The organism is Dyadobacter alkalitolerans DSM 23607, assembly GCF_000428845.1.
Lineage (GTDB): Bacteria > Bacteroidota > Bacteroidia > Cytophagales > Spirosomataceae > Dyadobacter > Dyadobacter alkalitolerans.
In genome coordinates this window covers 119,528-234,772 of the sequence record NZ_KE386806.1, presented here as the reverse complement: position 1 = coordinate 234,772, position 115,245 = coordinate 119,528, and the positions used below count along the sequence as shown (strand labels likewise).

The following is a 115,245-nucleotide window of genomic DNA, read 5'->3' as shown; positions in this document are numbered from 1 at the left end:
CAGTTTTTAAGCGCTCGTTCTCAGCACGTAGTTTTGCTACTTCGCCAGCCAACTTTGCTGCTCTGTCGCTAACCTTTTCTCCGCTATTCGATTTTGTCTTTTTTGTTGCCATCCTTTTCCAACGATAGAGAACATTCTCGGCAATTCCAAATGACTCCGAAATTTCCTTCGCACTTCTGCCCGAAGTCAACATCCTGGTCATTTCTTGCTTGAAATCAGCATCGTAGCTCCGACGAGTCTTTAATGATTTGGGGTCTTTCATTCTGCATCATAATGTGCAAAAATGTGTGCCGTTTTTTGGAGCCACCTCAGTGGTTGTGATGTATCCGTCCGAGGAACCCGTATTGTGTAGTTTAGCTTTGTGACAGGTGATCAACCATTCCGGTCTTTGATCCAGTTATTGGGAAGCAACTGATAAAGATGTTTATGTTTATGGGATAGTATTCTTTCAAACACATCTGTCAGCCACTGCTGCTCGTCAACACCGTTTTTCTTGCATGTTGCCATGAAGGAATACATAGCGGCTGTCATCTCAGCTGCCTGGTGGGAGCCGGCGAACAAAAAAGCCTTTCGTCCGATAGCCAATGGCCTGATGGCATTCTCCGCTAAGTTATTATCAATCTCAATTTGCCCGTGAAGTGCATAGGCACTCAGTCCCTCCCAGCGTGGTAAGCTGTAAGCTATGGCTTGACCGAGCGGGCTTTTGGGGATTACCAGCGGAAGCTGCTGTGTCATCCACTCCTTTAATTCCAAAAGAACCGGAGCCGATTTTTCCTGTCTCAACTTTGTTTTCTCTTCCCAATCCAGTTTTTCTTCCGCATTTGCTGCTCGAACGCGTAGAGTACCTGCATGCGTTCAAGCACATAAGTCGATCTTTCCTTATCATATTTAAGCGCGTCAACGAATTTGCGGCGGGAATGGGCCATACAGTAGACCAAAAGAATGTCAGGATGATTGCCAAAAAGCTTTTCGTACACAGAATAGCCGTCCACTTGCAGTATACCGGCATACCCTTTCAGCATCTGTTTAGGGCCGCTTTGGTCGCGGCCTTTCTGGTAATCAAACAACGTCAGCTTGTCACAGGGAGCATTATATATCCACATGAAGCCTTGATGGATTCCGTTTTTGTGGTCTCTGTCAAGCACTTTTAGCGGCGTCTCATCGGCTTGCAAGTATTTTTGGTTGAGAACCAGGAGTTTTAAAAGCTCCCATAAAGGGGCAAGATGCTGCCATCCTTTCATGATCCAGTCAGAGGCGGTGGAAGCAGGAACATTTACTCCTAACCGTCTATATTTATCGATCTGGCGGTGAAGCGGAAGGCCGAATACATACTTATCGACCACCATTTGAGCGATGACAGCTTCAGAAGGGATACCTTTTTCGATTACACGATCTGGAAGTAACCCGGTTACAATACCTTCGCCATTGGCACGGGCATATTTATAATGGATATAACGCTTCACATAAAACTCAGCAGGAATAAGGTCCAACACCTCTGTGATCTCTTCTCCTATTATAGTGCAGCCGGTAACGTCTTCGGTAGGTTCAATGATGATGATCTCACGGCGCAGGTTCTCAGGAAGTATCATTCTCCCGGTGCCCTTTTCACGTTTTTTTTGCAGGAACTTTTTCCTTGACAACGTCAGCTGCCTGCTCTGATAGCTCTTCTTGCTGCGTCTGGTCGGTTCCCAATTCAAACAGATTGATCTGGTTTACGTCCGTATGTATGCCGGCTAGTTTCTCATTCTTTTTACCAAATATATACCGCTTGTATTTATCAAGTTCAAAGTTCAGGGCCTGGATCTGTTCATCTTTTTCGGAGATCAATTCCAGCGACTTTTTATGTTCAGCAATCGCCTGCTCATAAAGTAATTTATAGTCCGTCGCTGTATCTTCCATAACCCGAAGATACGATATAAAATCAGCTCAAACAAGCTTTAAAGGCGCTTTTTGGGCAGATTTTCCCTGTGAGCCTCACACCTGTTTTGTATGCTGATAACGTTTTCTAAGGCGAACCAAATCCAGCATTACACCCTGTAAAAGAAGTGTTAACTGCTGACTGGTGATGGATATCCCTTCTCCCTTTGGCCATTCAAAAGTGCCTTGTTCCAGCTTTTTGACATACATCGCAAAACCGTCCCGATCCCATTTGATAAATGAAGCGTCGAGAGATCCGAACAGCTCTATACGCGCTCCAGATGGAAAAGTAATGGCCGCCAGCGCCTGTTGATTTTGCTCAATTACATCCAGTAGTTGAACCGGTATCTGGCTGAACCCACCGGTCGATACAACAGGAGTGGAATTCTTGCTGCGGATTTTTTTAACCCAGTAATTGAATTTATGGTATCCCATACCATTCCGATTGCAAAAAGCCTGTTTGCTTATGCCTTGCGTTTGCCACTGATCATACAGTTCACGCATTTTTTCTGCTTCATTTTTCATGAAACAAGATTACGAACTATGCGGATCTGTTAAAATATGGTTTTATCGGACGCATACAAATAATCTGTACCCGATGAAGGTCAATAAAATGGAGCTGATGCAACTATTAACTTTGAAAAATCTTTCTATTGGAATCTGTAAGCTACCTTAATGTCTCTCAAATAGCGACTTTATCCAGCTGGTGCGCTCCTGTCCGTAATACGCCTGCTTTCCATAGTACCCATAAGTGGAGTTCTTTCTGTAATTTACCGCATTAAATATGATATTTAAGGACTTGAACTGCTTCAACATATTCAAATCCTTAATCGTATTCAGATGAATTTTCGGCGTTTCCTGGTGGCGTACGATATAAAAAGTAGCATCGGCCAGCGGTGCCAGCAATATGGTATCGGTAACAACAGTCACCGGCGGTGTGTCTATAATAATGTAATCAAATGTTTGTCTCAGTGAAGCAATAAGCTTTGCAACACTGTCTTTGGAAATGAGCTCAGAGGGGTTAGGCGGAATAGGACCGCTTGGTATAATAAACAAATTGTCAGAGGAAGTGCTTTGAATAATATCTTCTTCTTTGGCTTGCCCTATCAGGTAATTTGACAACCCTACCTTATTGCTTACACCCATGTATTCATGCACCTTCGGTTTTCGAAGATCCAGCCCTAGAATCAGTACTTTTTTATCCAGTATGGCCAAGGCAGCAGCAATATTTAACGTGATAAAACTTTTCCCTTCTGCGGCAGTTGAGGAAGTGATGATCAATGTCTTTCCTTCTAGCTTATTGTTGTCAAGAAATAAATATTGCATGTTCGAACGGATCATTCGGATCTGTTCACTTATCAGACTCCGGCTACTTAGATCAATAACCTGGCCCTTGCCACTGTGAGCCATTACACTTATTTCGCCAAATACTTTCAGTCCTGTCTTTCTTTCAATTTCCTTTTTGGACTGAACCGTATTTTTCATCGATTCACTTACCAGTATCAGTCCAATAGGGATTAGAAGCCCTATTATAATAGCATAGGAATATATCTTCCTTTTCTCGGGTCTGACAATACCAGGAACGCTATACGGCGGCTCAACCACTCGGTTATCAGTAACTGTGGAAGCATATGAAAGAGCTGTTTCTTCCCTTTTTTGCAGCAACAGCAAATACAAATTTTCCTTTACGCCAGCTTGCCTTTTAATGCCTACAAACTCCCTTTCTTTTTTAGGAATCTTGGAGATTGTTCTGGTAAGCCGACCATTTAAAGTCTGCAGGCTCTTCCTGGATACAAGCAGACTGCTTCGCTGGTTTTTTAGGTTTTCCTGAATGGCCTGCCTGACATTACGCATCTGTGTATTAAGCGTTTTCAGATAGGGGTTGCCTTCCTGAACCGTCTGAGATAACTTCAACCGCTCCGATTCTAATTGAGACAACTGGCTGATATAGGATGTCAGTACGGCATCATTTACACCAAGTGAAGCCGGCGCAATATTGCCGACTTCGTTACTGTTTACATAGCTTTCAACTCCCTCGAGCACGCTAAGATTTATATTAACTTCATTAAGTTTGGAGTCATTTTCCTGAACTTTATCGAGGAATAAATTGGCCTCTGTGCTTAGATCCGTTATTCTTTGTTTCGTACGGAATTGCTCTACGTTCTGCTCTACATCACCAAGTTCCATGGACACTATCTTCAACCGGTCTTCAATGAACCGAAGCGTGTTGGAAGCTTCGCGGTTCTTGGCGGCAAGGGTAGCGAAGGAATACTCTTCCAGCAAATTGCTTAAGATATCTTTCCCCTTGCTTGGCAGAGGGTTTTCAATAGAAAGCGATACTAACGTACTTTTCTGGCTCTGCAAACCAATTTGAATATCGCTAATCAGGCCATTAACGACAGCTTCGGTGCTTTGCATGATGATCTTAACCGCCAATGTATCAGAACCGGTCATAGACTTTCGTCTGAAAACACGAAACTTTCCATATTTGCTGTTTAATTTCTCGCTATAAAGAAACCTGCCCAACTTAATCTTATCCTGGTTCCAAAGCTCATAACGGTTCCCTTCAATCGGTTTGATGAAAAAAGGTTCGCCGCTCAGTATTTCTTCGGCCTCAACGCTTACAGGACTACAGGTGTAGATCTCTGTGTCCCGGTTCTTCCCTTCATGCCAGTAAGTAACCGTCAGGCCCAGGTTCGCCACGACTTTTTCAAGCAGGGGTCTAGACTTCAGGATATTCATTTCATTGTCCAGATTTTTATCATCCGCGAGAGCCAATTGGTCAACAATATTGTTGGTATTCAAAGAGCGCTCCTCCTTAATGAGTACGGTTGAACTCATTCGGTAAATGGGCGTATATTGCTTCAAATAATAATACGCTGCAAAGAGGCTAATGCCGACAGTGAAGACGAACCAATACCAGTACCGTAGAATTTTGAAAAGTACTTCGAGGAAACTGAAATCGTCCTCCTGATCGTCATTCCATTGAACAGAACCACTCATGCTTTTGAATTTTTTATAGAATTAGGCCTTGATTGTATCCTGTTGCTTACAAGATCATCGAGTGTAAGGATGTTGGCTATAACTGAAGTAAAAGACTAGCCAATATCAAAACGGTTCCAATAATTGTGGTAACTACCTGCACATTCCTCAAGCGATTGTTCAAAGGCTGCGGGATTGATTTTTCGGGAACAGGATCGATATAAATCACATCTCCGTTACGGACATAGAAATACGGAGACTTAAAAACTTCTCGGTTCATAAGACTCACCTTTCCTACCACGCGCTTGTCGTTGACAATTCTTATGATTGAAATGCTATCGCGTTTTGCATAAATCGAGAGATCACCGGCTGATGCCAGGGCATCAAGCAGGGTGGTCCGGTCGTCGAGTAAATGGTAAGTTCCAGGCTTGCTGACTTCGCCAAGCACCACGTATCTGTGGTTCATGAAGCGAATATTTACTGCCGGTTCTTTGATTACTGCGTTCAGGGAGGCACGGATTCTTTCCTGTGCGGCTTCGAGTGATAAACCTTCCACACGGATCTTCCCAACAAACGCCATCGCAATGTTACCAGATGAATCCACAGAATAACCTATTGGCTGGGCCACCGCTCCGCCCCCCCCCGGCAGTGATGCAGCAGACAGTGAGAGTACGGTGGAAAAGTTTAGGATGTCGTTGGATTCTTTATTAAGGCTGCTAACTGTTATTCCCAGCAGGTCTTCTTTCTGAATGCGGGACGCTTGCGGAACGTAGACGTCAATAAGAGCTGCTGGATCGGCGGTCTGACTATTGAAAAAAGGTTTTATCTGATTCCTGGAACTTCTGCATCCATTAAAACCAACAAGGCAAATACTTCCGACAATAATCAACTGAGCTGCACGTAACAAAGCTCCTCCAGACCTTTTCTTTAAATTCACGATCGATTGTTTAGTTTACACTGTATGTTGTGTAATAGCGAACTGTTTGCACATAAGCCCTTAACAACAGCTGCCACCTGATTGCTATATGAATCTCTGAAGAGATTTTGAGACGAGCAGGTAAATATAACTATTTTATATACAAAGTAGAATTAATTTGATTATGAAGTAGTCATTGATTCCTTGATCGGACGGGCACAACCTGAATTGATGAAGACCCAACACACTTATATCGTTTTTAGCAAGCTGAGCATCAAGTACTCATGCGCCTAACATGCAGCTAACAAAAACCCCAGAATCTTTTCAGCAGCGTGGCCATCTCCATAGATTTTCGGATATGCTACTTGCGGCTGTTTCTCGAAATGCGCGTAGGCGCTCATCAATTCTGCCTGGTCGGCACCGCATAGCATCGCGGCGCCACTTTCCACAATTTCCACCCATTCTGTCTCGGAACGCAGGATAATGCACGGCTTGTCAAGGAAAAACGCTTCTTTCTGGACTCCTCCTGAATCCGTTATAACGAGCCTTGCCCCCTGCTCCAACTGAATCATTTCCAGGAAGGAAACAGGCGGCAGCAGCAGCACTTGCGAACTGTTTTTTAGCTCAAATAGCAGTTCTGCTTCCAGGAAAAGACCCATTTGCTTTGCCGTTCGGGGATGCAGAGGCAATGCGATCTTGATGTTATAAAAGCGTGCGAGTTCCAGCAAGGAACGAAAGATGGCATTCAGCCGAATGGAATCATCTGTGTTTGTATTCCTGTGAAGCGTCACAAGGACGAAGTCTGCCTTTTTAAGATCATATCTTTCAAGGATTGAAGTGCTTTTTTCTGCTGCTTCGCTAAAAAAACATGTGTTGTCATACATCACATCGCCAACATTAAAAATAGCCGGATTATCCATGGTGTAAGGCGGAAGCGTACCTGCATTGAAGCCTTCCTTGATCAGATTTGAATATCCTGTCTTTGTTGGAGGAAACAAATAAGTGGAAACATGATCGGCCAGGATCCGGTTGATTTCCTCCGGCATTTGTTTGTTGTAAGAGCGCAAGCCGGCTTCAATGTGCACAATTGGTATATGAATTTTCGAGGCCGCTATGGCACCGGCAAGCGTAGAGTTGGTGTCTCCGTATATGATCAGAAAATCCGGTTGCTCCTTTACAAGTATTTCTTCAATTCCGGTAATCATTCTGGCCGTCTGTTCTCCATGGTTGCCTGATCCAACTTTCAGGTTATAATCAGGCTCCGGAATTTGAAGTTCCTCAAAGAAGATGGCTGACATTGATACATCGTAATGTTGCCCGGTATGCACGACAATCTCCTGTATTTCAGAAGCGTAGTGATTACGAATGGCCCGGCTGATGGCTGAAGCCTTGATAATTTGTGGCCGGGCACCTATGATTGAAAGGATCTTTTTCATTAAATGTTTTGGCGCTTTTATATCACAGTTCCTGGTTCTGTCAAGGTATCAACAGTTCGCTTTAATCACATGCTGACGACGCCTCTGGATGTCGGCGCTTTCCGGATAGTTTTCCAGAAACCAAAACAGAAATGCGGTTACATCGATCTTGTCGCGCAGCATTCGCTGTCTTCTTTCCTGGAAAACTTCTTTCAGGTTGGGATTGGTAAGTAGAAGATCAATTCTTGAAAATAAACTTTCATCCTGCCCAGGCGGAATGCCATAGGTTAAATGATAAGTATGTTCCAGCTCTTCCAGCACGGAAATCCTGCCTGCAAAACTGCTGTAACGGATTGAAGGTGTTCCAAGCATCGCTGCTTCAACACTCATGCTTTGACTATCACAGATCAGCAAAGAAGCAGCTGCCAGTATCTGATGTATGTCTTCGGGCTGAATTTTTAACAGGTAAGGAAGGTATTTTTCATCCAGCGGCGCTTCTGAGGAAATCCACACCTGGAATCCGCGCGCTGTAATGGGTTCCATGATTTCATCCAGCATTTGATTGCTGATCCCTTTCGCCCCGAAATCATGGTGAGCAGTAAGCCTGGCCAGACGAACCAGGACAAAGGGCTGGCGAAGCTGATACTTAGCAGGAATGGTTTCAACGGCTTTAAAAACATTTGGATGCAAATATCCCAGCTTCATATAGCCCGCATAACCCACTTTCTTGTGCTCCCATTTTCCTACATTACAAACATGAGGACAAAGTATCGTCTGGGTAAAGGGATATGTAAGGTTGCCAAGCGTTTTAATGACCTCGTAATCGTCCTCCGTAATGGTTATTCGATTGATATTAAGCAACATACCAAGCTGAGCGAGCGAAGCATCCGTGCCAATCAACACATCCGGCTTGCGCCTGATCAGTATGGGAAGAATTGTTAAGAGTCTTTGGATCAGACCCCATAAAATAGCCAGCTTGGACTTCCCTCTTTCGCGCTTGAGAATGTTCTGATGGGGAATGCCGTCAGCCTGTAATAAATCCTCGAGGACGTCTTTTGTTTTGATCAAAACAATAATCTCGTGCGTTTCCGATTTTATAAGTCTTCGGATCGTTTCCCGCAAGAAAAGATATTGAGCCGGATGTCCGAAATAGAAGAGAAACTTCATGAATTAACGCCTTTCTCATTTTCTGCAATGACTTCATTAGCCGAGACAGACATGGGTTTAAATGCATACAGTTTCTTGAGAACGGGCTTAAAGCGTGTAGCCAAACCCATAATCAGCTTGTAATTCGATGGATAGTCAAATGGATCTTTGATGGCGCGCTCCCACACCTCATCATATTCCAAGACACTCATTTCGAGCTTTTTCAAGATATAATCTTTGAGTTCCAGCAGCTCTTTTTCCGATGAATAAGGTTGATTCAAAAGCTGCAACGCCTCCGCACGGGTCATGACAGTGTTGAGCACCTGGGCCGAAAGACTAATTTTCCTTTTGTCAATGCCAAATTTTGCTGGAAGCCAAAAGGCCATCGCGAACTTTGTAAACAGATTTTCATGATGATGGCCACCATAGTCTTTCCAGTCGTATTCTTCCATCAAAAGGGCTTTTGCTGTCTGTTTGCTGTAATTCAGGTAATAGTAGGGCCTGATGTCTTTAATCTGCCGGACTAGCCCGCAGTAGAGCATACGCGACAGGGTCAGCATTGGATATGTTCTTAGTTTAACACCCGATCCGAATTTTTGATGTAAATATTTCAGTTGCCTGGCATCCGAGTAAGTCCACTCCTTGGGCTGCTTGCCTTCGGACCTGAAATCGTTGCCCCTTAGGATAAATTTAATCCCTTCGGCATCGGCCACCTTGTACATTACCGCCTTAATCGCCAGATCGGTTGGAGCATCAATCCAGGGCACAGACGCTCTCATATAGGCTTTGATGAGATCTTTTACTTCTTCATAGTCAATAACATAGGTTTCCAGGTCAATGTTAAGACGGGAAGTGATCTTGCGAATGTTCTGAACGGCGATCTCGCTGTTAAATCCATTGTCCAGGTTGAGGGCCAAGGGACGCAGTCCGTATTCCTTCGCTATGTGCAGCAGGTAGGAGCTGTCCACTCCCCCACTGACACCAATTACACAATCATAACGCTTATTTTCTCCGGCTTTCTTGATCTCTGCCACATGCTTTTCCCAATCCGTTTGGCCTTTTTCGCCCTGTGGATAGTCTGCCATCATTTGCTGCTGAAGACGGCAAAAATTGGATACACCATCCTTGTCAAATGTGATCCCTGGAACCGTTTCATCCCAAACTCCTTCGCTACAAACTCTCATAAATCGTTGTCAAATAGATTTAACAGCTCAACTTGACCTGGATAATTCACCAGCACGGCCCTGCGCGGACCGTGATATACGAACAATGAACCGGCTGCCACGGCAGAGGCATATGATTCGCGGACGGCCTTGTTCAAATCGCGCAGGTTCCCAGCCCCTCCCAGGGCCACGACGGGCACATCAACTGCCTGTGACACTTGTTTGATCAGTCGCAAGTCGTATCCTTCCATCTTTCCGTCCTGTTCTATTGAATTAACAATGATTTCTCCGGCTCCCTTTGCCTGCATGACCTGAGCCCATTCCACAGCCGAAATGCCGGTAGACTTGGTTCCACCCGCCACATAGACCTGTTCTTTTCCTAAAAACTTCTTTTTCACATCCATTGAAACCACTATGGTCGAACTCCCAAACACATCGGCGGCCTCTCTGATAAAATCGGGATTTTCAAACGCATAGGAATTGATGATCACTTTTTCGGCGCCAGCATTCAGAATCGCTTTAATGTCTTTTATGGAACGTATTCCGCCACCCACACCAAAAGGCATATTGGCTTCGTCTCCTATTTCCTGCACAAGGTCCAGGGAAATCATTCGCTTTTCCCTGGTAGCCAGAATATCGAGGAGCACCAGTTCGTCTGCACGTAAATCGTTAAAAATTTTTACCGCATTGATCGGATCTCCCAGATAGCGGTAGTCCTTGAATTGAACCGACTTGACAAGGCCCCTGCCTTTGAGCAAAAGAACCGGTATAACACGTGGCCGAAACATAGATTGAAAATTATATTGTTGTTACGGTCAGGAAATTGGTGCAGAATGGGTCTGCCCGATATTGGAAGCGAGGAAGTTTGCAAGCAGTTGCTCACCGCTGTCGTGGCTTTTTTCGGGATGAAACTGTGTACCGTAAATATGGCCTTTCTGGATGGCTGACGTAAAAGTATGTTCGTAGTCCGTAGTTGTAAGTATATCTTCCTGACGTGCACAAACCACGTGATAAGAATGAACAAAATAAAACATCATTTCAGCGGGCAGCTGATCCAGCAGGAGAGAGTCCTTTCTGTGCGTCAGGCTATTCCATCCCATATGTGGAACCTTGTGTTTCAATTTATGAAGCATGTTAAACCGCATGACCTCAGCATCAAACCATCCCAAACCAGCCACATTACCCTCTTCGCTGAAACGAGCCATAAGCTGCATTCCCAGGCAAATGCCCAGGATCGGTGTTTTTTCCACTAATACTTTCTGGTTTAGAACATCCCAAATTCCTGAGGCCTCCAAGTTCTTCACACCATTAGCAAAATGCCCAACACCCGGCAGGATCAGTTTGTCGGCCAGGGCTATAACTTCCGGATTTCCCGACACCGTCACCGATTTGCCAACGCGCTCGCACTTACGCAAAACCGAGCGCAGATTACCCATGCCATAGTCAATAATAACTGTCTTTTCAGGTGAATACAACATTTTTCTCTTTTAGCTCTCGGATTTAAAATTTTGAACTGTGCTATGGTAAATGCTAATCAACTTCTTTGCGATCAGATCATTATCCAAAGATTGAATCGCTTCCCGGCCTTTTATTGGGGATGAACTTTCCAAAACCTTGCTCAGCTTATCCGCTACATCTGCCGGCTCGTAAGAAGTTAGATAACAGCCTCGAACCTGAGCAATCCAATGCCGTGCATCCCCTACATCCGTCGAGACTACAGGACAATTACAGGCAAGGGCTTCTTTGATAAATTGGGGTGACCCCTCCGAATAAGAAGTCATTAAAGCGACATCCACGGCTGACATAAGTTGTGCTACTGTGTGCCGGTCATGATCTTTCAGTTCAATGATTTCAACGCCCATTTCCTTCAGCAACCCTACCGCAGCATGTGCCAATGGATAGTTTTTAACCGGGTTATCAAATCCTGACGAAAACAGAATGTATTTTCTTCCAGGTAAAAACCCGAGGAGTTTCCGCGTTGCTTCCCTGTTTTGTAATCTAAAAACATCAAAATCCACCCCGCATGGAAGCACACAGCTTTTATTGGGAAAAGTTAAAAGAGCCTTTTTGCGTAAAGAATCGCTTACATAGATGGTCTTTTTACTCATTGTTTCAACCACAGCGGAGAGAAGCCGAAGCTTTTTGTTATTAATATCTGAACCGTGAAAAGTTGCAACCACAGGCACCTTGCGCTGAAGGTTAGCAAGCAGTGATGAAAGAGAAAAATGCGCATGTATACAGCCGTATTCCTCTTTCCTAAGACATTGAATCAATTCCCTCCGGCATCTGAGATATCCGGACATCCCTTTTCTCCGCACAAAAAAATAATCGAACTGAATGTCGGCACTTGTTTTCCCGACGGCCATTACCTGATCGTAAATGAAAGCCTGATGTTTTTCAAAATCAAACCCGGGAGCATTACCACTGCAGACAATAAGTACTTTCATGGTCTCTAAACGAGTTCTCGGCCTGCCATTTTAAACCAGTTCCAGCCTATAATGATGATCGAAATGATCAACAGGTAAGGAATAAAATACTTTTTATTCCCAAGGTTTGTGCGGCTGATGCCGAAGGCCGCCAGGATAAGCATAAACGGCACGATGGGCATATGAAAGCGCTCGGATAATGCAAAACCGCTCGAGGCGAGGATGAACAAATATGAAAAGAGCACAGAAAGCAGTAACACATGCTGCCGCCAGAGGCTCTCCCGGATCAATACAACCAATGCCATCAAAACAAAGAATGCGTAAATATTCCGGGTGAACATTGCACCGCCCAGCATCATGGCGTTGGGCTGGTTTGTATCCACCAATGTAGGAAAAGGTGCAATGAGCATAAATGGTAAAAACAAACTCCGGGAGCCATATTTTGCCAATAAATTCCCCCCTTCCCTGCTAGCAAAATTATCCATCTGCTCGGCAATATTCTGATCGCTGGCCTCCAGATAACCCGTAATGATCTCATTAAACGGCCCCGACCAGATCAAGGCTACAAAGATGATCATCAGTATGGACAGCACGATTTTTTTGCTGCGGGTAGAAACCAGCCGCGAGACCAGTAGAATCGTAATGGCAACAGAACCAAGAATACTCACGGCCAACACGGTACGAAAGAAAAAGAGTGCGCCCCCCAGCAGGAATATGGCGATAATGGCTTTTAAGCTCAGCAGCGCTGAGCGGAAAAGCTTGTCGGCCAGGTAGACAAAGCTTACTGTCAAAAACACCATTTCTGTTTCTTTGACATGCAGCCCGGAATAGTAGATCAGGTTTGGCAGCAGCATGGTCAGCACCCCTGCAATGCGCCCTGTGGATTCTCCAAAATTGTTTCGCCCCAGTTTATAAACAAGCACACAGGTAAAGGCACCAAGCAGCGCTTTGATCAGACGTGGTATGAGCACCTCATCTCCCACAAAATAATACAGCAGTCCCAGATAGAATGGATATCCCATATCCGAGTAATTGATCCCAATGTAATCCAGGTAGACAGCCAGTTTCCCGTCGGTCAACAGCCCCGATAGCCAGACACCCTCAACATGATATCCCTTTGCGTCACCTGTTTCATACTCAAACGGTTGCCCGGTCGCCAGCGTAAAATAAAAATAGCTGAATACCACCCAAACTACGCGGATGACAAGGGAAACCCGGAACAGTTTCTTTTGATATAAATGAGGCGATATTAAAGACCACCTTTTGGTAAAATGGGTTGAAAAAAGAAAGAAGAAGAACACCTCTACAAGCCCGAAAAGGATCCATTGAAGCGGAAGCGATTGTCTGAAAAACACCAGGATACAAGCCAGCATTACAAAGCCGAATGCAAGAACTGCTCTCAGTGTGAAATATTTCGGAATGTATGTAAGATCAGCAAATGTCTGCATTACCGGTTTTTAGGAATAAAGCTTTCTTTTTGTTTGGACTAAAAGCTCGGTTAACCGTGGCCCTAGTATCCGTTGGAAAAAAAATTTCTTGAGTTTAACCCGCTTTGGCTGCCAAGAGCCTTCAAAGTGATGAATACAGTAAGAATTGGGCGTAAGGGTCACAATTCCGGATCTTGATTTCGGACAAAAATAATCCTTGGGGAATATGTGCATGCAATCGCTATAAATCTGATAAGTGTTGTTCAACTTAAACCCGTTAGCGGCCATCATTCCAGAAATTATCTCCACATTGGTGGTCATATCAAGGCTGCCGTCCGAGCGGCGAAAGTGTTTGCCTTTATAATATTGCAGTTGCTCGCCGGCCCATCGTCCAAACTGCTCACTGGCCATAATGCCCGTCGGAATTTCCCGTTCACTTTCAAAACCTGAAAAAGCAGGAAGTTGTAAAAAATCGTCCAGGCTTTTGAGCACCTCAACATCCGTATCCATATATATCCCGCCAAATTGGTGGATTGCATACAAACGGACATAATCCGTCACAAAGGCAAACTTTCGTTCCTGATAGGCTTCGCTCACATATGGAACGCTGTTGACATCAAAAGAATCTTCATTCCACAGCCGCAACTGGTAATCGGAAAGATGTGTTTTCCAGGAGGCAATACACTGGTCTGCTATTGCAGGCATTTTGCCCCGGCCAAACCAGCAATAATGTATGACTTTGGGTATCATTGGAGCACAATAGCGTTCAAGGAAAATATCTCCATCAAAAACCCGACGATCCTATCGCTGGCTTTGCCATCCCCGTAAGGGTTGCTGGCTTTTGCCATTTCGAGATAAGCACCGCTATCATCAAGCAGTTCGCTGACATGGGTCATGATTTTTTCGCAGTTCGCCCCCACCAGCCGGACTGTTCCAGCCTCCAGCGCTTCTGGCCTTTCGGTCGTTTCCCGCATCACTAAAACAGGTTTCCCCAAACTCGGTGCTTCCTCCTGGATTCCTCCGCTATCGGTCAGAATCAGGAATGATTCCTTCATTAAAAATACAAATGGCAGATAATCTAGAGGCGGAACGAGAAATACATTGTTATTGAGGGGAGAAAGCAGCATTTCCCTGACTGGCGTTTGAACATTCGGGTTTAAATGCACGGGGTAAACAAAATCTACGTCCGGGTATTTCTCCGCCAGCATTTGGATGGCTAAGCAAATCTCCGTAAAGCCATCGCCGAAGTTTTCCCTGCGGTGGCCGGTGATCAAAACAAGTCGTCTTTTTTCTTCAAGCCGAACTGTATCATATCCTTTTTCTTTCATGAGGTCGACCAGCTCCCTCTTGACCAAGTCGGACGTTTCAATTTTTTCGACAGCCAGATTCAAGGCGTCGATGACTGTGTTTCCGGTAACACATATGCTTCCCGCATTGACTTTCTCGGATAACAGATTTTCTCTGGCGAGTGGTGTGGGTGCAAAATGGAGCGTGGCAAGCCGGCTGGTCAGCTGACGGTTCATTTCTTCCGGCCAGGGACTGTAAATATTGTAAGTGCGCAGACCCGCTTCTACATGACCAATCATTGTTCTCTGATAAAAAGCAGAAAGAGAAACGGCCATAGATGTGACGGTGTCGCCATGTACCAACACGAGATCTGGTTTGTTTTCAAACAGAATGTCCCGCATACCCAGCAAGATCTTGGCGGTCACATCATAGAGATCCTGCCCTTTCTGCATAATGTCAAGATCGTAATCTGGAATGATGGAAAAGGTTTTTAACACCTGATCCAACATCTCCCGGTGCTGACCTGTAATGCAGACCGAGACTTCAAACTCGTCCACACATTTCTGCAACGCTTTCACCAGCGGAGCCATTTTTATGGCTTCTGGACGGGTCCCGAAAACAACAAGTATCTTTTTCTTCAAAATGAGCTGCGGCGATAAATTGGTAGTGCCCTGTAATTGCGAAGCAGCGACTGCTTGATCAGCGAGCCGAGCTTCTTTAAGCGGAAATAGGTGATGATGACCTTTTTAGGGCCGTAATAGAGGTAACGATAAAACGGAGGCTGCTTGGAAAAGTCTACTTTGGCCAATGTATCCTGCGTTTCCTGCGGATAGCTTGCATTGAGATAAAAAGGCTGCAACGACCTTACACGCAACCCGTCCAGCAGCATTTTCAATGGCGGATTATCAGCTTCCTGAGCACCAAGATAATCCAGATTAAAGATCACATGTTCCGTCTTCTTCCAATGCTTGTCCATTCCGAGTGCCCGACCTGCGGGTGCAACATCCTGATTGGAATAGGCCAGGTATTTATTAACATATCCTGTTTTGTGCTTCAAAGCAATACGTATCCATAAATCAAGATCTTCACCAAATTTCAGCTCAGGCTTAAATCCGGATTCATCTTCAAAAACCGACTTTCGGAGCACAACGAAAGAACAGTTTATCGGAACCCAGAAGGTGCGGCTGTACACTTGAAAATAATCAATGTAACCAGCTTCAAAACCGGCTTCCAGACCTATCTGAGCTGGCTTATGCGTCCCGTTTTTAACCACATAATAAGCTGAACCATACATTGCCGCCTCCGGAAACTTGGCAATCAACTGATCCATTTCTTCCAGAAAACGCTCATCCCACCAGTCATCGGCATCAAGAAAAGCAACAAGGCTGAACCGGGCATTGCTGACACCAATGTTCCTGCTTATTGAGACTCCGAAATTGGATTGCCTGATAATCCGAAGTCTGCTGTCTTCATAACGCCCTAATTTTGAAACACCGCCGTCCGTTGAACCATCGTCGATAATGATCAACTCAAAATCCTGAAAAGTTTGCCTGAGCACAGAATCGACGGCTTTTTCAATATGAGAAGCCTTGTTATAAAGCGGGATGATTACCGAAAACATAGCCAGGTTACTAGGCGCAAAGCTTCGTCAAAATTTGCGTGATCGTCTCGCGCTTGTGTTGGGTCCGCTTCACCATTTGTCTCAAGGAAATCTTCTTTTAGCCTGTCTGAAAGACCAAAATTGTAGACAAGACAATGTTCGAAATGATTATGCTGAATCAACTTCTTGATATAATAACGGCACGATGCATCTGGTTCAAAACCGATATATTGAATGTTTTTGTCGATGGACTTCACTGCAATTAAAGTTTGCCCGATGTTTGCACCAACATCAATAAATGTCTGACCATCACCTGTAAAAAGTTCATTCGCAATTTTAGAGAACCAACCGGATTTAAGGTAAACATTGGGATACCCAAGTTCATTAATAACTGGAATGGTAATGCTGTGATTTTCGAAGGAGATTTGCTTCGAAATGTTAATGTACTGTAAGAGCTTGAGTTTTCTTAAAATCCGAAGCGGTATATTGTTTAGCATCATATTATTATACCAGGTAGGTTTTGCGTGTGTTGTTTGTTTTCAGCTCCTTTTTTATTGCTAATTGTAGAATAGGTCAGAAGGTGTCGTGCAGGTGGGCTCTCACAAAAATCACATTGCACATCACTCAGAATACTGCAGCTTATCTCTTTATTGTTTTGATATAGGCTGAAAACTTATCAATTCTGAAGACGACTCTGTACAAATTGATGATAGCAAACCATATCATTCTATTTTGCTTCAACCGCCGAAAAATTACTCCTTCCCGGGCAAATGACTGGTAATCTGACAAGATGCTTTGCGGTAAAACTTTTGCCAGGACTGCTCTGCGTTCTAACTTGTCCAGCTCCAAGTTCGTGCTGCTAATGCCAGTAGAATCAAACCAGACGACATTAATGTCTTTGTAAATAACTTTCTCGTCATTTAGCCCAATGGCAATAAGAAAAAATTTCCAATCGGAAACAATTCGAAACGATTCGTCATAAAGACCATATTTTTCAAATAATGACCTTTTGATGTATGCAGTTGCATGAAAAAATGTACTACGGTACATATCCAGTAAAGTGATCTGCCGGCCTGCATAGCTCCGCTCAATTTCTGTTCGGCCATTGATTTGTCGAAGTCTGTTACCATAAATGAAACTGCAGTCAGGCATATTCAAAAGCATTCGTTCTGTTACATCGCTATCCTGCAAATAATCGCCTGAATTTACAAACTGGCAATATTCGCCTTTTGCCTGCATAATCCCCTTGTTCATAGCATGATAAATTCCCCGGTCGGGTTCACTGATCCAGTAAGCGCATTTGTCCTGGTATTTATGAATAACTTCAACACTGCCGTCCGTCGAACCGCCATCAATTATGATGTATTCAAAATCCTGGGAAGTCTGGTTCACGACACTTTCTATTGTCTTTTGAAGACCCTCAGCGTTATTGTAATTAATTGTGATGATGGAAAGCTTCAAGTTTTTGTTTTAGTGTTGTGCAGTAATCAAGATTTAAAAATAAGCCAAATTGTATCGTTTCTTTACGCAAACAATGTACAAAATGCCCTTGCGTGGGTGACGTTATTTAAAGAATAATCAATAGGGGGAGCTGGATTAATTTCTTTGATCTGCGCCATTGCAGCAGCCAGATCCGGAGCGGCATGCGGATTAAAAAGGATGCAATCATTTCGGCCTGTAAGTTGCTCAAAATGCACCCTTAGTTCCGAGGCAATGATCTTTATATTTAGCGCCTTGGCATCTTCAATAGCAGTGCTCCATCCCTCAAAGAGCGAAGGCTGAATGAGTGATATCGCATTTTTCATGATTACCAACTGCTCCTTTCTGTCTATAAATCCTAAAAACTTCACATTGCTTTCTAACCCCTCTTCGCGCACCATTCTTTTTAATTGATCCGCATATTCAGGGCTTCTATAATCATTTTCCTTGCCGGAAAATACAACCAGAATATCCTCATTATCGGCAACCAGCAACTTAACCGCTTCAATAACAATGAACTGATTCTTATGAATCCAGAACTGATTCGGGATGAAATAGTAGGGCCTGTCGATGGCATATCTCATTGCAACACCTTCAAAGTCAATTTCCTTTATATTCGGATGCGTGACAGAAAAGGGGACGATATAAATTTTTGCCTTTGCGTAAGGATATAAAGTCAGAAAATCACGCTTGGCATCCAGACTACTGAATACCATCTTTTTAGCTTTGTAAACCTGGGCTATTTGTCGCTGCTTGATTTGAATGAGTTCATCAACGTGAAAAAAGTCGGGCAAATGCAACTCCTGAAAATCGGGTATCCAATAAGCTTTCTTCTGATCATTGATTAAGTCGAAATAATTTCCGGCAGGGTTTGGGAAAATCAAATCAAAGCGATCCGATAGGCGTCTGTCAATTACTTTTCTTTTTAATAATCTTAAGGAAAATGCATTGACGGCTTTTTCCCATAACGTTGCAGTAGATCGGTCTCTGACATGAAACAAATATGGATATCCCGTTTCCTTTTTTATATAATGAAAGTCGGTTTTGTTCAATGAAATAACCGAAATATCCGGCTTCTCATCGTCAGGCAACACGTTCAATGCCTGAACCAGGTTGAGGATATAATACGTACCACCGATCCAATTTTCATTATACTTGAAAAACAAGCCTAAATGCTTTCTCTTACCCATTTTATATATTTTGCAACACCTTCTTCAAAAGGCATCGAAGGCTTGTAATGATACGATTTCATAATGCTCATATCAGCCTGCCAGTTACAAGGATCTCCCTCTCTTTTCAGGCAGCTGAAATCAATCTGTCCCTGCCAGTTCATCAGCCTGCCAAATAACTCAACGATGTATCTGATCTCTATTTCCTCTCCATTAGCAACATTGATCACTTCGCCTTCGAAGCGGGCATTACTGATAACAAGATCGATCGTGTGGACAACATCCTCCACATGAATAAAATCCCTGGTTTCCGAACCATTGCCGAACAGCTGAATTGTTGTGCCATTCTTCATCTTATTGAACAAGTCCCATAAAAGCTGCTTTTTCAATCCTTCTCCATAAGCAGAGAAAATACGGAGGGAGCATGTGCTTACGCCAAAGAATTCGGCATATTCCTTGCATATGCTTTCGGCCATCAATTTGTGCCGGCCATAGGGCGATATCGGAGAAAGAGGAACTGATTCACTAATTGGCAATTGTAAAGGATTCCCATAAACGGCGGCACTCGACAAATTAATAAACTTGCACGTCGGGTCATGCTTCCTTATTGCGTCCAGCATTCTGAACACATTGTATGTGTTCAACAGAAAGTCCCGCTGCGGATTTGTCAGTGAATCCGGCACGCTGGCCGCGCCGGAGCAGTTGATACAGATATCAAAATGATTGTTGTTAAATATTTCTGTAAAGTCTGAATTCGAGGCATCAATCTGAATATAACGAAGCGTCGTATAATCCACAACAACATCACATGACCAGACCTCCCAAACCGGTTTATTGTTAAAGTAATCATATACATGCTGTCCAATAAACCCCCGCGCACCAATGACCAGCACTTTCATTTAGCTTTTTTGAATTGTAGACAACAAATTGCCCTGCTATGTGCAGCATGATCATTTTTTTTCCCCAGTCCCGTATGCGGATTATGGGATTCTGCCAGTTCACAACCTGCCTGAGATGAGTGCTCCCAGCCATGTTCCTGGTATTTAAAAAACTGCTTTTCAATACTGCCCCGGGCGGACAAGTACATTTCAATCCGGCTTAGCATTTCATGATCGAACTGTTGAAAGAAACCATGGTTTTCAAAACGGCCATAAGGAAATGTCAGCAGCAACAAACCGTTCTGGCTCAGGATGCGGTCCAGCTCTGCAATTACAAGCATGTAATCATATGACTTTTCGCTTTTGAGCTTGTCAGCATCGTAGCCGTAAATGGAATTATCCATATCGATATGCTCCAAAGTTGACTGACACACGATTTCGTCAAAGTACTGTTCTTTGTAAGGGATATCCCGTAAGTCACCGAATTGATAACTTATTTTTTTATTATGAAAGCAGGATGGCTCCGGAAAGAAAGTAAAAATTGAAAGCGCTTTATTGGTGACTTTCGGATGTGAAACAATGTAATCGAAATTAAAGGTTGAACCCGCATCTAAAAGTGTGCAATGGCTGTCGGATAATCTCGAGAATATCCAGGGATATTCAACGATTCGCTCATCAATCCTGTAACCAAATCCGGCTGGCAAAGTATTTTTTCGGAATTGCTCTGCGATCATTTCACTGTGAAGGCATTCTTTTATTAATTCTTCTTTTGCATATACATAACCTTCCTGCCATGGAATCTGGCCTTGGCTGTACCATTTATCCTTGCTGGAAGTTCGCTGTCTCTGCTTTTTAATTGCCCTATATTGCTGTATCAGACTAGATATCATTGCCAGTATTAATTGTTCGTATTATCACAGCCGGATTGCCTGCTACTATGGTAAATGGAGGTACGTCTTTGCTAACCACGCTACCAGCGCCGACTATTGCGCCCTTTCCTATTTTCACGCCTTTGAGGATGCATGAATTGTAACTGATCCATACATTATCCTCAATGACAATTGGTGATGTCTTCACAGATCCAAGGTCCTTCGGATGCCCGTCAGTAGTAAGTTTAATGAAGCTTTGTTCCCGCTCTAAATAGTCTAATTCATGACTATCGGAGTCAATAATGGTTACATTATGGGCGATTAAAACGCCATTTCCTATAAGTACATTGTCACCTGCCCAGATCCTTGCACCTTCGCCGACAAAAGAGTTATTTCCAATCTGAATTCCATTTCCATAAGGCCATATCAGCAGGTTGCCACGAATGTGAGAATTCGTCCCGATGACAATTTTGGACTTATTTCTTTGCAGGTTTTCAATTTTAGTCTCCCGGTAAAACTGGGTCCCGGATCCAGCGGTAACATGCAGATATAATTCGTCTTTTTTTTGCTTTTCAATCAACCGGATCAACTCCTGCCCATCCACCAGCGCATGGAATACCCTGGTAAATATCCTTTTACTTTTTTTGATTATTTTGCCTACCATATTTTACCAGCGTATGTGGCAACCTTTAATAAAACTTTCTTCAATGATGATCTTTTTGCCGGGTTATAGACCCGCTCAAATACAACCCGATCGTAAAGCGTATCAATTTGAAACTCCGGATGTTTGAGCGGAAAACGAATGGTATAATCTTCTTCTATCACCGCGGGTTTTGACTGAATTAAGGTGTGTGTTGCGTCCTGCCCAAATCCGATATTAGTTATCAAATTAATGGCTGGCACGATGCCATAGCTTTTCTGGTTCAGTCGGCAGAAATACCATTGAAAATCCCAGACATCTGCCTTTTGAACTGCAAAACTTTCGTCAAACTCTTTTGCGAAATGTTCATAGACGGTTTTGTTTCCCAGTGTCTGCAAGACGTTTTGCTTGCCTTTTTCCGTATTCCAATCGGCAGCAGCATAATCGAAATGTGTCCACGCACGTCGCCAGGTGGCCCAGCCCCACGTTCCGGCAAGTGTGGAAAAAATATAAGCTTGATTTCGCGATTTCCATTGTTTAAGCGGATTGTTCCCGCTAATGATCGAAATGTTTTCTGTTGTGCGGTAACGTTCCAGTAATTCCGTACAAAAAGTGAAGAAGCCAGCGGCTGGTAGACAATCATCCTCCAAAATTATTCCTTCTTCTACATGGTTAAAGAACCAGGTAATTGCCTCGGCCGGACCATGTCCGCAGCCTCGGTTTTGCTCGCGAAATAATAATTTCAAATTGCATGGCCAGTCTATTTGGTCTACAATTGCACGGGCGGCGGCGCATTTGCTCATGTCGTCAGGCACGTTATCCCTGGGGCCGTCAGCGGCAATGTAAAAATGCACAGGCTGCAACTTTCTAATCTCGTCAAATACCCTTTGGCTAACCTCGGCACGATTAAAGATGATAAAGAGTATGGGAGTAGAAAACATTATTTGGAACGACCATGCACTAGCCTGGTCAGATTCTTGGTTATTTTATAGATAAAAACAAGTAACCGATACAGCAATTTTTGGTTTTTATACCAGACAAGTATTTCCATTTCCCTTTCCCTGTTATACCAGTATTCGTAATCATCAAGCACCCGTTTAGGAAAATTTCGGTTAAGGATCGAATTTATTTCCTTCACTGCATTTTCATCAGGTTTTGAGCTTTGTCCTCCCATATCATAGAAAGAAAGAAACTTGTTTACGTGTTTGCAGGTGGCATTCTCCATTATAATGGATTTTAACCAAAACTCGTAATCTGAATAAATCGCATTGCCTTCATTGTACATACCAAATTTGTAAAACAATTCTCTTCGTATCAGCGTGGCTTGGTGGCCGATTGTTTGCTTATAAAAGCTCCGCATTGTGAGGGTTGGCGGATAAATAATTTGCTCAAAACTGGCATTGGAATAACTCAGATAATTATTAAAATAAATAATACCTTCACCCGTACATGCTTCGATTGCTTCTGAAATTATATTGGTATTCAGCCAGTCGCCCGAGTTTAGGAAAAGACAATATTCACCATTAGCGCTGGCAATTCCCTTGTTCATATCGGTGTAAATCCCTTGCTTTTCTTCCGACTTCCAAAGTGTGATTTTACTTTCATATTCCTTTATTACTTCGAGGCTTCCGTCAGTAGAATTTCCATCAATGATGATAAATTCAATCGCGTCGTTTAGTTGCGGAACAACGCTTTCAATTGTTTGCCGTAAACCTTTAACATTGTTCAAATTTATAGTGATGATGGAGATTCTTTTTACCACTGACGAGTCAAGAAAAATAGGATTTAGTCATATTGAATGTTGCGAAGATTGTTTGACTAATTTTAGATAAGAACTGATCTTTTCGCGCCAAGCCAAGCACCTCACTTCTGCGCATATTCCCGATAAAAATAGCCTTCAACCTGCAAGATCTCTCCGGTGTCGTAATTGCGGTGCCCACCTTCCACGAGCATTAGTTTAAACCCATATTCACGCAGTAAATCCACCATTTCGTAAAAGAGCGTCTCGCCTTCATAAAGCGGAACCAGCGAGAGCTCCATTTGAAATCCACTGATCTTATCCAATGATTGCATACCGCCTGCAAAAACCTGCTTTTCAAAACCCTGGGTATCAATCTTGACAAAAAGGCGGCTGTTCTCAACGTAATATTGGTCAATGACGGAGTCTATCGTTTGGACCGGAACGGTAATTTTATAGAGAAAAGCCGACTGCGGCGCGCTTTCCAAATGCGCCGGAAGAACTTCAAGAATGGAGCTGCTATACGAATTTCCGGAAACATTGATTTCCGTTTCTCCAACGTAACGGCCCATTGCGCAATTCACAACAGTCCAGGCAGAATCACTGGCGGATACTTCATTAATTTGTCCATAAGCCTCCGGCAGCGGTTCAAACGAAATGATCTTTCCTTTGTATCCCATCGCTCTGAGCCTTTGTCCATACTGGCCAGTATTGGCACCAATGTCAAAAATGACGTTGATCCTGTATTTTCCCAACAGGTCGATTTGCTGCCGAATAACAGGATCAGTTGGCAAGCGCATGATATCATACCCCAGTTTTTGGGCCATTTTTCTTAGGAAAACCCTCATATTTTTTTCAACATTCTCCGGTTTAAAAAACGGACACCTTTTCTTATGCCCACGCCTAATCTGATCAGTCCAATCCGTTCAAAAGCCTTAAATACATTGTATTCATGACTTCCGAGCCAGCGGCCCGATTCATTTTCCAGCTCTTCTAACCGGTCGTAATCAGCAATGAAACGCGGATATTTCTGCCTGAGAATTGTCAATTGCTCTCTGCGCGGCAAGTTGTTATTAGCCGGGTCACAGCTTATACCGTTCATATCGAAATAGGACACTACGCCTTTGTAATGTTGATAACTGGCCCCCCTTTCCAGCAGTGCTTCCAGGAAAAACAGCCAATCCGACACAATCGTCAGATCCTCATTATAATATCCTATGGCGTCAAATAAACTGCGTTTAATAAATGTAGCCTGATGCGCGAGCAAACCGGAAAAAATTGTTTTTGCCGTCAAATTGTCCGGAGAATTCACCGTCCATTGGATTCGCTTTTCAATCGTGTTGAAGAAATACACATTGCCTGCCACGATATCGGCATTGGGATTTGTATCAAAAACACTAGTAAGCACATTATTGTGCGTCAGCCAATCACCGGAATTCAGAAAAAGGCAGTATTCGCCTGATGCCACTTTGATGCCTTTATTCATTGCATGATAGATGCCCTTGTCAGGCTCAGAAACCCAATACGCGATCTGCCCATTAGATTTTTCGATTACATTAAGACTACCATCCTTGGAGCCGCCATCTATTATAATAAATTCAAAATGCTTAAAGGTTTGGGAAAGTACGCTTTCAACCGTCCTGACCAGTCCTGCCGCGTTGTTCAGATTAATGGTAATGATGGATAACTTGTGCAAAGTGCTTGCTGGTTATTGTTCAAGAAACATGATCCCCCCTGCCCTGCTGTCCAGAATATTTCCGCTCGCCGACATATATCCTTCAATCTGAAGATGCGCGCAATCGGGGGCTTTCATTAAATATTCTACACCTGCGTACACGAGATAAAGATTCAGTTTATAAGTCCCCTTGTTCATGTATGGCGGAAATTTCATGACAGCTTCCAGGTCAAAGGCACCCTTGGTGATGACCGGCGTTTTTCCGGTCAGGTATGCCGGGTCGTAGGTAGCCACCCGGCAATCTTCCTCGTCATTAATGCTCGCTGCGATGGACATTTTTCGGTCATGTCGCAGCATTCCCCGGACTCTTACAACCAGTGTGTTCTGTCCGCTTATGAGCAGCACTTCATTTATTTCACTCTCATTGATTTCAATGGAATCGATCTCAATGTCCTCCGAGTGCCAGGAAACACTGCTGGAAATTTTATCAGACTTATTGATCGTCGTGCTTTGCAGATAGTGGGTTATGGCCTGATCAGTTGAACCGTCAAAAACCATTTCGCCTTTATCGAGAATGATGGAGTGTGTGCATAGATTTCTAATGGCGCCCAGGTTGTGACTGACAAAAAGTACAGTTCTACCCTCATTGCGGCTCACATCCTGCATTTTACCAATCGCTTTCTTTTGAAATTCGGCATCACCCACAGCGAGGACTTCGTCAATTACAAGAATCTCCGGCTCTAAATGCGCCGCTACAGCAAAACCCAGCCGGACGGTCATACCCGAAGAATAGCGTTTTACGGGCGTGTTAATATATCGTTCACAGCCAGAAAAATCTATGATCTCATCGAGTTTGGAACGTATTTCAGCCTTGGTCATTCCTAATATGGCCCCATTTAAATAGATATTTTCCATACCGGTCAGTTCAGGATGAAATCCGGTGCCTACTTCGAGCATACTGCCAATCCGTCCGTCAAAATCGATTCGGCCGGTTGTGGCACTGGTTACTTTGGAAAGTATCTTTAACAAGGTGGACTTGCCTGCACCATTTTTACCAATGATTCCCATGATTTCGCCGGGCATCACCTGAAAGCTGATATCTGACAAAGCCCACACATAATCGCTGTTGCTTTTCGTTGTCCGATCATTGCGCTCTCCGATTTTCAGGAAAGGGTCCTCCTTGCCGCGCGCCTCATACCACCACCTTTTCAGGTCGTTGCTCAGCGTCCCGGTGCCGATGTCACCCAGTCGGTATTGTTTGCATATTTTATCTACACGTATAGCAGGCTTCATGGATCTTACTTCAAATTTCTATTTGTATCAAACTGCTCACTCAAACCGTATCCATAAAGTTCTTCTCCGTTTTATTAAAGAGAAGCAGACCAAACAAAAATGCAACGCCCGTAAATAAGGCCGAGTAAGCTAGCATATTCCATGAAAAAACACCGGTGTTTAAAAAAGCATATTTGAAGGTTTCAATGACGCCGGTCATGGGGTTGATCAGCATAACCGCTTTAAAACCGGCTGGTACGGTCGAAAGAGGGAGAATTACCGGCGTTGTATACATCAGTAATTGTGCACCGAATTCAACCAGATATTGCAGATCTCGATATCGCGTAGTAAGTGCTGAAACCAACATTCCCAGGCCCAGCCCCATAAAACCCATCATAACAATGAGCACTGGCACCAGTAAAATGGTTTGATTAGGTTGTAAATCATAACCGTTGAAAACAAAATACCCGTAGCATATCAAAAACAAAAGCATCCCAATACCAAACTGAATCAAGTTGCTGATCACCACCGATATAGGAAGCACGGCGCGGGGAAAGTAAACCTTGCCAAAAAGCGAAGCGTTGGCTGTAAATGTATTGGAGGTTGCCCGTAGGCAGTTGGAAAAGTAGTTCCATGCAGTTACGCCTGCCAAATAGAAAAGGATGGGCGGCACGCCGTCCGTCGGCAATCCGGCCATTCCACCAAACACAACTGCCAATACGGCCGTCTGAAATAAAGGCTGAATGAAAAACCACAAAGGCCCGAGAACGGTCTGCTTATACTTAGCTACAAAATCTCTCCTGACGAAAAGCATCAGAAGATCGCGGTAACGCCATATTTCTCCAAGCCGCAGATTAAACAAGTTCTCCTGAGGCGTTATTGAATTTGCGTACTCAGGCTTTTGGTAGGCCATATAATATTATTACTTGACTCATTGGAGAAGGCAAAAAAAGTGAGATGGTTTTTGAAGGCTTGGATTCAGCTTCGCCCTCTCGATCACACGTTTAGATGTCTAACAAACTAAAAACCAACACATTAACTTAATTGTTACTACAAGCTAGCAACCTTGCTTATTATTTTGGTATTACCGAGCTCAACAAGTAAGCCTTGCCCGATCGCAGAGAATTCAATCAATAGCTTTCCTTTCCCGTTATGCCGAATCAAGCGCCCCGTCAAGTTTTGAAAGGGCCCCGACGTTATGTATACTTCCTGACCACACGCCAGTTCTTCATCAACGACAACCACTTCGCTGTCCAGGTAGGCCAGTTTTTGTAAAGCATCAATTTGTGCCTCGGATACCGAGGCATACTTACCGCCAAACGACACGATTCGAACTACGCCAGGCGCATTGAGGAGCGGATAGCGTTGCCCTTCTTCGAATTGCGCGAATAGATAGCCGGGAAACAGCGGTTCTTCCACTGTTTTCGTCCTGTCACTCCATTGTTTTTTTCGCTTTTGCAGTGGTAAATATGACTTTACACCCATTGCTTCGATAAAGGCCGCAGTTTTCTTCTCAGATCTGGAGCGAGTCTGTACAACCCGCCATGCTTGAGAATCACTAGTCTTTTCCATTTTTTTACTACAAATGTTTATTCAAATTCACCACTCGTTGACCCGGTCATTTATGACCATTTTTAGTTTTTGAAACTAGATTACTGTGTGTGGAACCCGATGATTTTTTTCAAAAGGATGTTCTATCAAAGGCAGTTTGACCATAGGATGATAGTCACCTGAAAGCGGCGTTAGTCTTGCGCAACGGATCGCATGCACAATCTCAATAGATGCGCGTGCCTGTTCCAATCCGAAGCCATTGCCTTGCAGGATTTGTACATAACTTTCCGTGTGAAGATCGGTGAAGCCATTGCTAAATTCTATCTCCTCGCCATCGACTGTGATAGAGCGGTAGGTTGTCTGGCCGGATTCTCTGATATGCACTGGCAAGGTTTGGTCACTAATGGACAGGAACCATCTTACACGCGCTTTGCTGAATTCGAGATATCCAGCGGCGCGGTCGTGCTCATGTACATGCACAATGTTGGCTTTTACATCGCCAAAGATCCAAGAGAGCATATCGTAAAAATGTACACCAATGTTGGTAGCAATACCGCCTGACTTGGCTACATCACCTTTCCATGAGGTGTAATACCAGTTGCCGCGGGATGTGATGTAAGTCAGATCTACATCGAATATCTTATGAGCCGGTGCGAGCGCTATTTCTTTTTTGAGCGCAATGATGCTCGGATGCAGTCTTAATTGTAAAATCGAAAAGGTCTGCTTATCGTTTTCATTCTCAATATCCACCAGCGCGTCAATGTTCCAGGGATTCAATACAAGTGGTTTTTCACAAATCGCATTCGCACGATTGCGCAAAGCAAAGCGAATATGGGCATCGTGAAGATAATTGGGACTGCATACACTGACATAATCAATAGGATTTCCCTGACGTCGCAGCTTTTCCAGGTGACGGTCGAATCTCTCGAACTCGACAAAAAACGCTGCCTTCGGAAAATAACCATCGATTACGCCTACGCTGTCATAGGTGTCCAGGGCAGCCGCCAGGGTGTTGCCGGTTTCCTTAATAGCTCTCAGGTGTCTTGGGGCAATATAGCCGGCAGCTCCTATCAGGGCAAAATGTTTCATATTGTAGAGGTTTACAAATTACGGGCACTGCATTAAGCTATTTTTGATACTTCTCCATTACGCAATGCATAAGCTTCTCCACTTTCGGAACAAAGGGCATGACCCTGTGGGTCGAAATGGAGGCGATGACCGTATTCACTGATCCAGCCAGTCTGGCGGGCAGGGTTTCCAACCACCAAGGCGTAAGGTTGAACGGATTTGGTAACAACCGCCCCGGCTCCAATAAAGGCATATTCGCCAATATCGTTTCCGCAGACTATCGTCGCGTTGGCGCCGATACTGGCCCCCTTGCCCACCAGGGTTTTTTGATACTGACCCCGACGGTTTAATGCACTCCTGGGGTTAATCACATTCGTAAAAACCATTGAAGGCCCCAGGAAAACATCATCACGGCAAATCACTCCGGTGTATATAGAGACATTGTTCTGCACTTTCACATTGTTACCCAATATTACATCCGGGGATATCACCACATTCTGGCCCAGATTACAATTTTCTCCAATGACACAGCCGGGCATAACGTGGCAAAAATGCCAGATTTTAGTTCCGGCTCCGATGCAGCACCCGGGATCGATGACGGCAGTAGCATGAATGAATAAAGATTCCATAGGTTATCTGCTGCAAAGCATATTGGGTAATTTTTTGGATTCAAAGTATTCCCTGATCGCTTCGCAAATACGCTCGACCTGGGTTTCGCTCAACTCGGTATGCATGGGAAGTGATAAGACTCGGTGGCACAGATCTTCCGTGACTGCCAGATTCCCGACAGGGCGGCTCAGCCCTTCAAATGCTTTCTGCTTGGCCAGGGAAATAGGGTAATACACCATGCTAGGGATATGTCTGCTTCCAAGAAATGCCTTCAGACCGTCGCGCTTGTGGGCAGGAACCTTCAATGTGTATTGATTAAAAACGTGGGTCGAGTATCCGGCGCGCTGCGGGATCTCGATGTCATATATGCCTTCTAATGCTTGATCATACCATTGCGCCGCCTGCTGACGGGCTGCCTTGTAATCGTTCAAATATTTCAGTTTTTCCAGCAAGACAGCCGCTTGAATTGTGTCCAGGCGAGAATTGATGCCGACCATGTCGTGACGGTATTTCACAACTTGCCCATGATTGGCAATGGTGCGAACCTTAGTTCCCAGTTCCGGATCATCGGTATACACGGCTCCCCCATCCCCAAAGCATCCCAGATTTTTTGACGGGAAAAATGATGTTGTCCCCAAATGCCCCATGGCACCAGCAGATTTCATTTTGCCATCACTGAAAGTATATGAAGCACCAAGTGACTGTGCATTGTCTTCAATAACATAAATATTTTTTATCTGACATAGCTTGACAATGTCCTCCATATCGGCACATTGCCCAAATAAATGAACTGGTATAACCGCTTTTGTTTTACTTGTTATAGCGCTTTGTACAGCCTGAGCCGTGATTGTAAAAGTATGTGGATCCACATCGACCAGCACCGGAACCATCCCTAGTAAGGCCAGAACTTCGGCCGTCGCTACATAGGTGTATGCTGGAACAATCACTTCGTCGCCCGCTTTCAGGCCAAGGGCCATCACTGCCAGTTGAAGTGCATCCGTACCATTGGCACAACTGGAAACCATCTCGACTTGCAGGTGCCGGGCCAGTGCTTGTTCAAACTGCTGTACCTGGCTGCCCTTTATGAAAGCAGCTTCATCAACGCAATCCTGAATCGCACGGTCAATGGCAGGCTTGATGCGGCGATATTGCTGCTTAAGGTCTACCATTTGAATCGTATCAACAGCTAACGTGTGTGTGTTCATTTAGATGGAAATAAAATAAGAGATAAAAGTCTGCTTACAGGCTGGTTCAGACGGAAAGACAACAGATAAAAACTTCATTTACTTCTTGCATGACGGATGAAAATATTAGTAACTATCCTGAAAAAATAAGTCAGGTCTGTTCTAAGCGGGGCTTGTTGATATGCTTCCAGATAGGCAAGCTCGGAGCTAAGTATCTCGTCGAAACATTTTGGCAAATCCGAATAAAAGGGAGGTAAAAGTCCTGGCCTGAATTGCGCGCGAAACGTCCGGAGCGTTTCCGGGTACAGGCTCAGATATTGGTCGCTTAAAGGTCTTACCCCAACAAGTTTGATGTCGCCCTTTATAAGATTGTACAACATCGGAAGCTCATCGATCCAGTACTTCCTAATGATCCTGCCACCGGTGCTGATCCTAAAATCGTCTTTAAATTTCCCACATGCCGCAAGTCCGTTTGTTTCATGCAGATATGCCTGCGCGAATTCGGCATAGGGATGCATTGAGCGAAACTTATATACTGTTATTGGTTCTCCATTTTTGCCGTTTCTGGTCATTGAAAACAAGACTCCTTCACTGGAAGCAGCAACAGACAAGCTTGGGTTGAATGAAGGATGACGTTTGGCGATAAAAATTGTCGCTTTACCTGTTTCCCGAATCTTTACTATTCGGAATCCAGAGTAAATTAATCGTCCCACAACTTCTGCCTTAGACATATCGACGGGAACTCCCAGCAGGCGGCCTATTTTTCTGAAACCTTTCAGTTTAGGCAAGACTCTTCTTCCGAAAAAGTAAAAGAGATAGTAGCATTTAAATATGAAGCTGGAATATGCTTTAAGGAGTTCTGCTTTGACATTTTCTGCTGTAACAACTTGAAAGGCAAAGTATTGATCTTCCAGTAGTGTAACTTGTACTTGCTTAAATAATTGATTTAAGTCAGGTGTCCTTAAAAGGAATCCGTCTAACACCAGGTGCTCTGCAGGATGCAAAAGCTGTGCATTAGCCAGCTCTTTCTGGGTTGCGTAGAGCCAGTGTTCTAAAGGAGCTAGTAATTCTAAGTTGCGGATTAATCCATCCGCTGGCTCAGTAATTGATATCCGGTTCCGTTGGTGAACCTCATAGACTTGTTCCTGCGTGTAGGATTCAGCCGTTTCGTTTGTAAAATTTGTAGTCATACTTAGCGGCTGAATTATATCTTAGTGTACGCTCGGTCTTGATTCTTTATAATGATCATTAATTTCTCTAAGCATTCGTAAGTTCTGCTTACACGACGACAAAGGCTTTAATTGAACTTTTAAAATTGGCATTTACTACTTTTCTCTTAAATGGCAGGAATAATGGTTACACTCACGATCCAACAATACTGCTGTGCCGTTAGATAATATTTCAGCCAACCATTTTATTCGCGGGTTAGAGAGTTATTGCCCAATACCGGACGGTCAGTACTAGAAACCTCTGAGTGAATAGCGGAGTTTTAAAAAGTCAGCCGAACGCCGGAGGTTGAACGTAATGCAATATACGTCGACAACTTTTCAACCTTAGACGAAAACTTGCTACAATTGATGTCAAATTTACGAACTATTTCGTTGATAACCAACTGGTGTGTAGAAATAATTCTATTTAATGTGTATCTGTGGTCGGCAGTCGTTTGTTTAGCTGTTCTTGGCTAGTTTCTATATTACTAATCCTCCTGGTAGGCTTTTTCTTTAATTCGTTCTTTGTGTCCTAGGCGGCTTCCACTTTGCCCTACAAGGAGATGGCTTAGACAGAGTGCTCGCTTGCAAATTCTACCGGGTATTTCCGATCAACAAACTTTGGGGCCGAAAGCAAGTTGCAGTGAAATTGCTATTGAGCAAGTCTTAAATGGTCGAGATCGCCTCCATCGACTCTTGAATTAAATTCGTGGAGTTCTGTCCGCTGGCTTTGCGTTTTTTCCTCTCTGATGGTCATTGGCTAAATAGAGCCTGCCAGTTTTTCCAATTCCAATTGGTGTCAAAAAATGAGTGTCCGATGAGGTTGTATTACGCTGAAGTAGCGGATCAAGACCAAATGTTGTGGAGCAACTTGGATTAAGCATATAACTGATTTAGGCGATACAGGAAGAATTCAACATTCCGAACTCCTCTGAATTGACTTCTAAAAGCTTTGATTTTGGCATTGAATGATTCAGCCGAAGCATTGGACTTCTGTTATCAAAATAAATGACAATTGTCATATAGTGATTCTCTATTGACCTGGCGACGGTGTTGAATGACTTAAAGCCGGATTGTATGACTTTTTCATGCCATTTTGCAAGTCTTGTTAATCCGTAAATTTTTTCATTCGTGTTGGTGAAGATATTACTGAGTTCTTGTGCCAGATCATATGCTTTTTTAAGATCGGGGAAGCGCTCAAAGGCCAGTTGTGCCCTTTCTCGCTGGCTTTCAGTCCAGGTATTTGGCTTTTTATACAACGCATATCTGCTGCGGGCAAGCAATTGCTTTATAGTATCACCATTCGCCAATAATTCGGGCTGATATTCTGCCTGAGAAGCTTTTGCCTGCTCAATGGCATCGTTTTCTTGGTCTAATGCATCCCAGCGGTATTTGATACGGATGTCTTGTAGGGCTTCAACTGCTAACCTTTGCACGTGGAAACGGTCTATGACGCGAGTTGGTCTGGGAAAGCAACGCTTGGCAATCATTGTCATACTGCCTGCCATATCCAGAGTGATCCGCGTCGGCGGTCCGATCAGCAACCTTCTTGCGAAGCGATTCGGGGATTTTCCGGAGAACTTCAATTACTGTTTTTGCGTAGTGCCGGCCACAATAGCCACTATGCTTCCCCGCCCACCATTTGCAGCTTTGTTTGTGAGAATTGTATATAGCTCGCCACGAGAAAGACTGGTCTCGTCGATCGAGAGATGAGAACCTAAATTCTAAGGAAATAAAAGCCATTTTTTTGCGTGTCCTCTCTGGTTCCAGTCTTTGAATCCGCTCTAGAAATCACGATATTGACGGAGCAGATCTTTGCCATTTACTCCATAGAAACGACCGATACTCCAGACATCATTAGCTCTCGTATCCACCAATTTCTTTTCAAAAAGCCGCGAATTCACTCGTCATTCGCGTTCCTTCACCTACTTCGGTCCAATTTCTATATACAACTTTATCTGTTTTGGTATTAAGCCATCTACGGCGCTTGATATGCAGAAAGACTTTATGACCGCGTATAGGAAAATCTTGCAGGGTAATGATAGGGAAATAACCCTTAGAGAGCAGATCCTTTTTCTTTGGATCATCATCTGGGAAGCTCCTTTCCTCTAAATAAACATGATAACGCTCTTCTGACTTCTCTACATGCGTCAGTAAGTAATTGTCAATTATAAACTCCGGTATGATTAACTCGATAAGCGGCAAGCAACTCTCCAAAACACCCTGGTTTGATTAAAAATACAAACCTAGAAAAATCCTATGCCCTCCACAAGTTTTTGATTTGATCCATTTGATCCCTTTTTCATAAAAAAACCATTGCAACTTTTATTGCAAGTAAAGCAAAAAGCACCTAGCAAATTAATGCTAAGTGCTTGACTTTCAAGAGCCCCCAGTCGGGATCGAACCAACGACCTACTGATTACAAGTCAGTTGCTCTACCAGCTGAGCTATGGAGGCCTCTTTTTACTTTCTGATACCGTTTGTTATTCCGTTATCATGGTGCAAAAGTAGTAGGAAAGGCTATACAGCGCAACATTTAGCGCTAAAATTTTTCAACTTTTTTTCGAAAATTATATAGCTTCCTGAATGATAGATAGTTGGTGTTTCAAGTCATTCAGCTGACTCAGCGCACTATTTATCTTTCTTTCGAATTCTGCTTTCAACCGGTCCGACGTTTTTGATTTGGCAAAGAACTCAATATTGTTCTGCCAAAGCGCAATGTCGTTTTCAAGCTGCGTAATCTTGCGGCGAATGTCGCTTTCTTTCCTGTAAAGGTTACGGCTGCTATCGCCATCCCGAACCAGTTCCACTTCGCTTTCCAAAACCGCCTGCTCCTTTTCCTTGCTCGACAGTTGGCCGATTGCGCTTACATATGTGTTGATCGCCGCAATGTATCGTTTCTGAATCGCCTGCATATCCTTTTTAGGAACAAAGCCGATAGACGTCCATTCGTTCTTGAATGCACTTAGCAAGTTCAATGTTGACTCGTCCTTGTTATTGGCAGCCGCTTCAATCCTTTCGATCAGATCGACTTTCTTTTTCAGGTTGCTCTCAAATTCTTCTTCAACTTCCTTATTCTTGGCGCGTTTCTGATCAAAATATGCATCGCAAGCCTTTTTGAAACGCTCGTAAATGGTGTCTTTGAACTTTTCAGGCACTTGTCCGATCCCTTTCCAGCGCTTTTGCAGCTCAATAATCTTCTGAGTCGTTGAAGGGTTATCCTCACCCGTTTCCAGAATAGCTTCTGCTTCCGCGCAAAGCTGGTTTTTCAATTCCAGGTTTTGCTCGCGCTTGGATTCCAGCTGACGGAAAAACTCTCCTTTATTATTGAAGAAAGTTTTCAATGCTGCCCAGAATTTCTTGCTCAGATCCTTGCCCTCTTCACGCGGCATAATGCCTTTCAATGCAACCCACTGGTCCTGGAAAGCCATTATTTCCTTTGTCTTGGCATTCCATTCCTTAATGCTGCCTGAATTATAAGTCGTGAAGGGTGTTATTGCTTCGTAGATTTTAAGCTTCTGCTCGTAATTTTCCTGCATCGACTTCTTCTGCTCTGCAAACTGACCGCGCTGCGCATTATAAAGCACGTCCAGTGCTTCTTTAAACCGCTGCCACAACTTTTCCTGGTCTTCTTTTGGTGCCGGGCCAAGGTGTTTATAGTCTTCAAAAATGTGATTGGCCTCGTTCAGAATTTCACGCGTCATAGGACGGGTTTCCAGCGACTTACCCAACTCCTCCACCTTTTCGCAAAGCTCCGCTTTCAATTCAGCATTGCGGCGGCGATCCAGTTCTTTCAGCTCGAAGTAAATATTCCGGTTGCTGAAATAGCGATCAATCAGCGCGTTATAGGTTGCCCAGAGCGTTCCGTTGTGCGGAGAAGCAATGTTACCGGCTAGTTTCCATTCTTCCTGGATCTTCTTGAATTCTTCCCAGCTCGATTTCAGCCCCGAAGCATCCGTTTCTTTACTGCCTTCGTCTTCTAATAATGTACGCAGACGTTGCAGCAGAGCCGTTTTTACATTGAAATTCTTCTCTTTTTCTTTTTCCTGCCCTTGATAGTAGCTGTTTTTCAAACCCCGGATCTCGCGGCTCAAAGCATCTATTTTCTGGGTTTCTGCATCATATTTGTATTCAAACCCCTCTTCACCGCCATTTTCTGCGACGAATGCTGCCAGGGCCGTTTCTTTCTCCTTTTGTTTGATCGAATCAAGGACCGGACGGATTTCTCTCGCAACGGATTCCGCTTTTTTCAATGCTGCTGGTTTTGAACCTTCCACATTGATAGACGCCAACTCATTTTCCAAAATATTCACAAGCTGTTCCTTAGACAACTGGCTGTAATCCACGTCTGGCACTTCCTCCTCATGTTCTTCCGTCAACTCATTGTTAAGATCAATCTCAAGGGTGTCAATAGTCTTTTGTGTCAGGTCTTCCTGCTCATCGCTTTTGACCCCTTCTTGTTGTTCTTGTGCCATCGTGATTCTGGTTTCGTACGTACGTCTCTTATGGATTACAAATCTAATAATCTTTCCTCTGAAATGGCTACTTTTGGTTTCTTAACATTGAACATATTAGCATCCAATGGACCATAATATTGCCAAATTACGACAGGATTATAATTTGAAGGGTTTAGATGAACAGGATTTAAACCCTAATCCCTTCACACAGTTTAAATTATGGTTTGACGAAGCCCTTTCCGCAGGCGTTGTGGAGCCCAATGCAATGGTCCTCAGCACGGTTTCCGACGGTCGTCCCTCGGCAAGAGTTGTACTCCTGAAAGACCTTGACCAGGCCGGGTTGACATTCTTCACGAACTACGAAAGCAAAAAAGCAAAGGAAATGGAATCGGACCCGTTTGTGGCGGTTACGTTTTTCTGGAAAGAGCTGGAAAGGCAGGTCCGGATCGAAGGTAAGGTAGAGAAAACCAAGGACCAGGAATCAGCCGAATACTTTGCCGTGCGGCCCCGAGGAAGCCAGATCGGCGCATGGGCATCCACACAAAGCGAGTATCTTGCAAACCGCGCTGAGCTGGAAGAGCGGACACGACTTTTGGAACAAAAATTCGAAGGTGCCGAGGTGCCGCGCCCGCCACATTGGGGCGGTTACCGTGTGATCCCGCATTACTTCGAATTCTGGCAGGGACGGCGCAGCCGCCTTCACGACCGGCTTGTTTATGAAAAAACGGATGAAGGCAGCTGGGAAATCGAAAGATTATATCCCTGATCCTTTTTGAGACTTTTCAGGAAGCGATTTCAAAACATATTCGCCGAGCGGCGACAGCGTATAACCTGGTTCGTGACTAATCGTCAGACCCAGGTTTTTTAGCTTTCTGACATTGGTCTTTAACCATTCCTTTTCCTTGTTCACCTTTGCTGCCAGCGCAACAGCCGGTAGTTTCGGGTTTTCCTGAATCGCTTTTAACACTTTGGTCGTCCATTTGCCCTGATTACTGAACTTGTCCAGATTAAGGAGCTTTTCTTTCAGTGCTTCCAGCTCTTCGTTAGTAATTTCCTTTTGTTCTCTCTGACCAATTCGCGGATCAGGGCTTTCGTAGCCAAGTTCAATCCGGTAAATGGCGCCGTTCGTGACTTTTTCGAGTTCGCTTGTTACCGCTTGTGCGTTTTCATAACCGGCAAGCCTGGCATCCTCATCCGTTATTTTGGATAGTTCAGTTTCTGCAAGGTCCGTAATCTTCACTACCCCAATGCTCGTCTGGAGCAGGCTGCCTTTCCTGATCGAAAGCTTTTTCCATTTGCGGAAAGCAAGGGAAACGTTTCCGGACATGATGCCTTCGAGGTGTTTTTGTTTTATCAGCATTGTATTTTATTTAACAAAAAAGAGACTGCTATTTACAAGCAATCTCTTGATATTGAAAGTGGTATTACTAAATTGATCAGCGTTCGCTCATCGGAACAAAATCCCTTTTCGGAGCGCCTGTGTAGATCTGACGCGGACGACCGATCGGCTCTTTGTTTGCACGCATTTCTTTCCATTGCGCGATCCATCCCGGAAGACGGCCAATAGCAAACATGACCGTAAACATATTTGTCGGAATGCCCAATGCACGGTAAATAATTCCTGAATAGAAATCGACGTTTGGATAAAGCTTTCTTGATACGAAATACTCATCTTCCAAAGCCGCTTTTTCCAGTTTCTGAGCAATTTCCAGAACCGGATCGTTGATGCCCAATTTGTTCAAAACATCATCCGCTGCTTTCTTGATAATGCGTGCGCGCGGGTCGAAGTTTTTATAAACACGGTGTCCAAAACCAAACAAACGGAACCCGCTCGATTTGTCTTTGGCCATATTGATGTATTTCTGCACGTCACCACCATCATTTTTAATGGCTTCCAGCATTTCAATTACTTCCTGATTCGCACCACCGTGAAGCGGGCCCCAAAGTGCGCTGATACCAGATGAAATGGAAGAATAAATGTTCGCATGGGAAGAACCTACCAGCCTAACCGTTGACGTAGAGCAGTTTTGCTCATGGTCTGCGTGCAGGATCAGCAATTTGTTCAATGCGGCAGAAACTACGGGATCCACATTGTATTTCGCTACGGGCAGCGAAAACATCATATTCAGGAAATTGGAACAGTAATCCAGGTCATTTTGCGGATAATTCACCGGATGCCCCTGCGATTTTTTGTAAGACCAGGTTGCTATCGTCGGCAATTTAGAAAGCAAACGAATGATATGCAGCTGTGTGATCTCTTCGGAATTGGTATCAAAAGTTTCAGGATAAAAAGCACTCATCGCGCTCACCAGCGACGAAAGTACGCCCATAGGGTGCGCATTTACCGGAAATCCTTCGAATATCTTGCGCATATCCTCATTCACGAGGGTGTGCGTTCTGATCGCGTGCTCGAATTCCTCAAACTCCTTCGCAGTAGGAAGCTCTCCATAAATAAGCAGGTAAGCCACTTCCAAAAACGACGACTTTTCAGCCAGATCCTCAATTGAATAACCCCTGTAATTTAGTATCCCTTCTTCTCCATCCAGAAACGTTATAGCGCTTTTTGTTGCGCCTGTATTTTTATAACCTGCATCAATTGTAATATACCCTGTCTGGTCACGTAATTTGGCAATATCTATCGCTTTCTCCTGTTCACTTCCTTCTATAATGGGGAACTCGTACTTCTTACCTTCAAGGGTTAATTCAGCTATTTGGGACATATTAATGGGAATAAAATTAAAAAGGTTAATGACAAGATATAGGTAAATCGGGTCAATTCAATCCAAAGATTTTCCGTGCTCCTGATTTACTTATCCAACAAATTAATTTTGTGTTAATTGAACGCAAGAGTAACCATTTCCTGATCCGACACAAGCCGCAATATCCTAAAAAACTGTGTACTTTCTATTATTATCCATGTTTTATTTGTGCAAAATCGGGACTGAGGCAATAATATTTCACAATTTAAAGTAAATATGATATTATTCTATTGAAGACATATGTAGGCGAAAATAATGTAATTTACAGCCGTTAAGCTTCCTTGTCCTTTGTCCATTTCACATTAGGATCAGTCTCTACATACCTGGGCTTGCTCAGTATCTGCTTGATCAGATAGCGCCCGAACAGCCCGGCCAGAATAACCGGCAGCAGGTGAGCTCCATAGATAAATGCTTTGCCGGTAATGCGATAAGAAAAGGTGGAAAACGTGAGATAAACGTAACCAAACCAAAACACCGCAATGCCCAATAACCAGCTGTAATAAATGGTAGCCGGCTTCCGGTCTGCAAACCGCCTTATCAATTCACAAAGAGCCAGTGAAATGCCCACAACCAGCAAAACCGTTAGCAAAGCCCTCGGAAAATTCCGGATATAAACGTGCTTATAAACCATCACACCGAGCTTTCCGATCAGGTTGGGATGCGCAAGCAGGTAGGCATCGGTTACACTCAGGACCAACAGCAGCAAAAGGCTGCTCACTTTCTTATTCATTTTATATGACGTCTTTTAGGGTAAACTACTCTTATCTGTTTGCTGAATATTGCTGATATTGCCGGAAAATCATTTGCGCCTGTTCATCAGCATTGCATTCATTATCAAGCCAGTAAATTTCAATTCCATCCTTTTCCATCTTCCTGAAAAAAGTCATCTGCCGCTTTGCGAACCGGTGAATTTCCGTTTCCAGCCGCACCACCATTTCTTCGTATTGCAGCTCACCGGTCAGATATAATGTGATCCATTTGTATTCCAATCCATAATAGATCAGCTGCTCGGGCGTAAGCCCACTTTCCAGCAATGCCTTAACCTCCTCAACCAAGCCACTTTCCAGCCTTGTCCTTAACCGCTTGGAGATTCGCTCGCGCCGGACTTCCACCGCAGGATTCAACCCAAAAACAATGTAATCATAGGCCTGTTTTTCCGTAAATGATTCTGCCTCAGGATGAACTGTCAGAAACTCAGATATTTCAATCGCCCGGATCAATCGCTTTCTGGTCGAAGTGTCAGCAAGTTGCTGATATGCAGTTTGATAATGCTCAAATCGCGCTAGTAGCAGTTCTTTTGGCAATGCTTCCAACTCTGTCCGGAGTGCCTCATTCACCGGAATGGAAGCATATGCATGACCCTTGAGCAACGACAGTATGTAAAAACCCGTTCCGCCGCACAGAATCGGCACATGGCCGTTGGAAAGGACCGTTTCATATGCCTTTGCAAAATCCTTTTGAAACGCATTGACATTATACTGCTCGCCAGCATCCATAATGTCGATCAGATGATATGGGATTTCTTCGCCATTCAGCTGATATTCGGCAAGATCCTTACCGGTGCCAATGTCCATATCCCGGTAGACCTGCCTCGAATCCGCACTAATCACTTCACCACCCAACATAGCAGCCACTTTCACGGACAAATGTGTTTTGCCGGAAGCAGTTGGCCCCAATATTACGAGCAGCGGAACAGCGGTTTGGTTTTCAGACATTTATTCGGGCAATTTATAAGTCTTAACAAACTTAATGCTGCCAGCATTATAGATCGCAATGGCGCCCAGACTTGACCTTGTAGTCCTCGTCATATCCTCGGGAAATAAATAAAACTGCATTGGCTGCGTTTCAGAAATTCGTTCAAAGCCAAGCTTCTCATAACCAGCTCCCTCGGACCATTCCCGATCCGCGTAGGTCATGATATCATCCGGATTTTTCTCCCTGACAAAAGCCGTAAGCAGCTTGTCCAATCCACCCGAAACATTTGTCCCCAGTAAGCTTGCGAATCGTAACAGCTCAAAAGACCTGAACGGACCATCTTCTCTGGCAAATACACGCGGCGCACTGAATGTTGCAACTGCTACAAGCAGTTCCTCTGATTCTCGACCACATTCAAAATCGCTTTTTAAAACGCGGAAATAACGTTTGGGCAGGAATAAGCCAAATCTGGTCTTAGAGCTAACCGAAGCATTCAAGTGATTTTTTTCTAAAAATTGAGAAGCCGTTTCCTGGTCAATCCTTCGGACCTGCGTGAGCCTGGCGGCAATTTTCTGAGAAATTCCCAACATTGCGCTTAACCGCGATTTTATGACTTGCGGCTTTGTAAGCCAGTAATCCTCCCAGATCAGAACTCGCTTTTCACCATTTTTCCGCCTATTTATCAACTCACTAAATTCAAGCTGCCAGTTGTCGGGCGAGCCACTTTTTTGCCAATCTTGGAGATTAACCAGCACAAGGTTTAGCCACCGCCCGTTGTCATTCCTGATCTCAATATGGGTCGTAAATGCAGTTTCCAGTCTTATCTCATACGGCAAATGGATTTCACTCAGCCATTTACAGACTTGTTCGCTGAAAAATTGCGTGATGATCGGTGACGACGAGACTAGCATAGATCGGCAAGTTAGCCGCAGAATTAATCAGTAACAAAAAAACGCGCTCAATGAGCGCGTTTTGCAACTTATTCGATTGATTAGGAATTTACTGTCCGCCCAATCCGAAGATCACACCCACATTAACCCCACCGAAATTTGTAGTCGACTCGAAATCAATGTTATTGGCTGATCCCGTTGTTGATCCGTGGTTTTTATTACCAAAAACGAAATGGTAAATTCCTTCAACCTGAATACCGACGTTGCCGAAAGCAAAAATCAAACCTGCACGCGGCGCCGCACCGAAGTTGCTGTGTTTTGAGGATTCAACGATTGTATTTCCGTTGAACTTAGCATCGTATTTTGAGAAGTAAATACCGGCATCACCGCCAACATATGGCCTAATCACGCCTTCTGTAAAAAAGTAGTCAATCGTTCCGGTCACGGGCATCAACCGGCCCGTTGAGCTGAGCGTTTGCCCTGCCACCGTATAATCGCTTCCATCTGCGTAAATTTTACCTGCAACACCAAACGCAAAGTTAGGCGATGTAAAAACCCGCAGGTTCACCCCACCACCGGCAACGGTTTTAGAGTCTTCCACATTGGATTTGGCAAGTCCGCCTTGCAGTCCAAGTGAAAATTGAGCATAACTCACAGAGCTGATGGTCAGGAAAAATGCCGCCACAGCCAACGAACGAAATAATTGCTTTTTCATAACTGATATAGATTACTGATTGTTAATGCGAAGGACATTACGAATATCAGTCCATATCAGAAAAATCTCATTGCGAATAAGCGTGAATGCTTAGCAGACAATGCCTTACAACATTGGCAAATCACAATTATGCTATTCGGCTTACAATAATTGTTGTGCAAATTATTCCTCAGCAGGCCATTTTCCTGGGAAATTTGGCGTCAACGATGGTCCGTTATGCAGAGCGCGCTGCCTCCCACCCGATCAGCGCCTTCTTGCGCAGGCTGCCCCAACGATATTCTCCCAGCATTCCTTCCTTGCGGATAACACGATGGCAGGGAATCAGGTAAGCGATCGGGTTGTCGCCAACTGCGCTTCCTACGGCCCGTACGGCTGCCGGATGGCCTATGCTTTGAGCGATTTGCTGGTAAGTGGTCACCGCGCCTTTGGGAATGCTCAACAAAGCTTCCCAGACTTTAAGTTGAAAGTTGGTTCCCTGAATCAGCACGGGCAGCTTTTCCAGCGACCCTGTTGCCGGTTGAAAGATGCGGTCGATAAAGCTTTTTGTGGACTCCTGGTCGTGTTGAATGTTGGCATAGTACCATTTTTTGGCCAATGCGATCAGTTCCGCTTCGCGGCTTGCTTCATCTATGAACGCCATCGCGCAGATTCCACGGTCCGTTACTGCGATAAAACAATCTCCAAACGGTGTAGGATGAATGCCGTAACGAATGGCCAGCCCCTTGCCCGAAGTTTTGAATTCCTGTGGAGTCACCGCTTCAATGCTGATGAAATGGTCGTAAACCCGGCTCTGGCTGGAAAGACCGGCTTGTTCCGCGAGCTCAACGAGGTTGGATGTTTCCCGGATCTTTTCTTTAAGATATGATGCAGTGATGAATTGAAGGAATTTCTTGGGGCTCACACCGGCCCATTCTGTGAAAACACGCTGAAAATGGAATTGACTAATGCTCACTTCCTCAGCCACTTCGAATAATGAGGGCTGCTCTTTTGCGTTAGCAACGATGAACTCGATGGCTTTGGCAATTTTGTCGTAATTATAAGTTTCCTGGTTCATGGGATTGATAATTTGTTATACAAAATTGGCTTCGGATCCACAGTTACCCAACCTGAAACTTGCTCAAAACGACGCCATTCACACATTTCAGTTTTTAAATTAAAACCCCTACCCCTTATATTCACAATGTTTATTAAACGCAACATTCCTACTAACGACCACTAATCATGAGGTTTTTCGCAATAGCAATCTTCGCTTTTTTCGTCGGCATGCACCAGACCCAAGCCCAGAATTTCAAAGCCGAACTGAAAAAACTCGATTCGGAAATTAAGGCAGCCTATAAAAATAAGAAATTAACCGAGCTTGAATATTCCAAATTACAGCGCGAACAGGACGTAATCCTGGCAACGATAGAAAAAGCTCAGGCTGATGACATTGTGACGCCGGATGAGAAAAATAAGATCCATTCAAAAATCGTCCGGTCCAAGAAAAGGCTCGCCAAATACAAGACGAACCGGGAAGTTTACTGATATGTCAGACTGAGCGGACTTCGGCTCTGCTCAGTCTGACATTGGCATTGGCTTTGCTTAGTGCGACATTGTCGCTAAGCGGTTTTTTAGTAGTCTTTTTTGCCGTCTTTTTTTGCTTTTTTCTCTGCGCGTTTTTCTTTCAGGTTCTTCTCAGGCTCTTTTTTCGTGCTTCCCTTGTCGAGATTTTTACCCTTTGCCATGACTATTTAATTTTGAGGTTATGATGATTGAATAACTGTAAAACTATAAAAAAATTACTTTTTCGTAATCCAATCCATGATATGGTTCGCCCTTGCTCCCGTTTCGCCTGTGCTGGGGCAAGTCCCTTCGCCGCGTAGGGTTTTCACAATCGAATCAATTAAAGGCTGTTGAACGTGCTGCGGATACGGAATGTTTATGACCTCCGTTCCGGATTCTGTTTCGACTATAATGTCAAATTTTTCAAAAAACGAAAAGGTGATCCTGCCTGCGGCACCAACGATTTGTGCCTGATCCTCGCGCTGTTCCTTATTGATGGTATAGCACCAGCTTCCATGGCCCAGCACACCGGATTCAAACTCATAATTGGCGACGACGATGTCATCCGCTTCATATAAACCCGCCTGGTTACGCGCGATCCCGGAAGCATACTTAACCGGTCCAAATACAAATTCCAGGAAATCAAACTGGTGCGAGGCAAGATCATGAAAATGCCCGCCACCCGATATTTTCGGGTCCACACGCCAGCGCGGTTTCCGGTTGGCACCTACTTCTTCCTCATAAGGTTGCCATTGCAGGCAAATGCTAACAAATCTTACATCACCTATTATCTTGCTGTCAATCAATTCATTAACCTTTAAAAAATAGTCAAGCGAACGCCGGTAAAATGCCACAAAAACAGGCACGCCGCTTTCTTTACTGAATGCGTTAATCCGGTCGCATTCAGCGCCATTTAACGCCATCGGCTTTTCAATGTAGACAGGCTTGCCTACCTTCATGGCCTTAATCGCCAATTCTTCGTGCGCGTCCGGAGGTGTAGCAATGTATATCGCGTTGATTTCCGGGTCGTTAATGAGCTCGTCGGCATCTGCATACCATTTAGGAACATTGTGTCGGGACGCATAGTCGGCTGCTTTTTCAGCATCGCGCCGCATAACAGCGACAAGGCTGGAATTGGCAACTTTGTTAAAAGCCGGGCCGCTTTTGACTTCGGTAACATTACCACACCCGATAATGCCCCATTTTATCTGATCCATAAGCAGGATTTTTGTTTGAAATTATCGCGATTCAGCTTTGAACTAATCGTTAAGCATAATAATTATTTAATTGGATAAATCTACTTTAAAACGAAGGCAACATTCTATTACAAAACATGGAAATACAACCTAATAACCCGCTTCACGGAAAGACCCTGGAGGCAATTTTGAACGAACTGGTTGAATATTACGGCTGGGAACAAATGGGTTATCACATTAATATTAATAGCTTTCAGTTTGAGCCGAGTGTTAAATCCAGTTTGAAGTTTTTAAGGAAAACGCCGTGGGCAAGGAAAAAAGTAGAAGACCTGTATTTGAAAATGCTCGAACGCAAATGACGTGAGCGCAATTTTTTTTTAATATGAATAACAAACCTGAATCGATCTAAACTTTTTTAATTATGCCATTCGTAGATTATTATCAGATCCTTGGCGTAGATAAAAACGCACAGGACAAGGACATAAAGAACGCTTACCGGAAACTGGCCCGGAAATATCACCCCGACGTAAACCCGAATGACAAGGAGGCCGAGAAGAAATTCCAGGAGCTTAATGAAGCGAACGAAGTGCTCAGCGATCCTGAGAAACGCAAAAAATACGACCAGTATGGAAAAGACTGGCAGCATAGTGACGAGTTTGAAAGGGCACGCCAGTCTCGGGCTCATTCGTCACGGCAGCAAGGTCAGTGGCAGACAGGCGGTAATGATTTTTCCGATTTTTTCGAATCCATGTTCGGTTCTTCAAGCGGCTTTGGAGGCGGCAGGCAGCGCACATTGCGTGGCCAGGATTACCAGGCCGAGCTGCACCTGACATTACAGGAAGCATACCATACGCAAAAGAAGACGATCACGGTTAACGGCAAAAACATCCGGATTACCGTCCCCGCCGGCATTCAAAACGGCCAGACGATCAAAATCGCAGGCCACGGCGGACCGGGCGCCAGCGGCGGCCAGAACGGTGACCTTTTTATTACATTCAACATTGCAGCCGACGATAAGCTCAGAAGGACCGGCGACGACATTCATCAGAAAGTGGAGCTGGACCTCAAAACTGCATTGCTGGGCGGTGAACTGATCATCGAAACCCTTAGCGGAAAAGTTAAGCTTCCCGTTAAGCCCGAAACGCAGAATGGAAGTGTTGTCAGATTAAAAGGAAAAGGTTTTCCTGTTTACAAAAAAGCGGAAAGCTTCGGAGATCTGTATGTAACATTTGATATAAAAATTCCCGAAAACCTGAACGAGCGCCAAAAAGAACTGATTGCCGAAGCCTTCAACAATTAATCGTGCGGTCTTGGATAACAGCGTATCTTTGGGCAGTTTTTAGAAGGCGGCGAACCAGAAAAGCCGCCTTACCAATCTATATTTTATGAAATTCGAAGATTACCACATTGCCTCCGAAATCAAGCGCAGCCTCGATACAGCCGGGTTTAAAAAGCCCACAGACATTCAGTTTAAGGCTATTCCGGCGATCATGAAAGGCGAGGATGTATTGGCCATTGCGCAAACGGGAACGGGTAAAACCGCCGCCTTTGCGATTCCGGTCATAGATAAATTACATAAACAAAAAGTTTCCAGCCGCTCTGAAGGGATTAAATGTGTCGTGATGGTCCCTACGCGGGAACTTGCGATCCAGATCACCGAAGTTTTTGCGAAACTGGCACAGCATACGAGGGTTAAAGCATTCAGCGTTTTTGGCGGCGTAGAACAAGGTCCGCAAATCGCCCAATTGGAAAAAGGCATTGACGTGCTGGTTTCCACACCGGGGAGAATGTTCGATCTGGTAAGTCAGGGCCACATTAAGCTCGACCGCATCGAAATCCTGATCCTCGACGAAGCTGATCACATGCTCGACCTGGGCTTTATTAAAGACATTCAGGATCTGATTAAATTTCTTCCCAAGAGCAGGCAAACGCTCTTTTTCTCAGCCACGATCAATGAGAAGATCAAGAAACTAGCTTACTCGCTTGTAAAAAATGCCATACGCATCCAGATTTCTCCTAACGACAGGGTTGCTAAGAACATTACCCATTCGGTTGCTTTTGTAGAAATGGATGACAAGCGATTTTTCCTGGAACGCGTCATAAAAGAAAATCCGGATAGCAAGATCCTCGTTTTTGTCCGCACAAAAGTGCGCGCAGAAAGGGTTTTCAATGCGCTGGAAAGAATGGAAATCAACAGCTTAACCATTCACGGCGATAAGGAACAAGCGGACCGGCTTACAGCATTGAACGAATTCAAGAAAGGCAATACCAAAGTGCTGATCGCCACTGACGTCAGCGCGAGGGGAATTGACATCGCCAATGTTGATTATGTAGTGAATTACGACCTCCCTGAACAGGCCGAAAACTATGTACACCGGGTGGGCCGCACAGGACGCGGAACCCAAAAAGGCCGCGCCGTGTCATTTTGCAGCCCCGAGGAAAAACCGATGCTTGACGAAATTCAAACCTACCTCGACAAACCCATCGATGTCCTCAACATCAGCGCCACGGATTATTCACAAACCATCGACTTCACCGCCGACACAACCGACGATCTGAAATCGCTTATGAAAGAAGTTGAAGCGTACGAAACGGCAAAGAAGAAGAAAAAGAAAAAATAATGTTTAGCTTATATCACAAAAAAAGGCTTGCAGTGTTCGCTGCAAGCCTTTTATATGGCTAAAAACTCCTAAAAGTCCTTATTCTTCGATTTTATCAGCCAGGATCTGTCCGCGAATCTCACCGTAAATGTTGTTTGCGGTCGGGATGTTAACATACATCATTCCCAGGATCAATTGTGTTTGTTGCTCAGTATTCAGCTTCTGTGTTCCCTGAACCTGGCTGCCCGTTGGCTTATCAGCCAATGTGAATACCAACGGACCTGCTTCCCAAGATGGGCTTGCCGTGTGGATGTTTACAGAAGTCGGTGTAACATTTTGATAATTAATGTTGTATTTCAACTCCATAGTGGCTTTGTTGTATTCAAAAACACCTGTGCCTTGTCCAGCGGAAGTAGCTTTTGGAACAGTAGCACTACTATTTATAACTGCGGAGAACTTCACAATGTCATCTTTGTGAGGACCTTCCTCTTTGCAAGACGACACAAACCCTAACATTACAACTCCTGCGATCAATAGTAAAAAACGTTTCATTGGCTTTTTCATACATCGTTAATTTAAAAAAAAATTTGTCCTAAATATATATAAACTTATCTCGTTACAAAAATGATACCCGCACTGCACTCAAATATTCCAAAGGTCACTTTTACGTATATACACGATCCGGTTGTTCCATATAACCCTGTTCCAATGGTCCACAGAGCCGACAATCGTCAGCTTATGCCCCTTTCCTACCCGATCTATAACCGGAGCCGCCGATGACGGCTCATCTCTCAGGAACGTATTTTCATTAATGATAATGCAGGTCTGGTAAAGCGACGGCACGTTGAGTATTCCCAGTAACACAAGCAGATACACGACAATTGACAGCTTATGTATTTGCAGTATCGGCTCACCTCTCCGAACTTTTGTAACCATTATTACCACTATGTACGTCCCCAAAGTTAGAAGCAATATTGGAATGTAATCACCATATCTTCTATAAAAAATTATAAAATAGTTGTAATCGTCGAATTCATAGCCGGTTAGATTTTGTTCAGCCGCCAGCTTATCCATTTTTTCAAAAAGGCGGCGGGACGGGTTTGTGAGGGCGAGTTTGCTGAGATAAAAAAGGCAATCGGTGTAGTTATTTGTCTTTTCGGCCAGGAAAGCCAGTTTGAGCAGCAGGCTTTGGTTGTTTTTTTCGTCTTCGCTAAAATTTTTTTTATAGAGTACAAGTGACTCGGGGTATCTTGCCATAGCAAACAGAGAATCAGCCGTTTTTAACTCTTTTTTATTGGCTGAAAAGGCTGTTTCAGGGGCAATGACAGTTCCCAAAAAAATCCAAATGAACAGGTATTTCTTACTCAGGGCTTGCATTATACTTTTTTGAATTCTACTTTTGCATCGCAATTACGGAAACGCCCCGTGCAAATCCAATTAATAAAGAAAGTTGCAAAATCGATTCCGTAGCTCAGCTGGTAGAGCAATACAACGCGCGGCGTCCGCTTTTAATGTATGGGTCCTGGGCCCTTCTACAAAGAAAGCAAAAACTGAATGTGAACAGTAAAATCACAAAGTAGGATTCCGTAGCTCAGCTGGTAGAGCAATACACTTTTAATGTATGGGTCCTGGGTTCGAATCCCAGCGGGATCACTTGAAGAAATAACAAAAAGCATCAAAAGCCTGCAAATCAACAGATTAGCAGGCTTTTTTCTTTTCCGGATTATGCCAAAATGTTCAATTTTCCACAGATTTTTGGTGAGTAATTCGGTGAGTTGGAATCATTTTATGAGACAAACTAAGGAAGCAGCCTACACCTGCAAGTATCCAAATCCAGATAAAAGGTATCCGAATTTTTTATGACTATTGAGCGCACTGTTTTATGGTTACAAAATATCAAGATCGCGGGCTACATAGTAGGTTGGCACCAATGGCCGGAAGCCGGTTCTCCTTCGAAGTTTGGAAATATCCTGAACACCTTGGAAAGGATCGTTAAGGGGGCCTTCTGTTTCACCAAAAGTATCAGCCGCTTTTCCAACCGAATCAGCTAGTTCGTACAGAGTGATTGGTGCATCGTCAGCTACGTTAAAGATCTCTCCATCCAACCCTTCTAAGGTGAGCATCAGGATCAGCGCTTGCGCAACATCCAGGTGATGTACCATGTGCATCCGCGAACCTGAATGCATGTTCAACTTTTTAATGTATGGGATAATTTGAGCGATGTGCGGATCTTTATCTCCGTAAACAAAGCCAAGACGCAAAATACGGACGTCAAATTTCTGGTTTTGCTGCATCTCGATCAATTCCCTTTCTGCGGCGATCTTGCTGGAAGAGTAAGCGCGCGGATCGTTGATATCCACTTGTTCGTCTTCTTTTGCGGGGCGGTGGTAACCTGAACCGTACACATTAGAGGTGCTGGTAAAAACAAATCGTTTGACACCGGCTTCGTGTGCTGCTTGCGCTAGTGCGATACTTCCCTCGCGGTTGGTTTTGATGATACCTTCATTATCTGTAAGGGTTCGGAAGAGCGCTGCAAGGTGGATCACGGCATCCATGCCAGCTACCGCCGCTGGCAAGGTCGCTGGTTCAAATAGATCGCCGGTTATGGGTGTCGCACCGAGTTCTACCAGACTGCCTGCCTTTGCCACGTCCCTGACCAATATCGATACATCAAAGCCTTTGGCTATCAGACGTGGCACCAAACGGCTCCCTACTTTTCCTGTCGCTCCTGTTACTAATATTTTCATTGTTGAATGATTTAATAATGATACGGCAAAATTAAACCGCAGATGGGCTGACAGCCAATCAATATCAAACCAATAACTATGATTTTCAAACCTTGCGGAAAGCGTTCGGCGTGCTGCCTGTCAGCCGTTTGAAATAGTTATTAAAATAGGCAGGGTACTCAAACCCAAGCGCGTAAGCGATCTCGGCGACGCTCCAGTCACTATGTTGCAACAGTGCTTTTGCTTCGGCAATAATCCGTGCAGATATATGCACCGAAGTGGTTTTTCCCGTCGTCTCCCTGACAGACCGGTTCAGGTAATTGACATGTACACTTAAATGTCTTGCATATTCCTGTGGACTGCGTAGACGGAGCGGTTCGTCGCTGCGTTCTATCGGGAACTGCTTTTCGAGCAGGTCAATGAAAAGGTGTGCAAGGCGGCTTTCGCCATTTTTGAAGGTAGAGACACGCTGCGCGGGCTGTATTCGAAGAGCCTCGTGGATGATGAGCGCAATGTAGTTTTTGATCAGATTGCCCTTATAAAGATAGTTGCCATCGTACACTGACAGCATTTTCTCGAAAAGGCCAGTCATAAATGCGGCTTGTTCTGCATTCAACTTCACAATTGGATTTTCGCCGACCCTGAAAAGCGGAGAGTCCTGTAATTCCCGGCCATGAAGGAAGGTTTCAGTAAAGATACAGGCGTAACCACTGGTACGGTTGATACGACGAACGAGCGCGTGCGGCACTTGCGGGTTAACGAAAAAGAGTGCGGTTCCTTTGATGTCCAATAGCTGGCCACCATAATTTATGGTCATGTCGCCGTTGACCAAACCCATTTTGTAAAAGTCGCGCCGTCCAGCTTTGACCGGGACTTCTGTTGATTCTGGAAGGGCATGAACTTTAAAACCTGTAAGTCGAAGGTCAACTTCATTCAGTCCGGGTATTCCAGTTTTTTCTTTATTTAGCATGTGGCAAAGTTAATAAAATCAATCCTCTACCATTCTCACTTTTACTGCCTTTGAGCGAATCTTATTACATAAACGAAGCCCTAAACTCCATCGGAGATTGATTGGTTTTGTTTTTGAATAGTTTGCTGAAACTTTGCGAATGTTCAAAACCGAGCTCATAGGCAATTTCGGACATGCTTAACTGCGTGGTGGTCAGCCGCTCTTTTGCTTTCTCGATTAATTTTTCATGGATGTACTGCTGGGCATTCTGCCCGATCAGCGAACGGAGCATATCACTTAGGTAACCTGGCGAAAGATTCAGTTTTTCAGAGAGAAATTGAACGGTAGGAACCCCGTCATGCAGGGATTGCTGGCTGTTCAAATAGTTATCCAGTATGGCTTCTGTTTTCGACAGTATATCATCGTTGACCACTTTGCGGGTAATGAACTGCCGCTTGTAATAGCGGTTAACATAGCTCAACAGCAATTCGATATGGGCGATCATGAGCTCCTGACTGAATTCATCCACACGGCCGTTGAGTTCCTGTTCCATGTGCCTGTAAATCGAAAGGATATTTTCCTTTTCTGTGTCGGATAAATGCAGTGCTTCATTCGCTGAGTATGCGAAATAGCCATATTGCCTGATCTTACTTGCCAAAGGGTGGCCCAGTAAAAAATCGGGATGTATGAGCAGGATGTAACAATAGGTCCTGCTATTATAATCCGTGCTGCCCACTAATTGGTTAGGCGCCAGGAACAGCATGCTTCCTTCATCGTAATCATAATAGTTCCTTCCATACTTTAGCCTTCCGTTGTTATCAGTGATGAAAGTGATCTTATAGAAGCTAAGCAAGTCGTAGATCGGCGCCATGCTTGTATTAAAGGGGTTGCGCTCGCTGAAATGGACAAGGCTGATCAACGGATGTTGGGGCTTGGGCAAGCCGAAAGCCTCATGTGTTTCCGATATGGTTATGAACCGAATCAATTTTTCTTCCTTATTTTTCATCATATAAATGTATCAAAATCCCGTAACTATTTTCAGCCACGGGATTTTGACCTTTTACTGTCACCACGGAACAATGTTGTCTGCTCCCGCATAGGCAGCCGGTCCTGTGAAGCTTCCTGTGGGAAGGTCTTCTGCCAGGGCTACCCTTATTGGCTCCCTGGATCCTTCCTCTACCGTATCGGTTCCCTGGAAATTATTAAGAGCCGTTGCCGTAAACCCCGGACTTACCAGGTGAACTTTGATATTTGCACTCTCTAAATCGATCGCCAGTGAAAGGAATATACCATTGAGTGCAGTTTTGGATGCGCCATAAGCAGCGTCGAACGCAGAGCGGAAGGGGTTAGCCGGATTGGCATTCAAAGTAAGGGAACCCAGTGCGCTCGACACTGTGACAATCCGTGCTGAGTCTGCTTTCCTTAATAGAGGTAAAAAGGCTTGTGTCACGGCAAGTGTACCAAACACATTCGTTTCCCAGACCTTTTTCATTTCATCGATAGGCGCAATACTGGCGCGCTGGGCTCCAAGGACCTCTTCCATAGTGCGTCCCGGCTTTCCTGCATTTGAGATTGCTGCGTTATTGACCAGCAGCGTCAGGTATCCGGCTTCGCTTTGAATTTTCTTTACTGCTGCGTCGATGGACCGCGAATCGGTAATATCTAGTTGAACAGCTTTTGACTGTTTGCCTATCCCGGTAACGGCAGCGTCCCCTTTGTCCTTGTTTCTGGCACCGACGTAAACGGTGTAGCCTTCATCAGCAAGTGATTTGGCGATCTGGTATCCTACGCCTGTATTTGCTCCTGTAACCAGTGCTACTTTCTTTTTTTCTGTCTGCATATCATTAAAATTTTTATAAGGCAAAATTCGGCGATCGTAGCACAGCGCTTGTAGCCGAAACAGGAAATGTTGTATCCAAATTGAGGGTGCATTCCGTATATGCATCCAGCTATTGGCAAGACCATTTCGGCTACAACAATCTCCACATCCACTACGAGTCCCAGCCGCAAGCCACGGAAATTTGTCTCTCGAAAAAAACAAGCAAGACAAATGACAAAGACGATTTTTATTACCGGTGCTTCAACAGGTATCGGAAGGGCTACGGCCAAATTGTTTGCGGCCAAAGGCTGGAAGGTGATCGCGACCATGCGCAAGCCTGAAAATGAAACAGAACTCAATGCGCTGAATAATGTAACCGTGATGCCCCTCGATGTGACCAACACGGGGCAAATCCGTGAAATCACGCAGCAGGCGCTGGCTTTGGGTAATATTGATGTGGTATTTAATAATGCAGGTTATGGATTGTTTGGCGCATTGGAAGCGATGACCGACGAGCAGCTGGTTCAACAAATGGAAACCAATTTCTTCGGTGTAGTGCGGGTGACGCAGGCATTTCTCCCCTATTTCCGCGAGCGGAAAGCGGGACTTTTTATTACTACCGGCTCATCGGCAGGGCTGATGGCCTTTCCGGTAAGCTCGATGTACGATGCCAGTAAATTTGCGCTGGAAGGCTGGGCGGAAAGCTTGTCGTATGAGCTCAGTGAGTTTGGAATCGGGATTAAAACCATTGAACCCGGATTGGTGGCGACGGAAATCGGTGCGAAGTCGGTGTTTGCCACGCACCCGGCTTATGAATCATTGATAAACAAATTCACGGCGATGCTGGCAACCGACAAAGCCGCGACGACTTCCGAACAAATTGCCGAAGTGGTGTACGGCGCAGCAACTGATGGGACCGACACATTGCGGTATGTGTGCGGCGACGATGCCAAAGAATGGTATGCGCTGCGCCTGGCTAAGGGCGACGAGGCGTTTCGGGACGGGATCAGACAATTGTTAGCTGCTATTTAAAAACAAACGGTCTGCCGGCGCAGGCTGGAACGATTTGCGCCGGCAGCCCATTATGTGATTATGAAAAGGGAACATCTCAAACCGCGCGTTTATCACTCCATTTCTGAAATGCAGCGCGCATTCGGCCTTCCACAACCATTGCACCCGCTGATCAGCTTGCTCGATTTTAATAAGGTGCGGATCACGGCCGAAATGCTGGCCGAAACTTTTTCGATGGATTTTTATAACATTACCTACAACGAATCGGCAGGATGCCGGATGCGATATGGGCAAACAACCTACGACTTTCAGGAAGGCGGAATGTTTTTCTCCTCGCCCGGCCAGCCGCTGACGGGCATTGAAGTGGCCGAAACGACCCTGGGATTTACATTGCTGATCCATCCCGATTTTCTACGAAACTATCCGCTGGACGCCAAAATGAAGCATTATGGCTTTTTTTCCTACTCGGTAACCGAGTCGCTGCATTTGTCGGACAAAGAAAAGTTGATCATCGAGGGCATTGCCAGCAACATCGGCGACGAGCTCGAAACGGCGATAGACGACCTGAGCCAGGATGTGCTGATTTCGCAGTTGGAGCTGATGCTGAATTACAGTCAGCGGTTTTACAAACGCCAGTTCATTACCCGCAATTCGATCAACAATGCATTGCTGGAAAAGCTGGATCAATTGCTGAATAACTATTTCGATGACGAAACCGCCCTGCTGAAAGGGCTGCCGAGCGTGCAGTATCTTTCCGACGAACTACACGTTTCGCCCCGCTACCTGGGCGATATGCTCCGCGCACTGACCGGCCAGAATACGCAGCAGCACATCCACAACAAGCTGATCGAAAAAGCAAAGGAAGTGTTGACATTCAGTGATCTGACCGTAGGGGAAATCGCCTACCAGCTCGGCTTTGAGCATCCGCAGTCTTTCAATAAGTTATTTAAATCAAAGACAAACTTTTCCCCTCTGGAATTCAGGGCGAGCTTTAACTGAGGCACGAAGCATTTTCAAATACAAAAGTCCCGCGCAGTACATAAACCAGCACGGCGCGGGACTTCTATTTCAACCAATGCGCTATTGCAGCAAGCGCATCAATTTTGTAATTGAGCCAATACTTCCGGCAGCGAAGTGATGCCCCAATGTTCAAAATACTTGCCGTTCTTAACCCTGACGATATCAATCACATCGATGTTAACTGCCCGCCCGGTTGCAGGAATGCCCAGGAAAGTGCCGGTGTGCGTTCCGCCGATGGTTTTGCGTGTGGTAACTAAATCCCCTTCGGAAACCTGCTCATGGATCGTAACATGAACGTCTGGCATCGCGGGACGTAGAATTTCATTAAAAAAGTAAAGCATGCCATCCGCGCCATTGCTCATGCCTTCGGGTGCAGAGCGGTTCACGAACTGCTCGTCCATGATTTCTTCAAAACTTTCGAGATTACCTGCGCCAATCACTTCGTGATTAAAGCGGCTTACTACTGCCTTGTTCTTTTCGGTCATTGTTTCCATAAATGCTATGTTTTTTTGATGACTCAAAAGTAATGCTGCGGTCTGCGGGGAAGTTAAGGATAGACGGCCAAGAACTATGGCCTAACGTTCAAATGCTTTTGCTGGAAATCGCTCGGCGTGCTTCCAAAGTGGTTTCGGAATGCTTCTGAAAAACTGGAATGGTTCTGATAGCCCACTTTCATGTAAATGCCCGAGGGACTTTCATCGAATGACCTAAGCAAATCTGCCGCCAATTCCAGCCTGCGGGCAAGCAGCCATTTCTGTGGGGAGGTTTGATAAATTTCACTGAACTTCCTCTTGAATGTCGAGGTGCTCATGTGGCATAGAAACGCCAGGTCGTCCACAGTAGTCGGTTGACCGATCTGGCTTTCGACAACTTTTCTGATTTGCAATTGCTGTTTGTCGCGGGTAAGAATTTCGATCGCGTGAAATCTTTCAGGATCGGACTGGAATAGGTAAAGTAACAGTTCTTCAATTCGAAGCAATCGGATTTCCGCCGGTAAATTGATCATGTTTTGATTCAACACGATCCTGTTTTTCACAGAATCCCGATTAGCACTGTAATACCGAATAACAACCTCGTCCGGCCCCGCCGCAGAATTATCTAAGAGGTCATCAGGCAAATAGTACGTATTCATTTCTAAGGTTATGTTTCTTTTTATTGCATTAATATAATCCAGGCCGGTGCATGTTTGCTTGATGATAGGAAGGTTAGGTGCCGCATTCCATCATCTCCAAGCTAAAATTTTAAACATTTGGCGGCATTTACCCCCTATATTGTCGCATTTGCACAGGGTCGGGTCCAAGACTTAGTTTCACCTTTGTAATGCCTATATCTGCTTTATTGCAGTAGTATAGCAAACAGCTTCTCTGCCAACCATGCCGGCACGATGCTGAAATATCGTGAGAAACAACTAAAAATTTAACCAAATTATGAGAACAATCAATCCCTGGATCAACTTCAATGGAAATGCGGAAGAAGCATTCAATTTCTACAAATCCGTTTTTGGCGGTGATTTCACAAAGATCGTCCGTTTCAAAGACCTGGCAAGCGATGAATTTCCGATACCAGAAAACGAGGCAAATAAAATAATGACCATTGTTCTGCCCTTAGGAAATCACAATGTATTGATTGCCAATGATGTGCCGGAATTTATGGGACGGGTAAGCGAGAGTGAAAACAGGTCCAAAATATCCATCAGTGCAGAAAGCCGCGAAGAAGCAGAGCAAATTTTCAACGGACTGTCAGCAGGAGGAACTATTGAAGGACCCATCGACGAAAGTCCCTGGGGCACATATGCTGGTATGTTCAGAGATAAATATGGTATCGAATGGATCGTGGAATTTGATCCAAGCTATAACGCTTAATGTTAGTGTGAGAAAAACGCCGTTTCGGATTATCGGAGCGGCGTTTTTATTCATTGCGAACGCAAGCCGCCACTGTATCGCGAACGCTACTTATCGTCATAGTGTCCCCGGTGAATGATTACCCGCTCTTTCTCGGCAAGATCAAGATAATCCTTCTGTTTGCCCCGAAATTCCCTAGCTGAAACAATTCTCATGGGTGTACAATTTTGTGTACACAAAGATAGGAAATTTTCATAAAGACAGTAAGAGTTGAAAGAGACACGTTTGTTTCTTTCAACTATGGCAACCAGCATTGCTGATTGCCATAGTTTTATCAGTTTAAGAATTCCAGCGCGCTTCTCTAATCCCACCCCTACTGCAACTCCAAACTAGCCATAGTGGTCAACTCAACCCTGGCCTGTTTCGGCAAACCTGCTACTGCAATGCAAGTGCGGGTTGGGAAGCGGTCGGTGAAGTAAGTTTGGTATACGGCGTTGAGTTCGTCGAAATAGCGCATATCGGTTAGGTATACGGTGACGCTGACGACGTGGCTGAATGTTAAATTGTGCTCGCTGAGTATGGTTTCAATATTCGTAAACACCTGCCTGACCTCGTCCTGGAAAGATGTTGTCACAAGCTGCCCGCCTGCTGAGCCGATCTGGCCCGAAATGAACAGGAATCCGTTGGAAACCAAAGCTTTTGAAATTGGAACTGCCGGTGCTGCGGCATTTTCATTTGTACTCATGTGATAATATTTTATTGATATGTTTGTATCTCAGCACCAAGTTATGCCCTTTGCATGAAAATATCGATCCCCTTGGGCGTAAAAATCAAATGTGATTGACACAGTCTGAAAACCTCGCTCTTACATTATCAGTATATTCTGCCGGGTGCTTCCTCTCTACAACATTACGAAAGACGCGATGCTCATTTTGCATCGGAAAGCGATACATTACAAATCAGAAATCTTTGTTATGCCAAAATTTTGTATGTTGCTCCTTGCATGCCTATGCGCTCTTATTTCATTTGCTCAAACAAAAAAATCCACTGAATTCCCGGATGGCACCAAAATACCGGATTGGTTTGCAGACAGTTCCAAAATTGAGCTTTCGGATTTGGGTAAACAGTTTGTCATTACAAAACACGGGGTGTCAGCGGATAGCAATGCAGTACAAACGGCGGCTATCCAGAAAGTAATCGATTTGGCGCATCAGCAGGGCGGCGGCGTGATCATTGTTCCAAAAGGTACGTTTCTGAGCGGTGCATTATTTTTTAAGCCCAAAACGCATTTATATATTTCCGAAGGCGCGGTGTTGAAGGGCTCGGATAAAATTGCAGATTACCCGATGATGCCGTCCCGAATGGAAGGGCAGACATTGGATTATTTCCCGGCCTTGGTGAATGCGTATGGCGTGAATGGCTTTACAATCTCAGGAAAAGGAACAATTGACGGAAATGGGCTGAATTATTGGAAGGCATTCTGGCAGAGAAGAAAGGAAAATCCAAATTGTACGAATTTGGAGGTGTCACGCCCAAGGCTAGTTTTTATCTGGAAAAGCGATGATGTGCAGGTTAAGGATGTGCGGCTCCAAAATTCCGGTTTCTGGACGAGCCACTATTATCAATGCAATAACATTAAAATCCTGAATGTTCGGATTACAGCTCCCCACGAGCCCATTAAGGCGCCCAGCACGGATGCAATCGATCTCGACGTTTGTAATAATGTGCTGATCAAGGGATGCTATCTGGCTGTAAATGATGATGCTATCGCATTGAAAGGTGGAAAAGGGCCTTATGCCGACAAGGATGCGGGGAATGGTGCGAACACAAATGTGATTATAGAAGATTCGGAATTTGGGTTCTGCCACGCGGCGCTCACGTGTGGTAGCGAAGCCATTCATAATAAGAACATTGTGATGCGCAACTGCCACATTACCAACGCTATGCGTGTGTTATGGCTTAAAATGAGACCGGATACGCCGCAGAAATACGAGTTTGTGAGCGTGGAGAACATTACGGGTTACGCTTACAGTCTGATCTATGTAAAGCCCTGGAAGCAGTTTTTTGATTTGAAAGGACGGAAAGACGTGCCCCTTTCCTACTGCGATAACATTTGCCTGAAAAACATTGATCTGAAATGCGAAATCTTTTTCGACGTCAGCCCCGGCGACTATGATAAGCTGTCCAAATTCAAATTCGAGAACCTGAATATCTCCGCAAAAAATGGAGCTTATGACAAAAGCGTTGTTCAGGATTTCAGACTGACCAATGTAAAAGTGAATGGTAAAATGATTGACTAAACGGATTTAAAAAGCGAGACTGCCGGTGGGACAGTCTCGCTTTCGTTTTTATTTGTAATCCAACCACGTTGTGGCCACACAGTCTTTGTCGGTTTTGAACCGGATCCATCTGGCTCCGAAGTCTTTCGGGAAATCAAATGTGAATGTTTCGCCGGCCTTCACGGTGAACTGCCTGGCTTCCATCCAAGGTCCGTTTCCAACCGGATCCACTTCCATAGTGAACGTGACATCATTGTTTGCTTTGTGAGAAAGTTTCAATGATTTTTTGTCATAAAAACCAATCAGATAAGGATCAGATGCAGCATTTGCTTTCACAGCAGCATCTTTCCACGGACCGCCGTGACCGATGGGTTTACCGAGTTTCCAGAGATCATCGATCGCCCCTGCCCAAACCGCCGCCTTGTTATCACTCGAAGCAACAATGTGCTTGTTTCCTTTCAGATTTTTAGCGTCCACACCGGTCATCACCAGCAAACCGCGGTAAGATGCGTAATCATTAATACGCAGATTATGAGACGATACCGGGCGGATTTTGGCATAACCATCCGCATTCTCAGCCGGTAATTCATAAAAAGTGCCATGGCAGTTGAAAAGGTCCCGCTCTGTCGAAACTTCGCGGCATATGCGCAATGCGCCATCATTGGTAAGGCCCGTAAAAGCATTATCGCCAAGCGGCAACCTCCATCTTCGTCCTTTATCATCCACAACCAGCACGGATGATTTGTCAACGGTCACTACTTTCTGCGGTATTACGAATTTATTTTGGATAAAAGAAAGCGTTCTGGCATCTTCCTTGCGCACCAGATTCATGTCCGCATCCAGCTCATAATAACCTGATAATGTTGGCCTTCCTGCCGAATAATCCATGGCCGCGATACCCAGCGCACGGCGGTTATCACCCAGGCCATATAGCAACCCACCCGAGCTGGCCGGTGCTGTTACATCACTCAAACCTGCAAAAATCGCATCCGCATCGGTTTTGCGCGGGTCATTGGCAATGTAGGAAAAGTGCGCCGATGCATTTGTCGGTTTATTCGCTTTGATCCTGATCCATTCTCCTCCATCATTTGCGGAAAATTGAATGTTGGCAGCCTTTTTCGCTCCTACTTTCAATGTTTTAAGATTCGTCCAAAGTCCATTTCCATTTTTGTCCACTTCGAATGTAAAAGTCACCTCAGCGTCGCCATTGTTCTGGATCCAGGCGGAACGGTTGGCCCATCCGCTGAACAGAAACGGCTCGGAAGTAGCATTCGCCGCGATTTTCTCATTCAGCCAAACGGCTCCTTCGGCTGTATTCGGGCCTAGCTGATCGGGCTGGTTCAGGGAAGTGAACCACAAGTTGGAATTGGATTGACCCGGGCCCTCGATGTTGCCTTTGGCTTTTCTTTTGTTCAAAAATTCCCTCTGCGCCGAATCGTCACAACCAAAAACCAGTTGGTCTTTCCAGCGCGTAAAGTCACCGATTACTTTCAGGTACGAAGTCCGCGGACGGATCCCTGCCGTATTTTTAGAGGAAAAATGGCCTGGAAATTCCCAGAACATACCGTGCATCGTCATCAGGTAATCCGGTTTTGCTTCTGTTCCGACATCCCGGATTCGCGGCCATTCCGTGTTCCAGCCGTGGGCACCGTCGTAGCTGTGACTCGCCTTAGGCAGTCTGAAAAATGTCCACTTACCATTGCCCCGTACGCCCAGCAGCACCGATTTGTGGTCCCAGCCTGTTGCCCAGATCGGATCCGTTGCCGGATTTTTATTGCCCAGGATGCCGCCAGGACCCGTCACTTCCACAAACTGGTTGCGGCGAACCACTTTCCAATTCTTACCATCCCATTCCGACAATGAACCTGACTCGATATCAAATTGCTTCTCCGCAAGCTTTCCGGGCTCGCCATTATTAGAGTAAACTGTCACGCCCTGACCGGAATAGTAACCTTTTCCGTGTGTTCCGGGAAGCAATCCATTGTATTGATAAGTCTGCTTATCCGCGGTTCTTTTATTGTTTTTGACATTCCCATCTTCATACAAAGTCTTCACCGCCAATGTTCTGACGTCCACTTCATAAAAACCTTCTTCCATGGTGCCATAGTAAATTTTGTTGGCAGGATCGGTCAGATGGCGCGCATTGCCGGTGTGCCGGCCCGGCATTGTCTTGTACGAAATGGTCTTCACATTTCCCTTGCCATCAATGGCGTACGGGCCAATAAAAAGCTGGTTGCTTTCCTGATGGATCATACGGTTGGCGGGTGTTCCCCCAATGCTTTCGGGGCGGACGGTTTGTGTCAGGTCCGTACTGATTTCATACAGCTTATCCGAAGAGCCAAAGGGCAAATGCGGCGCATAGGTAACCGCCCAAAGCTTTCCGGCCCAGCCCACAACGGCACCCGTTCCACACTCGCCCTCGTTGTTATACATGGCCAGATGCGGATAGATGCCGCTGAATGAGGGTTTAGGTTTGGTCTTAGGCTGAGCAATAACGGAAAGGCTAAGCAATGCCAGCAATGCAGCAAAGCAATGGTTAAATTTTTTCATTAAAATAAAATGGTTTAAAACGAGTGTGACTACACCATGTTTCTGATTACGAGATATAAATGGTACGATTAGTAACCTGCATTTTGGTTAATTCCCGGATTTACACGACGCTCAACGGCGGGAATCGGCCAGAGATATTGTCTTGTTTTATCAAAATTGCGTTGTGCAATGACTTTTACATCTGTTCCAAAGCCGCTATAATCCGCAATGCCGTCCGCATCAATGGGCGTCACTCCTGGAAACGGCCATTTCGCACGGTTCTGTGCAGCGGGATCAGGCAGGCCGATTACAGGTTTAACGAGCACTTTTTCCGCCAACTTCCACCGGATCAGATCCATATATCGCAAGCCTTCCCGCGGAAACTCCACGCGGCGCTCGCGGCGGAGGATCTGCCGTAAAGTGGCGGCATTGGAGAGCTTAATGGCCGGGTAAGCGGTTGTTTTGTCCACCGCAACGCCATAGGCACGCGCCCGCACCTGGTTGATCGCATTCACGACCGTTTCGTCAATTTCGCCCAGTTCAATTTTTGCTTCCGCGTAGGTCAGCAGCATTTCTGCATAGCGGATTATGATGGCATCATTGTCTTCAACCAGCCGCTCGGACCAGGTTTGGTCAATGCCTTTTTTCCAAAGAAAACCCGTAAAACTTGCAAATGCAGCCACCGCACGGGTGTCCTTATTCGGCACCTTCTTGTTCTCTTTTACACTAAAAATCGTCAGCGAGTCGGGATGCGGCGTGTAATTGTAGCCCAGCCATTGCGTGTTGAACTCCACTATGGTCGCATTTAATCTCGGGTCCCGGTTTTTGAAGGGCATTTTAGGATCATAGAGCGGCGATTCGTCAATCAGCTTTCCGTCCACACATTCGTACGCGTCCATCATATCACGCGTCGGCAATTGTGCGCCATAGCCGCCCGCGTTGCGCGAAATGTTGTCCTGCACATAACCCGTATTGCCAAAAACCTGCTGCTTTTCATCTCTGGGAATGCTGATGATCAGTTCTTTACTACTTTCCCCTGCTTTTACAAAAAGCTGAGAATAGGAATCGTGCAATGAATAAGTGGCCAGTTGCATAACTGCTTCGGAAGCTTCTTTTGCAATCTGCCATTTACCCAAATACAAAGCCGTACGCGCCTTTACAGCCAATGCTGCACCTTTTGTCAACCGTTTTACTTCGGCTGCTCCATAGGTTACAGGTAAATTCGCGGCGGCAAAATCGAGCTCTGCGAAAACAAATGTCAGCACTTCTTCCTGGCTTGTGCGCGTAATGCCGTAAGATTCAGCCAATGTAACAGGCTCGGTCATTAGCGGAACGTCCCCGAAATGGGTGACCAGGCGTGCATACTGATGGGCCCGGATCAGCCGCATTTCTGCTTCCAGTCTTAAAAGGATCGCTGCGGGGGTGTTGGCAGCTGCTTTGTCTTTATTGGCGAGAAACGAATTGGCGCGGGCAATGGCTTTGTAGCTATTGAGCCAGTAAGTTTGCACAGGCACGTCGTCTGCATTCATAGTTCCGCCGATCACAGCGTTGGTCAGCTGGGCGCGGTGCCATTCGTTATCGCTGAAAAGCTCATTATCATTCCCCCAGAATGTGAGTCTGTACAAGTCATTCACAGCTAGTTCCAGCTCGGTCTGATTGGAATAGAATGTGGCCGTGGACGCCTCCGACAAAGGGTTAAGGTCGAGAGTATGACAGGCCGAAACCGATGTCATGAGCAGGATGTATATTAATTTTTTCATGATCAATGATTTTGATTTTTTATAAAACCGGAAGCCTTAAAACCGGATCGTTGCACCGGCCATCAGCGTTGTCACGATCGGGTAAGCATAGCTTGCTGACTCCGGATCCAGGTATTTTGGAAATTTGCTAAGCGAAAAGACATCGTTCGCCGACACATAAAATCGCAGCGACTGAATGCCGATCTTCTTCACACCCGGTTGCTGCAAGGTGTATCCCAAAGTGATGTTTTTCAGCCTGAAATAGCCGCCATTAATCAGCCAGTAATCCGAGAGCGCGTAATTGGCCGAGTTGGAAGTGCGGGAAAGGCGCGGATATGTGGCTTGCTGGTTTTGTTCGGCAGTATTGTTCAGGCTCCAGAACTTTCCGATCATATCGGCAGGCATATTCCCGAAAGCCTCTGCAAATGGCTGCACGGCCTCGCTGTTCAGCCTCGAAAGTTTTTTAGCCACGCCCTGAAAACTCACACCAAAATCAAAGCCGGCATAGTCGGCCCGCAAGTTTCCGCCGTACAAATAGCGAGGTAATGCGCCTCCAAGCAACACTTTGTCATCTGTTGTGATCTTGCCATCCTTGTTAATGTCCACATAGCGAACGTCTCCGGGCTTGGTGGTAACATTCAGCACCGGCGCACCATTGATTTCGTCCTGCGTTTGGAACAAACCGTTGGAGATATAACCAAACCACTCATTATACTCGCTGCCGTTCCGGATGATCTGGTCTTCCCGGAACTCCGTGCCTTTGAGATCACCGACCGTTGATTTGGCATCCGAAAGGTTGGCTGAAACCGAGTAAGTCAGCTTGTCTATCCGGTCGCGCCACGTCATTTCAAGTTCCCAGCCTTTTACTTTCAAAACGCCCGCATTCTGGTTGGGTTTGTCGTATCCGAGATAAAGCGGAATGTCGAGCGGCAACAGAATGTCCGTCGTTTTCTTCATATAATAGTCAGCGCCTAAGGTGAGCCTGTCGTTCAAAAACGCAGCATCGAGACCGATATCTGTGGTGCGGCTGGTTTCCCAGCTGATATTTTCAACGGCGTAAACCTGCTGCCCGCCGCCCGTTAAAGGAACTACGCCGCCATTCTGGTAGAATAATGCAGTTGAAAAATCAATGGTTGCCAGATAGGGATAATAGGCCGGATTGCCGTCCTTATTCAGCAAGCGCTCGTTACCCGCCTTTCCCCACGAACCTCTCAGTTTCAGAAAAGACAGCCAGCGGATATCCTTCATGAATTGCTCCTCCGAAATAGTCCACCCAGCTGAAAGTGAGGGATAAACTGCCCTGCGGTAAGCATTAGCGAAACGCGACGACAGGTCCGAACGCAGGTTTCCCTGCAATGAATATTTGCTTTTATAGCTGTATTGCAATCTTCCAAAAAAGGAATGCAACCCTGACTCATTAGCGTTTCCGGAGTTATCCCGCAGCTCGGTTGAGCCGGAATTGAGATAGGGGTAATCGGTTAATGCAAAGCCACTTCTGATCGCGCCCAGGTTTTCCAGCGAGCGGTAATTTTCCTCAAAACCGCCGAGCACATCAATGCTATGCCCGCTTTTGAATTCTTTGACATAATTGGCCAGCACCTGCCCGTTGATCGCAATGCCTTCCGACCTTCCTTCGGTTAAAACAGTTCTTGCCTGGTTCACAACTGTGCTGTTGGAGCCGTCCGGATTGGTGAATCGTACCTGTTTTGAGAAAAATTTATTTTTATCCAAATCAAAAACCGGCGCAACCAATGCCGTTAACGTTAGTCCTTCGATGGGTTTGTAGTTCAATGACATTCTCCCGCCGATCTGGTTATTTAAAGTTTTGGTAAAACCACCTTCCCGGAGCTGGGCCAGCGGATTACGGCCGTCTTTTCCAAGGGCAACTTTACCATTGGCATACACATCATCATAAATCGGCGGCATTACGCGTGCTTCGTATATCGGATTGTACGCACCGGTGGTAAGCAGCTCGTTACCATTGCCCTGATTGGCTGTTCTTTTATAAAAAACATCGAGGTTAATGCCCAGCTTCTTACTCACTTGCAGATCGTTGTTAATGCGGAACAGATAGCGGTTATAATTACGGTTATCATAAAATGCACCCGCACTGGCATACCCCAGCGAAGCCTTCGTGCTGATTTTTCCCGTGCCCATCGTGAACACAATGTCGTGGCGCTGACGGGGTGCGGAGGACCTGTTGATGATGGATCTCTGCCAGTCGGTGTTTGGGAAAAAGTCTGGATTAACACGGTTACTATCTAAATATGAATCAATTAACGGCTGTGCAAACGGGCCCTGGCTTGCGCCATCGTTCGTTGCCTGCTCATTGAAATAGCGCATATAATCCTGAACGCCCGCATACGAAGGCTTGGCCGTAGCACGCTGAACGCCGTATTCGTAGGTGTATTCCAAACTGCTCTGTCCTGACTTCGCCCGCTTGGTTGTCACGAGGATAACCCCGGCTGCACCCCTGGAACCATAAATGGCAGCCGAAGAAGCATCCTTTAAAACCGTCACACTCTCCACGTCGCCGGGATTGACATTATCAATGCTGGCCACGGGCACGCCGTCCACGACAACGAGCGGGTTGTTCGTGCCAATGGTGGTTATGCCTCGGATCAGAATGTTGGAGCCGGAGCCGGGCGCGCCGCCTGTACGCGTCACCGAAACGCCCGCCACACTTCCCTGCAACGCGTCCGAAACCTGCAATGTCTGCCGCCCCGCTACGTCCCTGGAACTGATGGTGGAAATGGCACCCGTGAGATCTTTTTTCTTCTGCGTTCCATAGCCTACCACCACAACTTCCGCCAGCGACTGATCGTTGGGTGCGAGGGTAACGTCCAGGGTTGTACGTCCGTTCAGGGGAGTGTCCTGTGCCTGGTAACCCACGAAGGAGAATGTCAAGATCGGCGACCCGGATTCCGGAACGGCCAGTTGATACAGCCCGTTTACATCCGTGACGGTTCCCTGCTGCGTGCCTTTGATCACAATACTGACGCCGGGAAGTTCTTTGGCCTGCTCGTCAACGACCTTGCCGGTCAATTGTCGCGTTTGCGCGAACAAAGGCGCAAGCCAGCCAAATAAGAGGACACAACTCAGTAGAATTTTTTGTCTCATAAGTTTTAATAGGTTAGCGTTTAGGGTTGATTTTCAATGGTAAGACCGAGGGGTTAAATATTTGATTATGCAAATATAATTTTGCATAATTTGGTTAAATCAGGCCGATCCTGACCATTTGCTTGATCAAAAGAATGGACAACCTAAACAATTGATTTCTAGTAGATTATTGCTTTAAAAATATGGAGAATGGACAAGCCAGGGCAAGCTCTTTGGATCATCTGGATCACTGCTGCCGCCTGGTGAGTGAAATGTATGGCAAGTCTGATATCGGCTCCTGGACCAACAGCGACTATGTGCGGCTGGGGTATATTCTTTACAAAAAAACAAATGTCCAGATCAGCCCGAATACGCTGAAAAGGATCTTTGGAAAAATCAAAACCGACGTCCGTTATTATCCGCAGAAAGCCACGCGAGACGCGCTGGCCGGTTACGTTGGCTACGGCGATTGGGAAAAGTTCGTCACCTCCGCTCCTCGCCATGCCGTTGTTACCAAGGGTCCGTCGCCCGTGCAGCCCTACTTTGAAGCCATTTTACCCGACGAGCCCAAACTGGCGCCCGTCAGAAAGCGGCGGAGAATGAGTCCAGCTTATATCGGCTTGATGTTGACCGTGGTCATTGCTGCTATTGCATTTGCAAGTTACGAGCTGTTCCTATCGGCACCGGAACCGGTTGATGCTGCGCTTGTTTGCCAGAATCCAGTTGGCGAAAATCCGCATTCTGCAGCGTTTGTCGTGCGTGGGATTCCCGAAAGTTATGATGTAAACAAAGAACATTACACCCTTGATTTTGGTGATGGCAGGCGGATTTCCCTGATCGAGGGCGACAGTCTCTATTCGCATTACTATGAAGTTCCTGGCCGCTACTCAGCCATTTTGAAGCGGAATGGCGTGACTATGGACACAGCGTCGGTATATCTCAAAACGAATGGCTGGACGGCAACGGCCAGAATGATGTACGACACAACAAGGGTTTACCCGATCGACATTCAAAATTTGCTGACCGGCGACAAGAAAAGCGTAAGTGCGCGGGAAGTTTCGCGCGCAGGCGTTGATACAAACCGCACCTTCTTTGTAGACTTCATTAATACGCAACTCACAGACATTGACGCAGATAACTTCGAGCTCTTTATCAGACTCAATACTTCCGCTCCCCGCGCCGGCGTACGCTGCTCACAGGTGCGGGTGACCGTTTTTGGAGAATCATCCAAGCATGTGTTTGATGTAATGAAGCCCGGTTGCACGCATTGGACGGACCTGCAATTTTCCGAAGTCACCAAGCCCGGCGAGCTCAACCAGCTCAATTTTCTTGGCGTGGACCTGCAAACAGGAGGCACCGTAACATTGAAAGTTGTGGACAAGCATGTCCGCCTCTTTATCAATGCAAAAGAGGTTTTTAAAACAAATTATAAAAAGCCGCTGAAACAGGTCTACGGACTCGGCATTTCGTTTTCAGGCATCGGGGCCATTGATTCTGTAAAGCTGAAAGATGTGAAAACGGGGAAAAGCTTTGCGGGTAACTTCTAACAAAAAGTTATTTTAATATATAAATTTCTTGTATATTAAAATAAATATTGGCATACTTACATTCCGTGATAAAATCAATGAAATGTAAGCCAAAAGCCATATGCTAAACCTCGACGTTCTTCGCAATCATCTCAAAAATTCCTGGCGCTATCTGTTAAAGGATATACAATTTACTTTGCTCAATCTCCTTGGGCTGTCCACGGGTTTAGCTTGCGCCTTACTTATTTCGCTATGGGTCAGGAACGAGCTGAATTTTGATAAATTTCATGAGAAGGACGACCAGCTTTACGAGGTAATGATCCATGAAAAAGCCGGAAACCGCATTGCGACTTCCAACGGAACCGGTGATCAGATGGGCGAAACGCTTTTGAAAGACTTGTCGGAAGTGGAAACGGCTGTAACGACAACGCCCGCGTCGTGGTTTCAAACATTTAGCTTGACGGCGGGCAGCAACACCATCAGCGCGGGTGGGAATTTCGTCAGCAGTGATTATTTCCATGCCTTTTCCGTCCCGCTTACACAGGGGCCGGGCAAGCGAAGTTCTTAACAATAAAAATTCCATTGTAATCTCTCAAACCTTGGCTGTCAAGCTATTTCGGGATGCCGAGTTGGCCATAGGTAAGATTGTGGAATGGAAATGGCAGGCCTTTTCCGGTAAATGCAGATTGTTGGAGTAGCCAGGAACTTCCATTTCAACTCCTTACACGAAGCAGTCCGGCCATTTATACTCTATATTTCCCCTGCAGAGACAATGCTTGTAATGGCCAGGATCACCGCCGGAAATCAAAAAGCAACATTTTCGCTGCCCTTGCGATCATCATTTCTTGCCTCGGCTTATACGGTCTCGCAGCATTCACGGCTAATCGCCGAAGACAGGAAATCGGCGTCCGGAAAGTGCTTGGCGCAACTGTTGGCAATGTCGTGGCGATGTTAACGAAGGACTTTATTATCCTGATGATCATAGCTATAAGCATTGCATTCCCGCTGGGCTGGTGGCTAACAGACCAATGGCTACACAACTTCGCATATCACATCCATATCAACGCAGGCATCTTCATCATCACAACCCTTTTAATGCTTATGATCACCCTAACCACCATCGGCTTCCAATCCCTGAAAGCCGCACTAATGAATCCGACGGATGCGTTGAAGGTGCAGTAGTGAAAGAGCCCATCGAGATATGTAAATTTTGTGATTACGCAATGTCGCAAGTTCCAAATAAAGGAACTTTTGATATATTTGTTTCCTTATGAGAATTGTTGCGAAGGGCACTTTGAAAGAATTCTGGGAAACACACACTGACGCCAGGATTGGGTTACTGAGCTGGTATGAAAAAATGAACAGCCACAATTACAGTACGCCCCAGGAAGTTATTGCGGATTTCAAGGGTGCCGACTTTGTTGGCAATGATCGGATAGTCTTCAACATTGCCCGGAATAAATTTAGGCTGATCGTTTCATTCAATTACCAGTTCAAAGCTTGTTGGATCAAATTTGTTGGCACGCATAAGGATTATGATCGGATAGATGCCAAAACTGTTGAACACTCATAAAAGCCAGGCAATGAAGAATTACAAAATAAAACCACTTAAAACCACCGCTGACTACAAAGAAGCGCTGGACAACCTGGGTGAAATTTGGCAAGCAAAGCCGAATACACCAGAGGGTGACCAGTTGGAACTGCTTTTGATGGTCATAGAAAAGTACGAAAATGAGCACCACAAAATGCCTGAACTGGATCCTGTGGAAGCTATTAAATACAAGATGGAGGAAGATGGTCTAAGTCAAAAGGATCTGGTAAAATATTTCGGAACCAAGTCGAGGGTTTCAGAAGTGTTGGGCAGGAAGAAACCGCTAACTTTGAAAATGATCAAGTCATTATATCACGAGTTCGGGATCCCGGCCAAAACGCTTTTAATTTAAATTAAACTCCTAAACTAAATCCCACTCCTTCCTCGGCTTGCGGGAGAGTAGCTTGTTTGCTTCTTTGTCTCCTACGAATCTTTCTTTGTCGGCATTCCAGGTTAGTTCTCGTTTAAGGCGATAGGAAATGAGGCCGAGGTGCATAGGGATGGTGAGATCGCGGGCGTAGGCGAGGTTGGATTCGGGTTGTGTTCTGGCTTTAACTGCGTCGACGAAGTTTTGTTGATGGCCCGGTGACCTTGGGTTCGTGATGGGAACGGTGGCGATGTCGGTCATTGTTTCGCCGTTAATGTTGATCTTCCGGGTGTTGTAATCGCACATGAGCGTTCCTTTGTCCCCTTCAAAATACGCCCCTATCCCCTGCTCTGCCGCACCGGGAATGTTGGGAGGCAATGTAGTCCAAAAAATTTTCAATCCGTCAAATTCATAATCGACGTCCAACGTCTTTGGCGCATCGGCAATGCCCGTGTAGGCTTGCCCTCTTGCATTGATTTTTTTCAAACCCTTTGGCTGAATGGCGGAATAAACGACATCCGCAATGTGGCACCAGAAATCGGCAAATTCCCCTCCCGAATAATCCAGAAAATAGCGATACGTAAAATGGCATTTTTCCGGTATGTATTCCGTAAATGGTGCCGGCCCGAGCCACATATCCCAATTCAGCGTTTTTGGCACGGGCTGAACAGTGGGCGAGCCCAGCTCTTTGGTGGTCGACTGCTTCCATAAGCGCACTGTATGCACATTCCCGATGGCTCCCGATTTGATGATTTCAACCACCCTGTGAAAGTTATCGCCCGCATGGATCTGGTTGCCCATCTGGAAAATGCGGTTGTTCTTTTCCATGTGTTTCAGCATCATTTTGCCTTCGCGCTGACAGTAAGAGAGCGGTTTCTCGCCATACACATCCTTCCCGGCCTGAAATGCCAGCGTAGCAATCTGCGCATGCCAGTGATCCGGCGTAGCGACGGTGATGGCGTCAATGTCTTTGCGATCAAGAATTCTCCGAAAATCACCATAAGTATCCACCTTAATGCCCGGCTTCATGGCTTCGAGCTTCGTTTTTGTTTCACCCAGATGCAGCTCATCCACATCGCAAAGCGCCACAATTTCGACTTCCGGCAAGTCTGCAAACCATTTCATGTGATTATTCCCCATTCCACCCACACCAATGTGTGCAATACGCAGCCGGTCGCTGGCGGCAGCTTTGCCATAAAGTGACGGCAAAATCGTGAAGCCAAACGCGCCAAGCCCGGCCATTTTAACAAAATCTCTCCTGTTGGTATGCACACTCATGAGTTATGGGGTTAAGGTTTTAGGTGGTTTGTATTTGATTTAAAGGCCATTGAACGGCAAAAATTACTCAAAACGCATTTCGGGATCTACTTTTCAATACTGGCGGACCAGCCTGACTGCCCAAACAATTTACATTTCTTTAAGGAAACCTGCATCAAGGCGGTCGTTACAGGAGTAAGGGTCAATGTGCTTAATTTATCACCTAACAACCTAGCCGTGCGACAATATGTAAAACTTGGATTTCTCAGCCTGATCCTTTTAACAAGCTTATGGAGCTGCGACAAAAAGAACAGCAACCACGTAACGATTTCCATCAAGCTTGATTCTGCAAAAAATGCCCGTGTTGATTTCGTAACCAATAACATGCTGAGCCTGGACACATTGCTGCTGGCCACCTCCACATTGGACAGCACGGGATCGGGCAAGATCGAGGTGGACATTGCCGGCCCTTTGTTCGCCGTCGTGACAAGCGCCGGCCAATACATTCCGTTGTATGTTAATCCGGGCGACGATATTGTGATTGAACCGGATTCCGGAAAAAGCAGGAAAAACGTCAATTATGCGGGTGATGGGTCGACTGTAAACCGTTTTATTAAACGTTCCCAAGACGCGCAACAGCAATGTGAGGTCACGAATGGCAAGTACATCATCCAAATCATGGATGACGCCGAATTCTTCGCGCGGATGGATGCGTTCAAGAAAAAGCATCAGGAGCTGCTGAACTCACTTTTGACCGATAAAAACGTAGACCCGAATACATTGAAAGTGATGCAATCGCGGAAGGAAATGATGGAATATCATTTCTATCAAAAATATACACAATCAAAATATGGCTATGACATGAATGATCCGGCCATTCCGGCAAAGCTTTTGGCACCAATTAAAAACCTGCCGGAAGATTCACTGGCGCTGGCCATCAACATGTATGATTATGCAGCGATATTGGCCAACTTTCTGGAATCAAACATTTTTGCGCAGGTTGCGAAGCAAACAGAAGGTCGGGATCCCGATTCGATAGCGGGGAAATACCCGGAGATTGCAGATTCATTTATACAAGAACAACCTTATTCCCGACAGCTGAAAGACCATTTCAGGGCGGCCAACATTAATTTTTGGGTAGGAATGGAAGGCGTTTCACCAGAATTGCAAAAGCTGCGGGATTTGTTTAACAAAGAAGTCGACGTTCCGCAATATACGACGACGCTGAACAAGAGTTTCGGCATTTGGGAGCGCATTGGTCCGGGTAAGCCCGCGCCCGATTTCACAGGCCAGACCGCCGATGGCAAAAACATGTCCCTAAGCAGTCTGAAAGGAAAAGTGGTTTATGTCGACGTTTGGGCGACCTGGTGCGGACCTTGCAAAGAGGAGTTTCCACATTCCAAAAAGCTGATGAAAGCGTTTAAAGGAAATGATAAGGTGGCATTTCTGTTCGTTTCAACGGATGAAAATGTAGAAACATGGAAGAAAATGCTGCCGGATAAAAGCGTCCCGGAAGGAATTCACATCAACCAGGTCCAAAAAAACCAGCCTGACGACATCTGGGAGAATTATCGTATCTGGGGCATTCCAAGATACATTCTGATTGATGCTGATGGAAAAATGCTTCAAACGCACGCGCCGAGGCCTTCTTCAGGAAAGGTGGAAGATTTGCTAAGGCAAACGATCAAGATTTGACGAGTTAGCGTCCAGGACTTTCCGCGGCGTTTCATATGGGGTTTATGGCTAAATTCTCCGGTTTTTTACCTATTTTTCAATCCAAAGCAATCCTAACCCCACTTTGGTAACGTATCGCATATGAAACATTCTCCTTTTCTGATTTTTTGTTTTTGTCTTATCCTCACGCAAATCAATGCGCAGGACAATGGCAACAAAAAGCTTCCCCGCGTGGCCATTGCGGGATTGGGCATCGAGTCGAGCACGTTCTCCCCTGCCCTGACCACCGAGGAAGCTTTTAAAGCAAAATATGGCGCTGATATTTTTACTTCCTACCCATTTCTGGCCAAAGACTCGGCCAACCGCGGCCGTGCTGACTGGGTTCCTACGCTGATGGGAAAATCACTGCCGGGCGGTGCGGTGACGCGCGAAGCTTATGAATCGCTCGTAAAGCAAACATTGGCGTTGCTGAAAAAAGGCGCTCCCTATGACGGACTTTTCTTCGACATCCACGGCGCTATGAGCGTGGTGGGACTGGATGATCCGGAAGGTGATTTGATTGTTCGGATCCGCGAAGTGATCGGCACCAAAACCGTCATTTCAACCTCTATGGACCTGCATGGTAATGTATCCTGGCGGCTGGCTCAGAACACAGACCTTATTACTTGCTACCGGATGGCCCCGCACGAAGATGCCATGCAATCCAAAAAACGGGCGGTTGACAATCTGCTCTCGCGGCTCGAAAGCGGCAAAGGAAAACCTGCATACAAAGCCTGGATACCGGTTCCGATCCTTTTGCCCGGTGAAAAAACGAGCACCCGGATTGAGCCCGGTAAAACATTATATTCCAAAGTGGCTCCCGCTGCGGCTCAGCCTGGCGTGATCGATGCGGCGATATGGATTGGTTATGCCTGGGCAGACGAGCCTCGTAACCACGCTGTTGTGATGGTAACGGGCGACGATAAAGCTGTTGTTTCCAAAACGGCGGAGCAACTGGCCGCCAGCTTCTGGAAAGTAAGGTCGGATTTCGAATTCGTTGCACCGACGGGCACATTGAAAGAAGCTCTTGACAAAGCCGTAAAAAGCCAGAAACACCCCTTCTTTATCAGCGATTCGGGAGATAACCCGACGGCTGGCGGCGCAGGTGATGTTACCTGGACATTACAGGAGATTCTGGCCCGCCCGGAATTTAAAAACGACAATGGCCCGGCACTCATTTACGCCTCCATTCCCGGTCCGGATCTCGTAAAAGCAGCCATAGCAGCCGGTGTGGGCAATAAAGTCGATGGCTATGCAGGCGCAAAAGTTGATTTCCGCCTCGCACCGCCGCTCCATCTTGTGGGCACTGTAGAGGCTATTGAGCACGGTGACCGCAATGCAGAAACCGAGGTCGTTGTAAAAGTAGGAAGCGTGCACATCATCGTAACTGCTAAGCGCAAACCTTACCATAAGGAAGCGGATTTTACAAGATTAGGCCTGAACCCAAGGAAAGCGGACATTGTGGTTGTTAAAATCGGTTACCTCGAACCCGAGCTTTACAACATGCGCGCCGACTGGATATTGGCATTAACCCCCGGCGGCGTGGACCAGAACCTGGAAACGCTGGGCTACAAGCGCATTAAAAGACCCATGTTCCCACTAGACAAGGATATGAAAGATCCTGATTTGAAAGCGCAGTTTGTGCCTGCTTCGGATGCCAAATAATTCATCCAAATAGTGTATAACAAAAAAGCGATCTCACATGAAGTGAGATCGCTGCCTGTTTGTGTGTGTTTGCCTTAAATGTGTGTGATCAGTTATTATTTCTTCTTTTCTTTTTTTGTGAATTATCTACCAATGCACCGGTTCCGGCTCCTACACCAGCACCGATCAATGTCCCTACCAATGCACCTTCACCACGTTTTTTGTTAACAAGTGCTCCTGTAATTGCACCCGTTCCGGCCCCTACTACTGCTCCTTTTGCCGTGTGGTTCCATCCTTTTTTACGTCGTTCTGCTGGCGCTGCCGTGCTCGTTGCAACAGCCTCCGTATTTTTTGCTTCCGCAACACGCGCCTGCTCAGCCTTTTTCTCTGCTTCGCGATTAGCCATCACTGTATTCATCGAATCGACAATCGCTTTTTTCTCCATCACATGCTTCATAGAATCGATCGCGAACTGTTTTTCTTTCAGTAAAGCAGCCTCTTTATTAGTGCCGCTGTTGCACGATGCCATGAAAATTGCCGCACTGATGATCGAAATGGGTAACTTGTTCATTTTGATGTTAGGTTGGTTAACATCACGGATTAGTCCTAAAACCGTGCCAAAGTAAACAAACCCATTCCCCGCATCCGACTTCCCAAGCCCGATACGGGGAAACGCCATCCTGCGATTGTACAAAGTGGTGAGGTTGTCTACAATTCTGAGGCGTTTTTGCGGGATAAGCACCTGTACAAGCGCAATTGGAAGGCACAAGTTTTCAACTGATACCAATTTTTGGTACTTTCGCCCTACTAACACTTTGACAGGTAAAGAATATGCCGAAAAACACATCCATATCAATTGGTCAGCATTTTGATTCTTTTATTCAAAACCAGGTTAACTCGGGCCGCTATGCCTCCACAAGCGAGGTCGTGCGTGCTGGGTTGCGGCTATTGGAGCAGGAAGAGGAAAAGCTGCAGTTGCTAAGACAGGCTTTAATAGACGGAGAACAAAGCGGCTGGGTTGAAAATTTCGATCCAGAGAAATTTAAAGCAGGTCTAAAACGTAGGACTAAGATCTAATTTCGGAATACAAAATCAGTAAGCTTGATCAAAATGATCTTGAAAACATTTGGGAATACACCTTACGCGAATGGTCCTCGAACCAAGCTGAAAAATACCTGGACGGTTTATTAAACTGTTTTCAAGCGCTTGGCGACAAACGAATCGAAGGTAAGCCTGCCGAACATATCAGGGAGGAGTATTTTAAATGTCGTTTCTTAAAACATCAAATCTTTTATCGACAGTCGCCGGATTATAAAATAGAAATTATTCGGGTGCTACACGTCAGCATGGACGTCGAAAAGCAATTTGATGTGCAAGAGTGAAATCCAATAACCTGCCGTTGCCCACAGCCATCTCGGCACTTTGCCGCAAGAACGCCGCAATAAAACCGCTACAAACCGCTAAATTAAGCTCGTACTTTTGCTTCAAAACAACTTCACTATGAGCAAACTAACCATATCTGAACAGATTCGCGCTTTGCGGAAAAGCAAAGGACTTTCGCAGGAAGCATTGGCGGATAGCGCTGGTATTAACCTCCGCACGTTGCAGCGCATTGAAACTGGAAGCGCGTTGCCGCGCGGGGAAACATTGCGGCTGCTTGCAAGGGCGCTGGATCTTTCGGTGCAAGAGCTTTCCGTTGCTGTAAATGAATCGCCCATTGTAATGGAAGAAGATCCTGGATTTTTAAAATTGATGAACCTTTCAGCACTTACTTTGTGGTTTGTGCCTTTCGGAAATATCCTGGTTCCGCTGGCGTTCTGGATTTTCAGAAGGAACAAAATCATTGGCGTAGCCGAACTTGGCAAACGCATCATCAACACCCAGATTATATGGTCCATAATTACCTACGGAAGTGCAGCATTTATAATTTTCTCAGTTTTTCTCGACGAGATCTTTATTGATCCGTTTTTTATACTGCCGGTTATGCTGCTGTTTTATATGGCTAACACCATTTACATTATCGTTACCACAAGAAAGATAGCAAGAAGTGAGCGTCAGGAGTTTGCACAAGGTTAAAGTTCCGGGGTTTGCATGAAAGCCGTTGCTATTGAACCCGTTTCTGGCAGGCTTTTTGTCAAATGGCCGGAAACCTCATTGCTATGCTTCATCAAAAAACCATTGACGACCTGCTAACCATCCATGAAATTTACATGGAACCGGACGTGCCTACTTACGAGCGCGGACGGGAGATTTTAGCCAAATACCCTGAGGCAAAGCGCATTGAAGTGGATTCGCATTGGAAAATTCCGGAGCTTTTTGGCTTTGAAGGCTCAGTCGAGGATTGGCTTTGGAATAAAAAGAATGTTCTGATCCTGGGGACTAAGAAAGGCCTGACTTGTCGCGCCAATACGCGCAGCTCGCATTGGGTAGCGCCATCACAGTCCAATGGCTGCACCATGTCGTGCTCCTACTGCTATGTGCCGCGACGCAAGGGTTATGCCAATCCGATTTCGATTTTTGTCAACATTGAGCAGATCATGAAATATCTCAGCGGTCACGCAGGGCGACAAGGAATCAAGACCGAGCCGGACGCCATTGACCCGGAATATTGGGTGTATGAAATCGGGGAGAACGGCGATTGTTCTGCCGATGCGGCCATTTGTGATAATGTCAAAAACCTGATCGATCTGTACAAAGATCTTCCAAATGCCAAGCTAACGTTCGCGACGAAGTTTGTAAACCGTGAAATGCTCAGTTACGATCCGCAGCGCAAAACCCGCATCCGTTTCAGCCTGATGCCGCACCAGATGTCCAAGCTGGTCGACGTCCGCACGACGCCCATCAGCGAGCGCATTGCGGTCATGAACGAATTCCGGGACGCTGGCTATGAAGTGAATGTGAGTTTTGCACCCGTCATTTACTACGAAGGCTGGCTCGACGACTGGTATGCGCTGTTTGACGAAATGAACGACGTCCTGGACGAAGCTACCAAAGCGCAGCTCGCGACCGAGATCATTTTCCTGACCCACAACGACCGGCTCCACGAAGTGAACATGGGCTGGCATCCCAAAGCCGAAGAAGTGCTTTGGAAGCCAGACATTCAGCAGGTCAAATACAGCCAGACAGGCCAGAAGAATGTTCGGTATAAAAACAACATTAAGCGTGAGATCGTAAGTGAGCTGGTGAATGCTGTGAAAGAGCAATTACCTTATTGCCAGATCCGTTACGCATTCTAGCAATCGCTCAATCGTCCGCAGCATTACCGACCGGCACTTCACCATTGAATTCAAACGAGGCGCATATCACGCCGGTAGAAGACACCGCGTGCTTGGTCATTTTGAGGCCGCTCGGCAATGTTCCTCCGGCAAAAAGTCTCTTCCCCCTACCCAGCACCACCGGATAAATCCAGACATTCATCTGGTCAACCAGGCCATTTTTAAATAATGTCTGAATAAAATCAGCGCTGCCCCATATGTGCAAACCAGGCCCGTCGCTGGCTTTCAGCTCCTTAATCTGCTCAACCGTGTCACCATTAAGCAAAACAGTGCCCTCCCAACTCGCTTCTGAAAGCGTTTTGGTAGCAACAAATTTTTTAATCCCATTAAATTTCTCCGCAATCGGCCCCTCCTGCTTCGGCCAATACGGTTCCCAAATATCGAATGTTACCCGCCCCAAAAGCAAATCGTAATCAGAATTCAGCACAGCAAAAAGCGACTCCCTGGTAACCTCATCCGCATAATTCGCAGACCAGCCGCCCAGCTCAAAACCACCCGACGTATCTTCATCCGGCCCACCAGGCCCCTGAATAACCCCGTCCAAACTCAAATGTTCATTGATGATGATCCTTCTCATGATGTTTGCAGTTAATGTTGAAGATTTGTTTGATGGGTGCAAGTTCAGCAAACGTATGGGAACAAACGCGGTGTGAATGCGGCGATTCAAAGGGGCGAATGCGACAGCGTTGCCGGGAATAACCTACCAGAGCCTGGCTCAGAAAAATAGCTAAATAGCAAACCTTAAGGAACAACCACCCGGCGCGAAGCCCGCCGTTTCTTATTCAGCACAGATTCCGGCTCCTGATTATGCGTAATCTCCAATTTATTCCCAAAACACCGCACCGTAACCTCATGCCCACATTCAAATCCAGCATCCAGCAGCCACTTACCGCAAAGGCGGATTTCTGGCATTATTACATATTGGTGCCAAGCTCTGGAAACGTGTTTGCTGTAAACTGTTAAGTGTCGGTCGGTGGGTGGAGGAGATTTTTTTTCGTGTGTCATAGTTTGTAAGTTTTGCTAGGCAATATTACACAGAAAAGATTAGCAACTATCATTTGTTTAATTATAAGCTGCTGTTTTTCAGGTGGTTGGAAATGAGGTGTTTGATGTAATATGCTAATTGTTTTACATGAGATGCTAAACAATTATAGTTTTGTGTTGATCAATAAGCCGGCAAAACTTTCCAGAATTTTCTAAAAAAAATTTAAAAACAGACGCACTTTACGTCTGTTAGCCACAGAGTAACTGCTTTTTTATAAATTGAGCCTGAAAGGAGTAGAGAAAACCCGACATAAACTTAAACATGTTAAGATAAACCTCCTCAAACTTCATGGCAGACAAAGCATTTATCACACCTATCGTATTTAAATGGGCCCGCGAGTCGGCTAGAATGCCGGCGGAAACGGCGGCGTCCAAAATTAATGTTTCGGCCGAAAGATTGCTGGAATGGGAAGCCGGCACAAGTCAGCCGACGATCAAACAGGCCCAAACGTTAGCCAAAGCATACAAAAGACCATTCGCAATATTCTTCCTTCCCGACATTCCAAGGGACTTCCAGCCTTTGCAGGACTTTCGTCGAAGCGATTCGAAACCGCTAAGTACCGGTTCAGTTTTCATCATTCGCGAGATCCAACAAAAGCAAGCCTGGATCAGCGAAACGAATAGAGAAAACGGAGAAACCAGATTTCCATTTGTAGGTCGATTTTCGATCAAAGACAATCCCGCTGATGTCGCGCAGGACATTCTAAACACGCTCAACATTTCGCCGGGCAAGTATTTAGGTGTAAATGCTATCAAAGAATGGATCGACAAAGCCGAGGCAAAAGGCATTTTTATTTCTAGAACCAGTTTCATAAATGCATATCTAACATTAGATAGTGAAGAGCTTCAAGGATTTGCAATCGCCGATCATTACGCGCCCTTTGTCTTTATAAATTCCGACGATTGGAATGCGCCACAATTATTTACCTTAGTTCACGAGCTGGCTCACCTTTGGATCGCTGAAACAGGAATATCCGCTGACATTGAGCCTACCATTCAGAAATTAGATAAACTGCATCCAATCGAATTGTTTTGCAATGAAGTAGCGGCAAATGCACTGATGCCGAGTTACTTATTTCAAAATTTGGGAGGAGATCTTTATAAATCTGCCTCGCAAGTTTTCAATGTTGCAAAAACCTTCGGTGTTAGCTCATTCGCTGTACTTGTCCGTGCATTGAATTTGGGCGTTATTTCTTTTGATCAATATAGAAGTTTAAAAAACGCAGCAGATGCGGAGTTTAAGGCCTTTCTTATCAAAGAAGCTGAGAAAAAAGCCAAGCAAAAAGAAAGTGTTGGCGGGCCGAGCTACTATTTATTGCAGATTCAAAAAAACAGTCGACTATTTACTCAAACCGTTCTGGACGCTTTTCGTGGCGGCAACCTTGAACCGACTCAGGCGAGCTCCCTACTTAACGTGAAAATCAATCACTTTCACAACTTAGAAGCCCAGTTATATAAATGAGTAATGCAGCAAAAAAGTATTGCCTGGACGCCAACATGCTGATCCAGGCCTGGAACTTCTATTATTCACCAAAATTCTGCCCTAGTTATTGGGACGTTTTGAATAACTTAGGAAGCGCCGGAACGATCTTCATCCCTTATATGGTCTACGAGGAAATCACAAGAACCGACTACGACTTATGTAAGTGGCTCAAAAAGAGCAGCATTGCGATAAAAGATGTTGATGAAAAAGTGATTCAATGCCTGCAAATGATCTGGGCTTCAAATCCAATTCATAAAACGTTAGTTGATAATGTAAAAGGACGATCACTGGCTGACCCGTGGGTCATCGCTCACGCAATGCGCGAGAATGCGACTGTTGTCACGAAGGAGGAGAAAGTTACTGCGCTGAATGCGAGTAGGATTAAGATTCCAAATGTTTGTGAGAATATGGGGGTTGAGTGGATGAATGATTTTGGGATGATTGAGGAGATTGGAATCGATTTTCAATGTCGCCTAGCCATTTAAGAATTTTTGCCTAGCTTGCGTATTTCAATGACATATAATGATTACTATAAGGCAGGATTTTAGTTTGTACAAAAACTCTCCTAGTGTATTCCGGTATCCCGGAGGAAAAATTTGGATAACGCCTATTATTAAGTTTTGGATAGAAACAAACAAATATGAAAATTATACCATAATCGAACCCTTTGGAGGCAGTGCTGTTGTATCTCTTTTTTGTGTAAAAAATGGATTAGCAAAATCTGCTTCATTTTATGAAATAGATGAACAAATTGCAGCTGTCTGGAAGACTATACTAGGAGAAGATCATACTTGGTTAATACAAAACATTTCCTCTTTTAACCTAGATGTGAAGTCTGTGGATGAAGTCTTAACAAAGTCCGCTGAGGATAACAAATATCTGGCGTTTCAAACGATATTAAAAAACAGAATAAACCGAAGTGGAATTTTAACGAATGGTGCCGGAAGAATTAACCGTGGTGAAAATAATAAAGGTCTCAGATCGCGATGGTATCCCTCGACGATATCTAGACGAATCAAAGAGATACACGAGATAAAAGACTCTTTAAATTTCATTCAAGAAGATGGTATTAACGCTATCGATAAAATAAATTCGCTAAGTGAGCAAACACTATTATACATTGATCCACCATATATTGACATTGGAAAAAGATTATACAAGCATCATGATGTAGATCATAAAAGATTATTTCAGCTAGCAAGTGAGATCACACATCCATTCTTGATGTCCTATAACGATTCTGAACAGGTTCGCACTCTGGTGACAGAATTCGGATTGAAATCAGTCCAAATCAGAATGAAGAATTCTCATAATACAGATAAAATTGAATTGATAATTTCAAATAATTTGAATTGGATACATGATTACTCCTGCTAAAATACTTACTGAAATTACAATAACTTCTCTCAGTGAATTTACTCAGCAAATTGAGAACCTGACTTCAAGTGACGCTCCTTTTTGGTTTAGAGGGGCTGGCAGAGCTGACTACTCTTTGACCCCGTCACTTTATCGCCACCCAACACTAACCAATTCAAGCCAATTAATAGAAAGAGAGTCTGAAATCCTGGAAAGATTTAAACAACGAAGTTTTCCATATTTGAATAGAGCAAGCCTTGGCATGGCCTCTGGCGATTACTGGGATTATTTTTTTATAATGCAACACTTTGGCGTACCGACAAGACTATTGGACTGGAGTGAAAATCCATTTATCTCGCTTTACTTTGCGCTCAATTCTACGAAAAAAAATGCGGCAACCGGAGTTTTTGACAGTGATGCTGCTGTATGGGCACTAAACCCTAACGCATGGAATAAGGCGTCTCTGCACGACATTTCAGGTAAAGGCACTGTCATAGCCCCTGGTGATCCTGTATTGGATGCTTACAATCCTTCAAAATCGAAATACACTTTAAGAAAATCCCCTGTTGCCATAAACGGGAATCATAATAGCAATAGGATAGTTGCCCAAAAAGGTACGTTTATTCTCTTTGGAAATGAAAATAAAACAATGGAAGACGTTTTCATGGAAGATCCAGAATATCCTGCGGAATGTCTTATAAAACTACTTATCGCCTCGTCAGCAATCGATCAAATAAGTAAGTCACTCGTTAGGGTTGGCATTACAGACTCAGTTGTATATCCTGATTTAGAAGGTTTGGCAAAGGAAATCAAACGGCAACATGAATTTTTAGTCTAACAAATATGCTCAAATCACAGATAATCGACAAACCAGCTAACTTACTGGGATGGAATGATATCAAAGATAGAATTGATTTCCAACCAAGCTATCAGCGAAAAGGAAATCTTTGGACAAAAAAGATGAAATCCTATTTTATTAATACAATACTGAATGAGTATGATTTTCCGAAAATCTATTTAGCAGACTTTACTTTCGGTTCAACTGATTTGAACGAAAAAAGAAAACAGTATGCTGTTATTGATGGAAAACAAAGACTTACTACTGTCTTTGATTTTTTTGAAGATAAAATTCAGTTAGACAACACTCCAATTTTTTTCCGAGATCAGATTCTGGATCTTGAAAATTTCACGTATAGTGACATGAAACGAGAATATCCATTGGTAGGCGAAATTTTTGATAGATTTCAACCGGTTATAATGGGTGTGTATTCTGATCGACCAGAAGACGTATATGAGATGTTCATACGGCTTAATATAAATATTGCAATATCTGGTGCAGAAAGAAGAAACGCACTTCCGGGACCAATTCCTCAATTGCTCAGAAAGATTGCTATACATTCGTTTTTCTTAGAAAAAATAAAGTTTTCGATCGAACGTGGTCAAGATCTAAACTTAGCTGCTAAATTTTTACTTCTTGAAATTTCCAGTAAAATAGTGACGTTAAAAAAAAATGAACTCGATGGTATGGTTGCAAAATCCAGATCTCTGGATGAGGAAGTTATTAGACCGTATTACCAAAATGTAGAAAATGTTCTAAATCAAATGAACGATCTATTTCTAAGGCACGATGACTTATTAGCATCCCCAACGCAAATTCCCATATATTATTTGTTAACTAAATATTATGCTAGTCGATTTTCCAATTTTCTAGATGTCCGGCAATTTTTATGGAGTTTTGAAAGATCGAGAAACATTGCACGAAAAGAGCTTAAACAGCGAAGCACTGGTCAAATCTCATATTTCACACGGGATATTAGTGACGATGCCATTAGCTATAACCTATTTGTGAGGTCTCCTGATGATAAAAAGAATATCGAAGGAATGTTGGAGATTCTGGTTAGACAAGCTATTGAGGAAGGAGTTATTAAACCTTAAAGCTTGTATAATGGTTAGTTTAGAGCTTATCAATTTGCTCTCGATTGTTACGATCGGCCGTAACAACAAAATCAGCGCCTAGCATCTGTTTAGGATCACAATAAATTGCACTATTCCACCAAACACCTTCAACATCAGAAGAACTTCCCCATCTTCAACAGTTCCCATAAACTATTGACACACAACCTGCGTTTATAACTTTGAGCGACTAATACAGCCGCTTCAAAACTCAAAACATCTCCGTTCATTTATAACTTTTACAACAAACAGATGAACAGCATACGGAGCGGAGATACAAACACAGAAATCATGATAAGATTAAAAAATTCCCTCAGAGAAAATAAGAAGCAAGCGCAAGGAAGCGGATTGACAAGAAACCGTTACTCTGTGCTTTACACACTAAAAGGCCAGTATCAGCATGTAGGATGTTCGTCGGAGGAAGAGGCGCAGCAGGTGTTGGGGATGTTGATGACGGATGGCAACCGAATTCCGGTTGGGATTTATGATGCTCACGAGGATTCATTTGAGTGGGAGATCGTTGGCCAGTATTTGCATAGCCAGGATTTAATGAGCGATGCGGAAGAACGTTTGCAAGAAGTCCTGACGGTTTCACGTTCACTCCGCAGAAGAGATTCCAGCTGGGAGCCTGGTTACCTGCAAAAACCTAGCTTTTTTGCATAACAACTTAATATAAACAATGGGCGTGACAAGTACGCCCATTGTTATTGGTCATAGACGTCTTTTCTGTCACCCACCGCAACAACCATAATTAGTAATTTCCCATCATTTACTTCGTAAAGAATCCGATAGTTTCCTGCTCTCGCACGAAAAACGTTTTCGGACCCTTTTAGCTTTTTAATTCCTGCTTAACAGGAACGTTTATTAAGGAATCGATTTTTGCGAGAATTTGCCGAACGGCAGTTGCAGGTAATTTGGAAAGTTCTTTCAGTGCACGTTTCTCATACTGAACCGTGTAAGTCATTTAAATCTTACCATTTTTCCGTAAAAACTCCATTGCCTCGGTTTGTGACACAAATTCTCCATCCTTACGCTCTTCGTAAAGTATTGTGTCAATCAAATCTTCAACAAGGTCAGTTTTGACGTTGGCATTGATTGTAATCCGCTTAACTTTTCCTTTTGATGTGTATTCCGTTTTTATACCTGCCAATTTCATCAGATAGTATTGTTTGCTTGAACCAATTAGGATTTTGAATAGAATAAAAAAATCTTCAAGCGATGATTACGCACTGCGTTCAATCACATGTGCAACACCACCAAAGCCGCAATCGCTGGTAAAGCCTGCACGAAAAAGATCTTCTTGCTGGCTGTAACGGCCCCATAAATCCCAGCCACAATCACGCAGGTCAGGAAGAAAATGGCGATGTGGAATGCCCAGTGACCTTCGAGAAAAAAATACCAGATCAAGCCGGCTGCCAGAAATCCATTATAAAGGCCTTGGTTGGCGGCTAGGGTCTTGGTGGGCTTGAACAATTCCGGGGCTAATGAGCCTTTAAATACTTCCTTCCCTTTGGTTTCCCAGGCAAACATTTCAATGTAGAGAATGTAAAGATGTTCGAGCGCCACGAGGCCAACGAGGATTTTGCCGAGGATTTCCATGAAGGATTGCGTTAGATTTATGACTTTGCCTTACTGCCTTTTGTTAGGCCAACTGTAATATGATTTTGAGCTTTGTATCGAGATATGAAAGCTCGGCATCTGAAAGTTTGCCCAATAAGCCCTTGGCCAATGTTCTGTCGAGGGTTGCGATTTTACTGGTTCTTACCAGTGACATTTTCCGTAGTCCGCTTACGGTGCTTGGATTAAGCGGAACATCTGTTGTCTCTTGCCAGCCTAACTGAGAAGTGATGAAGCAGACGGTCAAATCAAGGGTGCTTTCTGCAAGGACCACGGCTGGCCTTAATTTACCACTACTTAAATCTGTAAAGGGAAAAGTGATCAATACAATGTCGCCTTTAGCCATTATACACTTCCTTCAAGTCGGCAACAGAATATAAATCTTCATCCTTATCCAAAAAATCAAAGGAAGAACCATTGGAGATCAAGCTTTGGATCTCATTTGTTAGCTGGCGCTCTTCATATCGCTTTCTTACCAAATCTGCAAATTCGAAAATTTCCTCGGCCTTGTCGTCTGGCAATTGGTTAATGGCCTCGATCGTACGCTCGATGATCGCCTGTTTTGTCATGATTTTATAGTTTGTGTATCTCAAATATAAGCATTGCCTGAGTGACGTCAAAGAAACGTATTTTTCTCAGTCAAATCAAAACACAAACGGCTGCATTATTGGAATCTGTTACCAATCATGCAGCCGCATAAAATCTATTTTAATCTAATATTATATCATTTCATCCCTTTCCCAGTTGCTGCCCAGTAAATGCCGCCATATAGGTGATCCAAGAACGATTGATCCGAATAAACCAAACCAATGTGGCCCAGGCCGGTGTAGAATGCGCGGCCGCCGTCGTAGTTGTGATACCAGGACATAGGGTGTTCGGCGCCCATCCCGGTGCCTTGGTTGGTTTTTGGATCGTAAGATTTTTCGTCCAGGGTGATCAGGATTTTAAGGTCGTCGGCGTTGTATGGTTTTTTGTATTCGTACCATTCGTCGGTCCAAAGCAGGCGTTTTGGGAAGCGTTCCAGGCCTGGAAAATTGCTGTCTTTTACGTCCAAAAATGCCGTTTGCTGTGCAGGGTGAGTTTTGAAATACATCCCTACCAACTTGCCGTACCAGGCCCAATCGTACTCTGTATCTGCTGCGGAGTGGATCCCTACATAGCCTTTTCCGCTTTTAATGTATTTTTCAAATGCCGCTTGCTGCGCGTCGTTCAGCACGTCGCCGGTGGTGTTAAGGAAGATAACGGCTGCGTAGTTGGCCAGGCTTTTGTCGTTGAAAACGTCTGCGTTTTCCTGCCAGTCGACCGAAAAATTGTGGCGGGAGGCGAGGTTGCGGATTCCGGATACGCCTTCGTGGATGGAAACGTGGTGAAAACCAGCTGTTTTGGTAAATAATAAAACTTTAAACTGCTGCGCCTGGGCGTATGCCGCGCTCACGATGACGAGAAGCAGTGGCAGTAATTTTTTGAACATAATGTTTTGAGATTCGTTGTTTAAACGGGGAATTTGTAATTACTATTAAAACAAAAAGCGCACAGAATATACTTTCAGCGGGCGGTCAAATCTTTCCAGACAATGCGCGTGTCGTAATCCGTATAGTGCACATATTTCCGGTTTTCCATCCAGAAGAGCACATTTTTGTCGCCTTTCTTTTTATAGCGCGGGATAACAGGACGAACATTGTCCAGCTCCGAATTTCGGGTAACGGGCGTTATTTTCCAGGTTTTACCAAGATCGCGTGTTTCGCCTTTTGAGATCTCAAACACATCCCTAACCTCGTGCGAAAAATAGACAATGGAAGGATCCAGCGGATCAATTGTCAGGCCGCCGGAGTAGTTTTCTTCGCGCTCCTTTTTGCCTTCGGGCGTTTGCGGAAACCACTTTCCGGAGTCGATCAAATGATGGTCGTTCCATTTTTTACCATCAAAAACAGTGTAGTAATATTGATGATTTTCATTGGTAGGATAGCGCGTGTAAGCGACTACGGGCCTTCCTTTTGGATCAATCACAATGTCGAATATCCAGGCTTTGCCCGTTTCGGGTGTGGCTTTGTAAACAACTGTGGCATCGGACGGATGAAAGGGCAGCTGATCAATGTTCGCAATTTTAGTGCCGTCTGCGCGCCAGAATGCGTTTTTTTCATAATAACAATAATAGACCGAATTCAGCGGCTCAGCATTAGGGTGGCCGTCCGTGAAAAGCAGGTGGATTTTTGATTTGCCATCGGAATAATATTTGACGTAAGGCCGGTTATTGGTGTCCAAAGCCTTGGAAGTGATCACCACCACGGGATCAGACCAGGTTTTACCATTGTCAGTGGATGTGATGAAATTAGGCTTAAAGCCTATCCAACGGCCAAAACTATAAACCTTGTCGTTTTCTGCACTTAACAGGAACGGATTCGCGTATGTGTAAGTCTCGCGCTTGAATTTGGCGAGTAACGCAGGCGTTTGCGGTTTGAAAATAATGGAATCAGAGAATGTTGTGATATCCAGAGGTTTCAATGTAGTGTTCTGAATCACGCCCATGCCGTCTTTGCTTCCGCCGTGCCAGGTGTATTGGGTCAAGATGCGGTTGTCGGGCAGTTGCAGGAATGCTGGATTGTCGTGATCGTCTATTTCGAGTTTGGTATAAAGCGTTTTCTGAGCGGTGTTGCCGGATTTGAGATCCAATGACGCCGCAACAATGTCGCCGGTTTTAGTTACCCATCCTGTGACAACCTGCCCATTTTTATCATTTGTATAAATGGCCCGCGGATCGCTGAACCAGCACCAGGCACCGTCTTCGGTCAATGTGGACACGTTCTGCGCATTGAGCTTGACCGACAAGCACACAAATGCCAGTAATAGGAGGCGGATTTTCATCTTTTATTTTTATTAAACAACTTAAACAAACGCTTGTCTCTTCATATCCTTAAAAGCCCACTCTGCCATGGCCTGGATCACGGGTTGGAGGTCCCGGCCTGAGTCCGTGAGCGTGTAAGTTACGAAAGGAGGCACAACCGGCCGCGCTTCGCGGATCAGTAATTTGTCATTTTCAAGCTGTTTGAGATGCTGGATGAGCATTTTCTCCGTAATGTGCGGCATCTCCTTCTTGATCTCCGAATAGCGCTTGCTGCCCGCCAGTAAGTGATACAATATAATGGGTTTCCAATGGCCGCCGATCTTGTTCATCACATAAGTGACCGGGCATTCCTGCATCACAATCTCCCGGTTGGCATTGTATGTCGAGCTTTCTTTGATCTTTGTCATGTATACATACTTTGGGGTAAGTACTTGTAGAAAAGTAAGTACAAATATAGCTTTGCAACATCATTAAACAAAAAAAGAACATGAAATATATCATCACAGGATCACTCGGAAATATCAGCAGACCCGTTACAAAAAACCTGGTTGCAGCCGGACACGACGTAACTGTTGTCAGCAGCAGCGCAGACAAAAAATCAGCAATCGAATCCCTCGGCGCAACAGCCGCCATTGGTTCTGTAACCGACACAGCATTTTTGAAAGAAACACTTCAAAACGCAGAAGTGGCGTACCTGATGATCCCAAGCGATTTCGCTCTTAAAGATTATGCACAATTCCAGCTCGAAGTGGCTGACAAATATGTGGAAGCACTAAAAGGCAGCAACATTAAGCACATCGTGCTCCTCAGCAGCCTGGGTGCGCAAATGCGGAAAGGCGCAGGTCCGATCGATGCCTTGGGTTATCTCGAAGAAAAATTGCTGGCACTTCCCGACCTGAATGTAAATTTCCTGCGCCCCTCCTACTTCTTCTCCAACCTGTTCAGCCTCGCCGGCATGATCAAGCACGCGGGCGTTGCAGGAAATAATTTCGGTGACACGGATGAAAAGCTAGTCCTGACCCACACCGACCACATTGCTGAGGTTGCAACGGCAGCATTACTAAACCCCACCGAAGGGAAAAACGTCACCAACATTGCCAACGACGAGCGCCATCCAAGCGAAATCGCTGCAATCCTGGGCAACGCAGTCGGTAAAGAAAACACACCCTGGATCACATTCTCCGACCAAGACGCCTACAACGGAATGCTCGGAGCCGGCCTGAACGAAAGCTTCGCAAAACTCTACAAGGAAATGGGCCAGGCACTAAGAAGCGGCCAAATGCAGGAAGAATATTGGAAAAACCGCCCCGAGCAGCTGGGCAGCTATAAGCTGGAAGACTTTGCGAAGGAGTTTGCTGGGGCGTATGCGGGAATGTAATAATTGCAAAAGCGCCTGGAAGCAGTAACACAAAAAGCGACCCTGAACATCCAGGGTCGCTTTTGCATTAATAATACCACTTTCCTATCATTTCCCCATTCGCAAGCGCGTCTGTGCTCCGCCGTCTGCGTCTTTTAATGCTATTTTTAAACCACCGTCTTTTACCGCGCTCCGGTCGATGACTAGCGTAACTTGCTGGATGCCCGGGGCTAGGTTGGTCGTAATGTTGTCGCCTGACATTTTGATGGGTTTGTTAGCGATATAGGCCGTGACTCCGTTTGAGATGTTTGAGGTTAATGTTACGCTGCCTTTTGTTAAGACCTCAATTTCAAAACGGACAACGCTGAATGATTTGCCGGCCGTGGTTTCCACAACGGGCACTTCGTCGAGTGGCAACTCTCCTGAGACTTTGCTGTAAACGGGTGCGTAAATAACTTTTGCGCTTTTTGTTACAGTAAATGCACCTTCGCTCATTCTGTTGGCAGTTTGTTTATCAGCTGTGACACTTTCCCAGCGTCTTACGAACCTGGTGTTGGGCACGCGGAAGTCACCGGATTCTCCCATTTTTGTTAAGAAGCCGACTAAATTGATGAATTCAGTCTGGTCGAGGCTGGCGGTGAGGCCGGGGGGCATGAGGGAGCCCGGGACTTTTTCCATCACTTGCAGCTGGCTCTTGGCAATGGAAACCTCCTTACCCGTCACGTCACGTATAATCACCTCCGATGCGCCGTCGCTGGCCAGGTAACCCAACATTTCAGAGCCATCTTTCTTCACGACACGTTTCAGGTCATAACCTTCTTTGATCGATAAATTTGGATAAAGAATGGAGCGGATAATGGTTTCAGGTGGTGAGCTGGTTCCCAAGCTGCTCAAATCCGGCCCGATCAGACCACCTGCGCCACCAATGGCATGGCAAGTTGTGCAGCTAGCCTCAGCCCTGCGAAAAATTTGTTCCCCTTTTGCAGGATCTGCCTTTTCCCTTACAAGTTTGGCGAGGCCTGCGATTTGGTCATCATTCAGGTCCTGCGGCATTTTCTGTGTTGGCATTGAGCCGCCTGAGGCTTCCAGTGCTTTTTTGAGTGCGAGCATCTCATCGATGTTCTGACGCGTCCATCCGGCGCGCGTTTGTACAAGGCGACGACCGGCTTTGGCCGTGGCTTCCGGGATTTTCTTGGCCGCTATGGCGTCAGCTAATGCAGCTGCGCCGGAGTTGGTTGAGATAAATGCCATGAAAAGATCGCTCATATCGGTATCGGCAGGCAATGTCCGCATCAGTTCTGACCCAATGCGCGCTGCCTCTTTGGGATCCAGTTTAGCCAATTGCGCGGCGGCGATCATACGCACTTCCGGTGCATTCTTTGCACCAGTCATATTCACCGTTAGTTTGGTCGCCTTTTCCTTATCAATGGCTGTTAATGAGGCCAATGCTGCCTTTTTCGTACTTGGCGTGCCTGACTGTATCAAGCCCGTCAGGCGCTCGTTCAGTTGCGTCAATTTCCAGAGACCGATCAACCGGATTGCGCTCAGGCTTACGGCTTCGTCGTCGTTACCAATGAATTCCGCGATTCGCTCGGGTGATTTGCCAGGTTTCACATTCCGCTGGCCAGCAGCATCTTCCAATGCGGCCAGCTGGGCAGCAGCGTTTTTATCCTTGCTGGTTAGTGCAAGATCCAGCAGCATATTAAGGTCAGACGGCTGCCCCAGCCTTGCAATGCTGGTGAGCACATCTTTCTGATATTCCTCAGGAACCTGGCCTTTTTGATAAAGCTGCACCAGCAGCGACGCAGCTTCGGGACTTGTTGCCGATTTCAGTGCATAAGCCGTTTTCTTGGCATCGCCCAACAGATTCGGTTCCGTTTTCATTTTAGCAAGCCACATTGGCTCCAATTCTCTCACCGTTTGCCACAATGCAAAATCCAGGAATTCATCCATTTGCCCGTCCAGGACAGATAATGCATTTTTTGCGGCATCAGCCGTTTTGGTCTTGCGCAACGCAATCACAGCTTCCATTCTCACCTGTGCATGTTCATCTTTTACTGCCTTAGCAAGCAATGCAGGCACATTCTGCACTTTTGGAAACCATAATTCCAACGCACGCAATGCTGCTGCACGCGCATTATGACTTTTTGCATTCAGCAATTCAAGTAAAATCGGCTGGTTAAATGTTTCGAGCGTCTGATAAACCCAAAGCGCTTCAAGCAGATTGTGCTCGTAATTCACATCATTTTTATCCAAACCTTGCACCCATTTTTCCAAAGCCGGCACCACATCCTGGGCGCCTTTTGCCTTCAAAACCTGCTTAGCCTGCAAGCGTGTCCATTCTTCGGGTAATTTCAATGATTCCAGCAGCTCCGTGGTGCTTGCTTTTGTTAATTGCGGCTTGGTAACCAGCGGACGGTTTTTTGCGACGATCCGCCAGATGCGGCCATGCTGCTGATCGCGGCGCGGGTCGTGAAAATCCACTTCTCCATGCTGGATGATCGGGTTATACCAGTCGGCCACGTATATCGCGCCATCGGGACCCACATTGATATCCACCGGACGGAACGCCACATTGTCGGTCCACATAAGATCGTCTGCCTGTTTTGAAGCGTAACCTGCGCCTTGTTCTTCGAGTTTGAAGCTATTGATCCGGTTGGCGCGGAAGTCGTTGGTGATCATTCTGCCTTGCCATGCGTCGGGCAAATGTTTTCCAGAAACCACATCCAGACCACTGTGTTTGGGCTGACCCGGATTAAGGCCGCGCATGATGCGTGCTGCGCCCGGCGCGGTCACGAATGTTGCTCCCGGAAATCCGTAGTTAATGCCCTCACCGCCTGCTCCATCCGTGAGAAACGATTGTCCCCAACGGTCAAATTGAAGTCCCCAGGGGTTAACCAGGCCTCTTGCATACACTTCCATATCCAGGTTACGCGTATTAAGTGCCCATACACCGCCACCTTCCAGACGTTTTATGCCAAAAGGCGTTTCCACGTGGCTATAAATGTAGATCGACTGGTTGAAATACATCCTTCCTTCCGGTCCCCAGCGGAATGTGTGGATTAAATGGTGCGTATCACCCGTTCCGAAACCGTTCAGCACGCGGCGCTTCTTGTCCGCTTTGCCATCGCCGTCCGTATCCGAAAAATGCAGGATCTCGGTTGAATTGGCCACATATACACCGCCGTCACCCGGCAAAATTCCGGTGGGCTGGATAAGTCCTTCGGCAAAAACAGTTGACTTGTCAGCCTTTCCATCGCCGTCCGTATCTTCCAGAACAAAAATCTTGTCATTAGCAGACTCGCCCGTTTTCAAATGCGGGTAAACCGTGCTGCTCACCACCCATAGGCGCCCTTCCGCGTCCCAGTTCATCTGAATAGGCTTGGCCACCATCGGGTCGGAGGCAAACAATGTGACCTCGAAGCCATCCGCAACCTTGAAGGAAGCGAGTTCTTTCTGAACATCCGGATCAGGATCTTCTTTAATGTTCTGAACCTTATTGGAAGAGCTCGTCAGCAGGATCGTCGCCATAAGCGTCGCTCCATATAGTAACTTGGTTGCTTTCATATTTTTGTAGGCAGCTAGCACCGCCTTTATATCTTTGTAAGTATATCTAATAGTTTGTCAGCCCGAGCGGAGCCGAGGGCTAATCCATTTTTCTCAACTCATACACCACTTCCTTAGGCCCGCTGTTGAGGATGATCTGGCCTTCGAGCCATTTGATCAGGATGTTTTGCTCTTCGAGACCTTTAACGTGACGGCCCTGCTCGTAACGGCGGAAACCAATGATGTAAGTTTGGTTCAAAGGACGATATTGAAAGAAGTGTAATTCGTTCTTTTTCAGTATCATATTACGGATTTCAGCAACCTTGGCAAATTGAGGGCCTTGCTTTATTTCAACACCCTTTTCCCAATCCTTCGCTGATGCGGACGCTACCTGATCGTTTTCTGAAAACAATGTATAATAGCCCTTTTTCAAACCTGATATCCTCACTGTCCGGGCATTATCTGTGATCCAGTCAGCGGATTTGGGTGAAGGCAACGGCAGATATTTGTCATCAACCGCAAATCTGGCTAAAACACCCTTCCTATCCGGGATTAATGAGCGGCCATTGGAAACTTCGGCTTTATCATTGGCGATGTTAACGGCCGTTGTGGCTTTTGCAGCATCCAGGCCCAGCGCTCTTTCAAGTGTTGTGGCCAGATGGTAATAACCCAGCTCATTCAGATGCACTGTATTTTCAATGATAGAATCCTTTTTACTGGCGTTCAGGATCGGGTTGTAAATGTCGATAAATTGCTTTTTGCGCTGCGCTGCTACTTCCGAAATGGCTTTGGAATACAATTCTAGATCTGCATTGCGCTGGCCGATGCGTTGCGCGGTGTCGCTGGAAACGACCGGGATCGTGGATAGCAAAATAGCCTGTGCGCCAAGCGCTTCGATCTTGTCCAGAAGCTTGTTCAAACCTTCCTTGAAATGTGGCAAGCCAGCTTGTCCTTCCTGCGCTTCCACGCCGCCGTAACCCAGGAAAACAACCGTTGGCTGGGCCTTGGTAATGTCCTCCATCAAATGTTCGTAAGGCGTGGGCGGGTTGGTGTAAGTGCTTCTTCCCTCTCCCCAAACATTGTCGCCCGTCCAGCCCAGGTTCCTGAATGTCACGCCCTTATCTGCAAAACGGGTGGTCAGGGCGAGTTCCAGATAACCATACTGAAAATCGTTTTCAAAAATGGAACTGCCCAGGAATACGACCCGGTCGCCGTCTTTCAATGTAAAGGCTGTTGCGGGTCTTGTCTGGGCGTAAAGGGAAGGGATTGGTAATGTACTGAACAGGAATAAAATATAGCCAAATACAGCGGCTATCCGGGTCTTTCTCATGCATTCTGGATTTAGGATTATTATTTTATAATCTATAAAGTAGAATGCGGAGATAAGTTAACCGTTGAGGGGCATAAATATATGCCCGCACAGCCTTACAACGACCGTCTAAAGTCAGGCTGTGCGGGCATTGCATTGAGGATCAGTTGAATGACTGCCTGAATTCCAGCGGTGAAAGCGCCGTTTTGCGTTTGAAGATTTTGTTAAAAGACTGCGGATGCTCGAAACCCAGCTGATAGGCTATCTCCGCAATAGAAAGATTGGTGGTGCTCAAAATGCCTTTTGCCTTCTCAATAAGCTTATTATGAATGTGTTGCTGCGTATTAAGTCCCGTGTAAGTGCGCAGCATATCGCTCAGGTAATCGGGCGAGACATTCAGTCTTAATGCCACATCTTTCACAGTCGGCAATGCCAGGTTTGCGTTGTTGCTGAAATGTTCGTCCAGCAATTCTTCGAGCTTCACGAGCATGTCGTTATGCGCGGCTTTGCGCGTGATAAACTGCCTGTGATAGAAACGATCGGCATAATTGAGCAGCACTTCTATTTGCGAAATGATAACGCGCTGGCTAAAATTATCAATGTTGGCTTTGTATTCCTGCTCAATGTTTTCCAGAATGTTATAAATCACATTCTCCTCTTTTTTGGATAAATAAAGCGCCTCATTAACGGCATAGGAGAAGTATTTATAATTTTTGATCTCCTTCGCAAGCGGATAACCCAGCAGGAAATCGGCATGGAACATCAGCATAAACCCCGAGCAAGGCCTGTCGTTCCGCTCCTCCCAGCAAAGCTGGCCGGGTGAAATAAACGACAAGACGCCTTCGTCAAAATCATAATAACTCTGCCCGTAACGGACCTTGCCCTGAAAGTCCTTCTTCACCGCAATCATGTAGAAATCGAGCACACAACCGTCGCTGAGGTCGATGGGAGAATTGTAGATCTCGTCAAACCGCACAACGCTAACCATCGGATGCTCGATTTCCTTAATGCCATACATGCGATGGATTTCCCCAATGGAGCTGATTACCAGCGGACTATTCCTTTGCTTTTTCATATATTATTCGTCAATCCAGCCCATTCCGGCCTCGTCGTAACGTGCGCCTGTAACACCCAAGGGCACAATGCTTTCCAGGTTTGTCACTTCCGCTTCTGTTAATACAATGTTTGCGGCGGCAATGTTCTCTTCAATATATTTCACGCGCTTCGTTCCCGGAATCGGCAGATGTCCTTTTGCAATGACCCATGCAATGGCAAGCTGCGACGCGGTAACGCCTTTTTCCAGGGCCATCTTTTCGATCGCATCGGCCAGTTCGAGGTTTTTGTAAAATTGCTCTCCCTGAAAACGCGGGATCGAACGTCTGAAATCATTGGCAGGGAAATCGTCCGGGCTTTTGATCCTTTCACCAGAAATAAATCCACGTCCCAGCGGCGAATAAGCTACGAAACCAATGCCTAACTCCTGCAAAGTATCCAAAATTCCGGCTTCTTCCACCGTTCTTTCAAACAAAGAATATTCTGTTTGCAATGCTGTGATCGGATGCGTAGCATTTGCTTTCCGAAGCGTTTGGGAGGAAACCTCTGAAAGACCCAGATAACCCACTTTTCCTTCCTTAACCAGCTCTGCCATAGCACCAACTGTGTCTTCGATGGGCACATCAGGATCCAGGCGGTGCAGGTAATACAGGTCAATGTAATCTGTACCCAGATTTTTCAACGAACGCTCAACGGCTTTTCTGACATAATCCGGCTTCCCATTGAATTTCCAGGTAAGCTGTTCATTATCATCAATTTCAAAACCAAATTTCGTGGCGATAATGTAACTGTCGCGATTGCCTTGAATCGCTTTTGCAATGAGCCGTTCATTCAATAGCGGGCCGTAAAGATCGGCTGTGTCCAGGAAATTCCCGCCGAGTTCCAGCGAGCGGTGAATGCTTCTGATCGCCTCGTCTTCGTCTGCTTTCCCGTAAACATCAGCGCCTGCAATCTGCGTCATGCCCATGCAACCCAGTCCTATATTGGGCACTACCAGGCCCTGGCTTCCTAAATTTACTGTTTTAATGTTCATCTTTTTTTGCTTTTAGTACAATACAAAACTACCGTAAACTAAAAATCGGGCTGTATCCAAATCAGGGAAGGTTGTATCCAAAAGCCGGGATGCCATTTTTACATGAATTTTCCGACATTCGTGCCTTGTCAACCGATACACTGCATACATTATACAGCATGAGATACTGCTATGTTTTCCTGATCATTCTCGTTATGAAATTCACTGCCGCACACGCCCAAACGGAAGCGCCCATCCAATCGCTGAACCATTATGTGACCTTCCTGGACAAATCGTCCGAATCGCTCATCGCACGTTTTAAAATGCTGGCCGGCTATCAGGACGCAGTAAGCCGGTATAGCAAAAGGCCCGTTTCGGAGCTGAGATTATCCTCTTCGGGACCATTGGAAGATTATTATTTCAAAAAAGCAATGACCGTAAATGGCTTGCCAGCTGCGGAAATGGATCATCTGAACAAAAAAGCAAGGGTGATCTGGGATTTGCTTAATGAGATAGACGTTGCTTTCAAAGAGCTGGAAACGCATGTGCGCCTGAAAGCGTATCAAAAAGATAACCTCAAACAATCCGATGAATATGTAACTAAAATCCAGCCGTTGTTTGAACGGTTCAGCCTGGAGAAAGATGCCCTTTACAACCAAGTGCGGCAGATTTACCGAAAGCACCAAGCCTCCTCCGCTACCGACCCTTATTTGCTTACGGAAGAAGCAATGCATCAAGTGATCCTAAGTCAACGTGCTTTACTCGATTCACTACCCTACCATTTAAAAGAAGAAACACCTGCCGACTCGCCGGTAGAAACCATCCGGCAAAGCATGCTGGCCGACGAAAAGTTTCTCGAAACCATTAATAACACCTTGCCCATGCTCGAGTATCCGGCTGATGATATGTTAATCGCATTCAAAGCGGCCATTAGCTCGATGCAATCATTAAAAGGCCGGGCCGTTGATGACTACACGTTTGCGGCAAAGCAATCCGCCGAGCATGGAAATCGCTATTATGTGCTGCTGATGAACCAGTTTAATCAGGATCTGCTGGCATTTCACAAGTCTTTCGTCAATTACAGCCAAACCAAACGCAGGCTGCTTTATTACCCGGCGTTCAGCCCGGCCTTTGCAAAAGAAAAAGCGCTGAAAGAAGATAAAAACACGTCCGGCACCGCTCCGTTTGAAGACAAGCCCTTCCTATCTTTTAAAACCAAAAAGGCGACCGAGCCTGCGCCTCCACCATTGCTTCGGACATTGAATGATTACATTGAATTTGTGAATGAGTCGCTGCGGCAGATGCATTTGTTGCAACTGACGCTTCGCCAGTATCAGTCTTCCGCTGAGTATTATCGCAATCCTGTGAGGAGCAGTTCGCGCGCCAGCCTGGAATATTCGCACGAAAAATTTATAATTCCCACCTCCGCATATGCCTTGCTGATCACCGCCAGTAAGGCCGTTCCCGAGCCCTACCGCGCTTCCATTAATACACAAACAGAAGTGCTCATGAATGTGCTGAAAGAAATGGACGGTTTAAGCATAGAACTGATCGCTTATACAACCGAAAAGCAATATCTGAATGACCAGTTACAGCGTTCAGATGCGATTCTGGATCGCTACCTTACACTTTTCGACACATTTGACAAAAAGAAGGAACAGCTTTATAATGACGTTCGCCGCATTTATGAAATGTATCCGCATGCGGACCCTAAAAGTTCATGGATTGTTGCCGGGAAGGCATTGCAGGCAGCCATGGACGATGATCGGGATGTTTTGTTTGGCATAAAGGCATGGCTAAGACACGAAACCGCAGACATTCCTCCGACGGCCAAGATCGAAGATCATATGCAGCAACTGATCAAGGACGAGTATCAAAATTTGAATGGATTACAGCGATACGGCCGCAGCAATGGCCTTTGCCCCTACTCTCCTTACGAAGATCTGGCGGCGAATTCGGGGCGCTTTGCTGAATTGACCCAAAAGGTGAAGAACGTTTCGCCGGGAGTGACGCAACATCCTTTCGAGTCGTTTTACTATTTCTATAATAATGAGCTGGTTTATCAGTACAACAAGTTTGTAGAATTGGCCAAAGGAGGTTTGCTTAAAATGGTTAACCAGCCGGATCTTTTTGTTTTTTCAAAATTGGATCATTCAAAAAAAGATCAATCCAATACGATTGTTCCGGCAAAAGCGATGGCTCCGGAGCATGTTGTTACCCGCTCTCTGGACGGCTTTGCAGCGAATAATATGGTGCTTTTGCTGGATGTGTCTTCGTCCATGAATTCGCCTTACAAAATGCCGCTTTTGAAACGTTCCATCAAATCCCTCCTGACATTGTTACGGCCCGAAGACCAGATTTCAATTGTGCTTTATTCAGGTAAAGCCCGCGTTGTCCTGAAACCAACTTCCGGCTCCAAATCTGCCGAAATCGCTCGGATGATCGATTTATTACAATCGGATGGGGATACCGACGGCAATGAGGGGATTAAGCTGGCCTACAAAACGGCCAATAAACAATACATTCGTGGCGGCAATAACCGGATCATTCTGGCCACCGACGGTGAATTCCCGGTAAGTGACGAAGTAATGGAAATGATCAGCCAAAATGCCCGGCAGGACCTTTATTTAACAATTTTTACATTTGGCAGACATGCCAATACAGGTCAGAAACTTAAAAAACTTAGCCAGGCGGGCAAAGGAACATACGCACACGTGACCGAGGAAACGGCTGATCTGCAACTCATTACTGAGGCGCAAGGCAAGCGGCTTGCTACTGAATAACATGCCGCCAACCACCCATTTGAGCGTGTGAACATTTACTCATTACCAAGCGCTTCCACCGGATTGCCAGTCGCGGCTTTATAAGTTCTGGTGCTGATGATCAGCCCGCCGAGCAGCAAAAGCACGCCGAAGCAAAGGCCCAATGTTTCGAAACCAATGCTGACATGGTAGGCAAAGTTGAACAAAAACGCGTACCCAGCCAGATATCCGAGTGGCAATGCAATGGCGCCTGCAATGGTGAGTAGTTTTACAAAATCGCGGGACAAAAGCCAGATGATCTGTGCGACTTCTGCGCCCATTACTTTTCGGATGCCCACCTCCTTAATGCGGGTTTGGGTGTTATAGGTAACCATTCCGAGAAGTCCGAGGCAGGCGATTGAGAAAGAAATGCCGAGCAGTAAGGCCATGAAGCTGATGTCGTCCATGTGCGCGTGGCGCTCGTAAAGGAAGTCGTCAAACCATTTTCCCTCGAAAGGTTCGTAGGGTTTCAGTTGCTTAAAAATGCGTTTTGTTTCTTCCAAAACCCTCTCCTTCGAACCGGGTGCCACTGCCACATGCATGTAGCGCAAGCCGGACATTTGCGGGCGAATGATCAGCGGCCGGATCTGCCAATTGAAGCTTGTAAACCGGAAATCTTTAACCACACCGGCAATCTGAACTGTGCTGTCATTCAGCCAGATTGATCTGCCAACGGCCGATCTGTTGTCTACAAGATTAAACTTTTTGACCGCTTCCTCATTGATCAGTATTTGCCTGGCGGACGCTGATTTTTTGGATAAATCCTGTCCTGCAACCAATGTTAATTGCAGGGTTTTGGTAAAATCGGGTGCCACGTCGCAGATAAACGACGGGATCGTCTGCTCATCTCCGCGCTTTGTTCGAATGCGATCCGTGGCGCCGTGATGGCCGAATGGTTCAGAAATGCCCGAAACGTGTTCCACGCCGGCCAGTTTGCTTACTTCGTTGGATAACCTTTCGTATGAAATGCTGTTCAACGGAATGTTCAAAACGTTTTTTGTCCGGAATCCGTAGTCGCCCGTTGCCATGTAATATTGCTGTCGCATCATGGTCACGAGGGCGATCATCGCGAGTAAAGAAATACTGAACTGCACGACGATCAATGTCTTACGAAGTGAGATTCCACGAATCACTTTCAGGCCATTGCGGCTGCGCAGCACTTCGGCAGGCTGGAAATTGGAAAGGACTTTGGCAGGGATCATGCCTGCCAGTAACCCGGCTGCAATGCTGAAAGTGATGAAGGCAGCCCAAAGTTTCCAGTCCCAGACCACGCCTCCGATCAGCCATTGCTGTACAAATGCCATCGGCTTCACGAGTTCGAGCATCATATAAGCAAGCATGAGCGCGAGCAAGGAAAGGATCACCGATTCCGCCATGAACTGTCCCAAAAGCTGCCAGCGAAGCGCGCCAGAAGTTTTCCGGATCCCAACCTCACGGGCGCGGCTCATGGACCGGGCTAATGTAAGGTTAATGTAGTTGAATGCAGCCATCAGCAATGTGACCAGCCCGACGGCCATTTCGAGCATCAGTCCGCTGATCTGAGGCTCATAAGTGCTGTTCATTAACTCCTCCATAGCCGGAGAAATATCGGTGAGTGGTTGTGCACGAAAATCAAGGGATTTCACACCACCGCGGGCCAGATTAGCACTTCCCCGCTGGCCGACCGACGGCAGCGTTTCTTCTAGCTGGCCTTCCGAAATGCCCTCTTTTAATAAGATATAAGTGTAGCTTTTGCCGAAATCATTCCAGCCTTTTCCTTCATCAAAAAGGCTCATTTTGTCTGCTGGAAGCGCAAACAGGATATCAAATTTGAGATGGCTGCGAAAAGCCGTGTCGGCAACTACGGCCGCAATAACGGATGGTGCGATCCCCTCCTGCTCCAGAACCTGCCCGACCGGATCCTGTGTGCCAAAAATCTTTTCCGCCGTCGCCTGACTGATTACAGCCGTACCAGGCGCAGCTGGGAATTGTCCTTTCGAAACAAGATAGCCAAATATTTGAAAAAACGATGCATCGACAGCAAAAGTGAGAAAATCAAGGCGCTTATCGTTGCCTTGCACTTCGGCATAAGTCCTGACCACGCGTGCGGCGTTCTCTACGAAACCATAGTCCTTTTTTAGCGTTTCTGCCAGCGGCAATGGTGTTGTAGCGAAGGCCGTTTTATCGTTTTCATTGCTGACCACATCTGTGATAATCCGGTAAATGCGCTCGCCCTTCGGATGAAAATGATCGTAATCGAGAGCTCCTTTGATATGAGCAATGGCGAGGAAACAAACCATCAGGCCCGAAGCCAGGCCAAATATATTGATGAAGGAAAAAAGCCGGTGTTTCCAGATGTTTCTTACCGCAATTTTGAAGTAGTTCTGTAACATATGATCGGTTTAGGTCAAGGACGTTATTTGCTTGCAAAACATTTGTTCCATTGCCAGCGGGTGCCCTTTTCAGCTTCCAATGCTATATTTTGCTATGCTAAACTGTACGCTTTCGGACGGAAGATGTTCGTTTTAGGGTAATACGTTAAATAATTGAAACCAGCCGGTGACACATTCGTTTTGCTTTTTGATAGCCTAAATTCCTTGTTGTGGCATCATTAATGCTTAGGTCAATGAGGCGCGCTTCCTTTTACATTGTTTACTTTCTGATCCTGTTCATTTTCACAGAGCTTGTTTTGAGATCCGCTCTGGCGTTTTTGGGCTATCCTTTTTTAAGGCCTTCTGATTTTCTCTACAAAAAGTTCTATACGAATATGGATGTTTTAAACTCCATGAAGATCAGAAATGATGATGCAATCAAAGATGTGCTGATTCTGGGCGGTTCCGTGATCAGCACGGGATATCTTAATCTGGAACCCAGGCTTGACTCACTTTTGAAACAAAAATATGGAAGCCATGCAAAATTCGCATTTTACAACATTGCAGCTCCTGCCCACACCGCGCTGGATAATCGGATCAAGTACGATTTGCTGGACAAACAAAGGTTTGATCTCGTCATTTATTACGAAGCCATTAACGACACACACGCGAACAACATTCCGCCTGCAAATTTCAAAGACGATTACGCACACATTAAGTGGTATGATGACATTTACCTGCTTTTGGCCCATCCTGAGATCAATGTGACGGTGATTCCCTATTTGTGTGACAAGTTGATACATTATATGAATGATAGGGTTAACCATAAGATTTACCTCAGTCAATATGGTGTGGATCCGGCGTTTGCAAAGTTTGGAGCCCGGGTCCAGAGCGGGAGGGCGTATGAGCGTAACCTGAACAGAATTATCGGAAAAGCGCGCAGTAAGGGAGAAAAATTGCTTCTCCTGAGTTATGCCTCTCATTTTCCCGCCAACTATGCGCTTAAAGGCGATACAAGCGATGTGAAGCACTTTGCCAAATGCAACTTCGCAACCCCTGTCACCATGTGGGGAAGTCCTGGAAATGTTAGAAAAGGAGTGGACAGGCACAATATGATACTCAGGAAATTAGCCCAAACTTACTCCGTCACACTCATGGATATGGAAAAGCGCCTGCCCGCTGACTCTTCGTTATTTTGCGATGTCTGTCATTTGAGCGAGGCTGGTGCGACACGCTTCGCGCAGGAACTTGCCGCATTTATTATTAAGGAAAAACTGCTTGAATAGCCACGGATAAATATTTTAAACCCTGAGCGAACCGCGGAAACCTCTTGCTGCATAATAAGAATCGGCGCCGTTATGGTAAATAAAAACGCGGTCGAAACGCCGGTCACCGAAGATTGCACCTCCTAGTTTTCTGACATTGGCAGGCGTTTTCAGCCAGCTGGATGTTTTCAGATCGAACTTGCCTAATGCCTGCAACTGCTGATATTCTTCTTCCGTTAGCAGTTCTACACCCATTTCGGAAGCCATGTCCATCGCGGTGTTTTCGGGTTTGTTGGCTTTTCTTGACTCCCAGGCTGCCCGGTCGTAACACAGGCTTCTCCGTTCTTTGGGGGTTTCGGGTGAACAATCAAAGAAAATGAATTCGTCCGATTTTTTATCATAACCTACTACATCCGGCTCGCCGCCAGTCACTTCCATTTCGTCCAGCACCCAGAGTTTTTCAGGATCGGCATTCAGTTTAGCCTTGATTTTATTCCAGTCTAAACCTTCGTGGCGGCTTTTATTCTTTTCAAAACGGACTTTTAATGTTTCCAGTAATTCGCTGGTCTGTTGCTCGGATAACTGTTTTTTATCTTTCATAGTAGTTTTTAATGCCACGGATGCACGGATGCACACGAATATTGAATATTAAAGTGATGATAATTTATATTCTAATTTCGGTTGGGGGAAATAACTTTTCTGATAATAGGATGTTAATTGATCGCCGGCAGCTTCCGCGACTCTGGCCTGAAATACCACGAAACAACTGTCAGTACAATTAATAATATTGGCCCGAAAAACTCCTTGGCACCGTCGCCAGCCGCAATGTGAGAAAAGACAGCACCGGACATGGTGAAGAAGAAGCCTGCGTATGCCCATTCTTTGACCAATGGTAGCCTGGGAAGCAGCACTACAACCACACCAAGCATTTTCCATACACCAATGATCGGCAGAAAATAAAGCGGATAACCCAGATTCGTCATCATGTCCACTTCCTCTTTGAGTTTGATGATCTGCACGGCACCGCTGGATACCATGCCTAGTGAGAGCCATACAGTTGCAATCCAGTAAATGATCTTGTTTCTCTTTGTCATGATATGCTTATTTTATATGATATACAACTTCCTGCAATCTGTTGTGCGCCATATTAATGCCTTGTGCAAATGGCATTTTCAAGGTTTGGTCACGCAGCGCTACTGTTTTATAGACCAGATGCATGGTCAGCTTGCTGGTTTCATCTGTGATCCTTTCAAACTCCAGGAATTCGAGCTGAACAGCAAACTGGAACGGAGAGCCCGGCGTATTTTCCATTTCAAATGTCCGTGTAATTTTTTGGTTGGGAATATATTCCGGAAACACACCATTGGCCCTGAATACAACATTGCCCTGCGCATCGGATGTCTCGAACTCGTAGGCGCCATGTTTCCTGTTCTCCATTTTTACCACTTTTGTTCCCATCCATTGCGCTACGATCTCCGGCTCCGTGTAAGCTTTGAAAAGTAAATCCAACGGCAGATCAAACTCCCTTGTGATGAAAATTTCCTGCTTGCCATCTTCGGCGTGAACCTTGGTTTTGCGTTCCATATCATTTATTTGATTTATAATTTTTCATAATCGCCTCCAGCTTGTTAAACCGGTCGTCCCACATATCGCGGAATGGTTCGATGAAATCGGCCACTTCTTTCATTTTCTTTGCATTAATGTGATAGTAAATCTCCCGCCCGTTCTGGTGCTGTTCGAGCAACTCACATTCGGTAAGAATTGCCAAATGTTTAGAAACCGTAGGTCTGGCCGTATCGAAATTGGCAGCAATGGCGCCAGCTGTCATGGTCTGCGTCGCAACTAAAAGAAGGATGGCCCTTCTCGTCGGATCTGCTATGGCCTGGAAAACATCTCGTCTTAAATTCATTGCGTAGTTATTTGGCTACGAATTTAAATGTAGTCATTTAGCTACGCAAATTTTTCAGTAAATTTTTTTTAAGCCTGCTTTGTTGTTACTTCCATCGCTCAAACTATCACTCTATTAATGATGGATTACTTCTATCAACTTACTTTTTTGAACAAATAAAACATTATTCTTGCCGGGCTTCTGCTAATTCTTGGTTTTACAGGCTGCGAAACATCAACAAAAAGGGATCATGAACAAGAAATGGACGCGTGGATTGACAGCCTGGACCGCGATCGCGCAAAATTGGGATAAAGAAATGCATCCTGACATTTGACTCGCTAATGGCCACGATTGACGATCAAACGTTAAGTGACCGCATGCGCTACTACAAATTCATGAAAGTCCTCAGCCACAGGGATTCAACATTAACGAATGTGCCCGATATAGCAGCCGGATCGCCAGCATATCCTTCAAAGAAGAAAACTATAACAAGCCAAATGCTGAAAATCTCATCAAAAGCTGCCTGATCCATGACCCGGAAATTGACTGGTCATTAGAAGTGGAACAGGAATCGCGGCAGTTGCTTACCAGAATATATATTGAGACCAAAGAGTTTGACAAAGCTGCAGAGAAGCTTGCATTACTGAAAAAGTTGCCGGGCGCATTGAATAATCCTGCTACTGTGATTCTTTATCAAAAAATGGCAGCCTCTATTTTGTTTGGACAGGGAAAGTTTGAAGATGCGGAAACAATGCTCATCGCCGGTATGAAAGCCGACCGGGTGATGAAACTGAAAAAGAATGTAGAGAACAGAAGCGATGTTGGGCAGCTGCTGCAACAAATCCAGAATCAACACGAAGAAGAGCTCGTCGAGGAACGGGATACGCGCAAGGCTTTGCTGCTCATATTCAGCATTTTGCTGTCCGTCACCCTGGCAGCGATCGCTTACCTGATATGGCGCATTGCCCGGAAAAGCTTGAACAATTTGCGCGCTGTTACTGATTTGAACAAAGTAATCGCGCAAAGCAACATTGTATTGCAAGATACCGTAAATGCGCTGGAACAAGCTGAAATTGAGAACGAGCACGTTTTAAAGATCGTTGCGAATGATTTGCGTAACCCGATCGCGGCCATTACTTCCGCTTCTCACCTTGTGTTTTGGGACGAAACGCCAACAGAAGAACAAACAGAACTCATCACAAGCATTCAACAATCGGCCGGAAAGGCCAATACACTGATTAGTCAGATTCTGCAATCCAGCTCTGATCGCAAACGGGTTGCAAAAAGTGAGGTTGCATTGCAGGAGATCGTTCAGTCCTGTATTGATATGCTCAGCCACAAAGCCATTGAAAAACAGCAACGGCTGGATTATCTTTATGGCAGGTTATGGTGCCGGTTGACAGGGAGAAGATCTGGCGCGTATTCTGCAACCTCCTTAGTAATGCCATCAAATTCTCACAGAAAGGCGGGACCATCAGTATTAATCTTAAAAAACAGGATGATAAGGTCCTGTTAACAATCGAAGACAATGGGATAGGCATACCGGAAAGCGTGAAAGACGACGTATTTTGCCTTTGGGCAGTGCTAACAGATCCGGGTCGGCTGGTGAGCAATCGTATGGAATCGGTCTTTCTATATGCAAACAAATTGTGGAAGCGCATGATGGCCGGATCTGGTTCGAATCCGGGGAAGAGCGGGGAACTACGTTTTTTGTGGAATTGCCAATTTAATTTACAAAATATAAAATAACAAAAAGGATCGCCCCGGCTAACCGGTACGATCCTTTCTTTATAAAAAGCAACCTGGATAACAAACTGGCTTATTTGGTCAGATCAAATCTGTCCAGATTCATCACTTTTGTCCATGCCGCCACAAAATCCTTTGCGAATTTGCCACCTGCATCGGCGCTTGCATATACTTCTGCAACAGCCCTTAACTCAGAATTGGAACCGAAAACAAGATCCGCGCGGGTTGCCGTCCATTTAGGCTGCCCTGTGGAGCGATCGCTTCCGAGATACACTTCCTTGTCCTCACCCATGGCTTTCCAGGAAGTGTTCATATCCAAGAGGTTGACAAAAAAGTCGTTGGTCAACTTACCCGGACGTTCTGTAAACACACCATTTTTGGAACCGTCGAAGTTGATGCTCAGTGCGCGCAATCCACCCACCAGAACCGTCAGCTCCGGTGCTGTTAATGTCAGCAATTGTGCTTTGTCGATCAGCAACTCTTCCGTTGAAACCGCATAAGTTGTGCCCCGGTAGTTACGAAAACCATCCGCAGCAGGTTCAAGATAGCTTACTGATTCAATGTCTGTTTGCTCCTGAGAAGCATCCATGCGGCCGGGCGTGAAAGGAACAGTTACGGCATGACCTGCTTCCTGAGCCGCCTTTTCCACAGCTGCGGATCCGGCCAGAACGATCAGGTCGGCCAGGGACACTTTCTTGCCGCCCGTCTGCGTGCTGTTAAACTCGCCTTGAATGCTTCCCAAAACGCTCAGCACTTTCTGCAATTGCACCGGATTGTTCACTCTCCAGTCTTTTTGGGGAGCCAAGCGAACGCGTGCACCATTGGCACCGCCGCGCTTGTCCGAACCGCGGAATGTAGAAGCCGAAGCCCAGGCTGTGGAAACAAGTTCAGAAACAGTGAGACCTGATGCAAGGATATTCGATTTCAAAGCGGAAATGTCGCCGGCATCAACCAACGTATGGTCAACCGCGGGAATAGGATCTTGCCAGATCAGCACTTCTTCCGGCACTTCCGGTCCCAGGTAACGCGCACGCGGACCCATATCACGGTGCGTAAGCTTGAACCACGCACGGGCGAATGCATCTGCAAATGCGTCCGGATTTTCCAGGAAATGTCTTGATATTTTTTCGTACTCTGGGTCCAGCCTTAATGCCAGGTCAGTGGTCAGCATGGTCGGAGCGTGCTTCTTACTGCTGTCGTATGCATCCGGAATAATGTCGCCTGCATTTTTGGCAACCCACTGGTGCGCGCCTCCGGGGCTTTTTGTTAATTCCCATTCGAATGCAAACAGGTTTTCGAAGAAATTGTTGCTCCACTGCGTCGGTGTGGTTGTCCAGGTTACTTCCAATCCGCTGGTAATCGTATCCGCGCCACGGCCCGAACGGAAGCTGTTGCTCCATCCCAATCCCTGTGCATCTACATCGGCCGCCTCAGGCTCGTTACCTACGTGATCCGAAGGAGCCGCGCCGTGGGTTTTACCAAAACTGTGTCCACCCGCAATCAGTGCAACCGTTTCCTCGTCGTTCATTGCCATGCGGCCAAATGTGTCGCGAATATCTTTTGCTGCTGCAACAGGGTCAGGATTTCCATCCGGCCCTTCCGGGTTTACATAAATAAGGCCCATATGCGCAGCGCCAAGCGGTTTTTCGAGCGTCCGCGAGTGGATGCCCTCTCCTGGGTTTTCGTCTGATGATACAACGCCATGTCCGGCAACGCCTGCTACACCTTTTGCATAACGGTGATCATTGCCCAGCCAGGTGGTTTCCGCTCCCCAGTAAACGTCTTCATCGGGCTCCCAAACGTCTGCACGACCGCCTGCAAAGCCAAATGTTTTGAAGCCCATGGATTCCAGGGCAACATTACCCGTAAGGATCAGCAAATCCGCCCAGGAAAGCTTTTGTCCGTATTTTTGTTTGATAGGCCAAAGCAAACGACGCGCTTTGTCGAGACTGACATTGTCCGGCCAGCTGTTCAGCGGCGCAAAACGTTGCTGTCCCGAACCACCGCCACCGCGGCCATCGAACACCCGGTAAGTTCCTGCACTGTGCCAGGCCATCCGGATGAAAAGCGGCCCGTAATGTCCGAAATCCGCTGGCCACCAGTCCTGGGAATCCGTCATAAGCGCTGTCAGGTCCGCCTTTACAGCTTGCAGGTCAAGACTTTTAAATGCTTCTGCATAGTCAAAGTCCGCTTCGAGCGGGTTAGTTTTGGATGAATGCTGGCGCAGAATGTTCAGCTTCAATTGGTTAGGCCACCAGTCGCGGTTTCTGGTGCCACCGCCGGCAGCATGACTGTCCATAGAGCCGTTCAGAAACGGGCATTTGTCAATGTTATTTAAATCCTTATCCATTTTATGAGGTTATAGTTGAAAAGCTCATGCATCTTAACTTGTGGTTGGCAAGTTATGCTTTTGGAAAGGATAATCACAATCGATTAATTCTATAAATTAATAGGAAAAATCTATTCCTTGGTTTAGTCTTCGAGCAGGAAAACAATTTCCGTCTGCCATTTTTCCGGGTTTGGTTCCAACTCCGGATCGACCAGATAAAATTCCGTACGTCCACCCCATTCCGTTCTGCCGTTCTCCGTGGCCGACTTTTCGACAAGTCCCTGCTCCTTAATGTAATTCTCCAGCGCGACATGCGCTTGCATCATATCTTTAAAGTCTCCCGTATAAATGATGCTTGCATAATTTCCTGCTGGAAAAACACCGGCACGAATGTAACCATCGCCTTCAGCAGCCTCGTTTATAGGAAAACCAGCCTCACAATCCATCTCGCCGGATTGGTCCATTGATTTATATAGGAAGAAATCCGGTCCAGCAGCTTTAATGCCGCGATCCTCCATGTATTGCATAACTGCAGGAATCAATGGCGGCAGCACATCCGGGATTTGCTGCATGTGAATGGTTTCTGCGATGGCCAGGTAATGCAGCTCACCGCGGCGCTGAATGGTAGGTTCTGAAAGCATGATGGTTTTGTCATTTGTTTATCCTACAAATTTACCCATCCATGTATGACCACGAAGGGCTAATCACGACAAATAAAAGGGCAAATCGCGACAAAAAAACCCTGTCTGCCAGCGGCTTCCTTTGGACATTATAGACGAAGGATACTCGTCACCCACATGCAATTCCTGATAACGTCTCAGTTAAAGGACTGCCGGAATTCCATTGGAGAAAAATTGGTTTTTGTCTTGAAGAGTTTACTGAAGGATTGCAGATGTTCAAACCCCAACTCGTAAGCGATCTCACTAACAGACAGGTTAGTAGTAGAAAGCTTCTGCTTCGCCAGTGCGATTAGTTTGTTATGAAGGTGCTGTTGCGTATTCTGGCCGGTCAGCGATTTCAGCAGACTGCTCAGGTAACCTGGTGAAATGTTGAGGTTTTCAGCAATATACGTAACGCTTGGCAGGCCTTTCTCAACAAGCGCACCGCTGGTGAAATAATCGGTAAGCAAGTCTTCGAGCTTGGACAAGATCTCGTGGCTGGTAACCTTTCGCGTGATGAACTGGCGCTGGTAGAACCCTTTCCGAATAGGTCAGCAACAATTCCAGCTGCGCAATGATCACACTTTGACTGAACCGGTCAATATTGCCCTGATACTCTTGTTGTATGCTCTGAGCGATGGCGTTGAGCATCGTTTCTTCCTTGTCTGATAAAAACAGTGCTTCGTAAACTGAGTAATTGAAAAACTCGTATTGCTTGATGGTTTTGGCCAGGGGGGTGTTCCATAAAAAGTCCGGGTGGATCAGGATCATCCATCCTTCACGCTTATGGCTCCCACTTCCTCTCTCAATTTCCACCGCAAAAACCTGGCCTGGCGACATAAAGAAAAGCACACCCTCATCAAAATCCTGAACCTGCTGGCCGTATTTGAACTTAGTATTTGTCACCCTTTTCATGGCTATAGAATAAAAATCATAGATCATACTGAATGCATCTTCGGCCATCGGCTTGTTCAAATCCTCCATGTGCACCAGGCTGATCAGCGGGTGAGTCGGCTTGGGCAGGCCCGCGGCGCGGTGGTATTCGGTAATCGTACGAAAATGAAAAAGCTGTTTACTGTTCATAGCACTGATAAAGTTCGAGATTATTTAGGTTGCAAACCGCCTGTCACTTAGTTTTTAGTATAAATTCCGCTTTCAATAGCAGCAAGCAAGCTTGAATGCGTCGGATGCCAGTTCAATTGCTCCTGCGTGCGCTTGCTTGATGTCGGGCAATCGATAGCCGCCATATGAGCGAACCAGCCAAAATGTTCGGCCGCTGCTTCATGGGCAACCGACACGACGGGCATATTCAGCTGTCTGCCAATCGCTTCCGCTATGCTTTTAACTGGAATCGCCTCTTCCGCAACACCATGAAACCGGGCAGCAGCATCTGATGTGCCATGCTCCAAAGCGAGTCTGTATAGTGCAGCCGCATCAAAGCGGTGAACTGCATTCCATCGGTTCTGCCCGTCGCCAACATAAGCAGAGACTCCTTTTTCACGCGCTATATTGAGCAAAATGGAAACAAAACCATGATTATCATCTTCGCCATGTACCGATGGCGACAAGCGGATAACTGCAGCGTTAACTCCCAATGTCGCTACGGCATCTGCCGCTTGTTCGGACGCCCGCGGCCAGGCCGGATTGACCGGCGCAATGATATCTTCGGTGGCTATCCTTCCCGGACTTACCAATGCGGAACCGGACGTTACAATAAAAGGCCTGTCGGAACCCGCCAATATGTTACCGATCGTTTCAATCGCCACACTATCTGCCCGACAAACTTCCGCAAGCCGGGTAAAGTCATGGATGAAACCGGCATGAATTACGCCGTCGGCATGTGCCGCACCGCTGCGAAGGCTATCAAGATCTTCCAGATCGCCCCGGTGAACTTCCGCACCTGCATTGATAAGCTTTTGAGACGAAGCCTCCGAACGGGCCAGTCCCAACACCTGATGGCCCGCTCCAATTAATTCCCGCACAATGGCTGTGCCAATGAAGCCCGTGGCTCCCGTAACAAATACACGCATAACTGATCCTTTTTGTTTATGCAAAGATCGCTGGCGCCATTCGCCCTCATTTAGCCATATCTGCTTTTGGTTTAGCCAAAAAGCGGGTTGTTGGGATTGTGGCTAGGTTCGCGCGCCCTATTGTTGCAGGGAAGTTTGCAGATCCTCGAACTCACCGAATTACGCATCAAAAATTTGTAGAAAATTGAATATTTTGGGGTAATGCGGAAAGAAAAAAGCCTGCTAATCTTTTGATTTACAGGCTTTTGATGCTTTTTGTTATTTCTTCAAGTGATCCCGCTGGGATTCAAAGCCGATCGCGGCACCGCCAAGACCCATACATTAAAAGCGGCCGGCGTTCCGGTGTATTGCTCTTCCAACTGAGCTATGAGATTGCAATTAAACAAAAATAGCGCCCTTTGAGGCGCCTTTGTGATCCCGCTGGGATTCGAACCCAGGACCCATACATTAAAAGTGTATTGCTCTACCAGCTGAGCTACGGAATCGGTTGGTTATGTTTTGCTGCTAAACCTCAGCTTCTTTCCTCGTGTCCCGTTCCTCAATCGTGGTGCAAAGGTACACTTTTAAAATATCCTTCCAAATTACAGACAAAAGTTTTTGTGCTACACAGATTTCGAGAGGAACTAACGGTCTGTTAACAAGACAAATGACAGCGTAAAATTTTTTTCGGAGCTGTTGTGAATTTGTAATAACAGGAAAAATAGCCTCCCGGCCTGCCAGCGCAGATTATGGGCGAAAATAATACGTAGTTGAAGTGGAACTTTTTATTTTACGATTATTATATCTTCTTAATATTTTAATTTTCCCTCTTGCTACTAACAAAATAATTACTACATTTCGACAGATTATACTTCTACAAACGTATTCTATTCGTTATATCAATTATTTCCAAAAGTCATTAACTACTCTTTTTCAACTAGTTGCACTCTCCTACCATAAGATTTTCAATATTGGGTTCGTCCCTTCAACTGAAAACGCCAAAACTCCCTTTCCCGGAGTCTTTTCTTATGCTTTTTTTAACTAACCCATTCATTTAATTCTTCAAACATTTACTTTTTAAACATTGATGAAACTTTTACAGAAGTTAATTTTCGCGAGCGGGTTGCTCGGCCTCATGGCGGCAACCTCGGATGATGCGTTACGGAAAAATCAATTGGCTGTAGCATCGCAGGTTTATTGTGGGATCAAACCCGGGACCAATGAACCTTTAAAGTGGACGCACGACGAATTCCTTGGAAACGTGGGTGGAAAGCCGGTTTACACGATTATCCACCAAAACAGGATTTACATCAGATGGGACGGTAACCCGGATCCAAACCGTAAGAATGAGGCTTTTGAGAATACGGCCATTCTGCTTCACATGGACAACAACAAGTTCCCTAACAACACGGAGGGAAACCGGGTTGTTAATACTTGTATCAACTCCATCGACCCGAGTACAATGGGTAACACCTATCTGGGCACGCAGCAGGGAAATATGATTCCTTGTAACAATAAGCCTATCACAGATGGCTTAATGCTCGGAACGTATAAGGGTGGTGATGGTGTAAGAACATTTCAATATGCAATCATCAAGGATGGTTTGCTTCGTGTGAACTTTCACCGTGAAACGAACGGATACAGCAGGGATGCAATCTCAATGGGTTTGATCCGTCAGACGCTCGAAGGTGAAAACGGAAGTTTTATGAACCCGAATATGGGATTTTCATTGAACTATAACGAGGTCCTCAGCTGCTTCTGGAACGAACTTCCTAAAAACCCTGACTCGGTAGTAAACCCTGAGCCTAACTGTCCTGGCGGTCCTACTTTGGGAACGATCACCAATATTTCGCAAACTGCTTTACGCTTTTCGTACTCTGGCAACGGCATTCCTAACATCGACTGGAGAATAAAATCCGGGAACAATGTTCTGAGATCTGGTAAAACAGGAAATTTGTCTTCTACAAATGTTGATATTTCATTCGGCTCAATGGCAGCCGGAAATTATACTTTGGAAATTGAAGGTGGTGATTGCGCATCATCAGTTAGCTCGCAGGCATTTACGATAAACCAGGCTAATTGCCCAAGCGGACCATCTATTTCAAATGTCAGAAACGTCTCCCCTACCGGCCTTACTGTTGATTTCAACGGTTCAGGTGTTCCTAACCTGACATGGCGCGTGAAACAAAGCGGTAATGTTGTTAGAAACGGAAAAACAGGTAACCTAAGCACAAACTCGGCATCGATCTCCTTTAACAGTCTGGGTGCAGGCACTTACTCGATTGAAATCGAGGGTGGTGATTGCCTTTCTTCTGTTAGTACTTCTAATTTCACTGTCGTTCCCGGAAGCTGCCCTGGCGGTCCTACATTGGGCACGATCAGCAACATTTCGGCATCAGGTCTGCGTTTCCAATTTGACGGTAACGGCGTTCCTAACATTACTTGGAGAATCAAATCCGGTGCGGATGTAGTTCGTAACGGTAAGACTCCTGGCTTGACTTCTTCATTGGTTGACATCTCATTTGCAACACTCGGCGGCGGAAATTATACTTTGGAAATTGAAGGCGGCGACTGTATCTCAACAGTAAGTTCTAAAACGTTCTCCATCGGCTCGACGAACTGCGCAAGCGGCCCATCGATCTCTGGCATTACGAGTGTCTCAGCTACTGGCTTGACATTCAATTTCAACGGTGTAGGCGTTTCTACAGTAACATGGCGCGTGAAACAAAATGGCAACACGGTGGCAAGCGGAAAAACGGGCACTTTGAGCTCCAATTCAGCGGCTATCACATTCGGAAGCCTTGGAGCTGGTGGTTACACATTGGAGATTGAAGGTGGCAACTGTACTTCTGCTGTTAGTTCATCTAACTTCACGGTGTCAACACCAAACTGCGCAAGCGGCCCCGCAATTTCCGGGCTTAGGAATGTTTCGGCATCTGGCCTGACTGTTGATTTTAATGCTGTGGGTGTTCCGAATATCACATGGCGTGTTAAGCAAAGCGGAAACATTATCAGAAATGGAAAAACAGGTAATTTAACCTCAAATTCTGCTGCGTTGTCATTTGCAACATTAGGTGCAGGCACTTATTCTCTTGAAATTGAAGGTGGTGACTGCGTATCTTCGGTAAGCACTTCAAACTTTACGATTAACCCAGGCACTTGCCCTGGCGGTCCTACATTGGGCACGATCAGCAACATTTCGGCATCTGGTCTGCGTTTCCAATTTGACGGTAACGGCGTTCCTAACATTACCTGGAGAATCAAATCCGGTGCAGATGTAGTTCGCAATGGCAAAACGCCTGGCTTGACTTCTTCACTGGTTGACATTTCATTTGCAACACTTACCGGTGGAACTTATACATTGGAAATTGAAGGTGGTGACTGTATCTCAACAGTAAGTTCTAAAACGTTCTCAGTAGGTTCGACAAACTGCGCAAGCGGACCATCGATCTCCGGCATTACGGGTGTTTCTGCTACTGGTTTAACATTCAATTTCAACGGTGTAGGCGTTTCTACAGTAACATGGCGCGTGAAGCTAAATGGCAACACTGTGGCTAACGGAAGAACCGGAAGTTTAAGCTCCAATTCAGCAGCTATCACATTCGCAAGCCTTGCAGCGGGTAATTACTCTCTGGAAATTGAAGGTGGTAACTGTACTTCTACGGTAAGTGCTTCTAACTTTACGATTGCTACACCAAACTGCGCAAGCGGCCCGGCAATTTCGGGTCTCAGGAACGTTTCGGCATCTGGCTTGACTGTTGATTTTA

At 45.6% G+C, this 115,245-nt stretch carries 114 protein-coding genes, 3 tRNA genes and 2 pseudogenes (1 of these 119 running past the window's edge); 33 read left to right on the top strand and 86 right to left on the bottom strand.

Going from position 1 to position 115,245, the window contains the following annotated elements; all coding sequences use genetic code 11:
* The 39 genes and pseudogenes from G395_RS0128295 to G395_RS0128110 form a co-directional block, all read right to left on the bottom strand.
* A partial coding sequence (locus G395_RS0128295; RefSeq protein ID WP_026633045.1) for a transposase occupies positions 1-262 on the bottom strand: 262 nt, incomplete at its 3' end.
* Positions 263-372: 110 nt separating this feature from the next.
* Entirely contained in the window at positions 373-783 is a 411-nt protein-coding gene (locus tag G395_RS32965) for an IS66 family transposase (protein ID WP_051350471.1), read from the bottom strand.
* Entirely contained in the window at positions 780-1,589 is an 810-nt protein-coding gene (gene tnpC, locus G395_RS32510; protein ID WP_262485412.1) for an IS66 family transposase, read from the bottom strand. Before tnpC ends, G395_RS32965 begins: the two co-directional genes overlap by 4 nt.
* A gap of 16 nt (positions 1,590-1,605) precedes the next feature.
* Positions 1,606-1,899 (bottom strand): IS66 family transposase, encoded by a 294-nt coding sequence (locus tag G395_RS32875; protein ID WP_229204312.1) that lies wholly within the window; start codon positions 1,897-1,899, stop codon positions 1,606-1,608.
* Positions 1,900-1,974: 75 nt separating this feature from the next.
* Positions 1,975-2,442: an IS66 family insertion sequence element accessory protein TnpA gene (gene tnpA, locus G395_RS31495; RefSeq protein WP_051350470.1), complete on the bottom strand. Its 468-nt coding sequence runs from the start codon at positions 2,440-2,442 to the stop codon at positions 1,975-1,977.
* A gap of 147 nt (positions 2,443-2,589) precedes the next feature.
* Complete coding sequence (locus G395_RS30905; RefSeq protein ID WP_035362254.1) at positions 2,590-4,920, bottom strand: GumC family protein; 2,331 nt, start codon at positions 4,918-4,920, stop codon at positions 2,590-2,592.
* 76 nt (positions 4,921-4,996) lie between these two features.
* Positions 4,997-5,836: a polysaccharide biosynthesis/export family protein gene (locus G395_RS30900; protein WP_157486864.1), complete on the bottom strand. Its 840-nt coding sequence runs from the start codon at positions 5,834-5,836 to the stop codon at positions 4,997-4,999.
* Positions 5,837-6,105: 269 nt separating this feature from the next.
* Positions 6,106-7,251 carry a non-hydrolyzing UDP-N-acetylglucosamine 2-epimerase gene (gene wecB, locus G395_RS0128260; protein WP_026633044.1) on the bottom strand — a complete coding sequence of 382 codons (1,146 nt, stop codon included), beginning with the start codon at positions 7,249-7,251 and terminating at the stop codon, positions 6,106-6,108.
* Between the two features lie 48 nt (positions 7,252-7,299).
* On the bottom strand, positions 7,300-8,397 hold the full coding sequence (locus G395_RS31490) for a hypothetical protein (RefSeq protein ID WP_051350468.1): 1,098 nt from the start codon (positions 8,395-8,397) through the stop codon (positions 7,300-7,302).
* Positions 8,394-9,560, bottom strand: a complete 1,167-nt coding sequence (locus G395_RS30890) for an N-acetyl sugar amidotransferase (RefSeq protein WP_051350467.1) — start codon at positions 9,558-9,560, stop codon at positions 8,394-8,396. Before G395_RS30890 ends, G395_RS31490 begins: the two co-directional genes overlap by 4 nt.
* Positions 9,557-10,327, bottom strand: coding sequence for an AglZ/HisF2 family acetamidino modification protein (locus G395_RS0128245; protein WP_026633043.1), 771 nt, complete (start codon positions 10,325-10,327; stop codon positions 9,557-9,559). The genes G395_RS30890 and G395_RS0128245 overlap by 4 nt, the downstream gene beginning before the upstream one ends.
* A gap of 27 nt (positions 10,328-10,354) precedes the next feature.
* Positions 10,355-11,017, bottom strand: coding sequence for an imidazole glycerol phosphate synthase subunit HisH (gene hisH / locus G395_RS30885; protein WP_084439930.1), 663 nt, complete (start codon positions 11,015-11,017; stop codon positions 10,355-10,357).
* Positions 11,018-11,026: 9 nt separating this feature from the next.
* A complete protein-coding gene (locus G395_RS0128235; protein ID WP_026633042.1) occupies positions 11,027-11,986 on the bottom strand; it encodes a glycosyltransferase family 4 protein in 960 nt (319 codons plus the stop codon).
* A 5-nt stretch (positions 11,987-11,991) separates the two neighbouring features.
* Complete coding sequence (locus G395_RS0128230; protein ID WP_026633041.1) at positions 11,992-13,413, bottom strand: glycosyltransferase family protein; 1,422 nt, start codon at positions 13,411-13,413, stop codon at positions 11,992-11,994.
* Between the two features lie 9 nt (positions 13,414-13,422).
* Positions 13,423-14,142 carry a glycosyltransferase family 32 protein gene (locus G395_RS0128225; protein ID WP_026633040.1) on the bottom strand — a complete coding sequence of 240 codons (720 nt, stop codon included), beginning with the start codon at positions 14,140-14,142 and terminating at the stop codon, positions 13,423-13,425.
* Positions 14,139-15,320 (bottom strand): non-hydrolyzing UDP-N-acetylglucosamine 2-epimerase, encoded by a 1,182-nt coding sequence (gene wecB, locus G395_RS30880; protein WP_035362252.1) that lies wholly within the window; start codon positions 15,318-15,320, stop codon positions 14,139-14,141. Before wecB (G395_RS30880) ends, G395_RS0128225 begins: the two co-directional genes overlap by 4 nt.
* The gene (locus G395_RS31485; protein ID WP_051350466.1) at positions 15,317-16,300 is read right to left on the bottom strand and encodes a glycosyltransferase family 2 protein; all 984 of its coding nucleotides are present in this window, start codon (positions 16,298-16,300) and stop codon (positions 15,317-15,319) included. Before G395_RS31485 ends, wecB (G395_RS30880) begins: the two co-directional genes overlap by 4 nt.
* Entirely contained in the window at positions 16,288-16,779 is a 492-nt protein-coding gene (locus G395_RS0128210; RefSeq protein WP_026633039.1) for a class I SAM-dependent methyltransferase, read from the bottom strand. Before G395_RS0128210 ends, G395_RS31485 begins: the two co-directional genes overlap by 13 nt.
* A gap of 139 nt (positions 16,780-16,918) precedes the next feature.
* The gene (locus G395_RS30870) at positions 16,919-17,740 is read right to left on the bottom strand and encodes a glycosyltransferase family 2 protein (RefSeq protein WP_035362250.1); all 822 of its coding nucleotides are present in this window, start codon (positions 17,738-17,740) and stop codon (positions 16,919-16,921) included.
* 62 nt (positions 17,741-17,802) lie between these two features.
* Positions 17,803-18,948 (bottom strand): glycosyltransferase, encoded by a 1,146-nt coding sequence (locus G395_RS31480; protein ID WP_051350465.1) that lies wholly within the window; start codon positions 18,946-18,948, stop codon positions 17,803-17,805.
* Entirely contained in the window at positions 18,927-19,826 is a 900-nt protein-coding gene (locus G395_RS0128195; RefSeq protein ID WP_026633038.1) for an NAD-dependent epimerase/dehydratase family protein, read from the bottom strand. The genes G395_RS31480 and G395_RS0128195 overlap by 22 nt, the downstream gene beginning before the upstream one ends.
* Positions 19,823-20,695, bottom strand: coding sequence for a class I SAM-dependent methyltransferase (locus G395_RS0128190; RefSeq protein ID WP_051350464.1), 873 nt, complete (start codon positions 20,693-20,695; stop codon positions 19,823-19,825). The genes G395_RS0128195 and G395_RS0128190 overlap by 4 nt, the downstream gene beginning before the upstream one ends.
* On the bottom strand, positions 20,685-21,338 hold the full coding sequence (locus tag G395_RS30860) for an acyltransferase (RefSeq protein ID WP_051350463.1): 654 nt from the start codon (positions 21,336-21,338) through the stop codon (positions 20,685-20,687). Before G395_RS30860 ends, G395_RS0128190 begins: the two co-directional genes overlap by 11 nt.
* Entirely contained in the window at positions 21,332-22,255 is a 924-nt protein-coding gene (locus G395_RS30855) for a hypothetical protein (RefSeq protein WP_035362248.1), read from the bottom strand. Before G395_RS30855 ends, G395_RS30860 begins: the two co-directional genes overlap by 7 nt.
* Positions 22,255-23,076: a glycosyltransferase family 2 protein gene (locus G395_RS30850; RefSeq protein ID WP_035362283.1), complete on the bottom strand. Its 822-nt coding sequence runs from the start codon at positions 23,074-23,076 to the stop codon at positions 22,255-22,257. The genes G395_RS30855 and G395_RS30850 overlap by 1 nt, the downstream gene beginning before the upstream one ends.
* Before the next feature lie 101 nt (positions 23,077-23,177).
* A complete protein-coding gene (locus G395_RS0128170; RefSeq protein ID WP_026633036.1) occupies positions 23,178-23,900 on the bottom strand; it encodes an FkbM family methyltransferase in 723 nt (240 codons plus the stop codon).
* A complete protein-coding gene (locus G395_RS30845) occupies positions 23,897-24,748 on the bottom strand; it encodes a glycosyltransferase family 2 protein (RefSeq protein ID WP_051350461.1) in 852 nt (283 codons plus the stop codon). The genes G395_RS0128170 and G395_RS30845 overlap by 4 nt, the downstream gene beginning before the upstream one ends.
* A 12-nt stretch (positions 24,749-24,760) precedes the next feature.
* Positions 24,761-26,020 carry an ABC transporter ATP-binding protein gene (locus G395_RS0128160; RefSeq protein ID WP_026633035.1) on the bottom strand — a complete coding sequence of 420 codons (1,260 nt, stop codon included), beginning with the start codon at positions 26,018-26,020 and terminating at the stop codon, positions 24,761-24,763.
* Between the two features lie 40 nt (positions 26,021-26,060).
* Positions 26,061-26,912 (bottom strand): ABC transporter permease, encoded by an 852-nt coding sequence (locus G395_RS0128155; RefSeq protein WP_026633034.1) that lies wholly within the window; start codon positions 26,910-26,912, stop codon positions 26,061-26,063.
* Between the two features lie 137 nt (positions 26,913-27,049).
* Complete coding sequence (locus G395_RS31475) at positions 27,050-27,571, bottom strand: UpxY family transcription antiterminator (RefSeq protein ID WP_051350460.1); 522 nt, start codon at positions 27,569-27,571, stop codon at positions 27,050-27,052.
* A 75-nt stretch (positions 27,572-27,646) separates the two neighbouring features.
* On the bottom strand, positions 27,647-28,639 hold the full coding sequence (locus G395_RS0128145; protein WP_026633033.1) for a Gfo/Idh/MocA family protein: 993 nt from the start codon (positions 28,637-28,639) through the stop codon (positions 27,647-27,649).
* A gap of 32 nt (positions 28,640-28,671) precedes the next feature.
* A complete protein-coding gene (locus tag G395_RS0128140; protein ID WP_026633032.1) occupies positions 28,672-29,247 on the bottom strand; it encodes an acyltransferase in 576 nt (191 codons plus the stop codon).
* A gap of 3 nt (positions 29,248-29,250) precedes the next feature.
* The gene (locus tag G395_RS30835; protein ID WP_035362246.1) at positions 29,251-30,432 is read right to left on the bottom strand and encodes a DegT/DnrJ/EryC1/StrS family aminotransferase; all 1,182 of its coding nucleotides are present in this window, start codon (positions 30,430-30,432) and stop codon (positions 29,251-29,253) included.
* A gap of 74 nt (positions 30,433-30,506) precedes the next feature.
* Positions 30,507-31,601 (bottom strand): sugar transferase, encoded by a 1,095-nt coding sequence (locus G395_RS30830; RefSeq protein WP_051350459.1) that lies wholly within the window; start codon positions 31,599-31,601, stop codon positions 30,507-30,509.
* Positions 31,602-32,495: 894 nt separating this feature from the next.
* Positions 32,496-32,576 carry a hypothetical protein gene (locus G395_RS32960; RefSeq protein WP_262485413.1) on the bottom strand — a complete coding sequence of 27 codons (81 nt, stop codon included), beginning with the start codon at positions 32,574-32,576 and terminating at the stop codon, positions 32,496-32,498.
* Between the two features lie 92 nt (positions 32,577-32,668).
* Positions 32,669-33,109: pseudogene (locus tag G395_RS32870) on the bottom strand (ISL3 family transposase); the annotation flags it as partial.
* Between the two features lie 394 nt (positions 33,110-33,503).
* On the bottom strand, positions 33,504-33,836 hold the full coding sequence (locus G395_RS31940) for an ISAon1 family transposase N-terminal region protein (protein ID WP_026633031.1): 333 nt from the start codon (positions 33,834-33,836) through the stop codon (positions 33,504-33,506).
* Positions 33,837-34,003: 167 nt separating this feature from the next.
* Positions 34,004-34,076: transfer RNA gene (locus tag G395_RS0128115), tRNA-Thr, on the bottom strand.
* Positions 34,077-34,189: 113 nt separating this feature from the next.
* Complete coding sequence (locus G395_RS0128110) at positions 34,190-36,094, bottom strand: DUF349 domain-containing protein (RefSeq protein ID WP_026633030.1); 1,905 nt, start codon at positions 36,092-36,094, stop codon at positions 34,190-34,192.
* Positions 36,095-36,200: 106 nt separating this feature from the next.
* On the opposite strand from G395_RS0128110, the gene pdxH reads away from it, so the two are divergent.
* On the top strand, positions 36,201-36,842 hold the full coding sequence (pdxH, locus tag G395_RS0128105) for a pyridoxamine 5'-phosphate oxidase (protein ID WP_026633029.1): 642 nt from the start codon (positions 36,201-36,203) through the stop codon (positions 36,840-36,842).
* On the opposite strand, the gene G395_RS0128100 is transcribed toward pdxH, so the two are convergent.
* The 7 genes from G395_RS0128100 to G395_RS0128070 all read right to left on the bottom strand — a co-directional run bounded on the left by G395_RS0128100 (position 36,831) and on the right by G395_RS0128070 (position 43,189).
* Positions 36,831-37,436, bottom strand: a complete 606-nt coding sequence (locus G395_RS0128100; protein WP_026633028.1) for a hypothetical protein — start codon at positions 37,434-37,436, stop codon at positions 36,831-36,833. The two genes, pdxH and G395_RS0128100, sit on opposite strands and share 12 nt — an antisense overlap.
* Positions 37,437-37,512: 76 nt before the next feature.
* Entirely contained in the window at positions 37,513-38,796 is a 1,284-nt protein-coding gene (locus tag G395_RS0128095; protein ID WP_026633027.1) for a citrate synthase, read from the bottom strand.
* Between the two features lie 310 nt (positions 38,797-39,106).
* On the bottom strand, positions 39,107-39,565 hold the full coding sequence (locus G395_RS30820; protein ID WP_051350458.1) for a hypothetical protein: 459 nt from the start codon (positions 39,563-39,565) through the stop codon (positions 39,107-39,109).
* A gap of 31 nt (positions 39,566-39,596) precedes the next feature.
* Complete coding sequence (gene miaA, locus G395_RS0128085) at positions 39,597-40,550, bottom strand: tRNA (adenosine(37)-N6)-dimethylallyltransferase MiaA (protein WP_026633026.1); 954 nt, start codon at positions 40,548-40,550, stop codon at positions 39,597-39,599.
* A complete protein-coding gene (locus G395_RS30815; protein ID WP_157486863.1) occupies positions 40,551-41,441 on the bottom strand; it encodes a hypothetical protein in 891 nt (296 codons plus the stop codon). It lies immediately after the preceding gene.
* An 88-nt stretch (positions 41,442-41,529) separates the two neighbouring features.
* On the bottom strand, positions 41,530-42,135 hold the full coding sequence (locus G395_RS0128075; RefSeq protein ID WP_026633025.1) for a hypothetical protein: 606 nt from the start codon (positions 42,133-42,135) through the stop codon (positions 41,530-41,532).
* Between the two features lie 214 nt (positions 42,136-42,349).
* Positions 42,350-43,189 carry a methylated-DNA--[protein]-cysteine S-methyltransferase gene (locus tag G395_RS0128070; protein ID WP_026633024.1) on the bottom strand — a complete coding sequence of 280 codons (840 nt, stop codon included), beginning with the start codon at positions 43,187-43,189 and terminating at the stop codon, positions 42,350-42,352.
* Positions 43,190-43,356: 167 nt separating this feature from the next.
* On the opposite strand from G395_RS0128070, the gene G395_RS0128060 reads away from it, so the two are divergent.
* Positions 43,357-43,659: a hypothetical protein gene (locus tag G395_RS0128060; RefSeq protein WP_026633023.1), complete on the top strand. Its 303-nt coding sequence runs from the start codon at positions 43,357-43,359 to the stop codon at positions 43,657-43,659.
* 254 nt (positions 43,660-43,913) lie between these two features.
* Here the strand turns inward: G395_RS0128060 and G395_RS0128050 are convergent, their stop codons facing one another.
* Positions 43,914-44,894 carry a Gfo/Idh/MocA family protein gene (locus G395_RS0128050; protein WP_026633022.1) on the bottom strand — a complete coding sequence of 327 codons (981 nt, stop codon included), beginning with the start codon at positions 44,892-44,894 and terminating at the stop codon, positions 43,914-43,916.
* A 116-nt stretch (positions 44,895-45,010) separates the two neighbouring features.
* Between G395_RS0128050 and G395_RS0128045 the strand changes: the two genes are divergently transcribed.
* The 3 genes from G395_RS0128045 to G395_RS0128035 all read left to right on the top strand — a co-directional run bounded on the left by G395_RS0128045 (position 45,011) and on the right by G395_RS0128035 (position 47,494).
* The gene (locus G395_RS0128045) at positions 45,011-45,232 is read left to right on the top strand and encodes a VF530 family protein (protein WP_026633021.1); all 222 of its coding nucleotides are present in this window, start codon (positions 45,011-45,013) and stop codon (positions 45,230-45,232) included.
* A 62-nt stretch (positions 45,233-45,294) separates the two neighbouring features.
* The gene (locus G395_RS0128040; protein ID WP_026633020.1) at positions 45,295-46,173 is read left to right on the top strand and encodes a DnaJ C-terminal domain-containing protein; all 879 of its coding nucleotides are present in this window, start codon (positions 45,295-45,297) and stop codon (positions 46,171-46,173) included.
* 85 nt (positions 46,174-46,258) lie between these two features.
* The gene (locus tag G395_RS0128035) at positions 46,259-47,494 is read left to right on the top strand and encodes a DEAD/DEAH box helicase (RefSeq protein ID WP_026633019.1); all 1,236 of its coding nucleotides are present in this window, start codon (positions 46,259-46,261) and stop codon (positions 47,492-47,494) included.
* Positions 47,495-47,572: 78 nt separating this feature from the next.
* On the opposite strand, the gene G395_RS0128030 is transcribed toward G395_RS0128035, so the two are convergent.
* Together G395_RS0128030 and G395_RS0128025 are read right to left on the bottom strand one after the other, a co-directional pair.
* Entirely contained in the window at positions 47,573-48,037 is a 465-nt protein-coding gene (locus G395_RS0128030) for a CHRD domain-containing protein (protein WP_026633018.1), read from the bottom strand.
* Positions 48,038-48,115: 78 nt separating this feature from the next.
* Positions 48,116-48,850 (bottom strand): SH3 domain-containing protein, encoded by a 735-nt coding sequence (locus G395_RS0128025; protein WP_026633017.1) that lies wholly within the window; start codon positions 48,848-48,850, stop codon positions 48,116-48,118.
* A 203-nt stretch (positions 48,851-49,053) separates the two neighbouring features.
* On the opposite strand from G395_RS0128025, the gene G395_RS0128020 reads away from it, so the two are divergent.
* A tRNA-Lys gene (locus tag G395_RS0128020) sits at positions 49,054-49,126 on the top strand.
* Positions 49,127-49,359: 233 nt separating this feature from the next.
* On the opposite strand, the gene G395_RS0128015 is transcribed toward G395_RS0128020, so the two are convergent.
* From G395_RS0128015 to G395_RS0128000, 4 genes are all read right to left on the bottom strand, one after another.
* Positions 49,360-50,220: an NAD-dependent epimerase/dehydratase family protein gene (locus tag G395_RS0128015; protein WP_026633016.1), complete on the bottom strand. Its 861-nt coding sequence runs from the start codon at positions 50,218-50,220 to the stop codon at positions 49,360-49,362.
* Positions 50,221-50,305: 85 nt separating this feature from the next.
* Positions 50,306-51,169, bottom strand: a complete 864-nt coding sequence (locus G395_RS0128010) for a helix-turn-helix domain-containing protein (RefSeq protein WP_026633015.1) — start codon at positions 51,167-51,169, stop codon at positions 50,306-50,308.
* Between the two features lie 64 nt (positions 51,170-51,233).
* A complete protein-coding gene (locus G395_RS0128005; protein WP_310588944.1) occupies positions 51,234-52,157 on the bottom strand; it encodes a helix-turn-helix domain-containing protein in 924 nt (307 codons plus the stop codon).
* A gap of 57 nt (positions 52,158-52,214) precedes the next feature.
* Positions 52,215-52,988 carry an SDR family NAD(P)-dependent oxidoreductase gene (locus G395_RS0128000; protein ID WP_026633013.1) on the bottom strand — a complete coding sequence of 258 codons (774 nt, stop codon included), beginning with the start codon at positions 52,986-52,988 and terminating at the stop codon, positions 52,215-52,217.
* Positions 52,989-53,198: 210 nt separating this feature from the next.
* Between G395_RS0128000 and G395_RS0127995 the strand changes: the two genes are divergently transcribed.
* Both G395_RS0127995 and G395_RS0127990 read left to right on the top strand, forming a co-directional pair.
* The gene (locus tag G395_RS0127995; protein ID WP_026633012.1) at positions 53,199-53,999 is read left to right on the top strand and encodes an SDR family oxidoreductase; all 801 of its coding nucleotides are present in this window, start codon (positions 53,199-53,201) and stop codon (positions 53,997-53,999) included.
* 60 nt (positions 54,000-54,059) lie between these two features.
* Positions 54,060-54,977: a helix-turn-helix domain-containing protein gene (locus G395_RS0127990; RefSeq protein ID WP_026633011.1), complete on the top strand. Its 918-nt coding sequence runs from the start codon at positions 54,060-54,062 to the stop codon at positions 54,975-54,977.
* A 98-nt stretch (positions 54,978-55,075) separates the two neighbouring features.
* Here G395_RS0127990 and G395_RS0127985 read toward each other — a convergent pair whose 3' ends face one another.
* Both G395_RS0127985 and G395_RS30805 read right to left on the bottom strand, forming a co-directional pair.
* The gene (locus tag G395_RS0127985; RefSeq protein WP_035362242.1) at positions 55,076-55,492 is read right to left on the bottom strand and encodes an ester cyclase; all 417 of its coding nucleotides are present in this window, start codon (positions 55,490-55,492) and stop codon (positions 55,076-55,078) included.
* Positions 55,493-55,566: 74 nt separating this feature from the next.
* Positions 55,567-56,130, bottom strand: coding sequence for a helix-turn-helix domain-containing protein (locus tag G395_RS30805; RefSeq protein WP_051350457.1), 564 nt, complete (start codon positions 56,128-56,130; stop codon positions 55,567-55,569).
* Between the two features lie 295 nt (positions 56,131-56,425).
* On the opposite strand from G395_RS30805, the gene G395_RS0127975 reads away from it, so the two are divergent.
* On the top strand, positions 56,426-56,860 hold the full coding sequence (locus G395_RS0127975) for a VOC family protein (protein WP_026633009.1): 435 nt from the start codon (positions 56,426-56,428) through the stop codon (positions 56,858-56,860).
* A 352-nt stretch (positions 56,861-57,212) separates the two neighbouring features.
* Here G395_RS0127975 and G395_RS0127965 read toward each other — a convergent pair whose 3' ends face one another.
* Positions 57,213-57,584 (bottom strand): RidA family protein, encoded by a 372-nt coding sequence (locus G395_RS0127965; protein ID WP_026633008.1) that lies wholly within the window; start codon positions 57,582-57,584, stop codon positions 57,213-57,215.
* A 229-nt stretch (positions 57,585-57,813) separates the two neighbouring features.
* Between G395_RS0127965 and G395_RS0127960 the strand changes: the two genes are divergently transcribed.
* Positions 57,814-59,139, top strand: a complete 1,326-nt coding sequence (locus G395_RS0127960) for a rhamnogalacturonidase (protein ID WP_026633007.1) — start codon at positions 57,814-57,816, stop codon at positions 59,137-59,139.
* Positions 59,140-59,187: 48 nt separating this feature from the next.
* Here G395_RS0127960 and G395_RS0127955 read toward each other — a convergent pair whose 3' ends face one another.
* The 3 genes from G395_RS0127955 to G395_RS0127945 form a co-directional block, all read right to left on the bottom strand.
* Positions 59,188-61,668, bottom strand: coding sequence for a hypothetical protein (locus G395_RS0127955; protein ID WP_026633006.1), 2,481 nt, complete (start codon positions 61,666-61,668; stop codon positions 59,188-59,190).
* A gap of 68 nt (positions 61,669-61,736) precedes the next feature.
* The gene (locus tag G395_RS0127950) at positions 61,737-63,407 is read right to left on the bottom strand and encodes a RagB/SusD family nutrient uptake outer membrane protein (protein ID WP_026633005.1); all 1,671 of its coding nucleotides are present in this window, start codon (positions 63,405-63,407) and stop codon (positions 61,737-61,739) included.
* Positions 63,408-63,443: 36 nt separating this feature from the next.
* A complete protein-coding gene (locus tag G395_RS0127945) occupies positions 63,444-66,506 on the bottom strand; it encodes a SusC/RagA family TonB-linked outer membrane protein (protein ID WP_026633004.1) in 3,063 nt (1,020 codons plus the stop codon).
* A 182-nt stretch (positions 66,507-66,688) separates the two neighbouring features.
* Between G395_RS0127945 and G395_RS0127940 the strand changes: the two genes are divergently transcribed.
* The 5 genes from G395_RS0127940 (at position 66,689) to G395_RS0127915 (ending at position 69,954) form a co-directional block, all read left to right on the top strand.
* Positions 66,689-68,032 (top strand): hypothetical protein, encoded by a 1,344-nt coding sequence (locus G395_RS0127940; RefSeq protein ID WP_026633003.1) that lies wholly within the window; start codon positions 66,689-66,691, stop codon positions 68,030-68,032.
* 100 nt (positions 68,033-68,132) lie between these two features.
* Positions 68,133-68,579, top strand: a complete 447-nt coding sequence (locus G395_RS0127930) for an ABC transporter permease (RefSeq protein WP_026633002.1) — start codon at positions 68,133-68,135, stop codon at positions 68,577-68,579.
* A 77-nt stretch (positions 68,580-68,656) separates the two neighbouring features.
* Positions 68,657-69,193 carry an ABC transporter permease gene (locus tag G395_RS0127925; protein WP_026633001.1) on the top strand — a complete coding sequence of 179 codons (537 nt, stop codon included), beginning with the start codon at positions 68,657-68,659 and terminating at the stop codon, positions 69,191-69,193.
* Between the two features lie 88 nt (positions 69,194-69,281).
* Positions 69,282-69,584: a type II toxin-antitoxin system HigB family toxin gene (locus G395_RS0127920; RefSeq protein WP_026633000.1), complete on the top strand. Its 303-nt coding sequence runs from the start codon at positions 69,282-69,284 to the stop codon at positions 69,582-69,584.
* 10 nt (positions 69,585-69,594) lie between these two features.
* The gene (locus G395_RS0127915; protein ID WP_026632999.1) at positions 69,595-69,954 is read left to right on the top strand and encodes a helix-turn-helix domain-containing protein; all 360 of its coding nucleotides are present in this window, start codon (positions 69,595-69,597) and stop codon (positions 69,952-69,954) included.
* 9 nt (positions 69,955-69,963) lie between these two features.
* Here the strand turns inward: G395_RS0127915 and G395_RS0127910 are convergent, their stop codons facing one another.
* Positions 69,964-71,247 carry a Gfo/Idh/MocA family protein gene (locus G395_RS0127910; protein ID WP_026632998.1) on the bottom strand — a complete coding sequence of 428 codons (1,284 nt, stop codon included), beginning with the start codon at positions 71,245-71,247 and terminating at the stop codon, positions 69,964-69,966.
* Positions 71,248-71,463: 216 nt separating this feature from the next.
* Between G395_RS0127910 and G395_RS31470 the strand changes: the two genes are divergently transcribed.
* Both G395_RS31470 and G395_RS0127900 read left to right on the top strand, forming a co-directional pair.
* Positions 71,464-72,921: a TlpA family protein disulfide reductase gene (locus tag G395_RS31470; protein ID WP_051350456.1), complete on the top strand. Its 1,458-nt coding sequence runs from the start codon at positions 71,464-71,466 to the stop codon at positions 72,919-72,921.
* A gap of 120 nt (positions 72,922-73,041) precedes the next feature.
* Positions 73,042-74,604, top strand: coding sequence for a M81 family metallopeptidase (locus G395_RS0127900; RefSeq protein WP_026632997.1), 1,563 nt, complete (start codon positions 73,042-73,044; stop codon positions 74,602-74,604).
* An 88-nt stretch (positions 74,605-74,692) separates the two neighbouring features.
* On the opposite strand, the gene G395_RS32865 is transcribed toward G395_RS0127900, so the two are convergent.
* Positions 74,693-75,370 (bottom strand): glycine zipper family protein, encoded by a 678-nt coding sequence (locus G395_RS32865; protein ID WP_229204311.1) that lies wholly within the window; start codon positions 75,368-75,370, stop codon positions 74,693-74,695.
* Between the two features lie 44 nt (positions 75,371-75,414).
* On the opposite strand from G395_RS32865, the gene G395_RS0127890 reads away from it, so the two are divergent.
* The 4 genes from G395_RS0127890 to G395_RS0127880 all read left to right on the top strand — a co-directional run bounded on the left by G395_RS0127890 (position 75,415) and on the right by G395_RS0127880 (position 77,819).
* The gene (locus tag G395_RS0127890; protein WP_026632995.1) at positions 75,415-75,660 is read left to right on the top strand and encodes a type II toxin-antitoxin system ParD family antitoxin; all 246 of its coding nucleotides are present in this window, start codon (positions 75,415-75,417) and stop codon (positions 75,658-75,660) included.
* Positions 75,660-75,965 carry a type II toxin-antitoxin system RelE/ParE family toxin gene (locus G395_RS33220; protein ID WP_084439938.1) on the top strand — a complete coding sequence of 102 codons (306 nt, stop codon included), beginning with the start codon at positions 75,660-75,662 and terminating at the stop codon, positions 75,963-75,965. The genes G395_RS0127890 and G395_RS33220 overlap by 1 nt, the downstream gene beginning before the upstream one ends.
* Positions 75,966-76,083: 118 nt before the next feature.
* A complete protein-coding gene (locus G395_RS30795) occupies positions 76,084-76,659 on the top strand; it encodes a helix-turn-helix domain-containing protein (RefSeq protein WP_051350455.1) in 576 nt (191 codons plus the stop codon).
* 83 nt (positions 76,660-76,742) lie between these two features.
* Positions 76,743-77,819 (top strand): spore photoproduct lyase family protein, encoded by a 1,077-nt coding sequence (locus G395_RS0127880; RefSeq protein WP_035362241.1) that lies wholly within the window; start codon positions 76,743-76,745, stop codon positions 77,817-77,819.
* Between the two features lie 7 nt (positions 77,820-77,826).
* Here the strand turns inward: G395_RS0127880 and G395_RS0127875 are convergent, their stop codons facing one another.
* Both G395_RS0127875 and G395_RS32955 read right to left on the bottom strand, forming a co-directional pair.
* Entirely contained in the window at positions 77,827-78,435 is a 609-nt protein-coding gene (locus G395_RS0127875; protein ID WP_026632993.1) for a dihydrofolate reductase family protein, read from the bottom strand.
* A gap of 164 nt (positions 78,436-78,599) precedes the next feature.
* Positions 78,600-78,863 carry a SymE family type I addiction module toxin gene (locus tag G395_RS32955; protein WP_026632992.1) on the bottom strand — a complete coding sequence of 88 codons (264 nt, stop codon included), beginning with the start codon at positions 78,861-78,863 and terminating at the stop codon, positions 78,600-78,602.
* A 328-nt stretch (positions 78,864-79,191) separates the two neighbouring features.
* Here G395_RS32955 and G395_RS0127860 point away from each other — a divergent pair, with 328 nt between their 5' ends.
* From G395_RS0127860 to G395_RS30790, 6 genes are all read left to right on the top strand, one after another.
* On the top strand, positions 79,192-80,364 hold the full coding sequence (locus G395_RS0127860; protein WP_026632991.1) for an XRE family transcriptional regulator: 1,173 nt from the start codon (positions 79,192-79,194) through the stop codon (positions 80,362-80,364).
* Positions 80,361-80,870 carry a DUF4411 family protein gene (locus tag G395_RS0127855; RefSeq protein WP_026632990.1) on the top strand — a complete coding sequence of 170 codons (510 nt, stop codon included), beginning with the start codon at positions 80,361-80,363 and terminating at the stop codon, positions 80,868-80,870. The genes G395_RS0127860 and G395_RS0127855 overlap by 4 nt, the downstream gene beginning before the upstream one ends.
* Before the next feature lie 37 nt (positions 80,871-80,907).
* Positions 80,908-81,762 carry a DNA adenine methylase gene (locus G395_RS0127850; RefSeq protein WP_051350454.1) on the top strand — a complete coding sequence of 285 codons (855 nt, stop codon included), beginning with the start codon at positions 80,908-80,910 and terminating at the stop codon, positions 81,760-81,762.
* A complete protein-coding gene (locus tag G395_RS0127845; RefSeq protein WP_026632988.1) occupies positions 81,746-82,579 on the top strand; it encodes an FRG domain-containing protein in 834 nt (277 codons plus the stop codon). Before G395_RS0127850 ends, G395_RS0127845 begins: the two co-directional genes overlap by 17 nt.
* 5 nt (positions 82,580-82,584) lie before the next feature.
* On the top strand, positions 82,585-83,676 hold the full coding sequence (locus tag G395_RS0127840; protein WP_026632987.1) for a DUF262 domain-containing protein: 1,092 nt from the start codon (positions 82,585-82,587) through the stop codon (positions 83,674-83,676).
* Positions 83,677-83,985: 309 nt separating this feature from the next.
* On the top strand, positions 83,986-84,357 hold the full coding sequence (locus G395_RS30790) for a hypothetical protein (RefSeq protein WP_157486862.1): 372 nt from the start codon (positions 83,986-83,988) through the stop codon (positions 84,355-84,357).
* A 41-nt stretch (positions 84,358-84,398) separates the two neighbouring features.
* Here the strand turns inward: G395_RS30790 and G395_RS33215 are convergent, their stop codons facing one another.
* The 8 genes from G395_RS33215 to G395_RS0127795 form a co-directional block, all read right to left on the bottom strand.
* Positions 84,399-84,536: a type II toxin-antitoxin system RelE family toxin gene (locus tag G395_RS33215; protein ID WP_084439936.1), complete on the bottom strand. Its 138-nt coding sequence runs from the start codon at positions 84,534-84,536 to the stop codon at positions 84,399-84,401.
* Positions 84,537-84,658: 122 nt separating this feature from the next.
* A complete protein-coding gene (locus G395_RS0127825; RefSeq protein WP_026632986.1) occupies positions 84,659-84,850 on the bottom strand; it encodes a hypothetical protein in 192 nt (63 codons plus the stop codon).
* 83 nt (positions 84,851-84,933) lie between these two features.
* Entirely contained in the window at positions 84,934-85,293 is a 360-nt protein-coding gene (locus tag G395_RS0127820) for a DUF1304 domain-containing protein (RefSeq protein WP_026632985.1), read from the bottom strand.
* Between the two features lie 43 nt (positions 85,294-85,336).
* Positions 85,337-85,657: a type II toxin-antitoxin system PemK/MazF family toxin gene (locus G395_RS0127815; RefSeq protein WP_026632984.1), complete on the bottom strand. Its 321-nt coding sequence runs from the start codon at positions 85,655-85,657 to the stop codon at positions 85,337-85,339.
* Positions 85,650-85,880: a hypothetical protein gene (locus G395_RS0127810; RefSeq protein ID WP_026632983.1), complete on the bottom strand. Its 231-nt coding sequence runs from the start codon at positions 85,878-85,880 to the stop codon at positions 85,650-85,652. The genes G395_RS0127815 and G395_RS0127810 overlap by 8 nt, the downstream gene beginning before the upstream one ends.
* A gap of 155 nt (positions 85,881-86,035) precedes the next feature.
* Positions 86,036-86,782: a ThuA domain-containing protein gene (locus G395_RS0127805; RefSeq protein ID WP_026632982.1), complete on the bottom strand. Its 747-nt coding sequence runs from the start codon at positions 86,780-86,782 to the stop codon at positions 86,036-86,038.
* Positions 86,783-86,856: 74 nt separating this feature from the next.
* Positions 86,857-88,173: a BNR-4 repeat-containing protein gene (locus G395_RS0127800; RefSeq protein WP_026632981.1), complete on the bottom strand. Its 1,317-nt coding sequence runs from the start codon at positions 88,171-88,173 to the stop codon at positions 86,857-86,859.
* A gap of 21 nt (positions 88,174-88,194) precedes the next feature.
* Entirely contained in the window at positions 88,195-88,560 is a 366-nt protein-coding gene (locus G395_RS0127795; RefSeq protein WP_026632980.1) for a winged helix-turn-helix transcriptional regulator, read from the bottom strand.
* 80 nt (positions 88,561-88,640) lie between these two features.
* Between G395_RS0127795 and G395_RS0127790 the strand changes: the two genes are divergently transcribed.
* Positions 88,641-89,531 carry an NAD(P)H-binding protein gene (locus G395_RS0127790; RefSeq protein ID WP_026632979.1) on the top strand — a complete coding sequence of 297 codons (891 nt, stop codon included), beginning with the start codon at positions 88,641-88,643 and terminating at the stop codon, positions 89,529-89,531.
* Between the two features lie 87 nt (positions 89,532-89,618).
* Here G395_RS0127790 and G395_RS0127785 read toward each other — a convergent pair whose 3' ends face one another.
* From G395_RS0127785 to G395_RS0127770, 4 genes are all read right to left on the bottom strand, one after another.
* Positions 89,619-93,077 (bottom strand): PVC-type heme-binding CxxCH protein, encoded by a 3,459-nt coding sequence (locus G395_RS0127785; protein ID WP_026632978.1) that lies wholly within the window; start codon positions 93,075-93,077, stop codon positions 89,619-89,621.
* Between the two features lie 79 nt (positions 93,078-93,156).
* A complete protein-coding gene (locus G395_RS0127780; RefSeq protein ID WP_026632977.1) occupies positions 93,157-94,386 on the bottom strand; it encodes a GDSL-type esterase/lipase family protein in 1,230 nt (409 codons plus the stop codon).
* A gap of 142 nt (positions 94,387-94,528) precedes the next feature.
* Positions 94,529-95,440, bottom strand: coding sequence for a helix-turn-helix domain-containing protein (locus G395_RS0127775; protein WP_026632976.1), 912 nt, complete (start codon positions 95,438-95,440; stop codon positions 94,529-94,531).
* A gap of 3 nt (positions 95,441-95,443) precedes the next feature.
* Positions 95,444-96,451 carry an aldo/keto reductase gene (locus tag G395_RS0127770; RefSeq protein ID WP_026632975.1) on the bottom strand — a complete coding sequence of 336 codons (1,008 nt, stop codon included), beginning with the start codon at positions 96,449-96,451 and terminating at the stop codon, positions 95,444-95,446.
* Between the two features lie 158 nt (positions 96,452-96,609).
* Here G395_RS0127770 and G395_RS0127765 point away from each other — a divergent pair, with 158 nt between their 5' ends.
* Positions 96,610-99,213 carry a vWA domain-containing protein gene (locus G395_RS0127765; protein ID WP_026632974.1) on the top strand — a complete coding sequence of 868 codons (2,604 nt, stop codon included), beginning with the start codon at positions 96,610-96,612 and terminating at the stop codon, positions 99,211-99,213.
* 35 nt (positions 99,214-99,248) lie between these two features.
* Here G395_RS0127765 and G395_RS0127760 read toward each other — a convergent pair whose 3' ends face one another.
* Positions 99,249-101,603, bottom strand: a complete 2,355-nt coding sequence (locus G395_RS0127760; RefSeq protein WP_026632973.1) for an ABC transporter permease — start codon at positions 101,601-101,603, stop codon at positions 99,249-99,251.
* A 233-nt stretch (positions 101,604-101,836) separates the two neighbouring features.
* Between G395_RS0127760 and G395_RS0127755 the strand changes: the two genes are divergently transcribed.
* Positions 101,837-102,868 (top strand): SGNH/GDSL hydrolase family protein, encoded by a 1,032-nt coding sequence (locus G395_RS0127755; protein ID WP_035362240.1) that lies wholly within the window; start codon positions 101,837-101,839, stop codon positions 102,866-102,868.
* Between the two features lie 15 nt (positions 102,869-102,883).
* Here the strand turns inward: G395_RS0127755 and G395_RS0127750 are convergent, their stop codons facing one another.
* The 5 genes from G395_RS0127750 to G395_RS32355 all read right to left on the bottom strand — a co-directional run bounded on the left by G395_RS0127750 (position 102,884) and on the right by G395_RS32355 (position 105,267).
* A complete protein-coding gene (locus G395_RS0127750; RefSeq protein WP_026632971.1) occupies positions 102,884-103,447 on the bottom strand; it encodes a DUF4256 domain-containing protein in 564 nt (187 codons plus the stop codon).
* 113 nt (positions 103,448-103,560) lie between these two features.
* Complete coding sequence (locus tag G395_RS0127745; RefSeq protein WP_026632970.1) at positions 103,561-103,941, bottom strand: DoxX family protein; 381 nt, start codon at positions 103,939-103,941, stop codon at positions 103,561-103,563.
* Positions 103,942-103,948: 7 nt separating this feature from the next.
* Complete coding sequence (locus tag G395_RS0127740) at positions 103,949-104,431, bottom strand: SRPBCC family protein (protein ID WP_026632969.1); 483 nt, start codon at positions 104,429-104,431, stop codon at positions 103,949-103,951.
* 1 nt (position 104,432) lies between these two features.
* Positions 104,433-104,756 carry an ArsR/SmtB family transcription factor gene (locus G395_RS0127735; protein ID WP_026632968.1) on the bottom strand — a complete coding sequence of 108 codons (324 nt, stop codon included), beginning with the start codon at positions 104,754-104,756 and terminating at the stop codon, positions 104,433-104,435.
* Between the two features lie 364 nt (positions 104,757-105,120).
* Positions 105,121-105,267: a hypothetical protein gene (locus G395_RS32355; protein ID WP_157486861.1), complete on the bottom strand. Its 147-nt coding sequence runs from the start codon at positions 105,265-105,267 to the stop codon at positions 105,121-105,123.
* Positions 105,268-105,294: 27 nt separating this feature from the next.
* Here G395_RS32355 and G395_RS33270 point away from each other — a divergent pair, with 27 nt between their 5' ends.
* A complete protein-coding gene (locus tag G395_RS33270; RefSeq protein ID WP_026632967.1) occupies positions 105,295-106,251 on the top strand; it encodes a sensor histidine kinase in 957 nt (318 codons plus the stop codon).
* A complete protein-coding gene (locus tag G395_RS33265) occupies positions 106,146-106,484 on the top strand; it encodes a sensor histidine kinase (RefSeq protein ID WP_510185851.1) in 339 nt (112 codons plus the stop codon). The genes G395_RS33270 and G395_RS33265 overlap by 106 nt, the downstream gene beginning before the upstream one ends.
* A gap of 70 nt (positions 106,485-106,554) precedes the next feature.
* Here G395_RS33265 and katG read toward each other — a convergent pair whose 3' ends face one another.
* The 5 genes and pseudogenes from katG to G395_RS0127690 all read right to left on the bottom strand — a co-directional run bounded on the left by katG (position 106,555) and on the right by G395_RS0127690 (position 111,984).
* Positions 106,555-108,831 carry a catalase/peroxidase HPI gene (gene katG, locus G395_RS0127715; RefSeq protein WP_026632966.1) on the bottom strand — a complete coding sequence of 759 codons (2,277 nt, stop codon included), beginning with the start codon at positions 108,829-108,831 and terminating at the stop codon, positions 106,555-106,557.
* Between the two features lie 122 nt (positions 108,832-108,953).
* Positions 108,954-109,451 carry a GyrI-like domain-containing protein gene (locus G395_RS31465; RefSeq protein ID WP_051350452.1) on the bottom strand — a complete coding sequence of 166 codons (498 nt, stop codon included), beginning with the start codon at positions 109,449-109,451 and terminating at the stop codon, positions 108,954-108,956.
* Between the two features lie 176 nt (positions 109,452-109,627).
* Positions 109,628-110,552 (bottom strand): annotated as a pseudogene (locus tag G395_RS30780) (helix-turn-helix domain-containing protein).
* Between the two features lie 47 nt (positions 110,553-110,599).
* Positions 110,600-111,499 carry an SDR family oxidoreductase gene (locus G395_RS0127700; protein WP_026632965.1) on the bottom strand — a complete coding sequence of 300 codons (900 nt, stop codon included), beginning with the start codon at positions 111,497-111,499 and terminating at the stop codon, positions 110,600-110,602.
* Between the two features lie 412 nt (positions 111,500-111,911).
* Positions 111,912-111,984: transfer RNA gene (locus G395_RS0127690), tRNA-Lys, on the bottom strand.
* A gap of 581 nt (positions 111,985-112,565) precedes the next feature.
* On the opposite strand from G395_RS0127690, the gene G395_RS0127685 reads away from it, so the two are divergent.
* Positions 112,566-115,245, top strand: partial view of a T9SS type A sorting domain-containing protein gene (locus G395_RS0127685; protein ID WP_026632964.1) — the 5' portion only. Its footprint extends 2,375 nt past the window's final position; only the first 2,680 of its 5,055 coding nucleotides appear in the window; the start codon lies at positions 112,566-112,568; its stop codon lies off the right edge, out of view.

Excerpts from the sequence above, each read along its gene's own strand:
- tnpC (WP_262485412.1), bottom strand. The coding sequence starts at position 1,589 with ATGATACTTCCTGAGAACCTGCGCCGTGAGATCATCATCATTGAACCT.
- G395_RS32875 (WP_229204312.1), bottom strand. The coding sequence starts at position 1,899 with ATGGAAGATACAGCGACGGACTATAAATTACTTTATGAGCAGGCGATT.
- tnpA (WP_051350470.1), bottom strand. The coding sequence starts at position 2,442 with ATGAAAAATGAAGCAGAAAAAATGCGTGAACTGTATGATCAGTGGCAA.
- G395_RS30905 (WP_035362254.1), bottom strand. The coding sequence starts at position 4,920 with ATGAGTGGTTCTGTTCAATGGAATGACGATCAGGAGGACGATTTCAGT.
- wecB (WP_026633044.1), bottom strand. The coding sequence starts at position 7,251 with ATGAAAAAGATCCTTTCAATCATAGGTGCCCGGCCACAAATTATCAAG.
- G395_RS31490 (WP_051350468.1), bottom strand. The coding sequence starts at position 8,397 with ATGAAGTTTCTCTTCTATTTCGGACATCCGGCTCAATATCTTTTCTTG.
- G395_RS30890 (WP_051350467.1), bottom strand. The coding sequence starts at position 9,560 with ATGAGAGTTTGTAGCGAAGGAGTTTGGGATGAAACGGTTCCAGGGATC.
- G395_RS0128245 (WP_026633043.1), bottom strand. The coding sequence starts at position 10,327 with ATGTTTCGGCCACGTGTTATACCGGTTCTTTTGCTCAAAGGCAGGGGC.
- hisH (WP_084439930.1), bottom strand. The coding sequence starts at position 11,017 with ATGTTGTATTCACCTGAAAAGACAGTTATTATTGACTATGGCATGGGT.
- G395_RS0128235 (WP_026633042.1), bottom strand. The coding sequence starts at position 11,986 with ATGAAAGTACTTATTGTCTGCAGTGGTAATGCTCCCGGGTTTGATTTT.
- G395_RS0128230 (WP_026633041.1), bottom strand. The coding sequence starts at position 13,413 with ATGCAGACATTTGCTGATCTTACATACATTCCGAAATATTTCACACTG.
- G395_RS0128225 (WP_026633040.1), bottom strand. The coding sequence starts at position 14,142 with ATGATACCCAAAGTCATACATTATTGCTGGTTTGGCCGGGGCAAAATG.
- G395_RS31485 (WP_051350466.1), bottom strand. The coding sequence starts at position 16,300 with ATGTTTTCGGTAATCATCCCGCTTTATAACAAGGCTTCTCATATTGAA.
- G395_RS0128210 (WP_026633039.1), bottom strand. The coding sequence starts at position 16,779 with ATGATGCTAAACAATATACCGCTTCGGATTTTAAGAAAACTCAAGCTC.
- G395_RS31480 (WP_051350465.1), bottom strand. The coding sequence starts at position 18,948 with ATGGGTAAGAGAAAGCATTTAGGCTTGTTTTTCAAGTATAATGAAAAT.
- G395_RS0128195 (WP_026633038.1), bottom strand. The coding sequence starts at position 19,826 with ATGAAAGTGCTGGTCATTGGTGCGCGGGGGTTTATTGGACAGCATGTA.
- G395_RS0128190 (WP_051350464.1), bottom strand. The coding sequence starts at position 20,695 with ATGATATCTAGTCTGATACAGCAATATAGGGCAATTAAAAAGCAGAGA.
- G395_RS30860 (WP_051350463.1), bottom strand. The coding sequence starts at position 21,338 with ATGGTAGGCAAAATAATCAAAAAAAGTAAAAGGATATTTACCAGGGTA.
- G395_RS30855 (WP_035362248.1), bottom strand. The coding sequence starts at position 22,255 with ATGTTTTCTACTCCCATACTCTTTATCATCTTTAATCGTGCCGAGGTT.
- G395_RS0128170 (WP_026633036.1), bottom strand. The coding sequence starts at position 23,900 with ATGAGGGTTTTCCTAAGAAAAATGGCCCAAAAACTGGGGTATGATATC.
- G395_RS0128160 (WP_026633035.1), bottom strand. The coding sequence starts at position 26,020 with ATGAAGCCTGCTATACGTGTAGATAAAATATGCAAACAATACCGACTG.
- G395_RS0128155 (WP_026633034.1), bottom strand. The coding sequence starts at position 26,912 with ATGGCCTACCAAAAGCCTGAGTACGCAAATTCAATAACGCCTCAGGAG.
- G395_RS31475 (WP_051350460.1), bottom strand. The coding sequence starts at position 27,571 with ATGGAAAAGACTAGTGATTCTCAAGCATGGCGGGTTGTACAGACTCGC.
- G395_RS0128145 (WP_026633033.1), bottom strand. The coding sequence starts at position 28,639 with ATGAAACATTTTGCCCTGATAGGAGCTGCCGGCTATATTGCCCCAAGA.
- G395_RS0128140 (WP_026633032.1), bottom strand. The coding sequence starts at position 29,247 with ATGGAATCTTTATTCATTCATGCTACTGCCGTCATCGATCCCGGGTGC.
- G395_RS30835 (WP_035362246.1), bottom strand. The coding sequence starts at position 30,432 with ATGAACACACACACGTTAGCTGTTGATACGATTCAAATGGTAGACCTT.
- G395_RS30830 (WP_051350459.1), bottom strand. The coding sequence starts at position 31,601 with ATGACTACAAATTTTACAAACGAAACGGCTGAATCCTACACGCAGGAA.
- G395_RS0128110 (WP_026633030.1), bottom strand. The coding sequence starts at position 36,094 with ATGGCACAAGAACAACAAGAAGGGGTCAAAAGCGATGAGCAGGAAGAC.
- pdxH (WP_026633029.1), top strand. The coding sequence starts at position 36,201 with ATGGACCATAATATTGCCAAATTACGACAGGATTATAATTTGAAGGGT.
- G395_RS0128100 (WP_026633028.1), bottom strand. The coding sequence starts at position 37,436 with ATGCTGATAAAACAAAAACACCTCGAAGGCATCATGTCCGGAAACGTT.
- G395_RS0128095 (WP_026633027.1), bottom strand. The coding sequence starts at position 38,796 with ATGTCCCAAATAGCTGAATTAACCCTTGAAGGTAAGAAGTACGAGTTC.
- G395_RS30820 (WP_051350458.1), bottom strand. The coding sequence starts at position 39,565 with ATGAATAAGAAAGTGAGCAGCCTTTTGCTGCTGTTGGTCCTGAGTGTA.
- miaA (WP_026633026.1), bottom strand. The coding sequence starts at position 40,550 with ATGTCTGAAAACCAAACCGCTGTTCCGCTGCTCGTAATATTGGGGCCA.
- G395_RS30815 (WP_157486863.1), bottom strand. The coding sequence starts at position 41,441 with ATGCTAGTCTCGTCGTCACCGATCATCACGCAATTTTTCAGCGAACAA.
- G395_RS0128075 (WP_026633025.1), bottom strand. The coding sequence starts at position 42,135 with ATGAAAAAGCAATTATTTCGTTCGTTGGCTGTGGCGGCATTTTTCCTG.
- G395_RS0128070 (WP_026633024.1), bottom strand. The coding sequence starts at position 43,189 with ATGAACCAGGAAACTTATAATTACGACAAAATTGCCAAAGCCATCGAG.
- G395_RS0128060 (WP_026633023.1), top strand. The coding sequence starts at position 43,357 with ATGAGGTTTTTCGCAATAGCAATCTTCGCTTTTTTCGTCGGCATGCAC.
- G395_RS0128050 (WP_026633022.1), bottom strand. The coding sequence starts at position 44,894 with ATGGATCAGATAAAATGGGGCATTATCGGGTGTGGTAATGTTACCGAA.
- G395_RS0128045 (WP_026633021.1), top strand. The coding sequence starts at position 45,011 with ATGGAAATACAACCTAATAACCCGCTTCACGGAAAGACCCTGGAGGCA.
- G395_RS0128040 (WP_026633020.1), top strand. The coding sequence starts at position 45,295 with ATGCCATTCGTAGATTATTATCAGATCCTTGGCGTAGATAAAAACGCA.
- G395_RS0128035 (WP_026633019.1), top strand. The coding sequence starts at position 46,259 with ATGAAATTCGAAGATTACCACATTGCCTCCGAAATCAAGCGCAGCCTC.
- G395_RS0128030 (WP_026633018.1), bottom strand. The coding sequence starts at position 48,037 with ATGAAAAAGCCAATGAAACGTTTTTTACTATTGATCGCAGGAGTTGTA.
- G395_RS0128025 (WP_026633017.1), bottom strand. The coding sequence starts at position 48,850 with ATGCAAGCCCTGAGTAAGAAATACCTGTTCATTTGGATTTTTTTGGGA.
- G395_RS0128015 (WP_026633016.1), bottom strand. The coding sequence starts at position 50,220 with ATGAAAATATTAGTAACAGGAGCGACAGGAAAAGTAGGGAGCCGTTTG.
- G395_RS0128010 (WP_026633015.1), bottom strand. The coding sequence starts at position 51,169 with ATGCTAAATAAAGAAAAAACTGGAATACCCGGACTGAATGAAGTTGAC.
- G395_RS0128005 (WP_310588944.1), bottom strand. The coding sequence starts at position 52,157 with ATGATGAAAAATAAGGAAGAAAAATTGATTCGGTTCATAACCATATCG.
- G395_RS0128000 (WP_026633013.1), bottom strand. The coding sequence starts at position 52,988 with ATGCAGACAGAAAAAAAGAAAGTAGCACTGGTTACAGGAGCAAATACA.
- G395_RS0127995 (WP_026633012.1), top strand. The coding sequence starts at position 53,199 with ATGACAAAGACGATTTTTATTACCGGTGCTTCAACAGGTATCGGAAGG.
- G395_RS0127990 (WP_026633011.1), top strand. The coding sequence starts at position 54,060 with ATGAAAAGGGAACATCTCAAACCGCGCGTTTATCACTCCATTTCTGAA.
- G395_RS0127985 (WP_035362242.1), bottom strand. The coding sequence starts at position 55,492 with ATGGAAACAATGACCGAAAAGAACAAGGCAGTAGTAAGCCGCTTTAAT.
- G395_RS30805 (WP_051350457.1), bottom strand. The coding sequence starts at position 56,130 with ATGAATACGTACTATTTGCCTGATGACCTCTTAGATAATTCTGCGGCG.
- G395_RS0127975 (WP_026633009.1), top strand. The coding sequence starts at position 56,426 with ATGAGAACAATCAATCCCTGGATCAACTTCAATGGAAATGCGGAAGAA.
- G395_RS0127965 (WP_026633008.1), bottom strand. The coding sequence starts at position 57,584 with ATGAGTACAAATGAAAATGCCGCAGCACCGGCAGTTCCAATTTCAAAA.
- G395_RS0127960 (WP_026633007.1), top strand. The coding sequence starts at position 57,814 with ATGCCAAAATTTTGTATGTTGCTCCTTGCATGCCTATGCGCTCTTATT.
- G395_RS0127955 (WP_026633006.1), bottom strand. The coding sequence starts at position 61,668 with ATGAAAAAATTTAACCATTGCTTTGCTGCATTGCTGGCATTGCTTAGC.
- G395_RS0127950 (WP_026633005.1), bottom strand. The coding sequence starts at position 63,407 with ATGAAAAAATTAATATACATCCTGCTCATGACATCGGTTTCGGCCTGT.
- G395_RS0127945 (WP_026633004.1), bottom strand. The coding sequence starts at position 66,506 with ATGAGACAAAAAATTCTACTGAGTTGTGTCCTCTTATTTGGCTGGCTT.
- G395_RS0127940 (WP_026633003.1), top strand. The coding sequence starts at position 66,689 with ATGGAGAATGGACAAGCCAGGGCAAGCTCTTTGGATCATCTGGATCAC.
- G395_RS0127930 (WP_026633002.1), top strand. The coding sequence starts at position 68,133 with ATGCTAAACCTCGACGTTCTTCGCAATCATCTCAAAAATTCCTGGCGC.
- G395_RS0127920 (WP_026633000.1), top strand. The coding sequence starts at position 69,282 with ATGAGAATTGTTGCGAAGGGCACTTTGAAAGAATTCTGGGAAACACAC.
- G395_RS0127915 (WP_026632999.1), top strand. The coding sequence starts at position 69,595 with ATGAAGAATTACAAAATAAAACCACTTAAAACCACCGCTGACTACAAA.
- G395_RS0127910 (WP_026632998.1), bottom strand. The coding sequence starts at position 71,247 with ATGAGTGTGCATACCAACAGGAGAGATTTTGTTAAAATGGCCGGGCTT.
- G395_RS0127900 (WP_026632997.1), top strand. The coding sequence starts at position 73,042 with ATGAAACATTCTCCTTTTCTGATTTTTTGTTTTTGTCTTATCCTCACG.
- G395_RS0127890 (WP_026632995.1), top strand. The coding sequence starts at position 75,415 with ATGCCGAAAAACACATCCATATCAATTGGTCAGCATTTTGATTCTTTT.
- G395_RS30795 (WP_051350455.1), top strand. The coding sequence starts at position 76,084 with ATGAGCAAACTAACCATATCTGAACAGATTCGCGCTTTGCGGAAAAGC.
- G395_RS0127880 (WP_035362241.1), top strand. The coding sequence starts at position 76,743 with ATGCTTCATCAAAAAACCATTGACGACCTGCTAACCATCCATGAAATT.
- G395_RS0127875 (WP_026632993.1), bottom strand. The coding sequence starts at position 78,435 with ATGAGAAGGATCATCATCAATGAACATTTGAGTTTGGACGGGGTTATT.
- G395_RS32955 (WP_026632992.1), bottom strand. The coding sequence starts at position 78,863 with ATGACACACGAAAAAAAATCTCCTCCACCCACCGACCGACACTTAACA.
- G395_RS0127860 (WP_026632991.1), top strand. The coding sequence starts at position 79,192 with ATGGCAGACAAAGCATTTATCACACCTATCGTATTTAAATGGGCCCGC.
- G395_RS0127855 (WP_026632990.1), top strand. The coding sequence starts at position 80,361 with ATGAGTAATGCAGCAAAAAAGTATTGCCTGGACGCCAACATGCTGATC.
- G395_RS0127850 (WP_051350454.1), top strand. The coding sequence starts at position 80,908 with ATGATTACTATAAGGCAGGATTTTAGTTTGTACAAAAACTCTCCTAGT.
- G395_RS0127845 (WP_026632988.1), top strand. The coding sequence starts at position 81,746 with ATGATTACTCCTGCTAAAATACTTACTGAAATTACAATAACTTCTCTC.
- G395_RS0127840 (WP_026632987.1), top strand. The coding sequence starts at position 82,585 with ATGCTCAAATCACAGATAATCGACAAACCAGCTAACTTACTGGGATGG.
- G395_RS30790 (WP_157486862.1), top strand. The coding sequence starts at position 83,986 with ATGATAAGATTAAAAAATTCCCTCAGAGAAAATAAGAAGCAAGCGCAA.
- G395_RS0127825 (WP_026632986.1), bottom strand. The coding sequence starts at position 84,850 with ATGAAATTGGCAGGTATAAAAACGGAATACACATCAAAAGGAAAAGTT.
- G395_RS0127820 (WP_026632985.1), bottom strand. The coding sequence starts at position 85,293 with ATGGAAATCCTCGGCAAAATCCTCGTTGGCCTCGTGGCGCTCGAACAT.
- G395_RS0127815 (WP_026632984.1), bottom strand. The coding sequence starts at position 85,657 with ATGGCTAAAGGCGACATTGTATTGATCACTTTTCCCTTTACAGATTTA.
- G395_RS0127810 (WP_026632983.1), bottom strand. The coding sequence starts at position 85,880 with ATGACAAAACAGGCGATCATCGAGCGTACGATCGAGGCCATTAACCAA.
- G395_RS0127805 (WP_026632982.1), bottom strand. The coding sequence starts at position 86,782 with ATGTTCAAAAAATTACTGCCACTGCTTCTCGTCATCGTGAGCGCGGCA.
- G395_RS0127800 (WP_026632981.1), bottom strand. The coding sequence starts at position 88,173 with ATGAAAATCCGCCTCCTATTACTGGCATTTGTGTGCTTGTCGGTCAAG.
- G395_RS0127795 (WP_026632980.1), bottom strand. The coding sequence starts at position 88,560 with ATGACAAAGATCAAAGAAAGCTCGACATACAATGCCAACCGGGAGATT.
- G395_RS0127790 (WP_026632979.1), top strand. The coding sequence starts at position 88,641 with ATGAAATATATCATCACAGGATCACTCGGAAATATCAGCAGACCCGTT.
- G395_RS0127785 (WP_026632978.1), bottom strand. The coding sequence starts at position 93,077 with ATGAAAGCAACCAAGTTACTATATGGAGCGACGCTTATGGCGACGATC.
- G395_RS0127780 (WP_026632977.1), bottom strand. The coding sequence starts at position 94,386 with ATGAGAAAGACCCGGATAGCCGCTGTATTTGGCTATATTTTATTCCTG.
- G395_RS0127775 (WP_026632976.1), bottom strand. The coding sequence starts at position 95,440 with ATGAAAAAGCAAAGGAATAGTCCGCTGGTAATCAGCTCCATTGGGGAA.
- G395_RS0127770 (WP_026632975.1), bottom strand. The coding sequence starts at position 96,451 with ATGAACATTAAAACAGTAAATTTAGGAAGCCAGGGCCTGGTAGTGCCC.
- G395_RS0127765 (WP_026632974.1), top strand. The coding sequence starts at position 96,610 with ATGAGATACTGCTATGTTTTCCTGATCATTCTCGTTATGAAATTCACT.
- G395_RS0127760 (WP_026632973.1), bottom strand. The coding sequence starts at position 101,603 with ATGTTACAGAACTACTTCAAAATTGCGGTAAGAAACATCTGGAAACAC.
- G395_RS0127755 (WP_035362240.1), top strand. The coding sequence starts at position 101,837 with ATGAGGCGCGCTTCCTTTTACATTGTTTACTTTCTGATCCTGTTCATT.
- G395_RS0127750 (WP_026632971.1), bottom strand. The coding sequence starts at position 103,447 with ATGAAAGATAAAAAACAGTTATCCGAGCAACAGACCAGCGAATTACTG.
- G395_RS0127745 (WP_026632970.1), bottom strand. The coding sequence starts at position 103,941 with ATGACAAAGAGAAACAAGATCATTTACTGGATTGCAACTGTATGGCTC.
- G395_RS0127740 (WP_026632969.1), bottom strand. The coding sequence starts at position 104,431 with ATGGAACGCAAAACCAAGGTTCACGCCGAAGATGGCAAGCAGGAAATT.
- G395_RS0127735 (WP_026632968.1), bottom strand. The coding sequence starts at position 104,756 with ATGAATTTAAGACGAGATGTTTTCCAGGCCATAGCAGATCCGACGAGA.
- G395_RS32355 (WP_157486861.1), bottom strand. The coding sequence starts at position 105,267 with ATGGATCAGGCAGCTTTTGATGAGATTTTCAGCATTTGGCTTGTTATA.
- katG (WP_026632966.1), bottom strand. The coding sequence starts at position 108,831 with ATGGATAAGGATTTAAATAACATTGACAAATGCCCGTTTCTGAACGGC.
- G395_RS31465 (WP_051350452.1), bottom strand. The coding sequence starts at position 109,451 with ATGCTTTCAGAACCTACCATTCAGCGCCGCGGTGAGCTGCATTACCTG.
- G395_RS0127700 (WP_026632965.1), bottom strand. The coding sequence starts at position 111,499 with ATGCGTGTATTTGTTACGGGAGCCACGGGCTTCATTGGCACAGCCATT.